This window comes from Streptomyces aureocirculatus (assembly GCF_000720475.1).
Classification (GTDB): Bacteria; Actinomycetota; Actinomycetes; order Streptomycetales; family Streptomycetaceae; genus Streptomyces; species Streptomyces aureocirculatus.
Genome location: NZ_JOAP01000030.1, coordinates 1 through 103,240, shown reverse-complemented (window position 1 = coordinate 103,240; position 103,240 = coordinate 1). Strand labels below are relative to the sequence as shown.

The window sequence follows — 103,240 nt, the reverse complement described above, 5'->3', positions numbered from 1 at the left end:
CCCCGGGACCGCGCCCCCCGGGACCGCGCACCCCGGGACCGCGCCCCCCCCCGGGACCGCGCCCCCCGGCGCCGCGCACCCCGGGACCGCGCCCCCCGGCACCGCGCCCCCGCCCACCGCAGCACCCCCCTCACAACTCCGCGAACACCACCGCAGCGTCGTCATGCCGCTTGCCGCGTGGGAACAGGGTGCCGTCCGGGTCGGCGCGCTCCGCCTCCCGTACGCGGTCGACGAGTGCCTGTGGGCCGCTCTTGTGCAGCAGCGCGAGGCACTCCGCCCAGTCGCCCTCGCGGAACGTCTCGACCCAGCGTCCGGCGCCGTCGGTCAGGGCCGCGAACGCGGTGACGGCGGAGCGCGGCCGCTCGCCGGTGACCGCGAGGGCCGCCGACGCGGGATCCGCCGCGGCCGTGAAGAAGCCGCCCTCGGCGTTCCGCAGGGCCTCGACAGCGGCGGCGTACCGGCCACCGGCGGCCTCGCGCTCCGCCGAGCCCCGCGGCAGCGCCCGCACCTCGTCGCGCAGCGCGCCGACCGCCGGCGGAAGCTGGGCGAGCCGCTGGTCCAGGACCGCCTCGACCGTGCCGTCGGGGCCCGCGACGAGCAGCGCCGAGTCCGAGAGGACGAGATGCTCGAACCGCTCCCCGTCCCACCGCGCGAGGACCACCGTTGCCTGCGGGGTACGTGGGTGAGAAAGGTCACAGGTGTCACGGTGGGTGTCCGCGGTGCGCGAGATGGCCGTCGCGAGAATCTCAGACAGCGTCATATCCCGGCGTGAAACGGACAGTTCGCTCAGCGCGCCGCCGAGGCGGGCGGTGAACCAGGGAACGGAATGCAGGCAGCCCACGTCCTCCGGGGGAGGCGTCACACCGTCGAGGAGCACCAGCGATCCGCCCTGCCCGGACGCGGGGAGCGCCACCGATGCGTAGTCCTCGTTGGGGCGGTTCGGGTCGCCGGGCTCGGTGGCCAGTTCGATGCGCATGCCGTCAGTCTGCACGAGGTCCGCACCGGCTTCCGGGACGGAGCGCACGGGCGTGATGAGAGAGACAGCGGCAGGTCAGGAGCCGGTTTTCCATCGGAATGAACCGCTCCGGCGAGAGTGTGGCGGCGCATCTTGCCAAAGCCGCCCACGGACGTCCAACCGGGCCACCGCGGGCTGCCCCCAGGCCACTCAGGGTGACTTGCCCACCAACTCCCTGTCGATGTTCACTCCTTCAGGTGGCCAGGCAGGCGATGCGCGACTGCCGCGCACCGGCACTGGAATCGTCTGCGAAGGTCGGGATCCAGGCCGGGAGCGCTCGCGTTGACGGATCGTCACCCGGGCCCTAGGGCGGACGAAAACAGGAATGCGAGCACCGGTGCAAGAGATGCGGCCTCGGCGCGAAGGCAGGCAGAAGGCCCCGGAAGGGAACCCGCAGGGCGTGACCTCACCCGCGAAGCGGGGGGCCGCCGCCGCGGACCGTACTCCGGAGCACGACGCGGGCACGCCGTCCCCCGGCGCACAACCCCATGGCTCCGGCGCACAGCCCCATGGCCCCGGCGCACCCTCCCCCGACGAGCGCCCCACGCCCCACGCGGAGCCCCCGGCCACACCTCACCACCCCACCCCACCCGCACCCCCCAGAGCCCGCGTCCGCAACCGGCTCCTCATCGCCGTACTCGTCGTCGCCGCCACCGTCGCCGGAGCAGGAGCGCCGGTGGTCGTCAGCGCGTCGAGTCAACTGAACGAGTCGCAGAGCCTGGTGACGCTCTCCGAGCTCACCCAGCAGGCCATCACGCTCAGTCACTCCCTGGCCGACGAGCGCGACGAGGTCACCGCGTACATCGCCGCGGGCCGACCCGAAGGCAAAGGTCTCTCCGAGGACCGCAGCGCCCGCGTGGACCGGCGGACGGAGGAGCTGCGCGAGGCCGCGGCCGACGCGAACACCAACAGCTCCGTCACCGCCGGGCTGCGCCGCGACCTCGCCCGCCTCGCGTCGGTGCGCAGAACCGCCCTCACCGGCAGGACCAGCGCGCTCGACGCCCACAAGGCGTACGGCAGGGCCATCAACGAACTGCACGGCCTCACCCGCGACCTCGCCGAGAAACTCCCGCCGCGCGCGGGCTCGGGAACGTACGCCGTCGCCGACCTCGACCACGCCGTCGACCAGGCCGGTGCCGCGCGCGGTCTGCTCCTCGCCGCGCTCGCCGTGCCCCGCCCCGCGTCGACCGGCAGCACCGTCGACCCCGTCACCGGCCTGCCGGTCTCGTCCGGCTCGGCGGGCGGCGACAGCGAGGAGGACGGCCGCCGCGACCGCCTCAGTGCCGCCGCCCAGCAGGCCCACGTACGGGAGCTCGCCGCACTCGCCGACTTCGACGACTCCGCGCCCGCCAAGGACCGCGACACCTACGAGTCGACCGTCACCGGCAACGGCGTGACCACCGCCGAGCAGTATCTGACCCGCCTCACCGACGAGCCCCGGCTCTCCGCCGCCGACCGGCGCCTGGACCGCGGGAAGCTGGACGCCGCGCTGACCGCGCGCATCGAAGCCATGCGCAGCGCCGAGAACGCGCTCGCCGGTGAGCGCACCAAGAGCCTCGCTGAACTGCGCGACAAGGACGTCACCGCCCTGGAGCTGCGCATCGCGCTCGTCGGCGGACTGCTGCTCCTCGCCGTCGGCGTGTGCATGGGGACGGCCCGCTCGCTGACCCGGCCGCTCGCCGTGCTGCGCCTGGGCTCGGCGCGCGTCGCGGCGGCGCCCGCGACCGAGGAGCCGGTGCGCTTCACCGGCCGCGACGACGAGTTCGCCGCCGTCGTACGGTGCGTCAACTCCCTGCACGGCCACGCCGTCGCCCTGCAGGAACGCCTCACCACCCTGGAGTCCGACCGCAAGCACCTGATCGGGCAGCGGCAGACGATGGCCGACGCGCGGCAGGCCATGGCCGACGAGCGCGACGCGCTGCGCGCCGAACTCGCCGACGCCGCCGTCCACCTGGACCGCGTACGGCGCGGCATCCACGGCACGTTCGTGAACCTCGCGCTGCGCACGCTCGGCCTCGTCGAACGGCAGCTCGCCGTCATCGAGAGCCTGGAGGATCGCGAGCAGGACCCCGACCGCCTCGCCACGCTCTTCAAGCTCGACCACTTCGCCACCGTCACCCGCAGGCACAGCGAGAACCTGCTCGTACTCGCCGGTGCCGAGCACGGCCACCAGCACGCCGGGCCCGTACCGCTCGTCGACGTCGTACGCGCCGCGGTCAGCGAGATCGAGCGGTACGAGCGGGTCCGCATCGCGGTGCTTCCGCCGCACGCCCACATCGCCGGGTTCGCCGCCGACGACATCAGCCACCTGGTCGCCGAACTCCTGGAGAACGCGACCTCCTTCTCACCGCCCGACGCCACCGTCGAAGTCTCCGGCTGGCACCTGGAGAACGGCGAGGTCATGCTCTCCGTACAGGACGAGGGCATCGGCGTCGGCCCCGACCGGCTCGAAGAACTCAACGCGCGGCTCGCGGAGTTCTCCGCCGCCGACGCTTACGACCACGAGAGCGACGAGGGACTCGGGCTCGGCCTCTATGTGGTGGCCCGGCTCGCCGCCCGGCACGGGGCGCGGGTGCGGCTGCGCGAACAGAAGCAGGGGGGCGTGGCCGCGGTCGTCGTGCTGCCCCACGGGGTCCTCGCCGAGCCGCCCGCCGTGGAGGCGCCACGCCCGGACCCCGGCACCGCCGCCGAGGGGCCGCTCGTGCACCTGCCCGGCTCCGAGGCCGAGGCCAACTCCAACGTCCTGCCCTCCCGCGCGGGCGACCGGGACCCCCTGATCGCCGCCGCGGAGACGACACTCGAACTCCTGGCACCGCCCGTCCCGGCCGACCACCCGGACGAGTCGGAGCCGCACGCGCGGCCGGACGACGAGATCCGGCCGGAGCAGGAGGCACGCCCGAAGCCGGCCGCGCAGTCCCCGTCGGAGCCCGACGCCGCACTCCCGGCGGAGGAACTGCCGCGGGACGAGGTACCCGTACGCGAGCCCCCGCTTCCGCGCAGGCCCGCGTCCGTACCGGAGCCGAGGCCCGTACCGGCCGCGGAGCACGACGGGCAGTACGACGGACAGCACGACGGACAGCAAGAGGGGCAGCACGACCGACCCGCGCCGGACGCCGCCCCCCAGGTCCTCACCTCCAAGGGGCTGCCGAAGCGCACCCCGAAGGTCAGCGCGCCCGCCGGGGGAGCCGAGCCCGCGCCACGGGCCGCGGTGGACCCCGAGGAGCTGCGCCGCCGCCTCGGCGGATTCCAGCGGGGGGCGAGCAGCGGCCGCCGCGACGTGGCGGCGGAGCTGGCCGGAGTCGCAGGCACCACAGGAGTCCGCCGCACCGAAGGCCGCCGTGCCGAAGGCGACCGCGCCACCGAAGGCCACCGCGCCGCTGACACCACCGAAAGCGGCCGCACCGAAAGCGGCCGCACCGAAAGCAACCGCACCGAAGGCAATCGTGCCGCAGATGTTCCGGGGGACTCAGTCGAGGAGGCAAGCAGTTGACTGCGCCCATGCGCACGCCCGGTTCTTCCACCAAGCCCACAGCGCCCGACGGGGCGAAGGAGCCCGACGCGGACGAGCGCCCCGCGGACGAGCGCCCCGCGGACGAGCCCCTCGCGAACGAGCCCCTCGCGAACGAGCCCCTCGCGTACGGACTCAGCAGCGAGGCCCGCAATCTGCACTGGCTCCTGACCAACCTGGTCGACGAGGTGCCCGGCATCCTCTCGGTCGCCGTCGTCTCGTCCGACGGCCTCCTGCTGCTCTCCTCCGACCCCGCGCGCAACGCCGAGCGCCGCCCCGCGACGAGCCCGACCGGGCCCAGGGGCTCCAGCGCCGACCTGGCCACCATCGTGTCCGGGCTCGGCAGCCTCACAGTCGGTGCGGCCCGTCTGATGGACGGCGGCAAGGTACGCCAGACCGTCGTCGCCATGGCGGAGGGCAGCCTGTTCGTGATGGCGATCAGCGACGGCTCGCTGCTGGGTGTGCACGCGACGCCCGACTGCGACATGACGGTCGTCGCGTACCACATGGCGCTGTTCGTCGGCCGGGCCGGACACGTCCTGACGCCCGAACTCCGCAGCGAGCTGCGCCAGTCGATGGAGAGCGCCTGATGAGCGCCGCGCCGCAACTGCCGGTGCGCGGCGGCGACCGTAAGCCCGCGCGGGTGCGCCCGTACTCGCTGACCGGCGGCCGCACCCGGTTCGGCCATGTGCTGCTCGTCGAGACGTTCGTCGCCGCCAACCCCGCCATCGAGGCCCCCGAGGAGCGGCGCGAGCTCGCCCAGGGGGACGCGTCGGCGTTCCGGGGGATGCCGGAGATGCGGGCCATCGTCGAGATCTGCCGCCGGATGCGTACGGTCGCCGAGATCTCCGCGCTTCTGAAGATGCCGCTCGGCGTGGTCCGCGTACTCCTCAGCGACCTCGCCGACCAGGGAAAGATCCGCGTGTACGGAACGGGCCACGGCCCCGGGCAGCCGAACCGCGCACTGCTCGAAAGGGTGCTGAGTGGACTCCGCCGTCTCTGACCCCGCCCCGGCCGAACTCCTCGAAGCCGAGGAGGAGTTGCAGCCGTGGCAGACCGACCGCTCCCGCGCGCCGGTCGCCACGAAGATCGTCGTCGCGGGCGGCTTCGGCGTGGGCAAGACGACCCTCGTCACCGCCGTCTCCGAGATCACGCCACTCCAGACGGAGGCGCTGATGACGCAGGCGAGCGCCGGCACCGACGACCTGAGCGCGACCCCGGAGAAGACCACGACCACGGTCGCCATGGACTTCGGCCGCATCACCCTGGACGACGACCTCGTCCTGTACCTGTTCGGCACGCCGGGCCAGCAGCGCTTCTGGTTCATGTGGGACGACCTCGTACGCGGCGCGATCGGCGCCGTCGTGCTCGCCGACACCCGCCGCCTCACCGACTGCTTCCCGGCGCTCGACTACTTCGAGAGCTGCGGGCTGCCCTACGTCGTGGCCGTCAACCACTTCGAGGGCACCGAGAGGTACGAGGCCGAGGACGTGCGCGAGGCGCTGACGGTGCCCGACCGCGTACCCGTCCTGATCATGGACGCGCGGCAGCGGATCCAGGTGATCGAGTCGCTGCTCGCCCTCGTCGGCCACGCGCTGGACGCCACCCCCGAGTAGCACGCACGGACCGCCGCCCCCTCACGGCCGCCCCGAACAGAAGGACCCAGCACCATGCGCAAGATACTCATCGTCGGAGCCGGTCAGTCCGGCCTGCAGATCGCACTCGGCCTCCAGTCCAAGGGGTACGAGGTCACCCTGATGTCCAACCGCACCGCGGACGAGATACGGTCCGGCCGGGTCATGTCGACGCAAGTCATGTTCCACACGGCGCTCCAGCACGAGCGCGACCTGGAGCTGAACTTCTGGGAGTCCCAGGCCCCGGACATCGAGGGCGTGGGCGTCTCCGTCGCGGGCCCCGACTCGGCCCGCGTCATCGACTGGGTCGGCAGGCTCGACGGGCGCGCGCAGTCCGTGGACCAGCGCGTGAAGATGGCCGGCTGGATGGAGACGTTCGCGCGGCGCGGCGGGCAGCTCGTCATCCACGGCGCGGCGGTCTCCGACCTCGACTACTTCTCCCGTACGTACGACCTGGTCCTGGTGGCCGCGGGCAAGGGCGAGCTGGTGTCGATGTTCGCGCGGGACGCGGAGCGCTCGCCGTACGACGCGCCGCAGCGGGCGCTCGCCGTGGCGTACGTCCACGGGCTCGGGCCGCGCCCCGAGCATCCCGAGTTCGACGCCGTGCGGTGCAACCTGGTGCCCGGCGTGGGCGAGCTCTTCGTCATGCCGACGCTCACCACGTCCGGCCGCGCCGACATCCTCTTCTGGGAGGGCGTTCCCGGCGGTCCGCTCGACGTCTTCCAGGGCGTGCAGGACCCCGGCGAGCACCTCGCGCTCACCCTCGGGCTCCTGGAGAAGTTCGTGCCCTGGGAGTACGCCCGGGCCACGAGGGTCGAGCTCACCGACGCCGGGGGCACTCTGTCCGGGCGGTACGCCCCCACCGTGCGCAAGCCCATCGGGCGGCTGCCGTCCGGCGGGCTCGTCCTCGGCGTCGGTGACGTCGTCGTCGCCAACGACCCCGTCACCGGGCAGGGCTCCAACTCCGCAGCCAAGTGCGCGGCCTCCTACCTGGCGTCGATCGTGGCCCACGGGGACCGGCCCTTCGACGAGGAGTGGATGCAGGGGGCCTTCGACCGGTACTGGGACACCGCGCGGCACGTCACGAAGTGGACCAACGCCATGCTGGGGGTGCCGCCCGAGCACGTCCTCGGGCTCCTCGGCGCCGCGGGGGGCATCCAGGCGGTCGCCGACCGGTTCGCCAACGGCTTCAACGATCCGGCCGACTTCGAGAAGTACTTCTACGACGCGGGGCTCACGGAGAAGTACCTGACGGAGGTCGCGGCTGCGTAGCCCCCAGGCCCGCCCCTTTCCCGTAACCAGGGGGCTGCCGCCCCCTGGCCCCCCGCTTGTCGGCGCTTCGCGCCTCGTCCTCAAACGCCGGACGGGCTGAAAGATTCTCGCCGCACCGGAAAAAGATTGCCGCCGCACCGGAGAAAGGTCTTCGCCGCACCGGCGAAACTCCAGCCCGTCCGGCGATTGAGGACGAGGCGCGAAGCGCCGATACGGGGTCTGGGGCGGAACCCCAGGGACAGCGCCCCGGCAGGGCCTACCCCGCCCACCCCCCATCCGCCCCGCGCGTAGCGCCCGCGGGCAGCCGGGGCGGCCGGTACCCGGACACCGAGGCCGCCCGGGGATCGGGCCGCACCGCGCCGAGGACGGGGTTCGAGGCGAGGGGGGAGACCTTGACGCGGGTGCCGGGGCGGGGGGCGTGGACGACCTTGCCGCCGCCGAGGTAGAGGGCGACATGGGTGGCCTTGGGGAAGTAGACGACCAGGTCACCGGGGCGGAGCTTACGCAGGGGAACGCGCGGCAACCGCGCCCACTGCTGCTGACTGGTCCGCGGGATCCCCCGTCCCGCCACCCCCCAGGCCCGCTGGGTGAGGCCGGAGCAGTCGAAGGCCGAAGGCCCCTCCGCCCCCCACGCGTACGGCTTCCCGATCTGCTTGACGGCGTAGCGGAGCGCCCGCGCCCCGCGTGCGGACGGCGCCCGCCCCGCCCCGGCGGGACCGAGCGCCCCTGACGCCACGAGCGTGCGCTGCGCCCGCTCGGCGCCCCGCTCCTCGGCCCGCCGCAGGGCGGCCAGCTCGTCGGCGCTGAGGGCGGCGAGCAGCCCCTCGACCTCGCGCAGCCGCGCGTGCACCTTGTTGCGGGCGGACTTCTGCCGCTGCGTGAGCGACTCCTGCGCGGCCAGGGCCCGCCGGGCCGCGCCCGCCAGGCCGTCGGCCTTCCGCGCGCCCTCGACGAGCCGCGTGACGGTGGCGGCCCGCTCGGCGCCCGCGCGGTGCAGCACGTGCCGCTGGTCGAGGGCGCCCTGCGGGTTGCGGGCGAGCAGCAGGCGGACGTAGGGGGAGAACTCCACGGTGCCGTTCTGGTACTGCTGGCGGGCGAGGCGGCCCGCCGCCGCCCTGCCGTCGTGCGCGGCCGCCCGCGCCCGCGCGAGGCCCCGGTTGAGTTCGGCGACCTCGCGGCGCTTGTCCTTGAGCTGCTCCTCGGCGGCGTTGTACTGCTCGGTGGACTCCTCGGCCTGCCGGTAGAGGCGCTGGAGGTCCGTCAGGAGTTCGGCGACGGGGCGCTGACCGGGACCCGGCACCGCGTGCGCCGGGTACGGGGCCAGGGGCGCGGCCGTGACCAGCGCGGAGAGCGCGGACCCGGTGCACACCCAGCGCAGCAACCTTCCTGACACGACATCACCTCCGGTGCGCGGCGGGCCGTCCGCCGCGCACCGTGAGCATCGGCCCGTCCCGCGGGGTCCGCCCGCCGGCGGTCGGCGGTCGGCGCAATGAGGTCACTCGTCCAGGAAACCCCGGCGCGCCGCCTTGCGACCACCCCCACCGAACCACTCCCGCCGGACCGCCCCTCACCGGACCGCGAGCCGCAGAACCGACCCCACCGGACCAGCCCCCACCGGACCGTCAGCCGCAGAACCGACCCCACCGGACCAAGCCCCCACTGGACCAGCCCGCACCGGACCGCCAGCCGCAGAACCGACTCCACCGGACCAAGCCCCCACCGGGCCGGCCCCCACCGGACCGCCAGCCGCAGAACCGACCTCACCGGACCAGCCCCTAACTGGACCGCGAGCCGTAGAACCGCCCCCACTGGACCAGCCCCCACCGGACCGCCAGCCGCAGAACCGACCGGAGGGGCCGTGGTGGTATGTCCGAGCGCAGCGCCCTTCACCCCAGCGGACGGCAAGGACCGACGTCCGGCACCAGATCCGCGAGCACGGACATACCACCGCGGCCCCGCCCCACAACCGACCTCGGCGCCCGCACCAGGCTAGGAGCCCGGATACCGTCCGGACCCCGACTTCGACCACGGCCACTTCAGGTCACGGAGGCCACCCCCGCCCCCGCGGCCCCCGCCCCCGCGGCCCTCGGCGTCGTACTCGTACCGCCAGTTGGGGTGCAGCCCGAAGCGCCGGGCGGGACCGGCGGGCACCCGCCGGTACACGAGGACCGTGGGGTCGCCGCCCGCGTCGTCAGGGACGGGCACGCGGTAGACCTTCGGCGGGTGCCCGGTCGGGCCGAGCAGGACCGGGAGCACGCGGCCGTCGAGGGGCCCGCCCACGAAGGGGGTGTCTTCACTCTTCACGGCACCAGTGTCACCCGCCCCCACCGCAGCATCCCGTCACCGCCCCGCCCCGCGGCATCACCGCCCCGCGCCGCCCCGCGGGATCACCGCCCCGCCCCGCGGCCCCTCACAGCAGGTGCGCGGCCTCCGCCACCACAGGAAGCACCCGACGGACCAGCTCCCCCACGGCCCCCTCCGCGCTCTCCATGGACAGGGCGCGGACGGCCACGGCGGCGGTCTGCGGGTCGCGTCCCGCGGTGGCGGCGATCTGGGCGACGAACTGTTCGACCAGCCAGTCCCGCAGCTCGTCGAGGGGCGGCTGCTTGTCCTCGTCGAGCCAGATCAGGGAGGCTGCCTCGACGGCCGTGATCCACATCCGGACGGTCATCCGCAGCCGCGGCCCCGGCGGCTCGGGCAGCTCCATGTGGGCGAGGATGTGCTCGGCGGCGGCCCGGCGCACCCCGTCGACGATCGCGGTCGTGCGCGAGGTCTCCACGACGCTGCCGCCGTGCAGCAGCGCGCTGAACCCGGCGTCGTGCTGGTCGACGAACGCGAGGTAGCGGTCGAGGGCACGGCCGAGGCGCCGGGTCAGCGGGCCGTCCTGCGGTTCGGCGAAGCACTGCTCCAGCTCGTCGGCGGCCGTGCGCAGCGCCGCTTCGTACAACTGCTGCTTGCCGCCCGGGAAGTAGCGGTACACCAGTGGCCGCGACACCCCGGCCGCCTCCGCGACGTCGTCGAGCGAGACCTCCTCGGGCGCACGGTGCGCGAAGAGATTCAGGGCGGCGTCGAGGAGCTGGCTGCGCCGCTCCTCGACGCTGAGGCGCCGGTACGCGCGGGTGGGGCCGACGGCTTGGGTCATGTCCCGCAGCGTAACCGTGATTTCGTACGGAGAACCGGTCGCGAGGACGGCCTCCGGAGACGGAGAACCGGTCGCGGCGGCGGCCTCCGGAGACGGAGAACCAGTCGCGGCGGCGGCCTCCGGAGACGGAGAACCAGTCGCGGGGGCGGCCTCCGGAGACGGAGAGCCGTTCGCGGCGGCGGCCTCCGGAGACGCAGGTGCGCCGAGGGCCCGGCCGCTCAGGCGAGCAGGCCCGAGGACTTCCACAGCCGTCGCCCCACCCCGCGCATCACGCCGATGTCGTCCAGGAAGTCCGTCAGACGCTTGGCGCCGGACTGCATCACCTCGCGCCGGTGGCCGCTCGCCTTGACCTGGGCCAGGGCCTCGCGCCGGTCGAGGCCGACGTCCGTGTAGACCTTGGGGTTGACGAAGGCGAGGGAGAAGACGCGGGCCGCCTCACCGCTGCTGACGCGGGTCAGCTCCCGCTCCCAGCGCGGTGCGGTCACCATCTGCCGCCGCAACTCCTCACGGGCGTAACGGACATGGCGGGCCTCCTCCACGACGTGGATGCGGGTGACACCGCGGACGAGGGTCTGCACCCGCTCGTCCGGGAACGTCAGGCGCTGCATCCAGTCGAGGATCTCCTCACCGAGCAGGGTGCAGGCGAAGGAGCCGGGGGTGGTGGAGACGGTCTTGAGCACGCGGGCCAGGTTGTGGTTCAGCCTGGTGACGGGGTACGTCGGCGCCCCGCCCTTCTGGATCATGCGGGCGAACATCATCGAGTGGCGGCACTCGTCGGCTATCTCCGTGAGGGCGTACCGCACATGCGCGCTGGTCACGGACTTGTCGTAGATGTGCCGTACAAGCAGTTGCATCAGGATGATCTCGAACCATATGCCCAGCGAGGCCAGTGAGGCCGCCTCGTGCCGGGCGAGGTCCATGCGCTGTTCCTCGGACATCCGCCTCCACAGCGGGGTGTCGTAGAGCGAGACGAGCTCCGGCGGCCAGAACCACTTGCCGTCCTCGACGGGGGCGTCCCAGTCGAGCTCCTTGTCGGGGTCGAAGGAGTGCCTGGCGGACGACTCGAGCAGGCGCTGGGCCACCTGCTCGCGGTCCTTGAGCAGGCCGAGCGCGTCCCGCAGACCCGCAAGTTCGCTGTCTTCGGCCACGGTCGTCATGAGATCTCCTGCTCTCGTGTGCTCTCTCAAGCGGGTTACCGGGGGTCACGTCTTATGAGACTGCTTGTCAGCAAGGCCGTCAATCCCTTGTGCGCGACTTGTTGACCCGGCATCCATCACCGTGTGAGCCTGCGAAGGAGCAACCCCTGTGGGACGGTTGCGCGGCAGCGGGGGCCGCCGAGACTCGCGAGGAGTCGCCAGTGTCTACGCGCGATCTGTACGTCAAGGCCGGTCACGACCAGGGCGTCCCCGGCCGGGACCCCCTCGCCTGGGAGGTGCCCGCGACGGGCGCCGCCCGCTTCAGTTGGGAGTACGACCAAGGCCGCGAACGCCTCCTCAAGCTCTACCAGAAGGGCAAGGACAAGCAGTGGGACGGCGCCACGCGCATCGACTGGGGCCTGGAGGTGGACCCCCTCGACCCGCTCGGCACCCCCGACGAGGCCATGTCGATCCACGGCACCCGTTACTGGGACCTGATGTCCGCGGCCGAGCGCGGTGAGCTGCGCAAGCACTACGCCTCCTGGCAGTTCAGCCAATTCCTGCACGGCGAGCAGGGCGCGATGGTGTGCGCCGCGCGCATCGTGGAGTCCGTGCCTGACCTGGACGCGAAGCTCTACTCCGCCACCCAGACCATGGACGAGGCCCGGCACGCGGAGATCTACGGCCGCTTCCTGCACGAGAAGATCGGCATGCTCTACCCGGTCAACGACAACCTCCAGGCGCTGCTCGGCGACACCTTGCGCGACTCCCGCTGGGACATGCCCTATCTGGGCATGCAGGTCCTCATCGAAGGTCTCGCCCTCGCCGCCTTCGGCATGATCCGCGACACCACCGACAAGCCGCTGCCCCAGCAGATCCTCGCGTACGTCATGCAGGACGAGGCCCGGCACGTGGCCTTCGGGCGGATGGCGCTGCGGGACTACTACAAGCAGCTCAGCGACGCCGAACTGCGCGAGCGCGAGGAGTTCGTCATCGAGGGCTGCTACCTGATGCGCGACCGGCTGCGCGGCGTGGAGGTCCTGGAGAACTTCGGCATCCCCCAACGGGACGCCGAGGAGTGCAGCGAACGCTCCGAGTACCTCCAGCTCTTCCGGCAGCTCCTCTTCAGCCGCATCGTGCCCTGCGTCAAGGACATCGGCCTGTGGGGCAAGCGGCTCCAGCAGGCGTACGTCGACATGGGTGTGTTCGAGATGGGTGACTCCAACCTCGACCGGCTGATGGCACAGGACGAGGAGATCGCGGAGAAGCTGGACGCGGAACGCTTCGCCGCGGAGGAGCGCGATCGGGTCGCGGAGGTCTCCGCGACCATCGCGTCGGGCGCGGCAGACGGCGCGGGGAGCGCGGGGAGCGCGTGAGCTCAGGGAGCGTCAACTAGGTCAAGATGTGGCCTAGTTGCGTTCTACCGTGGCCGTATGACCGAAACCCAGGAACTGCTCACCGCCCTGCGCGAGCAGCGCGACACCCTCCGCATCACCCTGCGCGGCCTGACCGACGATCAGCTCGCCGCCCGCGCCACGGTCAGCGAACTGACGCTCGGCGGCATCGTCAACCACCTCACGCGGGGCGAGCGCTCCTGGACACACGTCCTGAGCAGCGGCACCGGCGGGACACCGCCCGGCATGTTCGACATGGAGCAGTACGAGTCGCCGCCCGGCGTGAGCGCGACCGCTCTCCTCGCCGCGTACGAGGAGGCCGCGCGCCACCGACGAGGCCGTGGAGCGCGTCGGGCTCGACCGCGTCGTGCCGCTGCCCGAGGCACCCTGGGAACCCGGCGTCGTCCCGCGCTGGCCGGTGCGGCGGATCGTGCTGCGCCTGCTGCGCGAGACGGCACAGCACGCCGGGCACGCCGACATCGTCAGGGAGGCGATCGACGGGGCGAACACCACGGCGCAGCTCGGGGACTAGCAGGCATGGCGACCAGTCAGGGGCGGCGTTCAGCGGGCGCGGCGTCCAGCGGGAGCGGCGACCAGCGGGCACGATGACCAGCGGGCGCGGCGGCCAGGCCCGGCGGCACGGGCCGTCCGGCGGCTAGGAGGCGAGCGTCGCCTCCATCACCGCCTTGGCGATCGGGGCCGCGCTGCCGCCGCCGCTGATGTCCGCGCGGTCGGCGGCGGCGTCCTCGACGACGACCGCTACGGCCACGGAGGGTTCGGCGGCCGCTGGTTTCCTGGCCCAGGCGATGAACCAGGCGTAGGGGGTTCCGGCGTTGCCCACGCCGTGCTGGGCCGTGCCCGTCTTGCCGCCGACGGTCACGCCGTCGATGGCCGCGTTCGTGCCGGTGCCCTCCTCCACGACATCCGTCATCAGCTCGCGCAACTGTGCCGCCGTACGCGGGTTCATCGCCTGCCGGAGCGTCTTCGTGTGAGTCGTGGCGACGGTGTCGCCGTCGTCGGTCGTCGTCCGGTCCACCAGGTGGGGGGCCTTGACCGAGCCGCCGCCCGCCACGGCCGCCGCGACCATCGCCATCTGCAGCGGGGTGGCCCGCGTGTCGAACTGGCCGATGGCGGACAGGGCGAGCTGGGCGTCGTCCGTGGCGGTGTCGAAGGTGCTGCGGGCCGCAGGGGACGGCACCCGCGGCCCCGGCCTGTCGAAGCCGAACCCCTTCGCGGTGCCCGCAAGGGCGTCCTGGCCCGTGTCCACGCCGAGCTTGGCGAAGACGGTGTTGCAGGACCACTGGAAGGCGTACCGGAGGCTGGCGTCCGCGCACCCCTCGACCTCGTTGGCGAGGCTGGTGGAGGTGCCGGGCAGGGTGTACGGATCGGGGGACCGGGTGGCGGCGTCGAGGTCGGAGATCCGGCCCGCGTCGAGCGCGGCGGCCGCCGTCACCACCTTGAACGTCGACCCCGGCGGATAGGTCCGGCCGAGCGCGCGGTTGAGCATCGGCTTGTCGGGGTCGGCGTTCAGCGCGGCCCACGCGCCGGTCACCGCGCTGCCGGTGCCCGCGAGGCGCTCGGGGTCGTAACTGGGCGTGGAGACGAGGGCGAGCACCGCGCCGGTGGCCGGGTCCAGGGCGGCCACGGCCCCCTTCCTGCCGCCGAGCCCCGCGAACGCCGCCTGCTGCGCGGCTGGTTCGATGGTCGTGACGACCTTGCCGCCGGGGCTGCGGGTGCGGGCCAGGTCGTTCCACAGGGGCAGCGGGGCGAGCATGGGGTCGGTGCCCGCGAGCAGGTCGTCCTCGGCGTGCTCAAGGAACGTGGTGCCGTACACCTGCGAGGCGAAGCCGGTCACCGGCGCGTACAACGGCCCGTTCGTGTACGTGCGTTCGTGGCGGAGCTGCTCGCCGGTGTCCCGGGAGCCGGTGACGGCCCTGCCGCCGACCAGGATGTCGCCGCGCGCCTGGTCGTAGCGGGCGATGTCCTCGCGGCGGTTGGCGGGATTGCTGTCGTACGTCCCGGAGTCGACGACCTGGATGCGGGTGGCGTTGACGAGCAGCGCCACCAGGAGCAGGGCGCAGAGCGCGGCGGCCCGCCGGATGTACTTGGTCACCTGCGGCCGTCCTCCTGGTCGCCGGGGCCGTGCGGGGGCTGGGCGCGTGCCGAGTCGCTGACCCGGATGAGCAGCGCCACGATGATCCAGTTGGTGACCACGGACGACCCGCCCTGCGCCAGGAACGGCATGGCCATGCCCGTCAGCGGAATGAGGCCCGTCACGCCGCCCGCGATCACGAACACCTGGAGCGCCACGATCGACGCGAGACCGATCGCGAGCAGCCGCCCGAACGGGTCACGCAGCGCAAGGCCGGCCCGGTAGCCGCGCTCCACGAGCAGGGCGTACAGGAGGAAGATCGCCGAGAGTCCGGTGAGGCCGAGCTCCTCGCCCGCGGTGGCCAGGATGAAGTCCGACTTGGCGGCGAAGCCGATGAGGACGGAGTGCCCGAGGCCGAGCCCGGTGCCGAGCACGCCGCCCGCCGCGAACGCGAACAGCGACTGGGCGAGCTGGTTCGGGCCCTGCCCGGCCTCGATGGACGCGAAGGGGTGCAGCCAGTCCTGGACCCTGCTGTGCACATGCGGTTCGAGCGAGCCCACGGCGAACGCGCCCACCGCCGCGAGCAGCAGGCCGACGGCGATCCACCCGGTGCGCCCGGTGGCGACGTACAGCAGGATCACGAAGAGTCCGAAGAACAGCAGCGAGGTGCCGAGGTCGCGCTCCAGGACCAGCACGCCGACGCTGAGCAGCCAGATCGCCACGATCGGGCCGAGCACCCGTCCGGTGGGCAGTTGCAGTCGGGTGAACCGCCGGACGGTGCGGCCGGAGTACGCGAGCGCGGTGCGGTTGGCCGCGAGATAGCCGGCGAAGAAGACCGCGAGCAGGATCTTGGCGAACTCGCCGGGCTGGAAGGAGAATCCGCCGACCCGGATCCAGATGCGGGCGCCGTTCACCGCGGGGAAGAAGATCGGCACGATCATGAGGACGAGCGCCGTGACCACCGACAGATAGGCGTAGCGGCGCAGCACGCGGTGGTCGCGGAGCAGCAGCACGACGGCGATGAACAGCGCGACGCCCACCGTCGACCAGATCAACTGGGCGGGGGCCGCGCGGTCGCCGGGCGTCTCCAGGTCGAGGCGGTAGATCAGGACCAGGCCGAGTCCGTTGAGCAGCACGGCGATGGGGAGCAGCAGCGGGTCGGCGTACGGGGCGCGCAGCCGGACCGCCCCGTGGGCGAGCAGGGCGAGCACCCCGAGCCCGGCGCCGTAACCGGCGGCGCCGGGCGGGACGGAGCCGCTGCGGGCCAGACCCACCTCGCAGTAGCCGTACACGGACAGGAGTACGGCCACGACGATCAGCGCGAGTTCGGTGCCACGGCGCCGCGGGACACGGACAGCGGGGACGGGGGTGGACTCCGCTGCTGTTCCGGTCATGCCGGGAACGTAGCAAGCGGTGGGTCCGATGTCCGGTTATGTCGCCGGTGTCCTGGTGGGGCGTCGGCCCTGGTGCGGGGTCAGCACCAGCGTGGTGCGGGCCCGATGTTGTCGATGTAGTGCGCCGCGCCCCACGCCCAGGTGCCGTCCGTGAGGAGGTACCAGCGGTCGTTGTGGTGCACGTACTGGCCGCGCGTCTTGCAGTGGATGTGCACGATCTTGCCGTGCGGCTCGTGCCTGATGACCCTGCTGCCCCGGGTCGGCGCGTCGCGCAGGAGCAGCCCGCTCTTGGCGGTGACCCGCCCCTTGTAGACCGGCGGGTTGTTGTTCGCGTCGTCGGCGACGGCGGCGGGCGCGGCGGTCAGCACGGTGGCGGCGGCGAGGGCGCCGCCGGCCAGGACTATGGACAGGCGGGTGGCGACGGAGGAGCGGGGACGAAGGGCCATCGGGGCCTCCTGGGAGAGGAGTGAGGGGACGGGGGAACGATTGGCCAAAGGCCGCAAATGCACACTAAAAGCGACACGCTGAGTACGCAAAAGGTCACGGGCGGTCAGGTGGCCGGGTGGGCCGTACGGGCGGTGAGCCGGGCGGGCAGGGGGTCAGGCGGCCGGGGGTGAGGCGGCCGGGCGGCCACACGGTTGGGCGGCCGGACGGCCAGGAGGTCGGGCGGTCGGGCGGTCAGGTGGTCCCGCTCGGTGCCGTCCCGGGCCCCGCGGCGGCACCGTCGGCCGACTCCTCGTACGGAAGGGTGAGGACCGCCACCGCCCCCGTGCCCCACGTCGCGTTGGAGAACATCAGGCGTGCCCCCACGACCGTGGCCTGCCCGAGGGCGATGGTGAGACCGAGCCCGTGCCCCTTGCTCGTCCCCTCCGTACGGAACCGCTGCGGCCCGTGGTCGACCAGATAGCCGGGGAAGCCGGGGCCGTGGTCCCGCACGGTGATCACGGGTCCGTCCACGGTGAGGATCACCGGCGGCGCCCCGTGCTTCAGCGCGTTGCCGACGAGATTGCCGAGCACCCGCTCCAGGCGCCGCTCGTCCGTGTCCACCACGAGGTCCCGCACGATCCGCAGTTCCACCTCGCCCCCGGAAGCGCGCACCACCCGCTCGGCCAGTGGAGCGAGCCGGACCGCGTCGAGGTCCACGCGCTCACTGCGCGCGTCGAGCCGGGAGATCTCCAGGAGGTCCTCGGTGAGCGTGCGCAGCGTCGACACCCGGTCCCGCACCAGCTCCGTGGGGCGGCCGGGCGGCAGCAGCTCGGCGGCGGCGTGCAGCCCGGTCAGGGGAGTGCGCAGCTCGTGCGCCACGTCCGCCGTGAACCGCTGCTCGCTCAGGAGCTTGCCCTGCAGCGACGAGGCCATCGTGTCCAGGGCGCCGGACACCGTGGCCACCTCGTCCTGGTGGCGGTCGGCGTCCCGGGTGCGCGGGTCGTGCACGCGCGCGTCCAGGTCGCCCGCGCTGATGCGGCGCGCGACCCGGGCCGTCAGATGCAGGCGTCTGGTCACCCGCGTCACCGCGAACGCGCCGACAAGCAGCGTCGCCCCGATCGCGAGCACGGACGAGCCGAGGATGGCCCGGTCGAGGCCGTCGATGGTGCGGGCCCCCTGCGCGTAGTCCACCTGCACCGCGATCGCGCGCCGGCCGTCCGCGGGGCCCGCCGCCCACACCGTCGGACGCTCGTCGTGGTCACCGACCATCGTGCCGCGCTCCCCGCCCACCGCCAGGTCGCGCAGCGGCTCCGGAAGCCCCGGCGGGTCGATGCCCGCGCCGGGGTCGAGCCGCCCGCCCGCCTCGTACTGCTCGGTGGCGTCGTCCAGCCGGGTCAGGGCACGGTCGCGGGCCTGCCCCACGGTCTGGTTGGTCACCGCCACGTGGACGAGGACGCCGAGCAGCGCCGCGAGCGCGCAGCACATCACGGCGATGAACACCGCCGCCTTCCAGGCAAGGGTCGCCGTCCAGGCGGGCAGCCGGAAGGGCAGCCGCGGCAGGCGCGTAAGGCGCCGCAGGAGGCCGCGGGGGCGCGACGGCGCGGTACCGGCCTCACGGCGGGAGGCACCGACATCGGCGCGGGAGGCCCCCGAGGTCCCGGACTCGGGGCGGGAGGCCTCGGACCCGGGGCGGTGGGCCCCGGACTCGACACGGGTGGCCTCGGGCTCGGGGCGGTGGGCCTCGGGCTCGGGGCGGGTGGCCTGGGACTCGGGGCGGGAGGTCTCGGCACCGGAGGCTTCGGGCGCGGGGCGGTGGGCCTGGGACTTGGCACCGGAGGCTTCGGGCGCGGGGCGGTGGGCCTGGGACTCGGCACGGGAGGCTTCGGGCGCGGGGCGGTGGGCCTGGGACTCGGCACGGGAGGCTTCGGGCTCGGGGCGGGTGGCCTGGGACTCGGCACGGGAGGCCTCGGACTCGGGGCGGGCGGCCTCGGCACCGGAGGGCTCGGGCTCGGGTCGGTGGGCCTGGGACTCGGCACCGGAGGCCCCGGACCCGAGGCGGTGGGCCTCGGGCTCGACACGGGTGGCCTCGGGCTCGGGGCGAGAGGTCTCGGCACCGGAGGCCCCGGACCCGGGGCGGGCGGTCATGTGCCTCCGTCCGTGCCGTCGCCGCCGCTCGGACCGGGCGTCGGCCTGCGGCTCTCGCCGGGAGCGGGAGCGGGGGCCGCCGGGCCGGAGGTCTCCCCGGGGCCCGGCGCGGGTTCCGGGCCCTCGGTCAGGGCGGGCGCCTGGCTGCGGACGCCCTTGGACCGTGGCGCGTCAGACGAGCGCAGGATCTCGTCGCGGGTGGGCAGCATCGCGCGCTGGTGCCGGTCCCAGGACCAGGCCGTGCGGTACTCGTACCCGGGGATGCCGGAGACGGCGCGCACCACCAGGGCGCGCCCGGCGAGCTCGACGCCGAGCACCGCGTCGGACGTGCCCATGATCTGGGTGAGGAGCCCCTTCTCCATCGCGTAGACGCGGACGGCGAGCTGCTCCTCGGGCATGCGGATGCCGATGACGAGGTCGTCGCTCCCGTCACCGGTGAAATCGCGGTAGTAGGCCTTCAGGACCGGGCAGTCCTCGGAACGGTCGCCGCAGTCCTTCAGGGCTCTGACGGTTTCCTTGTAGAGCGCGTCGGGACCGCTGTAGACGTCGGGGTTCGCGGCCACCTCCGCCCTGACGACGGCGAGGGGGTCGACCTTGCGCAGATCGCCGCCGGGCACGCGGACGCCCTTGACCACCTCTGTGTCGGCCTCGCCGTAGTCACCGACGGGCGAGGACGCGGGCGGCAGGTCGGGCCACAGCCGTGTCGGGCCGACGGCCGTCGGGGTGGTGCCCGCGCCGCGCAGGTCGCCGGGGTCGCCGCAGCCCGCGAGGGCGGCCGCGGACAGCGCGAGCACCGCCGCGGCCGCGGGCGCGCCGCGACGCACGGGACCGCGGCGGCGCGGCCTGCCGCTGCCGCTGCTGCTGCGGTCGCGGCTGCGGCTGCGGTTCAACTGGCACTCCTGCTCGCGGGTGCCTCGTGCGAGGCGTCGTCATGGGGCTGCCGCAGGTCACGAGGCGCGGCTCCGGCGGATCGGTCGCCCCGTACACCTTATGGGTTGGAAAGTCTTCCTTGTCGACCTGCTGGATCTCCCGGTCGACCTGCTGGACCTCCCGGACCTCTGACGTCGCCGTGGAGCCGCCCGCACGCGCGGTTGCGGACGCGCGGCGGTGCCGTCGCGCTCAGGCGTCGGTGCGGCCCCGGCGGACCAGGGCGAACCCGAGGCCCCCGGCGCCCGCGGCCGCCATGGCCCCGCCCGCCACCAGGAACGCCGGGTTCGTGGTGGTGTCCACGCCGTCCGCGCCCGCCACCACCCCGCCTTCGGGCAGGACGGCCCCGGCGCCGGGACCCCGAACCGGGACGACGGTCCGCGTCGCGCCGGGCCGGGAGGCGGCGGCGGAGGCCCCCGCGGCATCGTCGGCGGACGCGGCGGCGACCGGCAGCAGCAGCGCCCCGCCCGCGAGCATGGTGACGGCGGCGGTACGGAGGACGGAGGTGCGGCGGCGGAGGCTCACGGTGCGTTCCTTGACTGGGCGGAGCGGTGAGGGTGACGGTGACCGTCACGAAGCTAGGCGTTCGCCGTTGCGGCGACTCGGCGGCTTTGTAACAGGGGGCCATAGCTGTGCGGGCAGTGTTGTTACGGGGCGGGTGCCGACATGGCGCGCGGACCGTCCCGGGGTGGCGAACGCGGGGCGAATCGGCGTCAACTTCCGTGCGCGGCCACCAGCTTCTTGCCGGAGCGGCGTCCGGGCTGCTCCCATGGTCATGGGGCGGGGGCGATGGGACATGGGGACGTGGGGTGATGGGGCATGAGCGGACTGCGCGTCGTACCGGCGTGGCGGCACGGACACGAGCGGCTCTACGTCTGCCGGACGGACGGCAGAAGTGTGGCCTGGTACGACCGGGACGCCGCCCGGGTCAACCTGCTGAACGCCGACCGTGAGGCGGACGTCCTCGACGTCCTCGCGCCGTTCCTGACGGGGAACGTCACGGTGGGGCCGCCCCCCGTGCCCACCCCCGCGGAGCTGGCCAGGCTCACCCTCCACCCGGACGACGACCTCGCGCCGAACCGGCCGGGGGAGGCCCTGCGCATCGCCATCGACCGCGACCCGCCGCCCCCGCGCAAGCTGCGGTCCGACCCGCGGCAGCGGGCGCTCGCGGCGGAGACAACTGTGGGTGACGCCCTCGACCGCCTGGACGCGGTCGGCTGGCACGCCCTGCACTCGATCGGCCTGCCCGGCGGGGGCCGCCTGCACCACCTGCTGATCGGTCCTGGCGGCCTGTTCTGCGTACGGACACTGCCGGTGCGCAGGCAGCGGGTGCGGATGGCCGACCCGATGGTGACCGTGGGGCGGAACCAGCCGGTACCGCTGTTACGGGACCTGCGGGCGGACGCCGGGCGGGCGTCGTTCGCGCTGACGGCGGAGGTGCGGGCGGTGCTCGTACCGGTGGGGGCGGTGGACGTGGACGTCGCCGTAACCCCCCGGGAGGTCCGGGTCCTGCTCGAACGCGACCTGCCCGCACTGGCCCACGCGGGCGGCGTCCTCAAGCCGGCGGACGTCGAGGCACTGCACGCGCTGGCGCGGGACCGCAGGACGTGGCAGCGCGTCTGACCGCGGACGGGCCCCGGTCATGCCGGGGCGGGCAGTGCCCTGGCCTGGTCCGGGTCGAACAGCGCCGCGAGCAGATCCCCGTACCGCTCCAGGCGGGGCGCGATGTCCGGCGCGCGGAAGACCAGCAGATCCGGGTCGCGGCGGTCGAGACACTCCGTCACCTCGTCCCAGGAGACCGGTGTGGACACCGTGGGCTCGGCGCGCGCCCGCAGGGTGTAGGGCGTGGCGGTGGTCTTCGCCGCCGCGTTCTGGCTGAAGTCGACGAAGACCTTCCGCGGCCGCAGGCTCCGCGTCATCCGGTGCACCACGAGCCGTGGCAGCGCCCGCTCGGCCTCCACCGCGAGCCCCTTCGCGTACGCGGTGACGTCGGCGGACGCGACGGGCTTGAGCGGTACGAGCAGATGCAGCCCCTTGCTGCCGGACGTCTTGACGCAGGGCGCGAAGCCGTCCGCCGCGAGCCGCTCACGCAACCACAGCGCCACCTCGCACGCCTGCACGACGTCCGCGGGCGGCCCGGGGTCGAGGTCGAGCACGAGCCGGTCGGCGAGCCCCGCCGCGTCCGCGCGCCACTGCGGCGTATGGAACTCGGTGACCAGGTTGGCCGCCCACATCAGCGTCGGCAGGTCCTGCACAAGGATCTGCCGGGTGGTCCCGTCCGACCGCACCACCTCGGCCGTCCGCACCCAGTCGGGGGTACCCGGCGGCACGTTCTTGGCGAAGAACTGCTGGCCGTCGGGCCCGTCGGGGAAGCGCAGGAAGGAGACGGGACGGTCACGCAGATGGGGGAGCAGGGCTTTGGCGGCGGTGGCGTAGTAGTGCAGGACCTCGGCCTTGGTGAACCCGCTCGCCCGGTAGAGGACCTTGTCCAGGTTGCTGAGCGAGAGCCGCCGCCCCTCCACCTCGGTGATGGGCGTCATACGATGAGAATCCCACGAAACCGGGGCAAAGGTAGTGGGCTCAGCCACTGACACTCGCCGAAAGGTGCTCCCCATGCGGTCCATCTGGAACGGCGCCATCTCCTTCGGCATGGTCAACATCCCGATCAAGCTCATGAACGCCACGGAGAACCACGCCGTCTCCTTCCGCCAGATCCACACGGAGGACGGCGGCCGCATCCGCTACCGCAAGGTGTGCGAGCTGGAGGACCACGAGGTGCCGACGGCCGAGATCGGCAAGGGGTACGAGGACGTGGACGGCTCGGTCGTCCCGATCACGGACGACGACCTGGCCGCACTGCCGCTCCCGACCGCGAAGACCATCGAGATCGTCGCCTTCGTACCGGCCGACTCCGTCGACCCGCTCCAGATGGACACCTCGTACTACCTGTCCGCCAACGGAGTACCGGCCGCCAAGCCGTACACGCTCCTGCGCGAGGCGCTCAAGCGCAGCGAGAAGGTGGCCGTCGCCAGGTTCGCGCTGCGCGGGCGCGAACGGCTCGGCATGCTGCGGGTCGTCGACGACGTGATCGCCATGCACGGCCTGCTCTGGCCGGACGAGATCCGTGCCGCCGACAGCGTCGGCCCGGAAACCGGCGTGAAGGTGCGCGACGCGGAACTCGACCTGGCGGACGCGCTGATGGACACCCTCGGCGAGGTGGACCTGGACTCCCTGCACGACGACTACCGCGCCGCGGTGGAGGAGATGATCGCCGCCAAGGTCGAGGGCGACGGGGCCGCCGCGCCCGAGCCCGCGGCGGAGGAGGGCGGCGGCAAGGTCATCGACCTGATGGCCGCCCTGGAGAACAGCGTCCGCGCCGCCCGCGGCGAGAAGCCCGACGAGGGGTCGGGCCGGGGGCGGGACGCCGAGGTGACGTCGATCCACTCCCGCGGCTCCCGCACCTCGAAGAGCCCGGCCCGCAAGTCGGCGCCGACCGCCCCCAAGCAGGTGGGCGGAAAGAAGTCGACCGCCAGGACTACCAAGACCGCCGGGACTGCCAAGACCGCCGGGACTGCCAAGACCGCCGGAACGGCGGCGAAGTCCACGGCCGCGGCTCCCAAGAAGAGCACGGCGAAGAGCACCGCGAAGAAGACGGGGGCGGGATCGGCCGCCGGGTCGGCGGGGAAGAAGACGGCGACGGGATCATCCGCCGGGGCGACGGGGAAGAAGACCGAGACCAAGAAGACCGAGACCAAGAAGACCGCGGCGAAGAAGTCGGCGGCGAAGAAGAGTACTGCGACGGCGAAGAAGGCGGCGCCGCGGAAGAAGGCATCGGCGTAGGCCTGGGGGGCGATCACCCACCCCGACGACCGCACCCGCCCCCTACCCCCCGCACACAGTCACCGTGAACAACCCGACCCCCTCCCGCCGACTGGCCACCTCACCGAAGCCCGCAGCGCGCGCCCACCCCTCGGCCAGGGCGACGTCCCGGCACTTCATCACCCACGGCTGCCCGTTCCTGTTGGGGAGCACGTTGGCGATGAGGTCGAGCTGCGGGTGGCGGGTCTGGGTGGTGAAGACGAGGGTTCCGCCGGGCGCGAGCAACCCCCGCAAGCGCTCGATCGACTCCCGGATGACTTCGTCGTCGAGCAGCAACTCGTAAAGACCGGACACCACGACGACGTCGGGTGCCCCCGCGTCCGGCGCCTTCGGGTCGAGCGCGTCCCCGATCTCGTACGAGACATGGGAGAGCCCGCGCTCACGGGCGAGCCGCTCGCCCTGCCGCAGCCCGGACGGGACCAGGTCCCGGCACACGACCCGCAGCCGCCCGGGCCCGTACTCGGCCGCAAGGTCCTGGAGGTAGCTCGCGCGGCATCAGGACCGGCTACCGGTACGGCTTCGACAGCGGCACCATGCTCGACTACAAGCCGCGCCCGGCGGTGCGCAACAGGCCCCGCAGGACTGCCCATTTGAGGTTCCGCAGAGGTTTCGTCATGCCCGCAAGGGTGGTGGCGGCGCGGCGCGGGGGCATCCGTACGGGTACTCGGGCGGGGCTGAGTACGGCGGCCCGGGCGACCCGGCGCGCGGCGGAGTCGTGCGCCGGGCGCAGGGAAGGCGCAGGGAAGGCGCAGGGAAGGCGCAAAGAAAGGCGCAGGGAAAAGGGCGCACGCCCCCGGCTATCGTGGCCGGGTGTCCAAGCGCCAGACCCAGATCCTCGAAGCCGCCACCCGCCTCATCGCCCGCACCGGGGTCCGCGGCCTGCGGGTGGAGGAACTGGCGGCCGAGGCGTCCGTCTCGACGGGCCTCATCTACTACCACTTCGGCGACCGCGCGGGCCTGATGCGCCGCACCCTCGCCTTCATCAACGACCGCGCCGAGCACTACACGGAACCTGAGGGGGGCGCCGCCGAGGACCCCCGTACCCACCTGGAGCAGATGCTGCTCCTGGAGCTGCGGGACGAACCCGGGGTCGTGGAGAACAGCACGGCGTGGGGCGAGTTCCAGGCGAGCGCCAAGTTCGACCCCGAGCTGCGCGAGCAACTGCGCCGGGCGACGGCGGAGTGGGTCGAGTACGCGGCCGACCTCATCCGCGCGGCGCAGGACGCCGGCACGGTACGCGCCGAGGTCACCGCCCCCGCAGCGGCGGAACGCCTCACGTCCCTGGTGGAGGGCCTGAGCGGCCGCTGGCTCGCGGGCTCCCTGGAGCTGGAACGGGCGCGGGGGCTGCTGCGGGAGGCGTACGAACTGGAACTGGGCCCGAGTGGGAACTAGGGGCGCGCCCCGACAGACGCCCGCCCCCGACATCGCACGCACCACCTCCCGCCCCACCCACCGCCCCGTCATCGAACTTGACTGAAAATTCAGTCAGCCGCACAGTGGAGTGACGCACGTACTCGCCTTGGAGGCACCGATGAACGAGCCGCAGGTCGATCGCGGGGGCAGCCGCACGTCGCGCGCCCGCCCTTCCCGCAGGGGTGTGCTGTGGGCGGCCGGTGCGGGGGCGGCGGTGGCGGGGCTCGGCGGGACCCTGGCCGCTGTGGCCCGCTCGACACCCCGGGACGGGGGGAGTGCCGCGGAGGGCCGGGCTCGGCGCGGGATGGTGGTACCGGCGGACGAGACCCCCCACGTACGCACCTGGATGTCCTGGCCGACGTCCCGGACGATCTGGGGCGGCGACCTCCCGGGAGTGCAGCGGGACATCGCGCTGATCGCGAGGACGGTGGCGGCGTACGAACCGGTGATCATGTGTGCGCCGGACGAGCGGTCGGCGGCGCGGGCGCGGGCGAGGTGCGGCCGGACAGTCACGGTGCTGGACTCCATCCCCACGGACGACCTGTGGATGCGGGACACCTGCGCGGTGTTCCGCACGGACGGCGAGGGCGGCGTGGACACGGTGGGCCTCGGTTTCAACGGCTGGGGCGGCAAGCAGCGCCACGGCAGGGACGCCCGGGTGGCGCGCGGGGTGGCCGCGCGCACCGGACGCGACTTCACGCGCGCGGGCTTCGTCGGCGAGGGCGGCGCGGTGGAGACCGACGGCGACGGCACGCTGATGGCGACGGAGAGCAGCCTGGTCAACGCCAACAGGAACCCCGGCAGGACGCGGGACGAGATCGAGGCGGACGTACTCCGGGCGTACGGCGCACGGAAGATGATCTGGGTGCCCGGCATCGAGGGCGAGGACATCACCGACGACCACATCGACGTCACGTCGCGGTTCGTGCGCCCCGGCGTGGTGATGGTGCAGGTGCCGCCGCGAGGCCGTACGGACATCTGGGCGAAGGACGCCCGCGAACAACTGGCGATCCTGTCCCGGACGCGCGACGCGCGGGGCCGCCGCCTGCGGATCATCGAGGTCGAAGGACCCGGGGAAATCCGTACGGCCAACCCCGGCCTGGTCGACTCGTACCTCAACTTCCATGTGGTGAACGGCGGAGTGATCACCGCACGCTTCGGCGACCGCAGGACGGACGAGGGCGCACGCAGGGCGCTGGCGGCGGCGTTCCCGGGCCGCGAGGTGGTGCAACTGGACGTGACGCGCCTGATGGGAGGAGGGGGCGGCATCCACTGCGCAACGATGCAGGAACCACGCGCGTAGGCCGCGCGGAAACCCACCCGTAACCCCCGCAACCTCCCTCACCGGCCCGGTACTTGCTAGGTTGCCCTTGATCAACCTGATCGAACAGATCAAGCCACCCGACCGGATCAGGCGGATCAAGGGAACCAATGGCTCACGTACGCGCACCGCAGGAGGCCCCCGTGTCAGGACCGGACCCGAGACTCGAATCGTCCGCCGAGATACGCGCACGGATCGACACGAGCAAGCCGCACTCGGCGCGCTTCTGGAACTACTTCGTGGGCGGCAAGGACAACTACGAGAAGGACCGGGAACTCGGCGACCAGATCCAGGAGATCTTCCCGGGCCTGGTGGACGTCGCCCGCACGAGCCGGCACTTCCTCGGCCGCGCCGTCCGCCACCTGGCGGGCGAGCAGGGCATCCGCCAGTTCCTTGACATCGGTACGGGCCTGCCGACCGCCGACAACACCCACGAGGTCGCCCAGCGCGTCGCACCCGAGTCCCGGATCGTGTACGTCGACAACGACCCCCTGGTCCTGGCGCACGCCCGCGCCCTCCTGACGAGCACGCCCGAGGGCGTGACGTCGTACATCGACGCGAACATGTACGAGCCGGAGGCCATCCTGGAGAAGGCCGGGGAGACCCTGGACCTGACCCGGCCGGTGGTCCTCATGATCCTGAACACCCTGGGCCACGTCGGGGACTACGCGCAGGCCCGCGACCTGGTGAACCGCCTGATGGCCGGTCTGCCGTCCGGCAGCTACCTGGTGATAAGCGACTCCACGGCCACGAGTGAGGGCATGATCGCCGCGTCGGCGGCGTACAACAAGAGCGGCGCGATCCCGTACCACGTCCGCAGCGTCGAGGAGATCACCGGCTTCTTCGACGGCCTCACCCTCACCGACCCCGGAGTGGTCCAGGTCACCCACTGGCGCCCGGAGCCCACCACGGACACCACACCCACGGTGGACGCCTACGCAGGCGTCGCCCGCAAGCCGTAACCCCCGCCCCCGCACGCGTCCGGGGCCCCCGCCAGGGCCCCCGGACGCTGCACAAATACCCGTTCATCCCGACCCCCACGAAGCTGGTAGTGTTCTACCCGTCGCCGCCCCACAGCGGCCGATACGCCCCCGTAGCTCAGGGGATAGAGCAACGGCCTCCGGAGCCGTGTGCGCAGGTTCGAATCCTGCCGGGGGCACTCGCATTGAAGTAGCGTGAGTGCCTGACAGACCCCGTCACCAGCGGAAACGACTGGTACGGGGTCTTCGCGTATATGCCGCCAGATCTTCCCCACCGGGTCCGCGACAAGATCGCGAACCCGGACTGAAGTATCAGGAGTGATCGAACAGAGTGGCTACGCTCTGCGGTGCGTCCCGGCCGAAGAAGATCTCCAGGTTCTTCGCCGAGCGGCCGGCGACGTCGCTGCTACGCAGGAACAGCCGCTCTTCGTAGGCGGTGAGCGCGACCTCGATGTCAGGTTGCTCAACCAGCTTGCCCGCCAGGTCAGCGCCGTCGTACATGGCGAGGTTCGCACCCTCGCCGGCGAAGGGCGACATCAGATGCGCGGCGTCGCCGACGAGCGTCACGCCGGGCACCCTGTCCCATATGAGGCCCACGGGCAGGGCATGGATGGGCCGGAGCCACGGTTCCGCGTCGCTCCGGGTCGCGAAGGCGGTAAGCAGCGGCGACCAGCCATCGAACTCGTCGGCAAGTTGACGCAGGCCCGCGGGCGGGTCGCCGAAGTCGATCGACCTCATCCACCCCTCGGGCTTGTTCAGCGCCACGTATCCGCGCACATGCCCGTCGGCGTAGCGATGGGCGATGATGCCCTTGCCCGGCGCGACCGCCATCAGCGTGCCGCTGCCGATCGCGGCCACGCTCGCCCGACAGTCCTGGCGGCCCGGGGCGAGGGCGATCTCGATGAAGCAGGTTCCGCTGTAGAGCGGCTCGGCAGGGGTGAGCAGCGGACGCACCTTCGACCAGGCGCCGTCCGCGCCGATGACGATGTCTGCGTGCGTGGCGGACCCTTCCGCGAAGGTGAGGTCGTAGCCACCCTCCACACGGTGCCGGACCGAGGTGAGCTTGTGCCCCCACTTGATCGTCCCGGGCGCCAGCGAGTCGACGAGCAGGCGCCTGAGTTCGCCACGGTCCACCTCTGGACGGGCCGAACCGGGGTCCGCAGGCATGTCGAACAGGACCGTGCCGTGGCGGTCGACCACGCGCTTGGCGTCCTCGCCCGGGCGGACCAGAGTGCGGAACTCGTCGTAGAGACCGGCTGCGCGAAGCGCGACCTGTCCGGTCTCTACGTGAATGTCGAGCAGGCCGCCCTGCGCACGGGTCGTGGCCGAAGCCTCACCCTCGTAAATCGTCGCGGCGACACCGTGAGCCTGAAGCACCCGGGCGAGCGTCAGTCCGCCCAGTCCCGCTCCGACAATGACGACGGTCTTCCGCATGCTGAGCTCCTCTGTCGCGCCGACACGCGTCGGCGATGGTCAGCGCCAAAAGCGGACGGGACGTCCGATCTCGGCAAGGAGACGCTCAACGAGCAGAACCATCTGCGTCGATGTACGAGCGATGTCCGGCGGGTGGGCCCGCGGAACATCGTTTTTCGCGACCTTGTGACTATAACTCGGTATCAGGTGAGGGGCTGGGCCTCCTGGCACCGGGGCGCTTCGTAGGGAGTGCCTGAAGGCCCCCAGCATCAGGGCCTGTACGGCCGCGTCGCGGATCTGGGGGCGGCTGTCGGTCAGGGCCTTGGCCAGGGCGGCTTCGGCCGGGTGGTCGGTCAGCAGGGAGGGTGCCGCGGCGTGGTGCAGTCTGCGTACGGACTGGATCGCGTGCAGGCGTACGTCGGTTGACGGGTCGTCCAGGACTTCGGCCAGCGGGACGAGGGCCGCCGGGTCGGCCGTGTCGCCCAGGGCCATGGCCGCGGACACGCGGACCGTCGCGCTGTCCGCCCCTAGACGCAGGGTGTACCGCTCCACGGGCGGCGGGCTGAGGCGCCTGAGCCGGGTGTAACCCCTTGTCATGTCTGCCTGCCCGCCTTTCTCGTATGTCTTTCCCGTATGTCCGCGTGCCTCGGGGGCGCCGCGTACCGTGAGGGTCCTGCGTCCCGTGGGGGGGTCCTGGGCTTCCTGCTGCGTCCCGATGCGCGGCGCCAGTTGCCTGCTTGCCCCCTGGCCGCATCCGTGTCAGCGGCCCGTGGTGCCGTCGATCTGTTCGCGGAGGATGTCGGCGTGGCCTGCGTGGCGGGCTGTTTCCTCGATCATGTGGGTCAGGGTCCAGCGCATGGACGGTGCCGGAGTTCGGCGTGGGGCGCGTGGGGCCGGGGCGGTCAGGTCCGGGCAGGCGGCGATCACCTGGTTGGCTCGATCTACGGTCGCTCGGTAGTCGGCCAGCACCGTGTCGACGGTGTCCTCGGGGGACGGGCGTAGCGTCGCGCCCCACTCCTTGGGCTCCTCGCCCAGGAAGTAGAAGCGTTCGACGTACGCCAGGTGCTTGAGCAGCCCCAGGAGGTTGGTGCCCGAGGGCACTCCGGCCGTTCGCACCTGCGGTTCCGGTACGCCCGTGGCTTTGGCCGCGATCGACTTCCGTAGCTGGTCGAGGGTGCCCCGCAGGATTGCCTTCTCGGTCTCAGTCTCGGTCTCGGTCTCGGTTTCGGTCTCGGTTTGCTTCGGGGTGTGGGTTTTCGGCATGGGTTGCTCCGTCGCTGTGGGGCTTGCCGGTGGTCAGTTGGGCGCCTTGGTTCGCTGGACCAACAGGACGTTGTCCACGACGGTCGCGGTCTCTCCGGCGGGACCCGTGGCCTGGCGGCGCGGCATGTCGGCGCGCAGGACCGTCCAGCGGGCGGGGACGAGGTCCAGTTCGGCGGCGACCTCGGTAGGGGTGGGGTAGCGGATGTCGGGGTCCTGGTTCCAGGACCAGGGCGCGGTGGAGCCGTGGTCGACGATCAGGAGGAGGCCGCCGGGGCGCAGGGCCTGTGCGGCGGTGCGCAGGACGCGGGTGCGGGCCAGCGGGAACGGGGTGTGGAAGTACTGCGCGGAGATGAGGTCGTACCGGCCGACCGGGAAGCTTTCGGCCAGGTCGTGCTGCTCGGTGGTGACCCGGTCCGCGACCCCGAGTTCGTGCGCGCGGGCCTGCACCTGCGTGACGGCGGTGGTCGAGATGTCCACGGCCGTGACGCGCCAGCCCTGCCGGGCCAGCCAGATGGTGTCGCCGCCCGCGCCGCAGCCCAGGTCAAGCGCCGTGCCGGGGTGCAACGCCGTGGCCGTCTCGGCGAGCAGCGGGTTGACGCGTGCGCCCCAGGTCCGCCGGGTGCCGGTGCTGTAGTGGCGCTCCCAGAATCGGGCGGCACCCTCGTCCGGCGGCGCGGGCTGGTCGTCCGCGGTGCGTTCCGCCCGTGCGGTGCCCGAGGTGTCCGAGGCGCCTGAGGTGCCTGAGGTACCCGAGGTGCCCGAGGTGTCTGCGGTGCCCATACGTGCCGCCCTTCATCGATGACGTGCTGGCCCTGCCAGCATCGACACCGCCGTTCCCCCCTTGCAAGAAATCTTGCCGATCCGCAATCATCAGGGAGCATGGGCAACCCCGCAGAAGACGTACTCACCGGCGTAGGACCCCGCCTCCGCGCCCTGCGCCGGGCGCGCGGCGCCACCCTCGCGGCGCTCGCGGCCGAGACCGGCCTCACGGCAAGCACCCTCTCCCGCCTGGAGACCGGCAAGCTCCGCCCCACGCTGGAGCAGCTCCTCCCCCTGGCCCGCGCGCACGGCGTACCCCTCGACGATCTGGTCGCGGCGCCGCCCACCGGCGATCCGAGGGTCCATCTGCGACCGGTACGGCGATCCGGCCTGGTCCTGGTGCCGCTGACCAAGCGGGCCGGTGGTATCCAGGCCTACAAGGTGATCCATCCGCCCGCGGGCCGGGCACCCACGATGAAGCTCCAGACCCACGAGGGGTACGAGTGGTTCTACGTACTCGACGGGCACGTCAGATTCGTGCTCGGCGAGCAGGAGTTCCGGCTCGGTGTCGGTGAGGCCGCGGAGTTCGACACCCGCATCCCGCACTGGATCGGCAGCGCCGACGGCCGCCCCGCGGAGCTGCTCGCCCTGTTCGGCGCGCAGGGGGAGCGCGCGCACCTGACCCCGGGGAGCGACTGACCCCCCGGCCCGCAGTCCTTCGCGATCCACCGCGCCGTGGCCAACGGCGACCCTCGGCGGGGAAGGCATGCGTTCCGGCCGGGTGGCGCGTTGCCGCTCCCCCGCAAGTGGCAGAAGTAGGCAAAACCCGGACGCGATGGCGGCTCTCGACCTACTCTCGAGTTGTGCCAGGCGCGCCCGGCCGTGTGCTTGTTGTGGACGACAACAAGGTCATCCGGCAACTGATCAGGGTCAATCTCGAGCTGGAGGGCTTCGAGGTCGTGACCGCGGCCGATGGTGCCGAGTGTCTGGATGTCATCCATGAGGTGCGGCCCGACGTCGTGACGCTCGACGTGGTGATGCCGCGGCTCGACGGGCTGCGTACGGCGGCGCGGCTGCGCTCCGATCCGCGTACGCGGGACGTGCCGCTCGTCGTCGTCAGTGCTTGTACGCAGTACGAGGTGGAGGCGGGCAGCGAGGTGGGGGTGGACGCCTTCCTGGCGAAGCCGTTCGAGCCCGCGGAGCTGCTCGGGATCGTGCGGCACCTGGTCGACCGCGGCACCGACCCCCTCGACCGCGCCCCCGACCCCTCAACGGTCCCGGGCCACCCCTAGGGCCTGGCCCGACCGCCCTGGCCCGGCCACCCCTAGCCCCCGGGCCCGGCCGCACCCACCCCGCACATCTCGCGGACCCCCAGGTCAGAAACCCCCGGGCAGCGCACCCCCGCCCTCCCATACCCTTGTCCCGTGACCCCCGAAGAGCTCTCCCGCACCGCACTGCGCGCCCTGCGCCGCGCAGTGGACGCCGGAGAGCTCACCGCCCCCGTCCCGGACCGCGCCCACATCGAGCGCCCCCGCCCGGGCGGCACCGGCGACTACGCCACGAACCTCGCCCTCCGCATCGCCCGCGAGGCCGGCGCACCCCCCCTCCGCATCGCCGAGATCCTCGCCGCCCGCCTGAGCGCCGAACCCGGCATCGCCCGCACCGACGTCACCGGGCCCGGCTTCCTCAGCATCACGCTGTACGACGACGGCGGCGCCGGCCTCGTACAGCGCATCCGGGACAGCGGCGAGCGCTACGGCCACATCAGTCCCGACACCGGCGCCCTCGCCCACCTGCACACCCCGCACGACCTGCGCGCCCTCGTCGTCGCCGACGCCACGCGTCGGCTGCTCCGCTCCCAGGGCGTCCTCGTCCGCCTCACCTGCGCGGCCGCTCCCGCCAAGGCCTGGCAGGACGTCCTCGGGGTGCGCGTGGACGGACACGGCGAGCCCCCGGTCCCGCTGACCACGCTGCGCCCGGTCCCGGCGCCGCACACCCCGGACCCCCTCGCCCTCGGCCGCGACGCCGCCCGCTGGGCCCTGCTGCACCCGGCGCCGCACGACCGCCCCCGCACCGGCGGCGAACACCTCGCCCAACGCGAGTCGAACCCCCTGTTCCGCGTCCGCTACGCCCACGCCCGCACCCGCGCCCTCACCCGCAACGCGGCGGACCTGGGCTTCACCGCGGCCCCCGGCCCCGTAGGCCCACCCGCGCACGCGGCCGCCGACGCGCACGCGACCGCCGAGCCGCACACGGACGCCCCCGCGCAAGGCACCCCCGCCCAAAGCGCCCCCGTACAAGAAGACACCGCACACCCCCTCCTCTCAGCCCTGGGCGACCACCCCGCCGTCCTGGCCACCGCCGCCCACCGGCACGCCCCGGACCGCCTGACCCGGCACCTCGTCCGGACCGCCGACGCCTTCCTCGCGCAGGCGCACACCGTGCTGCCGCTCGGCGACGAGAAACCCTCGGCCGCCCACCGTGCCCGGCTCGCGCTCGCCGAAGCCGCCGGGACGGTGCTCGCAGGCGGCCTGTCCCTGCTCGGCATCAGCGCGCCCGAATACTTGTGAGACGAGAAGAGTCAGAAGAGCCATGAGCCGTTCCGCCCACCCCGCAGGACCCCGGCACGGGGACGTTCTCCCCGAAGGTCACTACTCCGCGCCGCCCAGCGATCTCAACGCCCTCGACCCCAAGGTCTGGTCCCGGACCGTCACCCGGGCGCCCGACGGCGTGGTCACCGTCGGCGGCATGGACGTGACCCGGCTCGCCGAGGAGTTCGGCACGCCCGCCTACTTCCTGGACGAGGAGGACTTCCGGGCCCGCTGCCGGGCGTGGCGCGACGCCTTCGGCGCGGACGCCGACGTCTTCTACGCGGGCAAGGCCTTCCTGTCCCGGGCCGTCGTGCGCTGGCTGCACGAGGAGGGCCTCAACCTCGACGTGTGCTCGGGCGGCGAGCTGACGACCGCCCTGGACGCGGGCATGCCCGCCGAGCGGATCGCGTTCCACGGCAACAACAAGACGCCGGAGGAGATCGAGCGGGCGGTGGCCGCGGGCGTCGGCCACATCGTGCTCGACTCCTTCCAGGAGATCGTGCGGGTCGCCCACATCGCCGACCGGCTCGGCACGCGTCAGCGCGTACAGATCCGGGTGACGGTCGGCGTCGAGGCACACACCCACGAGTTCATCGCCACCGCGCACGAGGACCAGAAGTTCGGCATCGCCCTCGCCGGGGGAGAGGCCGCAGAGGCCGTGCGGCGGGCGCTGAAGCTCGACGGCCTGGAGCTCGTCGGCATCCACAGCCACATCGGCTCGCAGATCTTCGACACGGCGGGCTTCGAGGTCGCGGCCCGCCGCGTGGTGTCGCTCCTCGCCGAGATCCGCGACGAGCACGGCGTCGAACTCCCCGAGATCGACCTCGGCGGCGGCCTCGGCATCGCGTACACCTCGGCCGACGACCCGCGGGAACCGCACGAGATCGCGCAGGGGCTGCACGACATCGTCACGCGCGAGTGCGCGGCGGCCGGTCTCGCGGTGCCGCGCATCTCGGTCGAGCCGGGCCGCGCCATCGTCGGCCCGACCGCCTTCACGCTGTACGAGGTGGGGACCATCAAGCCCCTCGAAGGACTGCGTACGTACGTCTCGGTGGACGGCGGCATGTCCGACAACATCCGTACGGCGCTCTACGACGCCGAGTACAGCGTCGCCCTGGTCTCGCGCTCCTCCGACGCCGAGCCGATGCTCGCCCGCGTGGTCGGCAAGCACTGTGAGAGCGGCGACATCGTCGTGCGCGACGCCTTCCTGCCCGCCGACCTCGCGGTCGGCGACCTGATCGCCGTGCCCGCGACCGGCGCCTACTGCCGCTCGATGGCCAGCAACTACAACCACGCGCTGCGGCCGCCCGTCGTGGCGGTGCGGGAGGGCGCGGGCCGTGTCATCGTGCGCCGCGAGACGGAGGAGGACCTGCTGCGTCTCGACGTCGGGTGACACCGGACAGCGCACGTCGGTGACGCGGACAGCGCTCACCGGTCGGCACCGGAAACCGCACGCCGGGTGACTCCCGGTCCGTGAGCGGCACAGTTGGTACTCGGTTCGTGGAACGGATGTCTCACGATCCGGACTATGGTCAGAAACACCGTTTGGGTGGGTGAGACTGGACCCACCGTACTTGGAGAAGGAAACGAGGTCGGATGATGCGTACGCGTCCGCTGAAGGTGGCGCTGCTGGGCTGTGGGGTCGTCGGCTCAGAGGTGGCGCGCATCATGACGACGCACGCCGAAGACCTCGCGGCCAGGATCGGCGCCCCGGTGGAACTCGCCGGGGTGGCCGTCCGCCGGCCCTCCAAGGTGCGTGCGGGCATCGACCCCGCCCTTGTGACGACGGACGCGACCGCGCTCGTCAAACGCGGTGACATCGACGTGGTCGTCGAGGTCATCGGCGGCATCGAGCCCGCCAGGGCCCTCATCACCACCGCGTTCGAGCACGGCGCGTCCGTGGTCTCCGCGAACAAGGCGCTCATCGCCCAGGACGGCGAGGCCCTGCACGCCGCGGCCGAGCAGCACGGCCGCGATCTGTACTACGAGGCCGCCGTCGCCGGTGCGATCCCGCTGATCAGGCCGCTGCGCGAATCCCTCGCCGGCGACAAGGTGAACCGCGTCCTCGGCATCGTGAACGGCACGACGAACTTCATCCTCGACAAGATGGACTCGACGGGCGCCGGGTATCAGGAGGCCCTCGACGAGGCCACCGCCCTCGGGTACGCGGAAGCCGACCCGACCGCCGACGTGGAGGGCTTCGACGCCGCCGCCAAGGCCGCGATCCTCGCCGGTATCGCCTTCCACACCCGGGTGCGCCTCGACGACGTACACCGCGAGGGCATGACCGAGGTCACCGCCGCCGACTTCGCGTCCGCGAAGCGCATGGGCTGCACCATCAAGCTGCTCGCCATCTGCGAGCGGGCCGCCGACGGCGAGTCCGTCACCGCGCGCGTGCACCCCGCGATGATTCCGCTCAGCCACCCGCTGGCGAGCGTCCGCGAGGCGTACAACGCGGTCTTCGTGGAGGCCGAGGCGGCCGGTCAGCTCATGTTCTACGGCCCCGGCGCGGGCGGCGCGCCCACCGCTTCCGCGGTGCTCGGCGACCTCGTCGCGGTCTGCCGCAACAAACTCGGCGAGGCCACCGGGCCCGGCGACTCCGCGTACGCCCAACTGCCCGTGGGCTCCATGGGCGAGGTCGTCACGCGGTACCACATCAGCCTCGACGTGGCCGACAAGCCGGGCGTGCTCGCCCAGGTCGCGACGGTCTTCGCCGAGCACGGGGTATCGATCGATACCGTCCGTCAGACGGGTAAGGACGGCGAGGCCTCCCTCGTCGTCGTCACCCACCGCGCGCCCGACGCCGCCCTCACCGGCACCGTCGACGCGTTGCGCCGACTCGACACCGTGCGTGGTGTCGCCAGCATCATGCGGGTTGAAGGGGAGTAAGCAGCAATGGCCCACCAGTGGCGCGGAATCATCGAGGAGTACCGGGACCGCCTCCCGGTCTCCGGCACCACGCCGGTCGTCACGCTCCATGAGGGCGGCACGCCGCTCGTGCCCGCGGCTGTGCTCTCCGAGCGCACGGGGTGCGAGGTCCACCTCAAGGTCGAGGGCGCGAACCCGACGGGGTCCTTCAAGGACCGCGGTATGACCATGGCGATCACCAAGGCCAAGGAGGAGGGCGCGAAGGCCGTCATCTGCGCCTCCACCGGCAACACGTCGGCGTCGGCCGCCGCGTACGCCGTGCGCGCCGGGATGGTCTGTGCCGTCCTGGTCCCGCAGGGCAAGATCGCCCTCGGCAAGATGGGCCAGGCGCTCGTCTACGGCTCGAAGATCCTCCAGGTGGACGGCAACTTCGACGACTGCCTGAACCTGGCGCGCGGCCTCTCCGAGAACTACCCGGTGGCGCTGGTCAATTCGGTCAACCCGTTCCGCATCGAGGGCCAGAAGACGGCGTCCTTCGAGATCGTGGACGCCCTCGGCGACGCGCCCGACATCCACGTCCTGCCGGTCGGCAACGCGGGCAACATCACGGCCTACTGGAGGGGCTACAAGGAGTACGCGGCCGACTCGGTGTCGACGCGCACCCCGCGCATGTGGGGCTTCCAGGCCTCCGGCTCCGCGCCGATCGTGCGCGGCGAGATCGTCAAGGACCCCTCGACGATCGCCACCGCGATTCGCATCGGCAACCCCGCGTCGTGGCAGCACGCGCTCGCCGCGCGCGACGAGTCGGGCGGCTTCATCGACGAGGTGACGGACCGTGAGATCCTGCGCGCCTACAAGCTGTTGGCGTCGCAGGAGGGTGTCTTCGTCGAGCCCGCGTCCGCCGCGTCGGTGGCGGGCCTGCTGAAGGCCGCCGAGCAGGGCAAGGTCGACAGGGGCCAGCGCATCGTCTGCACGGTCACCGGCAACGGCCTGAAGGACCCGGACTGGGCCGTCGCGGGCGCCCCGCAGCCGGTCACGGTCCCGGTCGACGCGGCCGCCGCGGCGGAGCGGCTGGGCCTGGCGTAAGGCTTGGCCCGGCGTGCCGCTTGGCCTGGCGTCAGGGCTTGGCGTCAGGGCTTGGCGTACCGCCTGGTCCGGCATCAGGGCTCGGCGTACCGCCGGGTCCGGCGTGAGGCCGGGCCTGGCGTACCGCCCAAACCTCGCAACTCCGTACAGGGGTGGCACAGGGGGCTCGCGACACGCATCGTGCGCCTCCCGTGCGCCCTATGTCGCCACAGAACCTTCCTTCGATAGGCTGTGGTGAACCCACCCCGACGCATATGCCGCCGCATATGCCGCGGTGCCGCCCGCAGAGGCGGCCCCGGGGTGCTGTCCCTCGCCGGACGAGTGCCGGCCGAGGCGGCAAGTCCTCCACACATCGCAGCTCAAGGAGAGTCATCGAGCGATGGCCGGTCCCGCGTTCCGCGCCGCCGCCGTCAGGGTGCGCGTGCCTGCCACCAGCGCAAACCTGGGCCCGGGCTTCGACGCCCTCGGCCTGGCGCTGGGGCTCTACGACGACGTGGTGGTCCGCGTCTCCGACTCCGGGCTCGGTGTCGACATCGCCGGTGAGGGCAGCGAGACCCTGCCCCGCGACGAGTCGCATCTGCTCGTACGGTCCCTGCGGACCGCCTTCGACCTGCTCGGCGGGCAGCCGCGCGGCCTGGAGATCGTCTGCGCCAACCGCATCCCGCACGGCCGTGGCCTCGGCTCCTCGTCCGCCGCCATCTGCGCCGGCATCGTCGCCGCCCGCGCGGTGACCATAGGCGGTGACAGCAAGCTCGACGACACCGCGCTCCTTGAGCTCGCCACCGAGATCGAGGGCCACCCCGACAACGTCGCCGCCTGCCTGCTCGGCGGCTTCACGCTGTCCTGGATGGACGGCTCCGCGGCCCGCGCCATCAGGATGGAGCCCACTGATTCCATCGTTCCGGTGGTTTTCGTCCCCGGAAAGCCCGTGCTCACCGAAACCGCCCGCGGACTGCTGCCGCGCACCGTCCCGCACGTGGACGCGGCCGCCAACGCGGGCCGGGCGGCCCTGCTCGTCGAGGCCCTGACCAGGCGCCCCGAGCTGCTGCTGCCCGCCACCGAGGACCGTCTGCACCAGGAGTACCGCGCCCCCGCCATGCCGGAGAGCGCCGCCCTGGTGGAGCGCCTGCGCGCCGACGGCGTGCCCGCGGTGATCTCCGGCGCGGGGCCCACGGTCCTCGCGCTGGCCGAGGACAGTGCGGCCGACAAGGTCGCACGACTGGCGGGAGAGGGCTGGGCGGCCAATCGCCTGGCGCTCGACGCCACCGGAGCCAGTGTGCTGCCGCTCGCGCCCTGACGGGCGGGCGGCACACGCGGTGTCCGGATTTGGAGAGGGGGAATGTTTGTTGGATCCGGTAGTGTTAACCTCAAGTCTGCACCCGACCTCACCATGGCGAGGTGCTTTGTGTCCCCGTCCGGGACATCCATCCTTCCGGGAGCCTCCAAAACTGCTCTGTGCATCGCACTGAGCTGTGCCGAGCACGCTCCGGAACCGGCGTGACCGAGCCGAGTGACCACCGCACCTCAGTGGCCAGGCATCGGGTAATGCCACATCTGTGAATTCTTCCGCCGCGTTGGCGGACCACCGCCCCGGCCCGGTCCACACACCAAGGATCGCCGGACAGCACAACCGGTCGCCGAGCCAGACAGGCCGACGTCCGCTCCAGGGAAGGACCCTTCGTGAGCGACACCACCGATCTGATGGGCGTGACTGCCGACACGCCCGCCACGGACGCCTCTGCGGCGCCTGCCACCGGTGCTTCGGCCGGGTCCCGGCGGCGCCGCGGCACCGGCCTCGAGGGCATGGTGCTGGCGGAACTGCAGCAGGTCGCATCGGGCCTCGGAATCAAGGGCACCGCGCGGATGCGCAAGAGCCAGTTGATCGAGGTCATCAAGGAGGCGCAGGCCGCAGGCGGCGCCCCGGCCAAGAGCGCCCCGTCCGCCGCGGACGCCGAGGCCAAGCCGAAGCGCCGCGCCACCTCCAAGGCGCGCACGGGCGCCGCGGCCGCTCCCGCCGACAGCACGGACAAGGCCGCTGCCAAGCCCGCCAAGGCCGAAGAGGCCCCGGCCGAGCAGCCCAAGGCCGCCCAGCAGCAGATCGACATCCCCGGCCAGCCCGCCCCCAAGCTCTCGGCTCCGGTGGAGCAGGGAGGTGCCCCCCTCGACGACAAGTCCGGCAGCCGTGGCCGGCGCCGCGTCACCGCCGAGGCCGGCAGCCCCGAGACCGTGACCGCGGAGGCCAGGACCCAGGGTGACACCAAGGTCGCCGAGGCCCGGACGGAGCAGTCCGAGGCCAAGGGCGACCGCGGCGACAAGAACGACCGGGGCGACAAGGGCGACGCGGACGGCGGCGACGGCCGCCAGGGCCGCCGTGACCGCCAGGGCCGTGGCCGTGACCGCGAGCGTGACCGCCGCGGCAACAAGGGCGACGACCAGCAGGGCGGCGGCAACCGCAAGGAGCAGGGCGGCCGCCAGGACCGACAGGACCGCCAGGACCGGGACCGTCAGGACCGCCAGCAGCGCGACAACGGCCCGCAGGACGACTTCGACGACGACGGCACCGGCCGCCGTGGCCGCCGTGGCCGGTACCGCGACCGCCGTGGCCGCCGCGGCCGCGACGACTTCGCGAGCGAGCCGCAGGTGTCCGACGACGACGTCCTGATCCCGGTAGCGGGCATCCTGGACATCCTCGACAACTACGCGTTCATCCGTACGTCGGGCTACCTCCCAGGACCGAACGACGTGTACGTCTCGCTGGCCCAGGTCCGCAAGAACGGCCTGCGCAAGGGCGACCACGTCACCGGCGCGGTGCGCCAGCCCAAGGACGGCGAGCGCCGCGAGAAGTTCAACGCGCTCGTCCGACTGGACTCGCAGAACGGCATGGCGCCCGAATCCGGGCGCGGGCGGCCGGAGTTCAACAAGCTGACGCCCCTCTACCCGCAGGACCGGCTCCGTCTGGAGACCGACCCGGGCGTGCTCACCACCCGCATCATCGACCTCGTCGCGCCGATCGGTAAGGGGCAGCGCGGTCTGATCGTGGCCCCGCCGAAGACCGGCAAGACCATGATCATGCAGGCGATCGCCAACGCGATCACCACCAACAACCCCGAGTGCCACCTGATGGTCGTCCTGGTCGACGAGCGTCCGGAAGAGGTCACCGACATGCAGCGGTCGGTGAAGGGCGAGGTCATCTCCTCGACCTTCGACCGTCCGGCCGAGGACCACACCACCGTCGCCGAGCTGGCCATCGAGCGCGCCAAGCGCCTCGTGGAGCTGGGTCACGACGTGGTCGTCCTGCTCGACTCGATCACGCGTCTGGGCCGTGCGTACAACCTCGCGGCCCCGGCCTCCGGACGCATCCTGTCCGGTGGTGTCGACTCGACGGCGCTGTACCCGCCCAAGCGCTTCTTCGGCGCCGCGCGCAACATCGAGGACGGCGGCTCGCTGACCATCATGGCCACCGCGCTCGTCGACACCGGTTCGCGCATGGACGAGGTGATCTTCGAGGAGTTCAAGGGCACCGGCAACCTCGAACTCAAGCTGGACCGCAAGCTCTCCGACAAGCGGATCTTCCCGGCGGTGGACGTGGACTCGTCCAGCACCCGCAAGGAAGAGATCCTGCTCGGCAGCGACGAGCTGGCCATCACGTGGAAGCTGCGCCGGGTGCTGCACGCGCTCGACCAGCAGCAGGCCATCGAGCTGCTGCTCGACAAGATGAAGCAGACGAAGTCGAACGCCGAGTTCCTGCTGCAGATCCAGAAGACGACGCCGGCGCCGGGCAACGGCAACGACTGATCCGGCGCCTGCGCCTTGTGCAGGGTGAACGCGAGGGGCCGGTCCCGTCACACGACGGGACCGGCCCCTCGCGTCTGTCTCCGTGAGCTGGTCGGGACGCCTCGGCGGGACCGGGCCCAGGGGCCGCGTCCGGGTCGGGGCAGTGGCGGTCGGGAGACCTTGACCACACGTCTAAGAGATTCTCACGGTCACGTGCGGTAGCGCTGCTGCGTACGAAAGTGCAGGTGGGGGGCCGAAAGTACGAGAATGCCCGCACGCTGCGTAGTGGGCGGTACCCGGGGCGCACACAGGGCGCTATGCAACCCTTCTTTCGGATTTCACGTCTGACAAGTGACGGAAAGCCACGCCTGACCCTGAAAGCAGGGGGTACCCGAGCGACGAGGACTGAGGAGCGCATGACGGACGAGAGCAGGGCCGCCGACGCGCCGAAGCGCGGCAAGCGCGGCCGCCGTCGCAAGCCGCGCAGCAAGGGCAAGAAGGCGCTCGTCATCACGGCCTGGACCGCGGCGGGTGTGGCCGTCCTGGGGGGCACCGGCCTCGGTTACGTCTATTTCAAGCTCAACGGCAACATCAAGGGCGTCGACATCAACGCCGCCCTCGGCACGGACCGCCCGGCGAACGTCGACAACGGCTCCCAGGACATCCTCGTCCTCGGCTCCGACTCCCGCTCCGGCAAGAACGCCAAGTACGGCAAGGACGAGGGTGCCGCCCGCTCGGACACGGCGATGATCGTGCACGTGTACAAGGGCCACAAGAAGGCCAGCGTGGTCTCCATACCCCGCGACACCCTCATCACCCGGCCCGAGTGCCCCGCCAAGGACGGCGGCACCGACCGGGGCGGACAGCGCCAGATGTTCAACACGGCGTACGAGGTGGGCGGCCCGGCCTGTGCCGTGAAGACCGTCGAGAAGATGTCCGGCATCCGCATGGACCACTACGTGGAAGTCGACTTCACGGGCTTCAAGAAGCTCATCGACACCCTCGGCGGTGTGGAGATCACCTCCAAGAAGGCCATCCACGACAAGGACAGCCACCTCGACCTGGAGGCCGGCACCCATCAGCTATCCGGTGAGCAGGCCCTCGGCCTGGTCCGCACCCGGCACGGCGTGGGGGACGGCAGCGACCTCGGCCGCATCCAGCTCCAGCAGGCCTTCATCAAGGCCCTCATGGACCAGGTCAAGGACATCAACCTCTTCGGCAACCCGAAGAAGCTGTACAACCTCGCCGACTCCGCGACCAGTGCCATCACCACCGACTCCGACCTGGACTCGGTCAAGGACCTGTACGGCTTCGCGGGCGGCCTCAAGGGCATCGGCTCCGGTGACATGAAGATGGTCACGCTGCCCGTCCAGTACGACCCGGCCGACATCAACCGCGTGCTGCCCCTGGAGAAGGCCGACCGGCAGGTATGGGACGCCCTCCGCGAGGACAGGCCCATCCCGAAGTCCGCCACGGACAAGTCGGCGGGCGACAAGGGCGACGCGGGCGAGGTCGTCACCAGCGACTGACCTGCTCGCCAGCAGTGACTGACCTGCTCGCCAGCAGCGACCGACCCGCTCCGGGCCGGGCCGGGAATACTTCCGGGCCCACCCCGGTTTGGGTAGATGCGGCCAGTCCTGGCAGACTGGTACGTCGGCCCCGGTTCACGCATCCGCATCCCGCGCCTGCGACCCGGTGCCCTCCCGAAACTAGGAGACACCTTGAAGCGCGACATCCACCCCGAGTACGTCGAGACGCAGGTTAGCTGCACCTGTGGCGCGTCGTTCACCACCCGCAGCACGATCACCGGCGGCGGCATCCGCGCCGAGGTCTGCTCCGAGTGCCACCCGTTCTACACGGGCAAGCAGAAGATCCTCGACACCGGTGGCCGTGTGGCCCGCTTCGAGGCCCGCTTCGGCAAGGCTGCCGGCTCCGCCGCGAAGTAGCGAGCCACCTGCGCCGGTCTCCGGCCGCCCCGCACCGGGCGGCCGGGACCGGCGTTTGCCGTCCCGCAGCCCCTTCACGAAGACACACAGGAGCCCCCGATGTTCGAGGCGGTCGAGGAACTGATCGGCGAGCACGCCGACCTGGAGAAGAAGCTCTCCGACCCTTCGGTCCACGCCGATCAGGCCAACGCGCGCAAGCTCAACAAGCGCTATGCCGAGCTGACGCCGATCGTCTCCACGTACCGCACCTACAAGCGCCTGGGCGACGACATCGAGACCGCGCGTGAGTTCGCCGTGGACGATCCCGACTTCGCCGCCGAGGTCAAGGAGCTCGACAAGCAGCGCGACGAGATCACCGAGAAGCTGCGGTTGCTCCTCGTGCCGCGTGACCCGAACGACGACAAGGACGTCATCCTGGAGGTCAAGGCCGGTGCGGGCGGCGACGAGTCCGCGCTGTTCGCAGGCGACCTGCTGCGCATGTACCTGCGCTACGCCGAGCGCGTCGGCTGGAAGACGGAGATCATCGACGCCACCGAGTCCGAGCTCGGCGGCTACAAGGACGTCCAGGTCGCCGTGAAGACCAAGGGCGGCCAGGGCGCCACCGAGCCCGGCCAGGGCGTCTGGGCGCGCCTGAAGTACGAGGGCGGCGTGCACCGTGTGCAGCGGGTTCCGGCCACCGAGTCCCAGGGCCGCATCCACACCTCCGCGGCCGGTGTCCTGGTGACGCCGGAGGCCGAGGAGATCGACGTCGAGATCAACCCGAACGACCTGCGGATCGACGTCTACCGCTCCTCGGGACCCGGCGGGCAGTCCGTCAACACCACGGACTCCGCCGTCCGCATCACGCACGTCCCCACCGGAGTCGTCGCCTCCTGCCAGAACGAGAAGAGCCAGCTTCAGAACAAGGAGCAGGCGATGCGTATCCTGCGCTCCAGGCTGCTCGCCGCGGCGCAGGAGGAGGCGGAGAAGGAGGCGGCGGACGCCCGGCGCAGCCAGGTCCGCACCGTGGACCGCTCCGAGAAGATCCGTACGTACAACTTCCCGGAGAACCGCATCTCCGACCACCGCGTCGGCTTCAAGGCGTACAACTTGGACCAGGTGCTCGACGGTGATCTCGACGCGGTCATCCAGGCCTGCGTCGACGCGGACTCCGCGGCGAAGCTCGCCGCCGCCTGAGCCCCTGCCCTTGTCCCGTACCACGCCCCGGAGGACAGCGTGAACCTGCTGCTCGCGGAAGTGGCCCAGGCCACCCAGCGGCTTGCCGACGCCGGCGTACCCTCGCCGCGCAACGACGCGGAGGAACTCGCCGCCTTCGTGCACGGCGTGAAGCGGGGCGAGCTGCACTCCGTCAAGGACACGGACTTCGACGCCCGCTACTGGGAGACGATCGCGCGCCGCGAGGCGCGCGAGCCGCTCCAGCACATCACGGGCCGTGCCTTCTTCCGCTATCTGGAGCTCCAGGTCGGCCCCGGCGTCTTCGTCCCGCGGCCGGAGACCGAGTCGGTCGTCGGCTGGGCCATAGACGCGGTCCGTGCGATGGACGTCGTCGAGCCGCTGATCGTCGACCTGTGCACCGGTTCGGGCGCCATCGCGCTCGCCATGGCCCAGGAGGTGCCGCGCTCGCGCGTGCACGCCGTGGAGCTGTCCGCGGACGCCATGAAGTGGACCCGTAAGAACGTCGAGGGGTCCCGGGTCGACCTGCGCCAGGGCGACGCACGCGACGCGTTCCCCGACCTCGACGGCCAGGTCGACCTCGTCATCTCCAACCCCCCGTACATCCCGTTGACGGAATGGGAGTACGTTGCGCCGGAGGCCCGCGACTACGATCCCGAACTCGCCCTGTTCTCCGGCGAGGACGGCCTCGACCTGATCCGCGGCATCGAGCGCACCGCGCACCGGCTGCTGCGGCCCGGCGGTGTCGTGGTGGTGGAGCACGCGGACACCCAGGGCGGCCTGGTGCCGTGGATCTTCACGGAGGAGCGGGGCTGGGCGGACGCCGCCGACCACCCGGACCTGAACAACCGGCCGCGGTTCGCGACCGCCCGCAAGGCGCTGCCGTGATGACGGCGGCGACGAAGACGACGATGTACGTGATGTACGCCGACGAGACGTACGTGTACGAGGAGGCCCGCTAGATGGCACGGCGATACGACACCAACGACGCGACCGACCGTACGACCGGTCTGCGCGAGGCCGCGTCCGCCGTCCGCCGTGGCGAACTGGTCGTGCTGCCCACCGACACCGTGTACGGGATCGGCGCCGACGCGTTCAGCCCGGAGGCGGTCGCCGACCTGCTCGACGCCAAGGGCCGCGGCCGGTCCATGCCGACGCCCGTCCTCATCGGCTCCCCGAACACGCTGCACGGCCTCGTCACGGACTTCTCCGAGTCCGCCTGGGAGCTCGTGGACGCCTTCTGGCCCGGCGCCCTCACGCTGGTCGCCCGGCAGCAGCCCTCGCTCCAGTGGGACCTCGGCGACACCCGGGGCACGGTCGCCATCCGGATGCCGCTGCACCCGGTCGCCATCGAGCTCCTCACCGAGTTCGGGCCGATGGCCGTGTCCTCCGCCAACCTCACCGGGCACCCGGCGCCCGAGGACTGCGACGCCGCCCAGGAGATGCTCGGCGACTCGGTCTCCGTGTACCTGGACGGCGGTCCCACGCCCGGCATCGTGCCCTCCTCGATCGTGGACGTGACCGGCAAGGTCCCCGTGCTGCTCCGCGCCGGCGCGCTCGACGCCGACGAGCTCCGCAAGGTGGTACCCGACCTCGAGGTGGCCAATTGAGGGCCCCTGAGACGGGGCGTGGCATAGCGGGCCGCACCGAGCCCTCTGTGGTCTTCGGTGCCCCGGGAAGCGCCGGTACCCCCGGCGGCTTCCGCATCCTCCACGTCAGCACCGGCAACGTCTGCCGCTCGCCGATCACCGAGCGGCTGACCCGGCACGCCCTCGCCGACCGGCTCGGCGATCCGCTCACCGGTGGGCTCATCGTGGAGAGCGCGGGCACCTGGGGGCACGAGGGTGCCCCCATGGAGACCAACGCCGAGACCGTGCTCGCCGACTTCGGCGCGGACGCCTCCGGCTTCGTCGGCCGTGAGCTCCTCGACGACCACGTCATCCGGGCCGACCTCGTCCTGACCGCGACGCGGGACCACCGGGCGCAGGTCATCTCCATGGGGCACTCCGCCGGGCTCCGCACCTTCACCCTGAAGGAGTTCACCCGTCTCGTCCGGGCCATAGACCCGGCCACCCTGCCCGACCCCGAGGGGGCCGACGGGGTCGTCGAGCGGGCCCGCGCCCTGGTGCGGGCCGCCGCCGCGTTGCGCGGGTGGCTGCTCGCCCCCAGCGCGGAGGCCGACGAGGTGTACGACCCCTACGGGGCGCCGCTGCCCTTCTTCCGCTCCGTCGGCGGCGAGATCCAGCAGGCCCTCGAGCCGGTGGTGACGGCCTTGACGGGGGTGCCGGCGGCCCGGGCGTAGTCCTGCGCGCCTTGGACCCCAGCCCTCAATCGGCGCTCCGCGCCTCGTCCTCAAACGCCGGACGGGCTATTCATAGCCCCTCCGGCGTTTGAGGAGCGGGGTCTGGGGCGGAGCCCCAGGAGCGCCCGCCGGGCAGCAAACCGGCCCCCGGCCTACATTGGGAGGATGACGACGGCAGAGGCTGGGCGCGCCGCCGACCCGGCGGCGTACGCCGCGCTGCGCCGCCAGGACCCCGAGCTCACCGACGTACTCCTCGGCGAGCTCGACCGCCAGTCGGCAAGCCTGCAACTGATCGCCGCGGAGAACTTCACGTCCCAGGCCGTCCTGACGGCCCTGGGCTCCCCGCTGGCGAACAAGTACGCCGAGGGCTACCCGGGGGCCCGCCACCACGGCGGCTGCGAGTTCGTGGACGTGGCGGAGCGCATCGCCACGGACCGCGCCAAGGCCCTCTTCGGCGCCGACCACGCGAACGTGCAGCCCCACTCGGGCTCCGCCGCCGTCCTGGCGGCCTACGCGGCCCTGCTGCGCCCCGGGGACACGGTTCTGGCCATGGGCCTGCCCTACGGCGGCCATCTCACGCACGGCTCGCCCGCGAACTTCTCCGGCCGCTGGTTCGACTTCGTGGGGTACGGCCTCGACCCGGAGAGCGGCCTGATCGACTACGACCAGGTGGCGGCCCTGGCCCGGGCGCACCGCCCGAAGGCGATCGTGTGCGGCTCCATCGCCTACCCCCGCCACATCGACTACGCGGCGTTCCGGGCCGTCGCGGACGACGTGGGGGCCTATCTCATCGCGGACGCCGCCCACCCCATGGGCCTGGTCGCGGGCGGCGCCGCGCCCAGCCCCGTGCCGTACGCGGACATCGTGTGCGCCACCACCCACAAGGTCCTGCGCGGCCCCCGCGGCGGCATGCTCCTGTGCCGCGGCGAACTCGCGGAGCGGGTGGACCGGGCGGTCTTCCCGTTCACGCAGGGCGGCGCCCAGATGCACACGATCGCCGCCAAGGCGGTGGCCTTCGGCGAGGCGGCGACGCCCGCGTTCACCGCGTACGCGCGTCAAGTCGTTGCGAACGCAAGGGTGTTGGCGGAGGCGCTCGCCGGTGAGGGCTTCGGTCTGAGCACCGGCGGCACCGACACCCATCTGATCCTCGCCGACCCCGCCCCGCACGGCGTACCGGCCCATGCCGCCCGTGGCCGCCTCGCCGCGGCGGGTCTGGTCCTCGACACCTGCGCGCTGCCGGGCGCCGACGGCCGCGGACTCAGGTTCGGGACGGCGGCCGTCACCACCCAGGGCATGCGGGAGGGTGAAATGGCGCGGATCGCCGCACTGTTCGCGGGGGCCGTCCGTGAGGAGGACAAAGTCAGGGACGCGGTACGGGAACTGGCGGGCCGGTTTCCGCCGTATCCGACAGCGGGGACACCGGGCACGGCGACGTCGTAGCGCACCTGTGCAACGATCCCCGCTACCCGGACGTCCCCAAGCTTATGCACGCGAAGCTAGGGTGTGGTGCTGAGATGGCCAGCGATACCTGTGGGGAAGCCCGTGCGTGAATATCTGCTGACGCTCTGCATCACGGCCGCGGTGACCTACCTGCTGACCGGCCCGGTGCGGAAGTTCGCGATCGTGGCCGGCGCCATGCCGGAGATCCGCGCGCGCGACGTGCACCGGGAACCGACACCCCGGCTCGGCGGAATCGCGATGTTCTTCGGCCTGTGCGCGGGGCTCCTGGTCGCCGACCACCTGCCGAACCTCAACGAGGTCTTCACGAAGTCGAACGAGCCGCGCGCGCTGCTCTCCGGCGCCGCGCTGATCTGGCTCATCGGCGTCCTCGACGACAAGTTCGAGATCGACGCGCTGATCAAGCTCGGCGGCCAGATGATCGCCGCGGGCGTGATGGTCATGCAGGGTCTGACGATCCTGTGGCTGCCCATCCCGGGCGCGGGGACGGTGTCCCTGACCCAGTGGCAGGGCACGCTGCTCACCGTCGCCCTGGTGGTCATCACCATCAACGCGGTCAACTTCGTCGACGGCCTCGACGGCCTCGCGGCGGGCATGGTGTGCATCGCCGCCGCGGCGTTCTTCATGTACGCGTACCGGATCTGGTACGGGTACGGGATCGAGGCCGCGGCCCCCGCCACCCTCTTCGCCGCCATCCTGATGGGCATGTGCCTGGGCTTCCTGCCGCACAACATGCATCCGGCCCGGATCTTCATGGGCGACTCGGGGTCGATGCTCATCGGCCTGGTGCTCGCCGCCGGCGCCATCTCCATCACCGGGCAGGTCGACCCGGACGCGATGAAGCTGAACCTCGGCGGCACCCGCGACGCGACACACGCGATGCTTCCCGTCTTCATCCCGCTGCTGATGCCGCTGACGATCATCGCGATCCCGTTCGCCGACCTGGTGCTCGCCATCGTGCGCCGCACCTGGAAGGGCCAGTCGCCGTTCGCCGCCGACCGCGGCCATCTGCACCACCGGCTGCTCGAAGTCGGCCACTCGCACAGCCGGGCCGTGCTGATCATGTACTTCTGGTCGGCTCTGATCGCCTTCGGCACCGTCGCGTACTCCGTGCACTCCACGAACATGTGGATCCTGCTCCTGATCGTCGCCCTGAGCGCCGTCGGGCTCGCGCTGCTCCTGCTGCCGCGCTTCACCCCGCGGACGCCCGGATGGGCGGAGGGCTTCGTACCGCCGCGCTACCGGCGCCGCCGTGCGGCTCTCGCGGAGGCGGCGGCGCACGAGTCGGAAGCGGCCGCTCAGCCGGAAACGGAATCCCGTCACCCCGTGGGAGCGGGCGTCAACGGTGCGACCGCCGTCGGCACCCGCCCGAGCTCCCCGGACCGGAGCAAGGCCGAATCCTCGCGTTGACGCGGACCCGAAAACGCTCCAGTACCAGACAAGTCGACCGTCAAGTTGCACAGACGCGCGGGTTAGCCCTCATGTGTGACGGCAAGCACACCCGTCAGGTAAAGGACTCATCAAATAGTTTGTGATACCGTTCACGAGACCCGGGGACAGAGCCGAAGGACCGTAGTGCGACGGTTCTCTCGGCCCGAGGACCCCACTCGGCCCGGGTCTACGCTCGTCCATGACGACACCCTGCCCCCGTCTGTAAGCGGAGTTGCCGCCATGCCGTCTCAAGACACCCGAAACCTCCTGCAGTCCGCCGTACCCACCGCTGCCGTAGGCGCGATCGTCGCCGTGGTGAGTGGAGTGGTCGCGGGCGGCAAGGGAGCCCTCGGTGCTGTCATCGGCACGCTGGTCGTCATCGCTTTCATGGGGCTCGGCCTGTTCATCCTGCAGCGGACGGCAAAATCGCTTCCGCAGTTGTTCCAGGCGATGGGGCTGATGCTCTATGTCGCTCAGCTCCTCCTGCTTCTCATTTTCGTGGGTCTGTTCAAGGACACGAACGCGTTCAACCCGAAGTCCTTCGCGCTCGCTCTCGTCATCGCCACCGTCGCCTGGATGGCGTCGCAGGCTCGCGCGCACATGAAGGCCAAGATCCTCTACGTCGAACCTGAACCCGAACCTTCCTCCGCGTCCTCCTCTCGTAAGAGCGACAAGCCGGAGAAGCCGGGGTCGGAGACGTGAGAGGTAGGGCCGGGATAAATGCACGTTCGAGATGCTGCTATCGTCCGGTGCCAACTGCGGCACTGCAGGCGCGGGCATCTGAGCTGACGCCTGCACCATCGCGAGGCTCGATGCCTGAACGCCGCTCACACTTCCGAAACACCAGTCCGGTGCCGACCCGCGGCCGCGCGCCGCGCCGACACGACAACGAGGTTGCCGTACCTATGCGTCACGCCGAAGGAGCCCGCGGTGAGTGCTGACCAAACTGAGCTCGCCTTTGACTGGAGCTGTCGGATCTCCTCCGACAACGGCTGTGGCTTCCCGGCTCCGGGCCTGCACTCGTTCCTCTTCAAGCCGATCTTCGAGGTCGGCGGGTTCGAGTTCAACAAGGTGATGCTGCTCGCCCTGATCACGACCATGGTCGTCATCACCTTCTTCTACGCCGCCTTCGGCAAGGCCAAGGTCGTGCCGGGCAAGCTCCAGATGATCGGTGAGGCGGGCTACGACTTCGTCCGCCGCGGGATCGTCTACGAGACGCTCGGCAAGAAGGAGGGCGAGAAGTACGTCCCCCTCATGGTCTCGATGTTCTTCTTCATCTGGATCATGAACATCTGGTCCGTGGTCCCGCTGTCGCAGTTCCCGGTCTCGTCGGTCTTCGCGTACCCGGTCGTGCTCGCGGTCATCACGTATCTGATCTGGGTGCCGCTGACCTTCAAGCGCCACGGTTTCGTGGGCGGCTGGAAGAACATCACCGGTTACGACAACTCGCTCGGCCCGATCAAGTGGCTGGTGTCGTTCATCGAGTTCTTCTCGAACCTGCTCGTGCGTCCCTTCACGCACTCCGTGCGACTGTTCGCCAACATGTTCGCCGGGCACCTGATGCTGGTGATGTTCACCGTCGCCTCCTGGTACCTCCTGAACAGTTGGATGATCCCGGCCGCCGGTGTGTCCTTCGTGATGACCATGGCCATGATCTGCTTCGAACTCTTCGTGCAGGCCGTCCAGGCGTACGTCTTCGTGCTCCTTGCCTGCACGTACATCCAGGGCGCCATCGCCGAGCACCACTGATACCGCCCGCCCCCAAACTCCCAGACGCCCGGTGGCCAACCCCCACCGGTCCATGAAAGAGAAGGAAGAGACAGCATGTCCGCTGTTGAGCTCGCCGCAGGTGTTTCCGGCTCCCTCGGTTCGATCGGCTACGGCCTCTCCGCGATCGGCCCCGGCATCGGTGTCGGCATCGTCTTCGGTAACGGCACCCAGGCCCTGGCCCGTCAGCCCGAGGCTGCCGGTCTGATCCGCGCCAACCAGATCCTCGGCTTCGCCTTCTGTGAGGCGCTCGCCCTCATCGGCATCGTCATGCCGTTCGTGTTCGGCCAGTAATTACTGCGCACCGACACTTTTTCGACGAAAGGCACTGATGTGATCGCCAACCTGGTTCAGCTGGCGGCCGAGGAGAAGCAGAACCCTCTGATTCCTCCGGGCCCCGAGCTGCTTGTCGGCGCCATCGCCTTCGCCATCGTTTTCTTCTTCTTCTGGAAGAAGCTCATCCCGAACATCAACAAGGTTCTGGAAGAGCGCCGGGAGGCGATCGAAGGCGGTATCGAGAAGGCCGACGCCGCTCAGACCGAGGCCCAGAGCGTTCTCGAGCAGTACAAGGCTCAGCTCGCCGAGGCCCGCCACGAGGCCGCGCGGCTGCGCCAGGAGGCGCAGGAGCAGGGCGCCCAGCTCATCGCCGAGATGCGGGCCGAGGGCCAGCGTCAGCGCGAGGAGATCGTCGCCGCAGGCCACGCCCAGATCGAGGCCGACCGCAAGGCCGCCGCGCAGTCGCTGCGTCAGGACGTGGGCCAGTTGGCCACCGAACTGGCCGGCAAGCTGGTGGGTGAATCCCTTGAGGAGCACGCCCGCCAGAGCCGCACGATCGACCGCTTCCTCGACGAGCTCGACGCGAAGGCAGAGGCCACTCGATGACGGCGCAGACGGCGCACGGAGCCAGCCGCGAGGCGCTCGCCGCCGCCCGTGAGCGTCTGGACGCGCTGACCGACAACACCGCGGTCGACGCCAAGCTGCTGGCCGACGATCTTGCCGCGGTCACCGCGCTGCTGCACCGCGAGGTCTCGCTGCGACGGGTCCTGACCGACCCGGCGCAGCCCGGCGAGGCCAAGGCGGAGCTGTCCGGGCGGCTGCTCGGCGGCAAGGTCGGCGGCGAGACCGCGGACCTGGTGGCAGGCCTTGTGCGCTCCCGCTGGTCGCAGTCCCGCGACCTGGTGGACGCCCTGGAGGAGCTCACCGACCTCGCCGACCTGACCGCCGCGCAGAAGTCGGGCGCGCTGGACACCGTCGAGGACGAGCTGTTCCGGTTCGGCCGGATCGTGGCCGCGAACACCGGGCTGCGCGCGGCGCTCACCGACCGTGCCGCGTCCGGCACCGCCAAGAGCGAGCTGCTGCGCAGCCTGCTCGGCGGGCGTGCGGACGCCGCCACGGAGCGTCTGGTCACGCGTCTTGTGACCGCGCCCCGTGGACGTAGCCTGGAAGCGGGCCTCGAGTCCCTCGCCAAGCTGGCGGCGGACCGCCGACAGCGCATGGTCGCCGTCGTCACCTCCGCTGTGCCGCTCGCGGACCAGCAGAAGGAGCGGCTCGGTGCGGCGCTCGCGAAGATCTACGGGCGTCAGATGCATCTGAACCTGGACGTGGACCCCGAAGTCCTCGGCGGGATCAGGGTGCAGGTGGGCGACGAGGTCATCAACGGCTCCATCGCGGACCGCATCGAGGACGCGCACCGCCGCATGGCGGGCTAGTAACGCAATATGCAGGACAACGGCCCTGGTTGGGCCGTGCAGAGGATGCAAAGTTTCTGGGGGGAGCCCCCAGATCCCCCAAAGAAACTTCGGGCCCAACAAGGAGAGCAGGGAACCCAGATGGCGGAGCTCACGATCCGGCCGGAGGAGATCCGGGACGCGCTGGAGAACTTTGTCCAGGCGTACAAGCCGGACGCGGCCTCGCGCGAGGAGGTCGGTACGGTCACCCTGGCCGGCGATGGCATCGCGAAGGTCGAGGGCCTGCCCTCGGCCATGGCCAACGAACTGCTGAAGTTCGAGGACGGGACCCTTGGTCTCGCGCTGAACCTGGAAGAGCGCGAGATCGGTGCGATCATCCTCGGCGAGTTCAGCGGCATCGAGGAGGGCCAGTCGGTGCACCGCACCGGCGAAGTCCTCTCGGTCGCGGTGGGCGAGGGCTACCTCGGCCGCGTCGTCGACCCGCTCGGCAACCCGATCGACGGCCTCGGCGAGATCGAGACGTCCGGCCGCCGCGCCCTCGAGCTGCAGGCTCCGGGCGTCATGGCCCGTAAGTCGGTGCACGAGCCGATGGAGACGGGCTACAAGGCCGTCGACGCCATGACCCCGATCGGCCGCGGCCAGCGTCAGTTGGTCATCGGCGACCGCCAGACCGGCAAGACCGCCCTGGCCGTCGACACGATCATCAACCAGCGCGACAACTGGCGCACCGGCGACCCGAAGAAGCAGGTTCGCTGCGTCTACGTCGCCATCGGCCAGAAGGGCTCGACCATCGCCTCCGTGCGTGGTGCCCTCGAAGAGGCCGGCGCCCTGGAGTACACGACCATCGTCGCCGCCCCGGCGTCCGACCCGGCCGGCTTCAAGTACCTGGCGCCGTACACCGGCTCGGCCATCGGCCAGCAGTGGATGTACGAGGGCAAGCACGTCCTCATCATCTTCGACGACCTCTCGAAGCAGGCCGACGCCTACCGCGCCGTGTCCCTGCTGCTCCGCCGCCCGCCGGGGCGCGAGGCCTACCCCGGTGACGTCTTCTACCTGCACTCCCGCCTCCTGGAGCGCTGCGCCAAGCTCTCCGACGAGATGGGCGCGGGCTCGATGACCGGTCTGCCGATCGTCGAGACGAAGGCCAACGACGTCTCGGCGTTCATCCCGACCAACGTCATTTCCATCACCGACGGCCAGTGCTTCCTGGAGTCGGACCTGTTCAACGCCGGTCAGCGCCCCGCGCTGAACGTCGGTATCTCCGTGTCCCGAGTCGGTGGTTCCGCTCAGCACAAGGCGATGAAGCAGGTCTCGGGCCGACTGCGCGTGGACCTCGCCCAGTTCCGTGAGCTGGAGGCGTTCGCCGCCTTCGGTTCCGACCTGGACGCCGCGTCGAAGGCGCAGCTCGAGCGCGGCCAGCGCATGGTCGAGCTGCTGAAGCAGGCGCAGTACCAGCCGATGTCGACCGAGGACCAGGTCGTCTCCGTGTGGGCAGGTACCACCGGCAAGATGGACGATGTGCCGGTCGCCGACGTCCGCCGCTTCGAGCGTGAGCTGCTCGACTACCTGCACCGCAAGGAGCAGGGCCTGATGACCTCCATCAAGGAGGGCGGCAAGATGTCGGACGACACCCTCACGGCCGTCGCCGACGCCATCGCGGACTTCAAGAAGCAGTTCGAGACCTCGGACGGGAAGCTTCTCGGCGAGGACGCTCCTGCCGCTGCCGGCAAGTGACGACGGAAGGGACCTGACTCATGGGAGCCCAGCTCCGGGTCTATAAGCGTCGCATCAAATCCGTCACGGCGACCAAGAAGATCACCAAGGCGATGGAGATGATCGCCGCCTCGCGCGTCGTCAAGGCGCAGCGCAAGGTGGCGGCCTCCACGCCGTACGCGACCGAGCTCACCCGCGCGGTCACGGCGGTGGGAACCGGCTCGAACACCAAGCACCCGCTGACGACGGAGGCAGAGACGGCGACGCGAGCCGCCGTCCTCCTGCTGACCAGCGACCGCGGTCTGGCCGGCGCCTTCAACTCCAACGCCATCAAGGCCGCGGAGCAACTGACCGCTCGTCTGGAGGCGGAGGGCAAGGAGGTCGACTCGTACATCGTCGGCCGCCGTGGTGTCGCCCACTACAACTTCCGCGAGCGCACGATCGCGAAGCAGTGGAGCGGCTTCACCGACCAGCCCGAGTACGCGGACGCCAAGACGGTCGCGGGCCCGCTGATCGAGGCGATCGAGAAGGACACGGCGGAGGGCGGCGTGGATGAGCTCCACATCGTCTACACCGAGTTCGTCTCGATGATGACGCAGACGGCCGTGGACAGCCGCCTGCTGCCGCTCAGCCTCGAAACGGTGACATCAGCGGCTGCCGCCGCGGGGGCCGAGGAGTCGGCGAAGAAGGACGAGATCCTTCCGCTGTACGACTTCGAGCCGTCGGCGGAGGACGTCCTCGACGCCCTGCTGCCGCGCTACGTCGAGAGCCGGATCTACAACGCGCTGCTCCAGTCGGCTGCCTCCAAGCACGCCGCCACGCGCCGCGCGATGAAGTCGGCGACCGACAACGCCGGAGACCTGATCAACAATCTGTCCCGGCTTGCCAACGCGGCCCGCCAGGCCGAAATCACCCAGGAAATCAGCGAGATCGTTGGTGGCGCGTCCGCGCTGGCCGACGCGACCGCGGGGAGTGACAAGTAATGACGACCACAGTTGAGACGGCCGTTGCCACGGGCCGCGTCGCCCGGGTCATCGGCCCGGTCGTCGACGTGGAGTTCCCCGTCGACGCGATGCCGGAGATCTACAACGCCCTGCACGTCGAGGTCGCCGACCCGGCGCAGGACGGTGCGAAGAAGATCCTGACGCTCGAGGTCGCCCAGCACCTCGGTGACGGCCTGGTCCGCGCCATCTCCATGCAGCCCACCGACGGCCTGGTCCGCCAGGCCCCGGTGACCAACACCGGCAACGGCATCACCGTCCCGGTCGGCGACTTCACCAAGGGCAAGGTGTTCAACACCCTCGGTGAGGTGCTGAACGTCGACGAGCAGTACACGGGCGAGCGCTGGTCCATCCACCGCAAGGCCCCGAAGTTCGACGAGCTCGAGTCGAAGACCGAGATGTTCGAGACCGGCGTCAAGGTCATCGACCTTCTCACCCCGTACGTCAAGGGTGGAAAGATCGGTCTGTTCGGTGGTGCCGGTGTCGGCAAGACGGTGCTCATCCAGGAGATGATCTACCGCGTCGCCAACAACCACGACGGTGTCTCCGTGTTCGCCGGTGTCGGTGAGCGCACCCGTGAGGGCAACGACCTCATCGAGGAGATGTCGGAGTCGGGCGTCATCGACAAGACGGCCCTGGTCTTCGGCCAGATGGACGAGCCCCCGGGCACCCGTCTGCGCGTGGCCCTCGCCGGTCTGACCATGGCGGAGTACTTCCGCGATGTGCAGAAGCAGGACGTGCTGTTCTTCATCGACAACATCTTCCGCTTCACGCAGGCCGGCTCCGAGGTCTCGACCCTCCTGGGCCGGATGCCCTCGGCCGTGGGTTACCAGCCGAACCTGGCCGACGAGATGGGTCTCCTCCAGGAGCGCATCACCTCGACCCGTGGTCACTCGATCACCTCGATGCAGGCGATCTACGTCCCCGCGGACGACCTGACCGACCCGGCCCCGGCCACCACGTTCGCCCACCTCGACGCGACGACGGTGCTCTCCCGTCCGATCTCCGAGAAGGGCATCTACCCGGCCGTGGACCCGCTGGACTCCACGTCCCGCATCCTGGACCCGCGGTACATCGCGCAGGACCACTACGACACCGCCATGCGGGTCAAGAACATCCTGCAGAAGTACAAGGACCTCCAGGACATTATCGCCATTCTCGGCATCGACGAGCTCGGCGAAGAGGACAAGCTGGTCGTCTCCCGCGCCCGTCGCGTGGAGCGCTTCCTGTCGCAGAACACGCACGTCGCCAAGCAGTTCACCGGCGTCGACGGTTCGGACGTCCCCCTGGACGAGTCGATCGTGGCCTTCAACGCGATCTGCGACGGCGACTACGACCACTTCCCTGAGCAGGCGTTCTTCATGTGTGGTGGCCTTGAGGACCTCAAGGCCAACGCGAAGGAACTCGGCGTTTCCTGAGTCCCCCGACTCATGAGGAGGGGCGGGCACGACCCCCTTGCGGGGGACCGAGTCCCGCCCCTCCTCTCACGCCCACTAGAATTTGACCCAACACCCGGCTGAACGGCCGGGTGGTGACCCGAGGAGCCACCCTTGGCTGCTGAGCTGCATGTCGAGCTGGTCGCCGCGGACCGCAGTGTCTGGTCCGGCGAGGCCACCCTGGTCGTCGCGCGCACCACGTCCGGCGACATCGGCGTCATGCCCGGTCACCAGCCGCTGCTCGGTGTGCTGGAGTCGGGCCCGGTGACCATCCGCACCAGCGACGGCGGGATCGTCGTCGCCGCGGTGCACGGCGGATTCATCTCGTTCGCCGACAACAAGCTGTCGCTGCTCGCCGAGATCGCCGAGCTCTCCGACGAGATCGACGTCCAGCGTGCGGAGCGGGCGTTCGAGCGTGCCAAGTCGGAGGCGGACGCCTCCGCCGAGCGGCGCGCCGACGTCCGACTGCGTGCGGTGGCGGCGCGCTGACCCCAGCGCGTGGCGTGACGTGACTCAGCCGCGGCCAGGTCCGGAGCTCTCCGGACCGGGTCGCGGCTGAGGCGATGCGGGTGCAGTTTCGGGTGCGGTTGTTTGGTCCGTTTCGTGAAGTCGTGTTGAGGCGAGGAGGTCGGTGCCGATGATCCTCGTGTCGCTCGTGTGCGGACTTGTGTTGATCGCGCTGGTATTGCTGGGACTCTTCGTCTTCGGACTGCGTCGCCGGCTCATCCAGCGCTCCGGCGGCACCTTCGACTGCAGCCTGCGCTGGCACGCGCCGAAACCCGGCGAGAGCGCCGACGCCTCAGGCAAGGGCTGGGGCTACGGCGTCGCCCGCTACAACGGGGACCGCGTCGAGTGGTTCCGTGTCTTCTCCTACGCGCCCCGCCCGCGCCGCGTCCTGGAACGCTCGGCGATCGAGGTCGTCGACCGGCGGGCGCCCGACGGCGAGGAGGAGCTCGCCCTCCTCTCCGACGCCGTCGTGCTCGGCTGTCTGCACCGCGGGGTCCGCCTCGAACTGGCGATGAGCGAGGACGCACTCACCGGTTTCCTGGCCTGGCTGGAGGCGGCCCCTCCGGGCCAGCGGGTGAACGTGGCATAGCTGCCGCCGAGGGGCGCCCCGCAAGGGGCGCGGGGAACTGCGCGCCCAGCCCCCCCCACGACCCGCAGCCGGACACAGAGAAACCGGACACACAGAGAAACCGGACACACAGAGAAAGCGGACACACAGAGAAACCGGACACACACGAAGAAGCCGGGGAGACAGGGGGCGTTCCTGTCTCCCCGGCTTCGTTCCGGGTGGGCGGCCGAAGCCGCCCGGAGTTACTTCAGACCGTCATGGATGGCGGTCGCCAGCTCGCCGTTCGTGGTGTCGCCGCTGAACTCCCAGAAGAAGGCGCCGCCGAGACCCTGCTCCTTCGCCCAGGCCATCTTGGCGCGGATCGTCGCCGGGGTGTCGTACGACCACCAGTTGTTGCCGCAGTGTGCGTACGCGGTGCCCGCGACGGTGCCGTTGGACGGGCAGGAGTTCTTCAGGACCTTGTAGTCCTCGAAGCCCGCCTCGAACGTGCCGGGCGCGGCCCCGGTCGCGGTGCCGCCCGGCTCCTTCTGGGTGACGCCCGTCCAGCCGCGGCCGTAGAAGCCGATGCCGAGCAGCAGCTTCTTGGCCGCCACGCCCTTGGCCTTCAGCTTGTTGATCGCGGCGGCGGAGTTGAAGCCCGCCTTGGGGATGCCCGGGTAGTCGGTGAGCGGCGAGTGCGGTGCCGTCGGACCCTTGGCGTCCCAGGCGCCGAAGAAGTCGTACGTCATCACGTTGTACCAGTCGAGGTACTGCGAGGCGCCGCCGTAGTCGGCCGCGTCGATCTTGCCGCCGGGGGAGCCGTCCGCGGTGATGGCCGCGGTCACCAGGTTGCTGGCCCCGAACCTGTTGCGGAACGCCTGCGCCATCGTCTTCATCACGGCAGGACCCGAGCTGTCGCAGGTCAGACCGCAGGCGTTGGGGTACTCCCAGTCCAGGTCGACGCCGTCGAAGACATCGGCCCAGCGCGGGTCCTCCACCAGCTTGTAGCAGGAGTCCGCGAACGCCGCGGGGTTCTTCATGGCGTCGGTGAAGCCGCCGGACCAGGTCCAGCCGCCGAAGGAGTAGAGGATCTTGATGTGCGGGTACTTGGCCTTCAGCTTGCGCAGTTGGTTGAAGTTGCCGCGCAGCGGCTGGTCCCAGGTGTCGGCGACGCCGTCGACGGACTGATCGGCGGTGTAGGCCTTCTCGTAGTCGGCGTAGCTGTCACCGATGGTGCACTTGCCGCCCTGGACGTTGCCGAAGGCGTAGTTGATGTGCGTGATCTTCTCGGCGGAGCCGGAGGTCGCGATGTTCTTGACGTGGTAGTTGCGCTGGTAGACGCCCCAGTTGGCGAAGTACCCCATCTTGACCTTGGCCCCGGGGTCGGGGTTCTGGTCGCCACCCGTGGTGCGCACCTTCACCGAGTCGCTGGCGGGCCCGGTCTGGTCCGCGGTGTCGCGGGCCTGGACGCTGTACGAGTAGTCGGTGCCCTTGGTGAGCCCTGAGTCCGCGTACGAGGTGCCGGTCACCGTCGCGACCTTGGCGCCGTCGCGCAGGACGTCGTAGTTCTTGATGCCCTTGTCGTCCGTGGCCGCCTTCCAGTCCAGTTTCACCGAGGTGTCGGTGATACCGGACGCGGTCGGGGTGCCGGGGGCGGAGGGCGCGCTGTCGCCGGGCTGGCCGCCGCCGTCACAGCTCTCGCCGTTCAGGAGACAGTTGGAGGGCGAGCCGGGCCCGGAGCCGTTGAAGCCGAAGGAGGCGGTGGCGCCGGGGGCCAGCGAGCCGTTCCAACTGAGGTTCTTCGCGGTCCACTTGTTGCCCGAGTTGGTGACGGTCGCGTCCCAGGCGGACGTCACCTTGGTGCCCGCGGGGAAGTCCCACTCGACGGTCCATGAGCTGAGCGTGGTGGTGCCGGTGTTCTTGATCGTCCACTTGCCCCCGAAGCCGGAGCCCCAGTCCTGGGTCTTGGTGAACGTGGCGGTGGCCCCCGCGGCGGCCTTGGACGCGGTCTGCGCGGTGCGCGGGGCGGTGTCCGGGGCCGCCTCGGCGGAGCCGCCGATGGCGACGAGGGTGGCGAGGGGGAGCAGCAGAGTGGTGAGCCCGGCTGTCAGTCGATGCCTGGGCCTGTGTCTGACGCGCAAGGGGTGCTCCTCGGTCGAGTTCCGGGGGTGGGGGTGCCCTGCGACGCCCGTGAGTACCTTGTGCACTTTGTGTGCATGTCATGTACCCACCGCAGTGAGGTGAGAGTAGGAAAGGTCTGGACCATAGGTCAAGACCTTTCACTGGCCTCTGGGCCTTGGGCGGGGTTCCCTGAGTGGGTGCCGTTGATCGCCCTGCGGGCTCGTCTGATCGCCCTGCGGGCTCGTCGTCGAACGCCGGACGGACTTGGATCGCCCTTCCGGCTCGTCCGCAAACGCCGGACGGGCGGAACTACACACCCAGTTCCTGGGCGAGGACGGCCGCCTGTACCCGGCTGCGCAGCTCCAGCTTGCCGAGGAGACGGCTCACATGGGTCTTGACGGTTGCCTCCGCCATGTCCAGGTGGGTGGCGATCTCCGCGTTGGACAGGCCCTGGCCCAGACAGGCGAGGACCTCGCGTTCGCGGCGGGTGAGGGCGTCGAGGACGGAGGGGGAGGGGGCGTTCGCGGACCGTACGGGCCGTGGCGTGGCGAACTCGGCGATCAGACGGCGGGTGACCGCGGGTGCGATCAGGCCCTCACCGCGGGCCACCGTGCGCACCGCTTCGAGCAGGTCCCGCGCCTCGGTGTTCTTCAGGAGGAAGCCGGACGCGCCCGCGCGCAGCGCCCCGAAGACGTACTCGTCCAGGTCGAACGTGGTCAGGACCAGTACGTCCGCGAGGTTCTCGGCCACCACCTGGCGGGTCGCGGAGACGCCGTCGAGGCGCGGCATCTGTATGTCCATGAGGACCAGGTCCGGGCGCAGCTCGCGGGCCAGGGACACGGCCTGCTCACCGTCCGCGGCCTCCCCGACGACCTCGATGTCGGGCGCGCTGCGCAGGATCAGGACCAGGCCCGCCCGCACGGCGCTCTGGTCCTCGGCGACGAGCACGCGGATCATTCGGGGGCTCCTTGGTCCTTGGGGTCGACGGGCAGTTGGGCCTCGACCCGCCAGACTTTCGTGCCGGGCAGGTCGGGGTGCGGCTCGGGGCCGGACGCGAAGGTGCCCCCGAGCAGCGCGGCACGTTCCTCCATGCCGACGAGACCGGCTCCGGAACCCGGCGCGCGCGGCCCGCGCGAGTCACCGTACGGGCTGGTCACGCTGACGCACAGGGCCGTGGGCCGCCGGGTGAGCGTCACCGTGACCCGGCCGGGTGACGCGTGCTTGAGGGCGTTGGTGAGGGACTCCTGGACGATGCGGTACGCGGCGAGGCCGACCGGCGCGGGCAGCGGTGCCTCGCCCGGGGAGCGGGTGTCGTCGAGGCGGACGTCGAGGCCGTTGGTGCGGGCGTTCTCGACGAGGGAGCCGAGGCCGTCCAGGGTGGGCGCCGCGGTCGGCTCCAGGTCGCCGCTGGAGTCCCGCAGGATGCCGATGAGGCGACGCATTTCGGCCAGCCCCTCGACGCTGTTCTCGCGGATGACGGTGAGCGCGTTCCTGGTCGTGCCCGGGTCGTCGAGGGAGAGCGCGGCCGTGGAGTGGATGGCGATCGCCGACAGGTGGTTGGCGACCATGTCGTGCAGTTCCCTCGCCATGCGCGCACGCTCGGCCGTGACGGCCTGGGCGCGGTCCACCTCGGCGAGCAGCGCGGTCTGCTCGGCGCGCAGCCGGGCCATGTCGGCGGCTTCCCGGTGGTTGCGGACGAGAACGCCCGTGGTGGCGGGCGTGAACGCCACCAGGGCGATGACGGCGCCGACCAGGATCGCCTCCGGATCCCGGAACCAGGCCAGGAATCCGACGGTGACGGCCACCGTGATCAGGCCCGTGGTGACCGGGATGCGCCGGGCCTCGGCGGGCGTGCCGTAGACCACGGCCGCGTAAACGAGGTCCGTGAACATCACCACGGTCGCCAGGTTGCCCGTCGTGAACTGGTCCGCGATCAGCACGAACGCGCCCGCGATCAGCGCAGGGCGCGGGGCCGTGCGGCGCGTCAGCTCCAGGCCCGCCATGGCGAACAGCGGGAGCAGCGACCAGGCGTGACCGAGCGGCCGGTCCTGTTGCATGTGCAGGCCGAGCGCCCAGAGCGCGAGGCCGCTGAGCAGGCTGGCCACACAGATGCGGACGTCCACGACGTCCGGTCGGCGGGGGAGCGGCAGCGGCATGACTCCATCCAACACGGGACGGCGCTCCCTGACCTCCCTACGGGGGGTGAAGCGCCAGTACATCGAAGGATGCAGCCGCACTTCGTCACTCGCGACGACGATCCGCGGCGGTCCCGGCGAGAGCCTTGAGGAGTACCAGAACCGGTGTCAGGAGGAACGAGCCGTGATCGTCACGCTGATCATCATCTGCGAGGTGGGCTTCTGGGTGCTGCTCGCCGCGGGGCTCGCGACCCGCTATCTGCTGAAGATGCCACGGCTCGGCCTCGCCATCCTGCTCTGCGAGCCCCTGCTCGAACTGTTGCTGCTCGTGGTCACCGCCCTCGACCTCAAGAACGGCGCCGACCCGAGCTGGAAGCACGGCCTCGCCGCCGTCTACATCGGCTACACCGTCGGCCACGGCCACCGCACCGTGAAGTGGCTCGACGGGCACGCGGCGCACCGCTTCAACGGCACCCCCGTGCCGCGCCCGCCGCGCTACGGCTGGCCGCGCGCCCGGCACGAGGGCGAGGTCTGGCTGGGCACGCTCGTCGCGGCGGCGGTCGCCTCGGGTCTGCTGCTTCTCGCCAAGTGGTACGTCGACGACCCCGGCCGCACCGGCTCCCTGGAGTCCTGGATGGCCACCGCGTGGCGCGCGGCGGGCATCCACGGCCTGATCGCGCTGAGCTACACGCTGTTCCCGAAGCGGGGGTCGGCGCCGGGTCCGGGGGAGCGGGACGACGAGCGCCCCCGGGACCTCACGAAGAGCCGGCGCTAGCGCTCCCCGCCCGGCACCCACAACACGTCTCCGACCTCCTTGTTCGCCGTACGGGCGAGAATGAACAGGAGGTCGGAGAGGCGGTTGAGGTAGGTCGCGGTGAGGGCGTTCATGGTCTCGCTGTGCGCCTCGAGGGCCGCCCAGGTGGACCGCTCGGCCCGCCGCACCACCGTGCACGCCTGGTGGAGCAGCGCCGCGCCCGGCGTACCGCCCGGCAGGATGAAGCTGCGCAGCTTCTCCAGGTCCTCGTTGAAGCGGTCGCAGTCCGCCTCCAGCTTGTCGATGTACGACTGCTCGACGCGCAGGGGCGGGTACTCCGGGTCCCGCACGACGGGGGTGCACAGGTCCGCGCCCACGTCGAAGAGGTCGTTCTGGACCCGGGTGAGGACCTTGACGACGTCCGCGTCGAGGCGGCCGAGAGCGATCGCCGTCCCGATGACGGCGTTCGCCTCGTTCGCGTCCGCGTACGCGGAGATCCTCAGGTCGGTCTTGGCGGTCCTGCTCATGTCCCCGAGGGCGGTGGTGCCCCGGTCGCCGGTCCGTGTGTAGATGCGCGTCAAATTGACCATGGGCCCAGCGTAATAAGCCCCGTCAGGGGCTTTTAAGGGGCGCGGGGAACTGCGAGCTCAGCCCAGGAAAAGCCGCAGACGCGTCTGCCGAGGACCACGCAGACGCGTCTGCGGCTTTTCTGTGGCTGGTCGCGCAGTTCCCCGCGCCCCTACGGGGCGCTTCGATAGGCCCGGGTGCCGATGGTCACGGCGAGTGCCGCGAAGCCGACGGCGACCAGTGCCCCGTACAGCATGGTGGAGGTCGCGTACATGCCCACGTACGCGTCGCGCACCGCGTCCACCAGGTAGCGGAACGGCGTGAAGTGCGAGAGCACGTCGAGCCAGTTGGGCGCGAGGGCCATCGGGAGCATCAGGCCGGACAGCAGCATGGAGGGCATGGCGAGGGCGTTGACCGTCGGGCCGAACGACTGCGGAGTGTCGATCTTGAGCGCGAGCGCGTACGACAGCGAGGCGAGGGCGCAGGTCAGCAGGGCCACGAACGCGAAGCCGAGCAGGATGCCGGCGAGGGGCGCGCGCAGGCCCATGACCAGCGCGGCGAGCACAAGCAGCACCGACTGCGCGACGAACAGCGCGGCATCCCGCAGCAGCCGTCCGAGCAGCAGCGCGGGACGGCTCACCGGGGTGGCGCGCAGCCGCTCCACCACTCCCCAGTTGTTCTCCATGATGAGGGCGAAGCCGCTGAACGAGGCGCCGAACAGGCTGAGCTGGAGCAGCAGGCCCGGCACCAGGACCTGCCAGGAGTCGCCGCGTGCGCCCAGCGGCATATCGGTGAGCAGCGGGCCGAAGAACAGCAGGTACAGCAGCGGCATCAGGGCGCCGAAGAGCATCTGGAACTTCGAGCGCAGGGTCTGGCGGGCATAGCGCTGGAACAGCAGCGCGGTGTCGTGCATGAGCATGGCGGTGTCCTGTGGGGGTGCTTGCCGTCAGATGGCTACGGGGGTGGCGTCGACGGGCGCGGGGGCGCGTCCGGTGATGGCGAGGAAGGCGTCCTGGAGCGAGGCCTCGGGCGATCCGGCGTACCGCTGTTTGAGCGCGGCGGGGGTGCCGTCGGCGGCGACCACGCCCTTGTCCACGACGACGATCCGGTCCGCGAGCGCGTCCGCCTCGTCCAGATAGTGCGTGGTGAGGAAGACGGTCGTGCCGTACGTGTCGCGCAGCGCCCGCACAAGGCGCCACAGATCGGCCCTGCTGCCCGGGTCGAGCCCCGTCGTCGGCTCGTCGAGGAAGAGCACCTCGGGCCGGTGGATGAGGCCGAGGGCGATGTCCATCCTGCGCCGCTGGCCGCCGGAGAGGGCGGCGGTCCTGCGGTCGAGCAGCTCGGTGAGGCCGAGCTCCGCCGCGAGCTCGGCGGTGCGGGACTCGGCATCGGCCCTGCTCCGGCCGTGGAGCCGGCCCTGGAGCACGAGTTCGTCGCGCAGGGTCTCCTGCGGGTCGACGCCGCCGGACTGGGCGACGTACCCGATCTTCCGGCGGACGGCCGCCGGGTCCTTCCGCAGGTCGAAGCCCGCGACGGTGGCCGCGCCCCCGGTGGGCGCGAGCAGCGTGGTGAGCATGCGCAGGGTCGTCGTCTTGCCCGCGCCGTTCGGTCCGAGGAAGCCGAGGATCTCGCCGGCGGAGACGGTCAGGTCGATGCCGCGCACGGCTTCGACGGAGCCCGCCTTCGTCGTGAACGTCCTGGCGAGGCCCGCGGTGCTGATGATTGGCATGGAGACCACAAAAACAGAGTCACTGAAAATTTGCAACGTGCCCAATGTTTAATAGAGGCCAGCGAAGCTACGATGGGGCCATGACGGAGGGACTGAGCCATGGCTGAAGGACTGAGGGAGCGCAAGAAGCGGCAGACCAAGCAGCGGATCTCGGACATCGCGACCGGTCTGTTCCTGGAGCGCGGGTTCGCCGCCGTGACCATCGCGGAGATCGCCGAGGCCGCCGACGTCTCGGTCAACACGGTCTACAACTACTTCCCGGCCAAGGAGGACCTGTTCCTCGACCGCGGCCTGGAGATGATCGACCGGCTCTCCCGGTGGGTCCGCGGGCGCCGGGTGGGGGAGTCCGCCGCCGACGCCGTCCTGCGCGAGCTGCGCGTCCTGGTCGAGGGCGTCTCGCCGACCGTCGGCCTCTTCGAGGGCTACGCCGACTTCATGAAGGTCATCACCGACTCGCCCGCGCTGCGCTCCCGCCTGTGGGCCTTGCAACAGGAGAGCCTGCGGGACCTGGAGGCCACCCTGCGCGAGGAGGCGGGCGCCGACCCGGTGAGCCACCTCCCCGAACTCGTCGCGGGCCAGCTCTCCTGGGCCTACGGCACCGTCTTCGCCTGGATCGGCGCCGAGATGGCCAAGCGCAGAACACCGGCGGAGGTCTCCCGCGAAGCCCTCGGCCTGCTCGACGAAGTGGAGGAGCTGCTCGGCGAGAAGATCCTCAACTACGGGACCCGCGCGCCCGCCTGACGCCCCGAAGGCCCGCCCCCCTCACCGCCCGGTGTGATGTCCGTCAAAGGGGACGTGGCGTGCGTCTCTTACCCGCCCCATGAGCGGCTGCGCCCGCTAGTGTCCGGACCGGAGCGAAACGTAAACAGCGTGTAAGTGCGTTGTCGTACGCAGGTAAGGGGAGTCGTAACGTGGCACGGAAGCTCGCCGTCATCGGAGCCGGACTCATGGGGTCCGGAATCGCCCAGGTCTCCGCCCAGGCGGGCTGGGACGTCGTCCTGCGTGACGTCACCGACGAAGCGCTGACCCGGGGCACCGACGGCATCAAGGCCTCGTACGAGAAGTTCGTCGGCAAGGGCAAGCTCGACGCCGCCGACGCCGAGGCCGCTCTCGGCCGCATCACGACCACCACCGACCTGGACGCCGCCGCCGACGCGGACGTCGTCGTCGAGGCCGTCTTCGAGAAGCTCGAGATCAAGCACGAGATCTTCCGGGCGCTCGACAAGCTCGTACGCGACGACACCGTGCTCGCCTCCAACACCTCCGCCATCCCGATCACCAAGATCGCCGCGGTGACGGAGCGCCCGGAGCGCGTCGTCGGCGCGCACTTCTTCTCGCCGGTGCCGATGATGCAGCTCTGCGAGCTGGTGCGCGGCCACAAGACGAGCGACGAAACCCTCGCCGCCACCCGTGAGTTCGCCGAGTCCGTCGGCAAGACCTGCATCGTCGTCAACCGCGACGTCGCGGGCTTCGTCACCACCCGGCTCATCTCGGCGCTCGTCGTCGAGGCCGCCAAGCTCTACGAGTCGGGCGTCGCGAGCGCCGAGGACATCGACATCGCCTGCAAGCTCGGCTTCGGCCACGCCATGGGCCCGCTCGCGACCGCCGACCTCACCGGCGTCGACATCCTGCTGCACGCCACCGACAACATCTACACCGAGTCCCAGGACGAGAAGTTCGCGCCGCCCGAGCTGATGCGCCGGATGGTTGACGCCGGTGACATCGGCCGCAAGAGCGGGCAGGGCTTCTACAAGCACTGACGGCGGCCGCGCACGCCCGTACGCCCCCTGGGGTCACCCCTCGGGGTGAATTCGGTATCGGTTCGCTTACAGACGGCAACTTCCGTACCCGAGCGACAGTCAGTTGCTGTGACATACACAGACGCCCTGGCGGCACAGGCGTCACATACGACACCGCACTCTTGGGGAGCGCATATGCACATCAGGGGCGACCAGGCCGAGCTGGTCGTCGGGGGACGCCTCGACGTACGCAGCGCGGCGGACGCCCGTACGGTCCTGCACTCGGCCGTCGACGACGGCGCCGGCGACCTGGTGCTCGACCTGTCCGAACTCGACTCGTGGGACGCCACGGGACTCGGCGTCATCATGGGCGCGCACCGGCGCGCCGGACGCTGCGGCCGCCGGCTCGTCCTGCGCGACGTGCCACCACAGATGCAGCGCCTCCTCGTCGCCACCCGGCTCCACCGCATCCTCGCCATCGAAGGCGGCATCGGGGTCGAATCGCTCCCTCGCGTATGAACCGCGCGAGGGGTGCGCAGGGGCGCGGAAGCGCACCTCGCGCACAATCCTCACGAGACTGTGACGTCTCGGGCCGGGTGCCACCCCGCCCTCCGCGGGGATACTGAAGTCGGTTTAGGGTTCGGTCGCCTGCCGATGAACGAACCCGCTCGGGGGCACCGGACCAGAAGCGACATCGCGGTGTGCTGGGGGCCGGAGGGGGCTTCGCACACGACGCGTCTGGGGGGCTGAGACCATGGACCCGATGAACCGGGGACCCGAAGAGTACGGCCACGACGGTGACGACCGCGAAGACGCGCGGATCGGCCGCGAAGGCACCGACGACGACAGCACGGCGCGCGAGCCCCGCACGCCACCCGACGCCGACCCGCCACCGGCGGGCCCGAGCGCCCCGGCCGCGGCCGATTTCGGGCCACCGGCGATCGCCCGCACGGTGCAGGTGACCTCCGGCGGCCTCCTGCTCACCGTCAACCCCGTCGACGGCAGCGAGATAGAACCCTGCCCGCCGGGTGAGCGGCCCGGCCGCCCGCGCAAGCGCACGGCCACCGAGCGCGCCGAACACCGCAGGACCACCCTGCCGCCGGTACCGCCGGGCCCCGTCCTGCCCCGCCTTCCGCTCCTTGAGCGCCAGGAGGAGCGCGAGCGCCTGGCGCGGCTGCTCGCCCGCGGCCGCTCCGTGCGCCTCACCGGACCCGCCGGATCCGGCCGCACCGCCCTGCTCGCCGCCGTCGCCGAGGACTGCGCCGGCCTCGCCCCCGACGGCGTGATCCGCCTCAGCGGCTACCACCGCACGGTCAACGACCTCCTGTACGACCTCTTCGCCGCCGTCCACGACGCGCCCCTGCACCGCCCCGACCGGACCGTGCTGCGGGAACTGCTCGGCGAGATCGGCGCCGTCGTCGTCCTGGACGACCTGGAGTTCGGCGGCGCCGCCCTCGAAGAGCTCCTGGACGCGACCCCCGAGTGCGCCTTCCTCGTCGCCGCGACGCCCGACGTGCCCGCCCCGTCGCCCGGCTCCCACCTCGAAGAGGTCTTCCTCGGCGGGATCGGCCGCGGCAGCAGCCTCGAACTCCTAGAGCGCGTCGTCGGCCGCGTCCTCAGCGACGACGAGGCCAACTGGGCGGGCGACCTGTGGTTCGAGTCCGAAGGCCTGCCGCTGCGCTTCGTCCAGGCGGGCGCCCTGCTGCGCCAGTGCGACCGGCTGCGGGCCGCCCCAGGCGCCCTCGACGCGTACGGACACGGCACCGGACCCGACGGCGCCGCCGCCTTCGACGCCCCGTTCGGCGCCGCGGGTGAGACCGAGGTCCCGCTGCCGTCGCTGGCCGACGGCGCCGCGCCCGCCGCGCTGCTCGCCTCCCGCCTCAGCGCCTCCGCGCGCGCCGCGCTCCGCTTCGCCGTCGCGCTCGGCGGGGAGCTGCCGCACCCGGCCCACCTGCCCGCGCTCGTCGGCGACACGCACGCCGACGCCGCGCTCTCCGAGCTCGTCGACTGCGCCCTCGTCACCCCCGTCGGCGGCCACTACCGCCTCGCGGCCGGTGTCCGTGCCCAGTTGGAGAGCGCCGGGTACGCCGACGACGCCGCCGCCAACGTGCAGTCCGCTGCCCAGCACTACGCCTGGTGGTCGGGGCACCCCTCGGTCGGCCCCGAGCGGGTCGCCGCCGAGGCCGACGCCGTGCTCGCCACCCTCACGGCCCTGGTCAACGGCCCCGCGGCCGGGGGCACCGACGGCGGCCCCGGTGAGCCGTCCGCCGCGGTGCTGCTCGCCCGCACGGTCGCGCCCGCCTTCGCCGGCGGGCTGCACTGGGGCGCCTGGGAGCGGGCCCTGCGCTGCGGCCAGGAGGCCTCGCGCACCTCGGGCGAGGTCGCGGAAGAGGCCTACTTCCACCACGAGTTGGGCATCCTCGCGCTCTGCGCCGGACTCCTCGACCGGGCCCGCGCCGAACTGGAGGCCTCCATCGGCCTGCGTGGCGCGCTCGCCGACAAACGCGGCATGATCGCAGGGCGCAGGGCGCTCGCCCTGGTCGCCGACTGCTCCGGCGGGGTGCTGCCCGGGGACCGGTCGACGGCGGGCGAAGAGGTGCCCGACGCCCGCTACGAGGAGTCCGCGTCGCCCCCCGGCGGCGTCCCCACGGCGTTCGCGCCGCCCACACAGCCGCCCGAACCCGACACCGTGGTGACCCACAGGGCCGCCCCCGCGGCGAGCCCCGGCACGGCACCCGCGCCCGGCCGCCGCTCGATCCTGCGGGGCACCCGGCGCAATCTGGTCGCGGCCGCCGCGGGCGCCCTGCTCGTGGCGGTGCTCGGCACGGTGGTGACGCTCGGCGCGACGTCCGACGACGGTGGCGGTGGCCCGGCCGAGCGGGTCCGCACCGACCAGTCGGCGAGCGCCGACGACGAGGACGGCGATCCCGGCGCCGACGAGCCGGGCGACGACTCCACGGCACGCCCGTCCGACCCCGGCAAGGACGGCGTCCCCGGCACATCGGACGATCCGAAGCCGAGCACGAGCGGCCGCCCGGCGGAGAGCGACGACGCGAAGGCCCCCTCGGGCAAGCCCAGCGGCAAGCCCTCGGACAGGCCGAGCGACAAGCCGACCGAGCCGACCGACAAGCCCACCAAGCCGACGGACAAGCCGACCAAGCCCACCAAGCCGCCGACGAAGCCGCCGACGACCCCGCCCACCACACCGACGACCCCGCCGCCCACGCCGACGACCCCGCCGCCCACCCCGACGACGCCGCCGTCCCCACCGGACACCTCGAACTCGGCGAGCGACCCGGCCGCTTCGAGCCCGGTCGCGAGCGGCTCGGCGGCGGGCGGGTCCGGCACACCGAGCGGTCCGGGCGGTGGTTCCGGCTCGTCACCGATGATCTGACACGCGCGGCCGCCCGGACGGCATGCGGGCATGCGGGCATGCGGGCATGCGGGCATGCGGGCATGCGGGCATGCGGGCATGCGGGCATGCGGGCATGCGGGCATGCGCGAGGGCCGGACTCCCGGGGGAGTCCGGCCCTTGGGCCTGTCGGGTCGGCGAAGCCATGGCGTTCGGCTCAGCGAAGCGGTGGCTTCCGTCTCGGCGGAGCCGTGGCGTTCGGCTCAGTGGAGCCGTGGCCTCCGGTTCAGCGAAGCCATGGCTTCCGTCTCGGCGGAGCCGTCGCCTCCGGCTCAGTGGAGCCGTGGCCTCCGGTTCAGCGAAGCCATGGCTTCCGTCTCGGCGGAGCCGTCGCCTCCGGCTCAGCGAAGCCGTCGCCTCCGGCTCAGAAGAGGCGCAGCTTGTCGTCCTCGATGCCGCGCATCGCGTTGTAGTCGAGGACCGTGCAGCGGATGCCGCGGTCCGTGGCCAGGACGCGTGCCTGGGGCTTGATCTCCTGCGCGGCGAAGACGCCCTTGACCGGAGCCAGGTGCGGGTCGCGGTTCAACAGCTCCAGATAGCGCGTCAGTTGCTCGACGCCGTCGATCTCGCCGCGCCGCTTGATCTCCACAGCGACCGTCTGCCCGTCGGCGTCGCGGCAGAGGATGTCGACCGGTCCGATCGCCGTCATGTACTCGCGGCGAATCAGTGAGTATCCCTCGCCCAGTGTCTCGATCCGGTCGGCGAGCAGCTCCTGGAGGTGCGCTTCCACGCCGTCCTTGATGAGCCCGGGGTCCACGCCCAGCTCGTGCGAGGAGTCGTGGAGGACTTCCTCCATGGTGATGATGAGCTTCTCCCCCGCCTTGTTGATGACGGTCCACACACCGGCGTCGTCGCCCGTGCCCTCCTTGAGGGTGCACGGCGGCGACATCCAGTTGAGGGGCTTGTAGGCCCGGTCGTCGGCGTGGATGGAGACGCTTCCGTCCGCCTTGACGAGGATCAGGCGGGGAGCCGACGGGAGATGGGCGGTGAGCCTGCCCGCGTAGTCCACGGAGCAGCGGGCGATGACGAGACGCATGGTCGGCAACGCTACTCGACCCGGGGTGCTCCAGCGAATCCCGTGCCCCCGCGGGCGCTCGTGAACGCCTCGACCCCGCTCAGGACGCCTTGGGGGCCGCACCACTTGTCCGCCGATGAACCTGTTCGAACCTGGCCGGTTATGCGCCCAATCTCCTGGTGCGGGCCCGGGCCGTTGCCTACCGTAGAAGCAGGAGGTCGTCGCACGTGCACGCTGCGTATGCGAGCTCCTTCCCTGTCCGTTGGCCCCTGCTCCCTGGGGGTGCGAGAGGAGAACCCATGTCGCTCGACGTCTCACCGGCACTGTTGGAACAGGCCGAGCGAGGCGAGGTCGACGAAGCAGCTTTCGTCGACTGCGTCCGGACCTCCCTGCCTTACGCATGGGAGATGATCAGCTCCCTGGTGGCCCAGCTAAAGGTCGACGGCGGTGAATTCGCCGACAACCAGACGCCCCCGCCGGACGAGCAGGCGCGCGGTCAGTTGCTGCGCGCGCTCGCGAGTGACGCGATTCGCGGCGCCCTGCAGCGCCACTTCGGGGTCCGCCTGGCCTTCCAGAACTGCCACCGTGTGGCGGTGTTCCCCCTGGACGGCTCCGTGGACGACAGGCTGGCGAAGTTCACGTCCATCCGTGGTCAGTTGCTGAACCAGTCACCCGAACTTCGGGACTGCTGAGCCCGGTTGCTGCCGCTCCGTACGCGGGAGGTGTTTCAGTACCGGGGCGGCAGCCCCTCACGCAGCACCCCTTCCCCTCACTTGAGCTGAGGCAGTACTTCCAGGCCGAGACGGCGTACGTTCTCCTCCGTCGTCGTCAGATCGCCCGAGCCCTCCACCAGGAGCGCGAAGCGCGTGATGCCCGTGCGCTCCGACGTCGCCGCCAGCCGGTCCGCGCACACCTGTGGCGTCCCCACGGGGTGGATGCCGCACAGCAACTCCGTGTACGCCAGCGGGTCCCGCATGGAGCGGAGGCGACCGTCGACCGTGACATGGGCGTCAAGGCCGTGCTTCAGCCAGCCGGGCATGGCCTTGGTGAGCGTTTCGGCCGCCTCCAGGGGACGGTCCGCGATCTGCACCACTCCGGCCGAGACGTGCGCGGCGTGCGCCACCTCGTCCGGTGTGTGTCCGGTGGCGCGGGCGTGCCGATTCCACAAGGCCACCATTTCGGCCTTCTCCTCGTCGCCCACGTGCATGCCGAGAAGCATCGGCAGTCCGCGGGCCGCGGCGAGCCTGACACTGGACGGCGAGGTGCACGCGACCACGACCTCCGGGCCCGCCGTCGCCGGTGAGCCGGACCGCTCGGGGGCGGCGGGCAGATCCGGGAACGGGCCCGTCGCCGTGGGCAGCTCCTCCTGCGGCAGCGGTACGACCGCGACGTCGCGGAACGCGAAGCGGCCGCCGGGCCCTGCCACCCGCGGCACCCCGCTGAGCCAGCGGAGCAGCAGGTCGAGGGAGTCCGGGAACCCCTTCTCGTACGCCTCGATGCCGGTGCCGAACACCTCCAGGTCCACCCAGGGACCGCCGCGCCCCACGCCCAGCGAGAAGCGCCCGCCGGAGGTGAGGTGCAGCAGGGCCGCCTGCTCGCCCAGGGCCACCGGGTGGGCCGTGGGCAGTACGCTCACGGCGGTGCCGACGCGGATGCGCCGGGTGCGCCCGAGCAGCAGGGCCGCGAGGGTGATCGCGGAGGGACAAGTGCCGTACGGCACGAAGTGGTGCTCGGCCAGCCAGGCGGAATCCAGGCCCGCTTCCTCGGCCATTTCCACGGACCGCAGCGCGCGGTGCAGAGCCTCCCCATGACCCTGGCCCGGGAACTGGGCCGCCAACACAAATGTTCCTAAGCGCATCGAACTTCCTGCCTCCTTGACGCCGACGCAGGCATTCCCCTACCGGCAACAACGCGGGACAAGTGCCAAGGGCACGGCTTGGCGTGCAGATTGGCAGATTTTCTGCGTGGCACGGGGGTCCCTGCGGGGGCCGGCGGCGGACGGGTACCCGTCCGCGCGATGCGTAGGCTGGGCGTACGCCCGTCCGTTCCCCAGACCCGTGAGGTGTCCCGTGTCGCCGCGCCGTAATCGCCCGAAGGGCACCGGAGATCTCAGGCCGGGCCGGGGCGCCCACGCCGACGACGACGCGGGTCCGCCGGGCGGCCGCTACGGCGGCTTCCGGCGCACCGAGCGCTGGCAGGGCGAGGAGTGGAGCGTACGGCATGTGGCGGGCGCGAGCACCGGCGGCAAGACCTACCGCTGCCCCGGCTGCGACCAGGAGATCCCCGCCCGGCTCGCGCACGTGGTGGCCTGGGCCGAGCACTCCGGCGTGGACGAGCGCAGACACTGGCACACGGCGTGCTGGAACGCCAAGGACCGCCGCACCTCGCGGGTGCAGCGGTCCCGTAACGCTCCGCGGTACTAGGCACGTACGCCTCGGACGCTCGTACCTGGTCGTACGCCCGTACCTGGTCGTACGCCTGGGACGTCCGCACCAGGTACGTACGCGTCAGACGTCGCGCTTCTCCAGGAGCGCGAAGGCGCCGGCGACGGCGGCGGCCGTGATGACGACGAGCAGCACCAGTTGTGAGTTCCCGGTGCTGCTGCTGTCGATGCCGTCGATCCGGAAGATCTTGGCGAGCGAGTTGATGGCGTTGTAGTCGGCCATCTTGTCGCCGAGCTTCGCGGTGCTCTCCCAGATGTTCAGGAAGCCCGGCAGGATCGCCGGTACGAGGACCACGCCGAGCATCGTCGTGATGGCACCGGCGGAGTGGCGCAGCATGGAGCCGACGGCGAGCGCGAGCACGCCGAGCAGCGAGACGTACAGGGCGCCCTTGAAGACCGAGCCCGCCCACGGGATGTCGCCCGCCTCCGGGCCGCTGTGCGCGCCCGACGCCATCAGGCCCACCAGCAGGATCGAGCCCGCGGACGCGACGAAGGCGACCACGAAGAAGATCAGGGCCTTCGCGGCGAGGACGCGGTAGCGCTGCGGCGACGCGGTGAAGGTGGTGCGGATCATGCCCGTGCCGTACTCGGACGAGGTCACCAGGACGCCCAGCGTGATCAGGCAGATCTGGCCGAGCATCAGGCCGAAGAACGCCGGGACGGTGAACGGCACGTCCTGGTAGTCGTCGGACTGTGTGTTCGCGACCGCGAGCAGGCCGATGCCGATGACCAGGATCAGGAAGATGCTCAGCGTCCACACCGTGGAGCGGACCGACTTGATCTTCGTCCACTCGGAGGCGAGGGCGTGCCCGATGTTGGTCTTCGTGACCGGGATCGGCGAGGTGTAGGCGTTGTTCATCGCCTGCTGCCAGGCCGACGGCGGGGCCGGCGCGGCGGGCGCGGGCGGCGGCGCGGGCACCATGGCCGGAGGGCCTTGCGGCGCGGCCACGGCACCCGCGTAGGCCCCCTGGGGCTGCGGTGCGGGGGCCGGGGCGTGCGGGGCCTGGGGCTGCTGGGGCTGCGCCTGCGGCTGCTGCGGAGTCGGAGGCGTGGTCATCGGGGCGCGTCCTTGTTGTCGGTGGTGCCGGTGTTGTCGGTGGCGTGCTCGGCCGGGGAGGGGGCGGCGGCCGGGGCCTGGGGCGCCGCGGCGTACGGGTTCGCGTCGGCGGGGGCGGGCGGTGCGGCGGGCGCGCCCTGCGGCATCGCGAACGGCTGGCCGCCCTGCTGCGGCGACGGCGGGGCGTACCAGTTGGGCTGGCCCTGGCCGGGCACGGGCGGCTGCGGCTGCGGCACGGCGCCGGGCGGGAGCTGCTGTTGCAGGCCCGCGCGCTGGTCGACGGTCGAGCGGTAGTCGACGGCACCCTGCGTCATGCGCATGTACGCCTCCTCCAGGGAGGCCTGGTGCGGCGAGAGCTCCCACAGGCGGACGTCCGCGCCGTGCGCGAGGTCGCTGATGCGGGGCAGCGGCAGGCCCATGACACGCAGCGCGCCGTCCTGCTCGGGCAGGACCTGGCCGCCGGCCTCGGTGAGCGCGGCGGTCAGCTTCTCGCGCTGCTGCGGCTCGGTCTCCGGGGTGCGGACCCGGGCGAAGTCGGCGGAGTTGGCCGAGATGAAGTCCGTGACGCTCATGTCCGCGAGCAACTGGCCGCGGCCGATGACGATCAGGTGCTCGGCGGTGAGGGCCATCTCGCTCATCAGGTGCGAGGAGACGAAGACGGTGCGCCCCTCGGCGGCGAGCGACTTCATCAGGTTGCGCACCCAGAGGATGCCCTCGGGGTCGAGGCCGTTGACCGGCTCGTCGAAGAGCAGCACCTGCGGGTCGCCGAGCAGCGCGGCGGCGATGCCGAGGCGCTGGCCCATGCCGAGCGAGAAGCCCTTGGACCGCTTCCTCGCCACGTCCTGGAGGCCCACGACACCGAGCACCTCGTCCACGCGCCGGGCCGGGATGCCGGAGAGCTGCGCCAGGCACAGCAGGTGGTTGCGGGCGTGCCGGCCGCCGTGCACCGCCTTGGCGTCGAGCAGGGCGCCCACCTGGCGGGGCGCGTTCGGCAGCTTCCGGTACGGGTAGCCACCGATGGTCACCTGCCCCTGCGAGGGTGCGTCGAGCCCGAGGATCATGCGCATCGTCGTCGACTTGCCGGACCCGTTGGGGCCGAGGAAGCCGGTCACGGTGCCGGGCCGCACCTGGAAGGAAAGGTTGTACACGGCTGTCTTGGCGCCGTAGCGCTTCGTCAGGCCGACTGCCTCGATCATTCTCCGCACCCATCGAATGGTTCAGGACGTCGGGGCACACGCCCCCGTAAGGGTTAGGAGGATATCTGTGAGCTGACGGTTCCGGCCAAGGCCAGGTAAAATCTCGACTTTCGGCTACGCGACCCGCTTCTTCGGTCGCACGACCCGCTTCTTCGGTTACGCGTCCCGCTTCTTGAGCAGTACGTAACCGCCGATCAGCGCCGCCGCCGTCCACGCCACCATGATCGCGAGACCGCCCCAGGGGCCGTACGGGGTGTCGTCGTCGAAGGGCGACTTGACTTGCATGATCTTGCTGCCGGCCTGGTCGGGCAGAAAACGGCCGATCTTCTTCGTCGCCTCGACGTTGCCGAGGATGCTGGAGATCAGGAAGAAGAACGGCATCAGGATGCCGAGGGAAAGCATCGGGCTGCGCAGCATGGCGGCGACGCCCATCGAGAACATCGCGATGAGCGTCATGTAGAGCGCGCCCCCGATGACGGCGCGCAGCACGCCCGGGTCGCCGATCTGCGCCTTGTACTCGCCGAGCATCGCCTGGCCGATGAAGAACGTGAGGAAGCTGGTGGCGAGGCCGACGAGGAACGCGAGCACGGTGGCGACGGCGATCTTGCCGAAGAGGAAGGTGGCGCGCTGCGGGACCGCGGCGAGCGAGGTGCGGATCATGCCGGTGCTGTACTCGTTCGAGACCACCAGGACACCGAAGACGATCATGGCGAGCTGGCCGAGGGACATCCCGGCGAAGCTGATGTAGGTCGGATCGAAGGTGATCTTGTCCTCGCGGCTGAGGCTGTCGTAGTCGTTCTTCGACAGGATGCTGATGAGCAGGCCGAGGGCGATCGTGACGACGAGGGCGAGACCGAGCGTCCACACCGTGGAGGAGACCGAGCGGATCTTGGTCCACTCCGACTTCAGTACCTGCGCCGCGGCCATGGCTACTTCCCCTTCCGCGGCTGCTGTCGGCCCGCGCCCCAGGCCTGGCCGGGTGCCCGGCCAGGAGCCTGCCCCGAGGGCGGCGCACCGTCCGGCGCGGGGCCCTGGTGGTCCGCGTGCGCGTGGTACTCCACGGACTCGGCCGTGAGCTGCATGAAGGCTTCCTCCAACGACGCCTGCTGCGGACTGAGTTCGTGCAGCACGAGCTGGTGCCGCGCGGCCAGCTCACCGAGCTGCTCCGAGGTGGCGCCGTCGACTTCGAGCGCGCCGCCGCCCGCCTCGACGGCGGTGACGCCCGCCTGGTGCAGCACGTCCAGGAGCCGTTCGCGCTGCGGGGAGCGCAGCCGGACGTAGGAGCGCGAGTTCTGCCGGATGAAGTCCGGCATCGACAGGTCGGCGAGCAGCCTGCCCTGGCCGATGACGACGAGGTGCTCCGCGGTCAGCGCCATCTCGCTCATCAGGTGCGAGGAGACGAAGACCGTACGGCCCTGCTGGGCCAGCGACTTCATGAGGTTGCGGATCCAGTGGATGCCCTCGGGGTCGAGGCCGTTCACCGGCTCGTCGAACATCAGGATCTCGGGGTCGCCGAGCAGCGCCCCCGCGATGCCGAGGCGCTGCCCCATGCCCAGCGAGAAGCCCTTGGCCTTCTTCCGCGCGACCGCGGTGAGGCCCACGGTGTCGAGGACCTCGTGCACGCGCGTGCGCGGAATGCCGTTGGACTGCGCGAGACAGAGCAGGTGGTTGAAGGCGCTGCGGCCGCCGTGCATGGCCTTGGCGTCCAGGAGCGCGCCGATGTACTTCAGCGGGTCCTTCAACTGGGCGTAGTGCTTGCCGTCGATGCGCACATCGCCCGCGGTCGGGTTGTCGAGCCCCAGCATCATCCGCATCGTCGTCGACTTGCCCGCGCCGTTCGGCCCGAGGAAGCCCGTGACCATGCCCGGGCGGACGGCGAAGGTCAGATTGTTCACGGCGACCTTCTCGCCGTACCGCTTGGTCAGCCCCGCGAGCTCGATCATGCGGACACGCTAAAACGGGACGGAGCCCCCTGCCACTTGGCGTGGCAGGGGGCTCCGTCGCGTTCACCCCGTACTTGTGCGCTCCGCGTCAGCGGCTCTGCTGTGCCGGAACCCCCCGGGAGATCGACTCGTCCTCCGTGGGCGTGCCCGCGGCGGCGACGGCGGCACCGGTGAGCGTCGCGAGCATCTCGCGGACGTTCGTGAGCTGGGCGTTGATCGAGTCGCGGCGGTTGGTCAGGGCCGCCAGCTCGCGCTCGGACTCGCTGCGGATGCGGTCGGCCTTGGCATTGGCGTCGGCCACGATGTCCTCGGCCTGGCGCTGGGCCGTCTCGACGGTCTGGCGGGCGCGGCGCTCGGCGTCCGTGCGCAGCTTCTCCGCCTCCAGGCGAAGCTGCTCCGCGCGGTGCTCGATCTCCGCGAGGCGCTTCTCGGCCTTGGCCTGACGGGACGCCAGGTCGCGCTCGGACTGCTCGCGGCGCTTGGCGAGGTTCGTCTCGAAGTCCGCGGCGGCCTGAGCGGCCTTGGCGCGGGTCTCCTCGAAGAGGGCGTCCGCCTCCTCGCGCTTGGACGACGCGTCCTTCTGCGCCTCGGCGCGCAGCGCGTTCGCCTCGCCCTTGGCCTTCTCGACGATGCGGACGCCCTCGTCCTCGGCCTTGGACTTGCGCTCGGCCGCGAACGACTCGGCGTCGTTGCGCACCTGCTGGGCGGCGGACTCGGCCAGCTCACGGTGCTGCTCGGCCGCGCGCCTCGCCTCTTCGCGCAGGTCCTTGGCCTCCTCCTCGGCGAGGCGGAGGATCTTCTCGACGCGGGCACCGAGACCGGCGTACGACGGCTCGGCGTCGGCGACCTGGGCCTGGGCGTTCTGCGTTTCGAGGTGGAGCTCCTCGATGCGCTTTTCCAGAGCAGTGATTCGGGTGAGGGCGGAGTCTCGGTCGGAGACGAGCTTGGAGATACGTTCGTCCACCTGAGCGCGGTCGTACCCACGCCGCACAAGCTCGAAGCCGTAGGGGGAAGTGTCGCTCATGGGGTTCCTGTCGAATGAGACCGGGTGAGGTGATAGAGGGAATCCTAGGGGGCGTTGCGGCGTGTCATCGAGCGTATGGCCGTTTGATCTGGAGAATGACACCCCTTTTGAGTGGCTAACCGGCAGACTGCTTGCCAGCGACAGGGCCGAAGGTCCTCGGGGAGCACGGAACAAGCCCCGTGGCTAGCCTTCTGACGGCTTGCCACCCGAACGGGTCGAACCGGCCGCGGCCCCCGCCTTGACGCCACCATCCTTGCCCCCGGTCTGCGGGGCCTCAAAGGATTCCAACGCCTCCAGCACGTCCTGGACACGGGAAATTTCCGTATTGATGTCCGCGCGGCGCCGCACCAACACCTCCAGTTCACGCTTGCCCTCGTCAACCATGCGTTCGGCCTCGGCCTTCGCCTCGCTGTGGATCCGCTCGGCCTCGCGCACCAGCTCGGCCTTCTTCGTCGCGGCCTCCTTGAGCAGGCCCTCGGCCTTCTTCACGGCGGAGATACGCACCGAACTCGCCTCCGAATCGGCCTTCGCCCGCAACTCCTTGGCCTTCGCCTCGGCCTCGGCCAACTGCTCCTCGGCGGCCTTGACCAGCGCGTCACAGCGCTCGCCCGCCGTCTTCATGGCCTCCGCCGACTCGCGCCTGGCCCGATCGTGCAGCTCCTCGATCTCCGCCGTGACACGGTCGCGGTGCTCCTCGGTCCGCTCCCTTATCGCGGTGGCGTCCCTGCGGGCGCCGATCAGCAGCTCGTCCGCGTCCGTACGCGCCTTCTCCACCAGGGAGTTGCCCTCGACGGTGCCTTCCGCGACCAGGCGCTCGGCCTCCTTGCGGGCCGCGCCGACCATGGTGTCGGCCTGCGCCTCCGCGTCCGTCGTCGCCTTGAGCGCCTTCTCCTGCGCCTGAGTCGTCAGCTTCTCCGCCTCGGCGGCCGCCTCCGTGATGAGCGTGTCGGCCTGCTCCGCGGCCTCGCTGCGCCGCTTGTTGGCCTCCTTGCGGGCCTCGTCGAGGGTGCGCTCGGCCTCCTCGCGCGCCTGCGCCCTGGTCCGCTCGGCCTCGGCGTCGGCCTCCTCCTTGGCGCGTGCGGACTCCACGCGGATGCGCTCGGCGTGCTGCTGTGCCGAGCCGACGTTCTCCGCCGCCTCCGCGCGCAGCCGCTCGGCGTCACCCGTCGCGTCCGAGATCAGCTTCTCGGCCTGCGCGACGGACTCGGCACGCACCCGCTCCGCCTCCGCGGCGGTCTCCGCCTTGAGCCGGTCGGTCTCCGCGACCGTGTCGGCCTTGAGCCGCTCCGTCTCCGTGATCGTCTCCGTGCGCAGCCGCTCGGCCTCCGTGGCCGTCTCCGCGCGCAGTTGCTCCGCGGCCTCCAGGGCCTGGGTGCGCACCCGCTCGGCCTCGGCGGCCGTCTCGCTGGTGAGCCGCTCGGCCTCACTGGTGGCCTCGCCGATCAGGGTGTCGGCCTGGGCCGCGGCGTCGTTGCGGATGCGGTTGGCGTCCTCGCGGGCGTCGGCCCGGGTGCGCGCCGCGTCCTGCTCGGCCGTCGCGATGGTGTCCGAGGCCTCCGTGCGCACCCGCTGGGCGAGCTCGGACGCGTCCGAACGCAGCCGCTCGGACTCCGCGATGGCGTCCGCGACCGTGCGCTCGGCGAGGGACTTGGCGGCCTCCGCCTCCTGCGCCGCCTCACTGCGGGTGCGGCTCGCGTCCTCGCTCGCCCGCTCCCGCTCGGCGTAGGCGTCGGCGCGGACGCGGTCCGCTTCCTCCTGCGCCTCGCGCCGGGTGCGCTCGGCGGCGTGCTCGGCCGCCGACCGCAGACCCGCGATCTCCTCCTGCGCCTGCTCCTGCAGACCGGCCACCGAGTCCCGTACGGACTGGGCCTTCTGCTCGGCCGCCGAGACCAGCTCGGTGGCGCGCGACTCGGCCTCCTCGACAAGGCGGACCGCCTCGGCCTGCGCCTCCTCCACCCGCTTGCGCGCCGAGGCGAGCAGCTCCTCGCTCTGCTCCCGGGCCCGCTCCCGCTCCTGGTCGGCCTCCGCGCGCGCCGAGCCGAGCGTCTCCTCCGCCTCCCGGCGGCGGCGCGCGGCCTCGTCCTGCGCGGCCGACAGGGCCTCGGCGGCCTCCGCGGCGACCCGCTCGGCGGCCGCGGCGGCCTCCGCGCGCACCCGGTCCGCGCTCTCCTGCGCCTCGGTCTTCAGGCGCTCCGCCTCGGCGGACGCCTCCGAACGCAGCCGCACCGCGACGTTCTCGCCCTCGGCGCGCGCCTGCGAGGCGTCCGCCGCGGCCTCCGTGCGCAGCCGCTCGGCCTCCGTCTCGGCCTGCGTCTGGAGCGCCCTGATCCGCTCGGCCGCCTCCGTACGCAGGCGGTCCGTCTCCTCGGCGGCCTCGCGGCGGATCCGCTCGGCCTCCGCGCGGGCGTCGCTCAGCGCCTGCTCGGCGGCGGCGAGGCGCTCATCGGCCTCCGTCCGCAGGCGGGCAAGATCGGAGTCCGCCTCGGCCTTGCGGGCCGCGACGGCGCGCTCGGTCTCCTCGCGCAGCTCCTTGGCGGCGGCCTCGGCATCGGACTTGACCGTCTCGGCCTGCTCGGCGGCCTCCGTACGGTGCCGCTCGGCCTCCGCGCGGGTGCGCTCCAGGGTCTCCTCGGCCTGCCGGCGCAGGGACGTGGCCCGCTCGACCGCCTCCGTGCGGACGCGCTCCGCCTCGGTGGCGGCGGCCTGCCTCGCCTCCTCCGCGTCGGCCTTCGCCTTGCCGAGCAGCTCCTCGGCGGAACGGGCCGCCTCCTCGATCTGCTGCACGGCCTCGCGGCGCGCCTCACCGCGGATCTTCTCGCCCTCGGCGACCGCGTCGGCGCGCAACTGCTCGGCCTCGCCACGCAGCCGGCGCGCCTCCTCCTGGAGCTCGACCGTCTTGGCGCGGTACTCCTTGGTGTCGTCCTTCGCCGCGCCCTTGAGCTGCTCGGCGATGTCGTGCGCCTCGCTGCGCAGTTGGTCCGCCTCGGCCTCGGCCTCGGCGCGGACCCGCTCGGCCTCCTCGGTGGCGGCGCGCGTGGTCGCCTTCGCCTCCTCGGAGGCCTTGTCCAGGACCTCCTCCGCGGTCCGCGCGGCCTTCGCGATCTGGGAGGCGGTCTCCTCCGCGGTGATCGAGCGGGCCTTCTCGGCGGCCTCCGCGATCAGCTTCTCGGCCTCGGCACGGGCGTCCTGGAGCTTCTGCTCGGCCTCCGCCTTCGCGGCCTCCGACTCCTTGGTGGCCTCGCCGACGAGCCGGGCGACCTGCTCCTTGGCCGTACGCGTGCGCTGCTCGCCCGCGGCCTCCGCGGACGCGAGCTGCTTGGCCGCGGCCTCCTTGGCCTCGGCGACGACCCTGTCGGCCTCCGCGCGCGCCTCGCGCAGCGCCGTCTCGGCCTCCGCCATCCGCTGCTCGGCGCCGCGGGACAGCTCAGAGGCCTGCCGGCGGGCCTGCTCGGACTCCGTCGCGGTGGACGAGCGCAGCGCCTCGGCGTGGTCGGTGGCCTCCTGCGCCTGGGTGGAGGCGGCGTTCAGGAGGCGCTCGGCGTCCGTACGGGCCCGGCGGAGCAGCGCCTCGGCCTCCGCGCGGGCGCTCTCGGCGTCGGCGGTGAGCCGGTGGCGGGCCTGCTCGGCGACGCGCTCGGCCTCCGCGCGGGCGGCGGCGAGTGCCTGGTCGGCCTCGGCGCGCGACTCCTCAAGGAGGCGCCTGGCCTGCTGTTCGGTACGGGCCCGCAGTTGCTCGGCCCACGCCACGTTCTCGTTGACGTGGCTCTCGACGGTCTGGCGGCGCTCGTTCAGTTCCTGGTCGAGCTGCTGGCGCCGGGACACGGCCTCCGCGTGCAGCTCGGACTGCAGGCGGGCCTGCTGCTCGGCGTGCTCCTGGAGGATGCGCTGGGTCTGGGCGCGGGCGTCGCGCAGCTCGCGCTCGGCGTCGGCGCGCAACTGCTCGGCCTGGATCTGCGCGTTCCGCAGCAGTTGCTCGGCCTGATAGCCGAGGTCGCCGCTGTCGTAGGCAGGCCGGGACGCGAGGTTGCGGCGCGCCTCGTGCAGCTTGGCGCGCAACACCTCGACCTGGTAGCCGAGGTCCTCGGCGTGCTGGACGGCCTTCTCCCGCTCGGTCTTCAGCCGGTCCATCTCGGCTTCGAACCGCGTGAGATGGTCGGCCTCAGCCGGTCGTCGGCTGTCCTGGCTCTCGTAGCCCCGCACTGCGCGGTCCCATCCTTCCCCAAGCTCTCGGCTTTCGCTCGAGCAGGGGAGACCCCACTCCTGGTCTCATGTCCCTGACGTACGAGCCCCGTCCATCCGCCGAACGGGGCCCCCGGGGAATGGTGTCAGATCAACAGCGGAGCTCGGGCGTCTGCCCCGATGCTCGTCCCCCGAAACCCGGACCCCGGAAAGCGACCGCCCGAGGAACGGACGGCCGCCCCCAACCCTACCGGCCCGGATATGTGGGGGTCAGTGCTCCGTCTGTTCGGCGGGCGCGGAAGTCACGAGTTCGGTGAGGACCCCGTGGCAGTCCTTGGGGTGCAGGAAGGTGATCCGCGACCCCATGGAGCCGATGCGTGGCTGGTCGTAGAGCACCCGTACGCCCTTGTCCCGCACGGCCGCGGCGTCACCGTCGACGTCGGCGGTGCCGAAGGCGATGTGATGCACGCCCTCGCCGTTCTTGGCCAGCCATTTGCCGACCGTGGAGTCCTCCCGGGTCGGTTCGAGGAGCTGGAGGTACGAGGCGCCGCCGTCGGACGTCTCGTTGATCTTCAGCATGGCCTCGCGCACGCCCTGCTCCTCGTTGACCTCGGTGTGGAACACCTCGAAGCCGTATGTAGCACGATAGAACTCGACGGTCTCGTCGAGGTTCCTACAGGCGATTCCAATGTGATCGATTCGCGTCAGCATGCTTCAAGTGCAGCGCTCGTGACCGTGATTACGCAACGTGCGCGCGATCACACCGGCTGGCCGGTGACGCGCACCGTACCGCTCAGTACATTCAGGTAAACCCTCGTTCACTCTCCTCAGCTAGCAAGCTGGAAGGGGCCGTGCCACATGTCTGGAACGACCGGAACCACCTCAGTGATCGTCGCGGGCGCGCGCACGCCCATGGGGCGCCTGCTCGGATCGCTCAAGTCCTTCTCCGGCGCGGACCTCGGGGGCTTCGCGATCAAGGCCGCCCTCGACCGGGCCGGCATCGGCGGCGACCAGGTGCAGTACGTGATCATGGGCCAGGTGCTCCAGGCCGGGGCGGGGCAGATCCCGGCGCGGCAGGCGGCCGTCAAGGCGGGCATCCCCATGAACGTCCCCGCGCTCACCGTCAACAAGGTGTGCCTCTCCGGCCTCGACGCCATCGCGCTCGCGGACCAGTTGATCCGCGCCGGCGAGTTCGACGTCGTCGTCGCGGGCGGCCAGGAGTCCATGACTAACGCCCCGCACCTGCTGCCGAAGTCCCGCGAGGGCTACAAGTACGGTGCGATCGAGATGCTCGACGCGATGGCGCACGACGGCCTCACCGACCCCTTCGAGTCCATCGCCATGGGCGCGTCCACGGAGAAGCACAACACCCGCCTCGGCATCGCCCGCCCCGAGCAGGACGAGGTCGCGGCCCTCTCCCACCAGCGCGCGGCCGCCGCCCAGAAGAACGGCACCTTCGACGCCGAGATCACGCCCGTCGAGGTCCCGCAGCGCAAGGGCGACCCGGTGCTCGTCGCCCGCGACGAGGGCATCCGCGCCGAGACCACCGCCGAGTCCCTCGGCAAGCTGCGCCCCGCCTTCGCCAAGGACGGCACGATCACGGCGGGCACCTCCTCGCAGATCTCCGACGGCGCCGCCGCCGTGGTCGTGATGAGCAAGGCCAAGGCCCAGGAGCTCGGCCTGAGCTGGATCGCCGAGATCGGCGCGCACGGCAATGTCGCGGGCCCCGACAACTCGCTCCAGTCGCAGCCGTCGAACGCGATCCTGCACGCCCTCAAGAAGGAGGGACTCGGCGTCGACGACCTCGACCTCATCGAGATCAACGAGGCCTTCGCCGCGGTCGCGGTGCAGTCAATGAAGGACCTCGGGGTGTCCTCAGAAAAGGTGAACGTGAACGGTGGCGCCATCGCCCTCGGCCACCCGATCGGGATGTCCGGCGCCCGCCTCGTCCTGCACCTGGCCCTGGAACTCAAGCGGCGCGGCGGCGGTGTCGGCGCGGCGGCGCTGTGCGGGGGCGGTGGCCAGGGCGACGCGCTCATCCTGAAGGTGACCAAGAGCTGACGCGAGCATCCCGGTACCGGTACCACTGACACCTCTCGCACACGTATACGTATGTCAGGCGTATACGTACGTACGGAACGGAGCCGCAATGCAGGACGTCCCCTCCCTGGTCGAGCAGGCCCGCGAGGGCAGGCCGCGGGCCGTGGCCCGGCTCATCTCGCTGGTCGAGGGGGCGTCACCGCAGTTGCGTGAGGTGATGGCGGCGCTCGCTCCGCTGGCCGGGCACGCGTACGTCGTCGGGCTCACCGGATCCCCCGGCGTCGGCAAGTCCACGTCGACGTCGGCCCTCGTGAGCGCGTACCGCAGGGCGGGGAAGCGGGTCGGTGTGCTCGCCGTCGACCCCTCGTCGCCGTTCTCCGGCGGCGCCCTGCTCGGCGACCGCGTCCGGATGTCGGACCACGCGTCCGACCCCGGCGTCTACATCCGCTCCATGGCGACCCGCGGCCATCTCGGCGGGCTCGCCTGGGCCGCGCCGCAGGCCATCCGCGTGCTCGACGCGGCGGGCTGCGACGTGATCCTCGTGGAGACCGTGGGCGTCGGCCAGTCCGAGGTCGAGATCGCCGCGCAGGCCGACACCTCGGTGGTGCTGCTCGCGCCCGGCATGGGCGACGGGATCCAGGCGGCGAAGGCCGGAATCCTGGAGATCGGCGATGTGTACGTGGTCAACAAGGCCGACCGCGACGGCGCCGACGCGACCGCGCGCGAGCTGAACCACATGCTGGGCCTCGGCGAGGCCCGGGCGCCGGGGGACTGGCGGCCCCCCATCGTCAAGACCGTCGCGGCACGCGGCGAGGGCACCGACGAACTCGTCGAAGCCCTGGAGAAGCACCGGGCGTGGATGGAGGAGCACGGGGTCCTCGCCTCGCGGCGCACCTCCCGCGCGGCGGGTGAGGTCGAGGCCATCGCCGTCACCGCCCTGCGCGAACGCATCGCCGACCTGCGCGGCGACGTACGCCTCGGCGCCCTGGCGGAACGCATCGTCGCCGGTGAACTGGATCCCTACGCGGCGGCGGACTCCCTGGTGGAGGGCCTCACGACGCCCTAGACGAACCGGTCACCGCCGCCCCGGCGACCCGCCCTCCCCGTGTGGGCTGCCGCCCCCTCCCCCCGTGTGGGCTGCCGCCCTACCTTCGTGTGGGCTGCCGCCCTACCTCCGTGCGGGCTGCCGCCCTCCCCGTGCGGGCGTGTGGGCCGCCGCCCTCCCCTGTGGGCGGCTGGGCCGCCCAGAGGGCGGAACGGGCGGGCACAGCCCCCGGTGCCGGGTCACCTGCAAACAAAGGGGTGGCCCCCGTCACCGGGGGGCAGTGACGGGGGCCAGCTCCGAGGGGGGACGCCCAACGCCCCCAGGCGAGGAAAGATCAGTCGTCGAAGCGGTCGGCGACGACCTTGCCGCTGCTCAGGTCCACGTTCCAGTGACCCTCCGTACCGTCGGCGGAGACGGTCTCGACGTCCCAGACGCTGACCCGGGAGTCGTCGTCGACGTCGACGGAGGTCACGGTGCCCTTGCCGGCGGCAGCCTCCGCGGCCTCACCCGCGGTCACCGAAGCGCCCTTGACCGCGGCCGCGACCCGCGAGTCCTCCGCGGCGTCGTCACCGTCGTCGTCACGCTCGACGTGCGAGCCGAGCACCTTGCCCGTGCCCGGGTCGATCTCGACGCTGTGCCAGGTGCGGCCGTCCTTGCCCAGGACGTCCACGTCCCAGACCAGGCCGCCGTTGTCCTCGTCGAGGTCGGCGGAGACCGCGGTCCCCTGCGTCGACTTCAGGGCGGCGGCGATCGCCTCGGTGGCGCCGACCTTCGCGCCCTTCACCTCGGCGACGTTCTCGGCCGTCGTCCTTGTCGTCCCGCGCGTCGTCCTTGTCGTCCCGCGCGTCGTCCTTGTCGTCCCGCGCGTCGTCCTTGTCGTCCCGCGCGTCGTCACGGTCGTCGTCCTTGCCGTTGTCGTCGGCGTCGTCCGCACCGTCACGGTCATCGCGGTCACCACGGTCGTCGTGGTCCTTGAGCTGCACGCTGGACTTGCCGGCCGCGGACGGCTCGTCGTCGCCGCCCAGCGCGAAGGCCGTCGCCGTGCCGCCTCCGACGAGCGCGGCGGCGGTGATGGTGGCGATGACGATGTTGCGCTTCATGAGGGTTCCTCCCGAGTGGTTGGCCCCACCGTGGGGCCGTCCGTTCCGACGAGAACCAAGCTGCCTGAACGATCCTGAAGCCCCCCTGAAGAAGCCTGAAGAACTCTTCAGCTTCGCTCCGGCATCCTGAACACATGCGACTGTTGATCGTCGAGGACGAAAAGCGTCTGGCCCTGTCCCTCGCCAAGGGCCTGACCGCCGAGGGCTACGCCGTCGACGTCGTCCACGACGGCGCGGAAGGCCTGCACAGGGCGACCGAGGGCACGTACGACCTGGTCATCCTGGACATCATGCTCCCGGGCATGAACGGCTACCGCGTCTGCTCCACACTCCGCGCCGCGGGACACGACGTACCGATCCTGATGCTCACCGCGAAGGACGGCGAGTACGACGAGGCCGAGGGCCTGGACACCGGCGCCGACGACTACCTGACCAAGCCCTTCTCGTACGTCGTCCTCGTCGCCCGCGTGAAGGCCCTGCTGCGCCGCCGTGCCGCGTCCCCCGCGCCCGTCCACACCCTGGGCGACCTGCGGATCGACACCGCGGCCCGGCGCGTGGTGCGCGGCGGCGGTGAGGACGTCCCCGGCACGGAGATCACCCTCACCGCTAAGGAGTTCGCCGTCCTGGAGCAGTTGCTCCTGCGGGCCGGACAGGTGGTGTCCAAGGCCGACATCCTCGACCACGTCTGGGACTTCGCGTACGAGGGCGACCCCAACATCGTCGAGGTGTACGTGAGCACGCTGCGCCGCAAGCTGGGCGCCCCGCTCATCAAGACGGTCCGGGGGGCCGGGTACCGCCTGGAGGCACCCCGATGACCGCGGCCTCCCCGGTGCGGCGCCTGTTCGCCTCCGTGCGCGCCCGGGCCGCCGTGGGCGCGACCCTCGTGGTGGCGCTCGCGCTGGTCGCCGCGGGCGCCGCCGTGCTGCTGTCCCTGCGCGCGAGCCTCATCGACCAGGCCGACGCGCAGGCGGGTTCGGCCGCCCGCGAGGTGGCCGCCCAGCTCTCCACCGGCATCGCACCCGCCGACCTCGACCTTCCCGAAGGCGACGACCACCCCGTTCAGGTCGTGGACGAGGACGACCGGCTCGTCGCGGCAAGCGACGACCTGGAGAGGATCACCGGTACGGGGGTGACCGAAGTGACCCCCGCACCCGCCCCGCGCAAGCCCACGCCGAAGCCCGCCCCCACGCCGAAGCCGACGGACACGGACGACAAGAACGACGCGGACGGCAGCGACAGCACCGACAACGACAACGACAACGACGACGCGAAGGACAAGCAGGACGCCGCCGAGGAAGCCGCCGAGGACGCGGCTGAGGACGCGGCCGAAGAGGCCGCCGACGGCGGTGACTCCGGCGACGACCGGCTCGAACGCGGCGAGATCTCCGAAGACAGCCGCGAGAGCGAGGGCTCGGCGACGGTCGACGGCGAGAGCGAGGACTACCGCTTCGCCGAGGTACGGGTGAACACCGAGTCGAGGGGTGAGCTGACCGTCCACGCGGGCGCCCCGCTGGCCGCCGAACGCAGTGCCGTGGGCACAGCCCTGACCGCCATGCTGATCGGCTTCCCACTGCTGCTCGCCGTGATCGCGGGCGTGACCTGGCTGGTCACCCGGCGCGCCCTGCGCCCGGTGGACGCCATCCGTGCCGAGATGGCCGTGATCACCGCGTCCGAGGACCTGGGGCGCCGGGTGCCCGAGCCGGACACGCACGACGAGATCGCGCGCCTGGCACGGACCACGAACGAGACCCTGGCCGCGTTGCAGACGTCCGTGGAGCGCCAGCGCCGTTTCGTCGCCGACGCGTCCCACGAACTGCGCAGCCCCATCGCCTCCCTGCGCACCCAGCTCGAAGTGGGCGCCGCCCACCCCGAGCTGCTCGATGTGCCGGGGGCCGTCGCGGACACCGTGCGCCTTCAGGAACTTGCCGCCGACCTGCTGCTGCTCGCCCGCCTCGACGCGGGTGAGAAGCCGGGCCAGGGACGCGTGGATCTGGCGGCCCTGGCCCGCGAGGAGCTGTCGCAGCGCACGGGGGACCGGGTGGTCGTCACATCGGATCTCGACAGCGTCGAAGTGGCCGGTTCCCGTGGCCAGTTGGCGCGTGTGCTCGGCAATCTCGTGACCAACGCGCAGCGGCACGCCCGGTCCAGGGTGACGGTCACCAGTTGGGCCGACGGGGTGTGGGCGGTCCTGGAGGTGGCCGACGACGGCGACGGTGTGCCGTGTCAGGAGCGGGAGCGGATCTTCGAGCGGTTCGTACGGCTCGACGACGCGCGCAGCCGTGACGAGGGAGGTGCGGGGCTTGGCCTCGCCATCGCACGCGATGTGGCCGGGCGCCACGGCGGGACGCTCACGGTCGACGACTCCCCGGGCGGAGGAGCGGTCTTCGTGCTGCGCCTGCCAGCGGCCACGGCGGCATCCTGACCCGGGGCGGCATCAGGGCTTGCCGTGTCAGGGCTTGCCGCGCAGCCCGCGCAGGTGTTCCGCGATGGGTGTCAGCGCCTTGTGCAGGTCGCTGAGTGCTTCCGGTGAGATGAGGTCGACGAAGTGCTGCCGCACCGAGGTGACGTGGTGCGGCGCGACGCGCTTCATGGTCTCCATGCCCTCGTCGGTGAGCACGGTGAAGAGCCCGCGCCGGTCGGACTCGCAGTTCTCCCGTCGCACCAGGCCCGCGTTCTCCATACGGGTGATCTGGTGGGAGAGCCGGCTCTTGGACTGCAGCGTGGCGGCCGCGAGGTCGCTCATGCGCATCCGATGGTCGTCGGATTCGGAGAGATGTACGAGGATGTCGTAGTCGTTCATGGTGAGGTTGAACGGCTGGAGATCCTTCTCCAACTGGTACGTCAGCATCCTGTTGACCTCCACGTGGGTACGCCAGGCGCACTGTTCCTCGTCGGTCAGCCACTGCGGGGCCGTCTCGGTCTCCATGGAATCGATTCTACCTAAGAAGTTGAATGGTGAACGAGTGTCGGGGTGTGACGCGCCTCGCACCCCTCGGGTTGCGAGGGGTACAGGCGTTCGCCGTCACACTCCGCAGACTACCGCTCACAGGCCGAAGCGACGCTGGAGGTCTCCTAGTTGTCCGGGAAGGCGCGGTCCTTGCGTCTGCTGTCCACGTTGGCCAGGTTGCCCACGGTGTCCCGATGAACCCTGGGACCCCTGCCCGCCCTCTCCGCCGCGAGCGCCCGGCACTCCGTCCTGCTGCGGCAGCGCGCCCGTCGCCGTCTCCGCCATCAGGGACTCCGAGGACTGCAGCAGCACCGTGCCCGCGCCCACGAACTCGAACTGGTGCTCCTCCCCGGAGGTGCCGCCGATTCCGGTGAGTGCCCGCAGGCCGCCGATCACGCCGGACATGTACTGGTGGTCGTAGTGATGGCACGGCGAGGGGCAGTCCGCCCAGCCGACGAGCGCCTGCGGGTCCACCCTGATCGGCGGTTCCATGAACACCACGGGACCGCTCGACACCGCCACGAACTTGCCCGTGCCGATCAGGGTCAGAAAGCCCGGAACGATGGACTGCTTCAGCGACAGACTTGGCTGAAAAGCGAGGAGGTTGCCCGAGCGGATGGTGAGGTTGCCGTCCTCCAAGTCGTAGGAGTTCACGTCGAAGGCTCGGTCGGCGAGGAGCATCTTGCCGGTGCCCTCGGCCACCACCCAGTCGCTGGCGTGCAGCGGGGAGTGGAAGGACGTGCGCACGAGGCGCTCAAGGCGGCCGTGCCCGATGCCGTTGAAGTCGATGCGCCCGTAATAGGCGATCATCTTGCCCTTCTGCAGGAACCACTGGCTGCCGGTCAGCTCCACGCAGAAGGTGAACGCGTTGACGTTGTCGTCGCTCGGCAGCGTCATCGGGTCGAAGATCACGGGCGTGCTCACAGCTTCTCCTCCGATGCCTGGACGTACACCACGCCATTGCCGCTGAACTCCAGTTGGAACGCCTCGCCCGAGCCGCGGCCCACCATGTCGCGCCAGCTCAGCGCCGTGGACAGTTTGTTGCGCACGTCGCCGTGGTGTGCCACGTACGACTGGGGGTCCACGTGGACCGGGCGCTGGGGGGTGAGCGGCAGCTCGATCACGCCGCCGTGCGCCATCACGGCGACCGCGCCGTGGCCCTTGAGCGTCGTGGTGAACAGGCCCTGGCCCGACACCTGGCCGCGCACCATGCCCATCACACCGCCCTGCGAACCGAGGAACATCGTGCCCTGCTGGAGGGTGCCGTCGAAGGCGAGCAGCCGGTCCGCCTCCACGTACATGGTGTCGCCGGTCAGGGTGATCACGTGCACATGGTGGCCGCCGTGCCCGAACATGACCGTGCCGTCGCCCTCCACCGTCATCAGCGGGATCGACTCGTTGGCGAGCCGCCGTCCGAGCATGGACGCGAGGCCGCCCTGGCCGCCGCGGATGTTCGGGGTGAAGGACACGTCTCCCTTGTAGGCCAGCATGGCGCCGCGCTGCGAGAACATCTTGGTGCCGGGCTGGACGACCGCCTCGACCATTTTGTGGTTGATCTCCCGAAATGGCATGTCACACGTCCCCCGCGATCGTGTTCCGCTCGCTGGGCTGGACATAGACCAGGCCCTCGCCCTCGAAGCGGATCTGGAAGGCCTCGCCGCCGCCCTCGCCCATCAGCGTGCGGAAGGTGACACCTGACTGGAAGCTCTGCTTGAGCTTGCCCTGGTGGGCGACGTACGCGCCCGGGTCGACCGTGAGCGGGTTCTGCTTGGTGACGCGCAGGATCACCGCGGGTCCGTCCGAGATGAGCGCCGCCTGGCCCGTGCCCTCGACCGTGGTCGTGAAGATGCCGTTGCCCTGCGTCGCGCCGCGCAGGCCCGTGAACGTGGTGCCCGTGCGCAGGCCCGCGTCCGTGCACAGGAGGTTGCTGGACTCCACGTACAGCTTCTCGCCCTGGAGGTGGACCAGGCTGATCTCCGTCGCGTAGTCGGCGAACCAGCAGGTGCCGTGCCCCTTCACCTCCATCACCGTCATGCGCTCGTTGGTGAGACGGCGGGTCACCATGCCCCGTATGCCTTCGCCGCCCCCCGTCAGCTTCTTGAAAATCATCGTGCCGTCATAGGCGACCATGGAGCCGTTCTTCGCCTTGACGGCGTCCCCGGTCATGTCGACGGCGAGCATTCTGCTGCCCTGCAATCGGAACGTAGCCACGAGAGCGAAGGTAGTCGCAGCCCGGTACCGCCGGACAGGGGACCCGACCCTGAACGCACCCCGGAAAGGCCCTGATGCCACAATGGGGGACGCTTGTGCATCCATTCACAAGATCGACGTCGACCCTGCCCCGAAGGTGACCCGTGGACATCAATACCGCCTCCGCACTCCGCCGCCTCCGTCTGGTCTCGATCCCCGAGGCCGTGTCCTTCCTGCTCCTCATCGTCTGCTCGGTGCTGAAGCGGACCACGGACTTCAACGCCGTGCCGGCGATGGGCGCGATCCACGGTCTGCTCTTCATCCTGTACGTGCTGTTCTGGCTCGACGCCTGGAACCGCACCAAGTGGCAGTTGAAGACGGCGGCCCTCTACTTCGTCCTCTCCGTCCTGCCCGCCGGCGGCTTCTTCGCCGACCGCAAGCTCAAGCAGGAGGCCGAGGCCGCGGTGATCGCCTCGCGCGCCCGTCGTGAAGGGGTCGTGAACGCGTGATCGTCGCCTTCTCCGTGACCCCGCTCGGGGTCGGCGAGGACGTCGGGGAGTACGTCGCCGATGCCGTCCGCGTCGTCCGTGAGTCGGGGCTGCCCCATCGGACCGACGCGATGTTCACGTCTCTCGAGGGTGAGTGGGACGACGTCATGGACGTCGTCAAGCGGGCCGTCGCCGCGGTTGAGGCGCGGGCGCCTCGCGTCTCCCTCGTCCTCAAGGCCGACATCCGTCCGGGTGTGACGGACGGGATGACGTCCAAGGTCGAGACTGTGGAGCGGTACCTGTCCGCTTGACCTTCGCCCCCTTTCGCCGCGCGCGGCCCCAAGCCCCTGCCGGGGATTCCTGGCGGGGGCTTTGACTGTTGCCCGGAACATGGGCTGTGCCCACCCTCCCCCAAGCTCTCGGCTTCGCTCGAGCAGGGAGGTACCCCCCTCGCCCCTGGCGGACCAGTTGCCCACAGCGGGAGCGGGCCGGTTGCCCACAGCGGGAGCGGGCCAGTTGCCCACAGCGGGAGCGGGCCGGTTGCCCGCAGCGGGAGCGGGCCGGTTGCCCGCAGCGGGGGCGGGCCGGTTGCCCACAGCGGGAGCGGAGCCAGAGGGAAGGGGCGGAGTGGAGGGTAAAACCCCCGCTCGGACGCGCCCGGTTCGACACGCCGGGGAATCTCCACTTTTGTGAGGGTATCGACTAGTTCGAATACCTGGAGGGCGCTGTGCGGCCGGAGGGCTACGACTACGACACCCACAGCCGGCTCGCCGGACCGCTCACCGAGCCGGAAGGCGGTGGCGGCGGCGCCGGGCACGGCGGCTACCGGGTGCGGTACCGCCCGCTCCTCGCAGGCGAGCCGCACCGAATACGCGCCATCCTGCTGATGACGCTGGCCCCGCTGCTCACCGGCGCACTCCTCGTGTACCTCGTCTGGCCCACCCACTGGACGGAACGTGAGGGCGGCGACACCTGGCTGGTCGGACTCGATGTCACGATGCTCGTCGCGATCGGCCTGATCGAGGTGTTCATGCTGGTCAACGTGGTGTCCATCGCGCACGCCACGATGGTCGCCCGCGACCCCGTCCCGGTCGTGCCCGAAGCGGGCACCCGCGTCGCCTTCCTGACGACGTACGTACCGGGCAAGGAACCCCTCACCATGGTCCGCGCCACCCTCGAAGGCGCCGTCCGGATACACCACACCGGGCCGCTGGACGTCTGGCTGCTCGACGAGGGCGACGACGACGAGGCCAAGGCGCTCTGCCGCGAGTTGGGCGTACGCCACTTCACCCGCCTCGGCGTACCGGAGTGGAACCGCTCCAAGGGCCCGCACCGGACCAGGACCAAGCACGGCAACTACAACGCCTGGCTCGCCATGCACGGCGGCGACTACGACTTCTTCGCCTCCGTGGACACCGACCACGTGCCGCTGCCGAACTTCCTGGAGCGGATGATGGGGTTCTTCCGGGACCCCGACGTCGCCTTCGTCGTCGGCCCGCAGGTGTACGGCAACTACACCTCACCGGTCACCAAGGCCGCCGAGTCCCAGCAGTTCCTCTTCCACGCCCTGATCCAGCGGGCGGGCAACCGCTACCGGGCCCCCATGTTCGTCGGCACCAACAACGTCGTACGCATCGCCGCCCTGCGCCAGATCGGCGGCCTGTACGACTCCATCACCGAGGACATGGCCACCGGCTTCGAGCTGCACCGGCGCAAGAACCCGGGCACCGGCCGGCACTGGCGGTCGGTGTACACACCGGACGTGCTCGCCGTCGGCGAGGGCCCGGCCTCCTGGACGGACTTCTTCACGCAGCAGATGCGCTGGTCGCGGGGCACGTACGAGACCCTCTTCAAGCAGTACTGGCGGGCGCCGTCCAGCATGCCGCCCGGCCGGCTCTTCTCGTACACGCTGATGCTCGTCTACTACCCGATGACGGCCGTCAACTGGCTCCTCGGCGTCCTGAGCTGCGTGCTGTTCCTGTGGTTCGGCGCCTCCGGGACGCAGGTCGCGGCCTCCGTGTGGCTGATGCTCTACAGCGACGCGGCGGCCCTGCAGATCGGCCTGTACCTCTGGAACCGGCGGCACAACGTGTCACCGCACGAACCCGAGGGCTCCGGCGGGCTCGCCGGCATGGCGATGTCCGCGCTCTCGGCGCCCATCTACGCCAAGTCGCTCGGTGCCGCCGTGCTGCGCCGCCCGAGCCGCTTCGTCGTCACCCCCAAGGGCGGCGGTGTCACCGCCGACCGGCTGCTGACCTTCCGTATCCATCTGTTCTGGGCGGTGCTCCTCGCCGTGTCGCTCGTCGCCTCGTTCGTGCTCGGCCACACCCATGTGGCGATGCGGACGTGGGCGGCGCTCGCCATGGCCATCTCGCTGGCACCGGTCGCGGTGTGGGGCGTGACCGAGCTGCGGGAGCGCCGCACGCGCAAGGTCCGCGAGGCGGCCCGGCAGCGGCTGAGGGAACGCGCCGAGCGCGCCGCGGCCACCGCCGACGGCGAGCCGGAGCCCGCCCTCGCCACCGGTACGACGACTGGAGGTAACTGACCCATGCCCCCTCACCTCCCCGAGTTCTCCAAGCGCACCAAGAAGATCGCCTTCGGCGTGGGTGCGGGCGCCGTCCTCATCGGCCTCAACGCCCCCGCCGCCGTCTCCTTCGCCGAGGAGAAGTACCACGAGTACAAGATCAATCAACCCGGCTACAAGAAGAAGTACGGGTCGTGGCAGCAGGTCGCCATTCCCGAGGAGTTCCGCACCAACGCCATTCACGCGGCCCTGCTGCACACCGGGAAGGTGCTGATCGTCGCCGGCTCTGGCAACGAGCAGAAGAAGTTCGACGCCGGGTCCTTCGACACCGTGCTGTGGGACCCGAAGAAGAACACCTTCAAGAAGATCGAGACCCCCGAGGACTTCTTCTGCTCGGGGCACGCCCAGCTCCCCGACGGCCGCCTCCTGGTGGCCGGGGGCACCGCGCGCTACGAACTCCTCGACGGCGAGGTGGAACGGGCGGGCGGCGGCATGCGGGTGAAGAACGAGAACCCGGACGAGCCCGTCGTCCTGAAGAAGGGCACCAAGTTCCGCTCGCCCTCCGGTGTCGAGTACGTCAGCAAGTTCGACGTGAAGGTCCCCGAGGCCAAACGCGACTACGAGATCACCTACTCCAAGTCCGGCACGATGCGGCCCTGGAAGACGAAGGTCGTCGCGAGCGAGGCACGGGTCTTCGTGGAGGCCGTCCACGACGGCGAGGAGTCGGTGACGAAGGAGTCCTCGCAGTACGAGATCGAGGGCCTGACGGGCAAGGCGGCGGACAACACGTACGGCATCGCCGAGAAGATCACCATGGACAAGCAGGACTTCCAGGGCATCAGGGCGGCGTACGAGTTCGACCCGAAGGCCGAGAAGTACGTGGCCGTCGAGCCGATGAAGAAGGCCCGCTGGTACCCGACGCTCGTCGGCCTGGAGGACGGCCGTGTGCTCGCCGTGTCCGGGCTCGACGACGTCGGTGTCATCGACCCCGGCGACAACGAGATCTACGACCCGCGGACCAAGAAGTGGACCGACGGGCCCAAGCGCTACTTCCCGACCTACCCCGCGCTGTTCCTCACCAAGGGCGGCAAGCTCTTCTACCCCGCCTCCAACGCCGGTTACGGGCCCGCGGAGATGGGGCGCGAGCCCGGCCTGTGGGACCTGAAGACCAACAAGTTCGAGAAGGTCCCCGGCCTCACCGACCTCGACCAGACCGAGACGTCGGGGTCCGTGCTCCTGCCGCCCGCCCAGGACCAGAAGGTGATGATCCTCGGCGGCGGCGGCGTCGGCGAGTCCGAGAAGGCCACCGAGCGCACCGCCGTGATCGACCTGAAGGAGGACAACCCCTCCTTCAGGACAGGACCCGACCTGCCGCAGGGCACGCGCTATCTGAACAGCGTCCTGATGCCGGACGACTCGGTGTTCACCAGCAACGGCTCGTCCGACTACCGCGGCCGCAGCGGGAGCAACATCCTCAAGGCACAGTTCTACGACCCGAAGAAGAACGCCTTCCGCACCGCCGCCGAACCCAAGGTGGGCCGCAACTACCACTCCGAGGCGCTGCTCCTGCCCGACGGGCGTGTCGCCACCTTCGGCTCGGACCCGCTGTTCGACAACCAGCAGAACACCAAGCTCGGCCACTTCGAGCAGCGCATGGAGATCTTCACCCCGCCGTCCCGGCACAAGGCGGGCGAGGACCGCCCCGTGCTCGGCGCGGGCCCCGAGGTGCTGCCCGCCGACGGCCGCGCCACGTTCCGCACCGCGCACCCCGAGAAGATCGCCTCGGCCCGCCTGATGCGGCCCAGCGCCGTCACGCACACCACCGACGTGGAGCAGCGGTCGATCGCGCTCGGCCTCACCAAGGGCCCCGGCGCGGTGACCGTGGACGTGCCGCGCGAGGACACCGCGCTCGTACCGCCCGGCTGGTACATGCTGTTCGTGACGGACGCGGACGGCGCCTCCTCGGAGGCGAAGTGGGTGCACGTGAAGTGAGAAGCGGGACGCGCACGCCGCGCGGGGAACCGCTCACCGCGCCGCGACGAACGCTCCGTGTGTGAGGACCGGCACCACCGTGGACGCGTCGAGCTCGGTCGCGACGGCCACGTCCTCCGCGTAACCGCCGTCGGCCAGCTCCCGGCCCGACGACGAGGACGCGACGGCCTCGCCCACGTCGACGGCCGAGACGAACGCGGACGCCGCGGCCGCGGCCTCGGGGGAGAGGTCGGTGCCGCCCCCGGTGCGCAGCGCGGCGATCACGGCGCCGGCGCCGAGGAGGTCCTCCAGGGCGGGGCGCAGACTGCCGTCGGGCCAGCGCTCGCCCGCCGCGATCACGCCGACGGGGCGCTCGGGGGTGCCGTCGCCCCTGCCGGAGAGCCAGCGGCCGACGGCGGCGGGATTGAGCAGCGACCCGGCGGCGACGGTGACGCCCCCCGCGCTCGCGGCGATCGCCGAACCGTTGGGCGAGGGCAGGACGAGGCGCTGTGCGCGCGGGGCCCGGCGCAGGGCGGCGGGGGACAGCGACCAGGGGCTGGCCGCGCTGACCGCGCGGCGGCCCACCGCGAGCCGCGCGTCCATCTGGCGGGCGAAGGCCGTGGCACTCTCGTCGCGCCACGCGTACGGGAAGACCCGGGAACCGGACTCCACGGCGACGGACACCGAGGTGCTGAACGACAGCACGTCGACGATCACCAGACAGGAGACCGCGGGCGCCAGGCGCTTCGCGCCGGAGGCACCCCACTCGAACCGTACGCCGTAGCCCGCCTGTGAGAAGTCTTCGCGCCCCATGCGCTCCGAGGCTGCCAGGTGTCGTGGCGCTTTGGCCAGTTGGTCACCGGGCTTTCCGCAAACGGGTGTCAGGCCTTCGCGTTGCGTACGAGACCGAGCGCGTAGTCGGGCCACCACCGGCCCGCGGCGGGGCCGCCGCGGCAGGGGCCGTCCGAGTCTCCCGGCCGCTTGATCCACAGGTAGGCGTCGAGGAGCGGGTCGCCGGTGCGGTCGGTGGGCGGGGTGCCGAGGCCGCGGCCCGGCGGGTTGCACCAGGCGTCCTCGCGGTCACCGGCGAGGGGGCCGCGGCCGTTGCGGCTGCTGTCCATCACGAAGTGCTTGCCGCCGACGCCCGCGGACAGCTCACGGCCGTACCTCTTGGTGGCCTTGTCGCTCTGGAAGTTGGAGACGTTGAGCGAGAAGCCGTCCGCGCGCGCGATGCCGGCACGCCGCAGCGGCGTCGTGAGCTTGTAGGCCTCGGTGATCCAGCCGGGGTTGCCCGCGTCCAGGTACACCTTGACGTTCGGCTGCCGCTTCAGCCGCTCGATGGCTTCCGAGAGGAGTTCGTAGCGCTCCTCGTGGTACTGCGGGGGTGTGCAGCCGTCGGCGATGTGCGGGATCGCGTCCGGTTCCAGGATCACCAGGGCCTTGCGGTCCTTGATGCCGTCGGCGAACGCGTCGATCCAGTGCCGGTAGTAGGCCGCGTCGGGGGCACCGCCCGCGGAGTGCTGGCCGCAGTCGCGGTGCGGGATGTTGTACGCGACGAGCACCGCCGTGCGGCCGTCCTGTGCGGCGCCCGCGGTGGCCTTCTCGACGTCCGGCCCCGGGTCGTCCCCGGCGGGCCACGTCGCCATCGGCTGTTCGGAGATCCGCCGCAGCGCGTCGGCGTCCCCGTCGCGGCCCTGCTGCTCCCACTCGCGCACCTGGCGGGCCGCCTCGCTCTGCGGGTCGACCCAGAAGCTGTGCGGCGCGGAGCGTGCGGCCTTGCGGCTCGCGGACGGCGTGGCCTCGTCCTTCTCCCTGCCCGGTCCCGGCCCCGAGTCGGACCCGGACGAGCAGCCGGCCGTGAGGCCGAGGGCGGCGGCGGCCGTGAGTGCCGTGAACGTACGGAGCAGCCGGTGCATCCAGACCCCTTGGGCGACGGTGACGGGCAGGCGGGCGGGCGAGCGGGCGAGTCGTGCGGCAATCGTGACATAAGGGACCATTCGCACCTGGGTGCGACACCGCCCGTACGGGCCCCGTCAGCCACCCGCCGCAAGCGCGACGCCCAGCGGCGTGCGCTCGTACAGGACCTGATGGCCGTACCGCCGCGAGGTGAGCAGACCCGCGCCCCTCAGCGCCGCCAGGTGCGCGGACACCGAGGACGGGGCCAGGCCGAGGCGCTGGGCCAGCGACGACGTGGTGGACGGCTCGGCGAGGGCGGTGAGGACAGCGGCCCGGTTGGGGCCGAGCAGCCGGGCCAGGGCACCGGGGGCGCGGTCCGCGGGGGCCGACCAGAGCCCAGCGAGGCCCCTGGCCGGGTACACGAGGGTCGGCTGCCACGGCGGGTCGTAGCCGCTGATCACCTCCGGCCAACTGAAGACGCTGGGCATCAGGACCAGGCCGCGCCCGTCCAGGTGCCGGGTGTGCCGCCCGCGCCACTGCGCGGTGAGCGTCCCCGAGTCCCAGGCCAGGCGGCGGTCGAGCTCGGGCAGCAGGGCACCGAGGCCGACCTGCGCGAGCCGCCGCGAGTGGTACGCCACGTCGGCTTCGAGCAGGGCGCGCAGCCTCGGCCAGTACGGCTCGACCAGCGCGTGCCAGGCCGCCTCCATGGCGTCCGCGAGCGCGCGCACGGCGCCCGCCGGGTCCGCGAGCAGCTTCCGCCCGGTCGCGCTCCCGCCCGCGCCGGGCGTCTCGGCGAGCGCCTTCGCCATGTCGTCCCGCGCCGCCGCGGGGTCGGCGGCGCGCACCGCGGCGATCTCCTCATCGAAGGTCGCGGCGGGCCCCAGCGGCGGCGGCCCCAGGAAGTCGGGGCTGTGCCCCCGCGACGGCATCAGGAGCCACACCGCATCCAGGTCGAGACGGGCACCCGCCGCCCGGACCTCCCGCAGCCACTGCGGGTGATAACCGTGCCGCTCGGGTCGCTTCAGCGTCCGCACCGCCTCCTGCGTCTCCCACAGCGGCGACACGGCGAACCGGCAGCGCAACAGGTCGTCCGCACCGAAGTGAAGCTGAAACGGCACGCGGACCTCCCCCTTTCCCTGCCTCTGATTCGCCTCTGATGCCCCTGATTCGCCTGGAGCCGAAACTCTAGGGAGCCGGGGCGGTGGCGGCCAGGGTGTGCGCATGTCGCCACAGACCCACCAGGAAGAGCGGGAAACGGGGGACGAAGGCTACCGGCGGGTCTTCGCCGTGCCGGAGTTCCGTGCCGTGTTCGCCGCCCACGCCATGTCGCTGCTCGGTGTCGTCGTCAGCGAGATCGCGTTGACCGTCCTCGTGTACGACCTCACCGGGTCGCCGCTCCTGAGCGCGCTGGCCTTCGCGCTCGGCATGCTGCCGTACCTGGTGGGCGGGACGCTGTTCGCGGGCGTCGCGGACCGCTTCGCGCCGCGCCGCGTCCTCGTCGTCTGCGACCTGCTGTGCGCCGGGTGCGCCGCGCTGATGGCGCTGCCCATGACGCCGGTGGCCGGGCTGCTCGCGCTGCGCTGCCTCATCGCGGCCGTGGCACCGGTGTTCAACGGCACCCGGATGGCGACCCTCACCGACGTCCTCGGGGACGGGGACCTGTTCGTGCTCGGCCGTTCGCTGCTGCGGATGGTGTCGCAGAGCGCCGTCCTCGTGGGCTTCGGCCTCGGCGGCGTGCTGCTCACCGTCGTCTCCCCGCGCGGGGCCCTCGTCGTCACGGTGGCGACGTTCGCCGCGTCGGCGCTGCTGCTGCGCTGCGGTACGAAGCGGCGGCCCGCGCGGGGGAGCGGCCCCGGCGGGGGTGCTCCCGGCCAGGCGGTGCCGCAGCCCGCGCTCGTGCGGTACTCCCTTGCCGGTGCCCGTGACGTCCTCGCCCACCGGCGCGTACGCGCCCTCCTGCTGTTGCTGTGGGCGCCCCCGATGTTCGCCGTCGCGCCGGAGGCCCTTGCCGCCCCGTACGCGGAACAGATCGGGGTCGGCACCGCCGGGGTCGGGCTGCTGATGTGCGCGATGCCCATCGGCACCATCGCGGGCGAGGTGTACGCCGGGTCCGCGCTCACGTCCGCCGCCCGCGCCCGCATCGTGCTGCCGCTGGCCGCGACCACGCTGCTCCCGCTCCTTGCGTACGGCTTCACGCCCGGCCTCGCCTGGGCGCTGCCCGCGCTGGTCCTCGCCGGCGCCGGATCGGCGTACACCCTCGGGCTCGACCGCTGGTTCGTGGACGCGGTGCCGCCGGAGCTGCGGGGGCGTGCGATGACCGTGCACACGGCGGGCCTGATGACGCTCCAGGGTGCGGGGATGGCCCTGGCCGGGCTCGCTGCCGAGTTCTTCGCGGTGAGTACGGTGGTGGCGGGGGCGGGGGTGCTCGGTACGGTGTGCTGCCTGTTCCTGGCCCGCGAGGTGCGGGCGACGGCGGGGGCGGCCGCGGGGGCGGCGCCCTCGCGGCCGCCTTCGTCGCCCTTGCCGTCGTCCTCCCCCTCCTCGTCTTCGGCGTCGTCCTCCTCCTCCTCGTCGCCGTCGCCGTCGGCGCCGTTCTCGCCGGGGGACGGGGGCGGGCCGAATGGTGAGACCGGGGCTGACCGGTATGTGGCCGGGGACTAAGGTCTTCGCTGTGCCGAAGCCGCTCAGTCTCCCCTTCGATCCCATCGCCCGCGCCGACGAGCTCTGGAAGCAGCGCTGGGGGTCCGTCCCCGCCATGGCTGCCATCACCTCGATCATGCGTGCGCAGCAGATCCTGCTCGCCGAGGTCGACGCGGTCGTCAAGCCGTACGGACTGACCTTCGCGCGGTACGAGGCGCTGGTGCTGCTCTCCTTCTCCAAGGCGGGGGAGTTGCCGATGTCCAAGATCGGTGAGCGGCTGATGGTGCACCCCACGTCCGTCACCAACACCGTCGACCGCCTGGTGCGGTCCGGTCTGGTCGACAAGCGCCCCAACCCCAACGATGGGCGCGGGACGCTTGCCTCCATCACGGAGAAGGGGCGTGAGGTTGTCGACGGGGCGACGCGGGAGCTTATGGCGATGGACTTTGGGCTCGGCGTCTACGACGCGGAGGAGTGTGGGGAGATTTTCGCCCTGCTGCGCCCGCTGCGCGTGGCCGCACAGGACTTCTCCGACCAGTAACCCCATGGGGCTGCGCCCCCGTTCCCCCCCTCCAGCCCTCCGACCCTCGCCCTCAACCACCGGACGAGCTTTTTCCCCCACCCACCCGCCCTCCTGGGGCTGCGCCCCTGGCCCCCCTCTTCGGCCTTGGCCCCCCTCTTCGG

At 71.5% G+C, this 103,240-nt stretch carries 95 protein-coding genes, 1 tRNA gene and 1 pseudogene; 56 read left to right on the top strand and 41 right to left on the bottom strand.

Annotated elements, in window-relative coordinates:
• Positions 1–130: 130 nt before the first annotated feature.
• A complete protein-coding gene (locus IG78_RS0126475) occupies positions 131–976 on the bottom strand; it encodes a protein phosphatase 2C domain-containing protein (protein ID WP_030567498.1) in 846 nt (281 codons plus the stop codon).
• A 364-nt stretch (positions 977–1,340) separates the two neighbouring features.
• Here IG78_RS0126475 and IG78_RS0126470 point away from each other — a divergent pair, with 364 nt between their 5' ends.
• From IG78_RS0126470 to IG78_RS0126450, 5 genes are all read left to right on the top strand, one after another.
• The gene (locus tag IG78_RS0126470; RefSeq protein ID WP_404827717.1) at positions 1,341–4,505 is read left to right on the top strand and encodes a sensor histidine kinase; all 3,165 of its coding nucleotides are present in this window, start codon (positions 1,341–1,343) and stop codon (positions 4,503–4,505) included.
• A gap of 173 nt (positions 4,506–4,678) precedes the next feature.
• Positions 4,679–5,113: a roadblock/LC7 domain-containing protein gene (locus tag IG78_RS0126465; protein WP_030567494.1), complete on the top strand. Its 435-nt coding sequence runs from the start codon at positions 4,679–4,681 to the stop codon at positions 5,111–5,113.
• Positions 5,113–5,526 (top strand): DUF742 domain-containing protein, encoded by a 414-nt coding sequence (locus IG78_RS0126460; protein WP_030567492.1) that lies wholly within the window; start codon positions 5,113–5,115, stop codon positions 5,524–5,526. Before IG78_RS0126465 ends, IG78_RS0126460 begins: the two co-directional genes overlap by 1 nt.
• Positions 5,507–6,139 carry a GTP-binding protein gene (locus IG78_RS0126455; protein WP_030567490.1) on the top strand — a complete coding sequence of 211 codons (633 nt, stop codon included), beginning with the start codon at positions 5,507–5,509 and terminating at the stop codon, positions 6,137–6,139. The genes IG78_RS0126460 and IG78_RS0126455 overlap by 20 nt, the downstream gene beginning before the upstream one ends.
• A 54-nt stretch (positions 6,140–6,193) precedes the next feature.
• Positions 6,194–7,429 carry a styrene monooxygenase/indole monooxygenase family protein gene (locus IG78_RS0126450; RefSeq protein ID WP_030567488.1) on the top strand — a complete coding sequence of 412 codons (1,236 nt, stop codon included), beginning with the start codon at positions 6,194–6,196 and terminating at the stop codon, positions 7,427–7,429.
• A gap of 256 nt (positions 7,430–7,685) precedes the next feature.
• On the opposite strand, the gene IG78_RS0126445 is transcribed toward IG78_RS0126450, so the two are convergent.
• The 4 genes from IG78_RS0126445 to IG78_RS0126430 form a co-directional block, all read right to left on the bottom strand.
• Positions 7,686–8,822: a C40 family peptidase gene (locus IG78_RS0126445; RefSeq protein ID WP_030567486.1), complete on the bottom strand. Its 1,137-nt coding sequence runs from the start codon at positions 8,820–8,822 to the stop codon at positions 7,686–7,688.
• 596 nt (positions 8,823–9,418) lie between these two features.
• Positions 9,419–9,733: a hypothetical protein gene (locus tag IG78_RS0126440; protein ID WP_030567484.1), complete on the bottom strand. Its 315-nt coding sequence runs from the start codon at positions 9,731–9,733 to the stop codon at positions 9,419–9,421.
• A 106-nt stretch (positions 9,734–9,839) separates the two neighbouring features.
• Positions 9,840–10,571 (bottom strand): TetR/AcrR family transcriptional regulator, encoded by a 732-nt coding sequence (locus IG78_RS0126435; protein ID WP_030567482.1) that lies wholly within the window; start codon positions 10,569–10,571, stop codon positions 9,840–9,842.
• Between the two features lie 218 nt (positions 10,572–10,789).
• Complete coding sequence (locus IG78_RS0126430; protein WP_030567480.1) at positions 10,790–11,728, bottom strand: AurF N-oxygenase family protein; 939 nt, start codon at positions 11,726–11,728, stop codon at positions 10,790–10,792.
• 200 nt (positions 11,729–11,928) lie between these two features.
• On the opposite strand from IG78_RS0126430, the gene IG78_RS0126425 reads away from it, so the two are divergent.
• Positions 11,929–13,083: a ferritin-like domain-containing protein gene (locus IG78_RS0126425; RefSeq protein WP_030567478.1), complete on the top strand. Its 1,155-nt coding sequence runs from the start codon at positions 11,929–11,931 to the stop codon at positions 13,081–13,083.
• A 33-nt stretch (positions 13,084–13,116) separates the two neighbouring features.
• Here the strand turns inward: IG78_RS0126425 and IG78_RS51635 are convergent, their stop codons facing one another.
• On the bottom strand, positions 13,117–13,281 hold the full coding sequence (locus tag IG78_RS51635) for a hypothetical protein (RefSeq protein WP_225882184.1): 165 nt from the start codon (positions 13,279–13,281) through the stop codon (positions 13,117–13,119).
• Between IG78_RS51635 and IG78_RS52755 the strand changes: the two genes are divergently transcribed.
• Positions 13,204–13,710 carry a mycothiol transferase gene (locus IG78_RS52755; protein ID WP_404827719.1) on the top strand — a complete coding sequence of 169 codons (507 nt, stop codon included), beginning with the start codon at positions 13,204–13,206 and terminating at the stop codon, positions 13,708–13,710. The two genes, IG78_RS51635 and IG78_RS52755, sit on opposite strands and share 78 nt — an antisense overlap.
• Before the next feature lie 46 nt (positions 13,711–13,756).
• Here IG78_RS52755 and IG78_RS0126415 read toward each other — a convergent pair whose 3' ends face one another.
• The 6 genes from IG78_RS0126415 to IG78_RS48370 all read right to left on the bottom strand — a co-directional run bounded on the left by IG78_RS0126415 (position 13,757) and on the right by IG78_RS48370 (position 20,610).
• On the bottom strand, positions 13,757–15,214 hold the full coding sequence (locus IG78_RS0126415; protein ID WP_030567476.1) for a penicillin-binding transpeptidase domain-containing protein: 1,458 nt from the start codon (positions 15,212–15,214) through the stop codon (positions 13,757–13,759).
• Positions 15,211–16,587: an FtsW/RodA/SpoVE family cell cycle protein gene (locus tag IG78_RS0126410; protein ID WP_037685981.1), complete on the bottom strand. Its 1,377-nt coding sequence runs from the start codon at positions 16,585–16,587 to the stop codon at positions 15,211–15,213. The genes IG78_RS0126415 and IG78_RS0126410 overlap by 4 nt, the downstream gene beginning before the upstream one ends.
• 80 nt (positions 16,588–16,667) lie before the next feature.
• Positions 16,668–17,033: an SH3 domain-containing protein gene (locus tag IG78_RS0126405; protein WP_030567472.1), complete on the bottom strand. Its 366-nt coding sequence runs from the start codon at positions 17,031–17,033 to the stop codon at positions 16,668–16,670.
• A 232-nt stretch (positions 17,034–17,265) separates the two neighbouring features.
• Positions 17,266–18,573: an ATP-binding protein gene (locus IG78_RS0126400; protein WP_404827718.1), complete on the bottom strand. Its 1,308-nt coding sequence runs from the start codon at positions 18,571–18,573 to the stop codon at positions 17,266–17,268.
• 581 nt (positions 18,574–19,154) lie between these two features.
• Positions 19,155–20,048, bottom strand: a complete 894-nt coding sequence (locus IG78_RS42685; RefSeq protein WP_078965403.1) for a hypothetical protein — start codon at positions 20,046–20,048, stop codon at positions 19,155–19,157.
• 229 nt (positions 20,049–20,277) lie between these two features.
• Positions 20,278–20,610: a hypothetical protein gene (locus IG78_RS48370; protein ID WP_030567467.1), complete on the bottom strand. Its 333-nt coding sequence runs from the start codon at positions 20,608–20,610 to the stop codon at positions 20,278–20,280.
• Between the two features lie 294 nt (positions 20,611–20,904).
• On the opposite strand from IG78_RS48370, the gene IG78_RS0126385 reads away from it, so the two are divergent.
• Positions 20,905–21,708, top strand: coding sequence for a nuclease-related domain-containing protein (locus tag IG78_RS0126385; RefSeq protein ID WP_030567466.1), 804 nt, complete (start codon positions 20,905–20,907; stop codon positions 21,706–21,708).
• A 17-nt stretch (positions 21,709–21,725) separates the two neighbouring features.
• Here IG78_RS0126385 and ligD read toward each other — a convergent pair whose 3' ends face one another.
• Positions 21,726–22,625 carry a non-homologous end-joining DNA ligase gene (gene ligD, locus IG78_RS0126380; protein WP_030567464.1) on the bottom strand — a complete coding sequence of 300 codons (900 nt, stop codon included), beginning with the start codon at positions 22,623–22,625 and terminating at the stop codon, positions 21,726–21,728.
• Between the two features lie 73 nt (positions 22,626–22,698).
• Here ligD and ku point away from each other — a divergent pair, with 73 nt between their 5' ends.
• Positions 22,699–23,925 (top strand): non-homologous end joining protein Ku, encoded by a 1,227-nt coding sequence (gene ku, locus IG78_RS0126375; RefSeq protein ID WP_030567462.1) that lies wholly within the window; start codon positions 22,699–22,701, stop codon positions 23,923–23,925.
• Positions 23,926–23,967: 42 nt separating this feature from the next.
• On the opposite strand, the gene IG78_RS0126370 is transcribed toward ku, so the two are convergent.
• Entirely contained in the window at positions 23,968–24,399 is a 432-nt protein-coding gene (locus IG78_RS0126370) for a class I SAM-dependent methyltransferase family protein (protein WP_249926139.1), read from the bottom strand.
• 375 nt (positions 24,400–24,774) lie between these two features.
• Between IG78_RS0126370 and IG78_RS0126365 the strand changes: the two genes are divergently transcribed.
• From IG78_RS0126365 to IG78_RS0126350, 4 genes are all read left to right on the top strand, one after another.
• The gene (locus IG78_RS0126365) at positions 24,775–25,356 is read left to right on the top strand and encodes a TetR/AcrR family transcriptional regulator (protein WP_030567458.1); all 582 of its coding nucleotides are present in this window, start codon (positions 24,775–24,777) and stop codon (positions 25,354–25,356) included.
• Positions 25,357–25,495: 139 nt separating this feature from the next.
• Positions 25,496–26,680: an agmatine deiminase family protein gene (locus tag IG78_RS0126360; RefSeq protein ID WP_030567456.1), complete on the top strand. Its 1,185-nt coding sequence runs from the start codon at positions 25,496–25,498 to the stop codon at positions 26,678–26,680.
• A gap of 161 nt (positions 26,681–26,841) precedes the next feature.
• Positions 26,842–27,660, top strand: a complete 819-nt coding sequence (locus IG78_RS0126355) for an SAM-dependent methyltransferase (protein ID WP_030567454.1) — start codon at positions 26,842–26,844, stop codon at positions 27,658–27,660.
• A 125-nt stretch (positions 27,661–27,785) separates the two neighbouring features.
• Positions 27,786–27,857, top strand: a tRNA-Arg gene (locus tag IG78_RS0126350).
• A gap of 133 nt (positions 27,858–27,990) precedes the next feature.
• Here IG78_RS0126350 and IG78_RS0126345 read toward each other — a convergent pair.
• The 4 genes from IG78_RS0126345 to IG78_RS0126330 all read right to left on the bottom strand — a co-directional run bounded on the left by IG78_RS0126345 (position 27,991) and on the right by IG78_RS0126330 (position 31,134).
• Positions 27,991–29,112: an FAD-dependent oxidoreductase gene (locus IG78_RS0126345; protein ID WP_030567452.1), complete on the bottom strand. Its 1,122-nt coding sequence runs from the start codon at positions 29,110–29,112 to the stop codon at positions 27,991–27,993.
• Positions 29,113–29,151: 39 nt separating this feature from the next.
• Positions 29,152–29,688, bottom strand: coding sequence for a HEAT repeat domain-containing protein (locus tag IG78_RS44290; RefSeq protein WP_051852961.1), 537 nt, complete (start codon positions 29,686–29,688; stop codon positions 29,152–29,154).
• 162 nt (positions 29,689–29,850) lie between these two features.
• The gene (locus tag IG78_RS0126335) at positions 29,851–30,354 is read right to left on the bottom strand and encodes a DinB family protein (protein WP_030567448.1); all 504 of its coding nucleotides are present in this window, start codon (positions 30,352–30,354) and stop codon (positions 29,851–29,853) included.
• Between the two features lie 33 nt (positions 30,355–30,387).
• The gene (locus tag IG78_RS0126330; RefSeq protein WP_078965400.1) at positions 30,388–31,134 is read right to left on the bottom strand and encodes a class I SAM-dependent methyltransferase; all 747 of its coding nucleotides are present in this window, start codon (positions 31,132–31,134) and stop codon (positions 30,388–30,390) included.
• Between the two features lie 99 nt (positions 31,135–31,233).
• Here IG78_RS0126330 and IG78_RS0126325 point away from each other — a divergent pair, with 99 nt between their 5' ends.
• From IG78_RS0126325 to IG78_RS0126200, 26 genes are all read left to right on the top strand, one after another.
• Positions 31,234–31,812, top strand: a complete 579-nt coding sequence (locus IG78_RS0126325) for an XRE family transcriptional regulator (protein ID WP_030567444.1) — start codon at positions 31,234–31,236, stop codon at positions 31,810–31,812.
• Between the two features lie 107 nt (positions 31,813–31,919).
• Positions 31,920–32,405, top strand: coding sequence for a response regulator (locus tag IG78_RS0126320; RefSeq protein WP_078965398.1), 486 nt, complete (start codon positions 31,920–31,922; stop codon positions 32,403–32,405).
• A 132-nt stretch (positions 32,406–32,537) separates the two neighbouring features.
• Positions 32,538–33,683: an ArgS-related anticodon-binding protein NrtL gene (nrtL, locus tag IG78_RS0126315; protein WP_030567440.1), complete on the top strand. Its 1,146-nt coding sequence runs from the start codon at positions 32,538–32,540 to the stop codon at positions 33,681–33,683.
• A gap of 22 nt (positions 33,684–33,705) precedes the next feature.
• Positions 33,706–35,097, top strand: a complete 1,392-nt coding sequence (gene lysA / locus IG78_RS0126310) for a diaminopimelate decarboxylase (RefSeq protein WP_030567438.1) — start codon at positions 33,706–33,708, stop codon at positions 35,095–35,097.
• A gap of 206 nt (positions 35,098–35,303) precedes the next feature.
• Entirely contained in the window at positions 35,304–36,593 is a 1,290-nt protein-coding gene (locus IG78_RS48365; RefSeq protein WP_030567436.1) for a homoserine dehydrogenase, read from the top strand.
• Positions 36,594–36,599: 6 nt separating this feature from the next.
• Positions 36,600–37,658, top strand: a complete 1,059-nt coding sequence (gene thrC / locus IG78_RS48360; protein ID WP_030567434.1) for a threonine synthase — start codon at positions 36,600–36,602, stop codon at positions 37,656–37,658.
• Positions 37,659–38,037: 379 nt separating this feature from the next.
• The gene (thrB, locus tag IG78_RS0126295; RefSeq protein ID WP_030567432.1) at positions 38,038–38,955 is read left to right on the top strand and encodes a homoserine kinase; all 918 of its coding nucleotides are present in this window, start codon (positions 38,038–38,040) and stop codon (positions 38,953–38,955) included.
• 383 nt (positions 38,956–39,338) lie between these two features.
• Complete coding sequence (rho, locus tag IG78_RS0126290) at positions 39,339–41,453, top strand: transcription termination factor Rho (protein WP_030567430.1); 2,115 nt, start codon at positions 39,339–39,341, stop codon at positions 41,451–41,453.
• 395 nt (positions 41,454–41,848) lie between these two features.
• Entirely contained in the window at positions 41,849–42,961 is a 1,113-nt protein-coding gene (locus tag IG78_RS0126285; RefSeq protein WP_030567428.1) for an LCP family protein, read from the top strand.
• 192 nt (positions 42,962–43,153) lie between these two features.
• Positions 43,154–43,378 (top strand): 50S ribosomal protein L31, encoded by a 225-nt coding sequence (gene rpmE / locus IG78_RS0126280; protein ID WP_030567426.1) that lies wholly within the window; start codon positions 43,154–43,156, stop codon positions 43,376–43,378.
• Between the two features lie 99 nt (positions 43,379–43,477).
• Complete coding sequence (prfA, locus tag IG78_RS0126275; RefSeq protein WP_030567424.1) at positions 43,478–44,554, top strand: peptide chain release factor 1; 1,077 nt, start codon at positions 43,478–43,480, stop codon at positions 44,552–44,554.
• A 39-nt stretch (positions 44,555–44,593) separates the two neighbouring features.
• Entirely contained in the window at positions 44,594–45,439 is an 846-nt protein-coding gene (gene prmC / locus IG78_RS0126270) for a peptide chain release factor N(5)-glutamine methyltransferase (RefSeq protein ID WP_030567422.1), read from the top strand.
• A 74-nt stretch (positions 45,440–45,513) separates the two neighbouring features.
• Positions 45,514–46,161 carry an L-threonylcarbamoyladenylate synthase gene (locus IG78_RS0126265; protein WP_030567420.1) on the top strand — a complete coding sequence of 216 codons (648 nt, stop codon included), beginning with the start codon at positions 45,514–45,516 and terminating at the stop codon, positions 46,159–46,161.
• Positions 46,158–46,853, top strand: coding sequence for an arsenate reductase/protein-tyrosine-phosphatase family protein (locus IG78_RS0126260; protein WP_030567418.1), 696 nt, complete (start codon positions 46,158–46,160; stop codon positions 46,851–46,853). The genes IG78_RS0126265 and IG78_RS0126260 overlap by 4 nt, the downstream gene beginning before the upstream one ends.
• 165 nt (positions 46,854–47,018) lie before the next feature.
• Positions 47,019–48,293: a serine hydroxymethyltransferase gene (locus IG78_RS0126255; protein WP_030567416.1), complete on the top strand. Its 1,275-nt coding sequence runs from the start codon at positions 47,019–47,021 to the stop codon at positions 48,291–48,293.
• Between the two features lie 102 nt (positions 48,294–48,395).
• The gene (locus tag IG78_RS0126250) at positions 48,396–49,721 is read left to right on the top strand and encodes an MraY family glycosyltransferase (RefSeq protein WP_030567414.1); all 1,326 of its coding nucleotides are present in this window, start codon (positions 48,396–48,398) and stop codon (positions 49,719–49,721) included.
• Between the two features lie 261 nt (positions 49,722–49,982).
• Positions 49,983–50,444 carry a Cg1360 family ATP-synthase-associated protein gene (locus IG78_RS0126245; protein ID WP_030567412.1) on the top strand — a complete coding sequence of 154 codons (462 nt, stop codon included), beginning with the start codon at positions 49,983–49,985 and terminating at the stop codon, positions 50,442–50,444.
• A gap of 228 nt (positions 50,445–50,672) precedes the next feature.
• Positions 50,673–51,491 (top strand): F0F1 ATP synthase subunit A, encoded by an 819-nt coding sequence (atpB, locus tag IG78_RS0126240; RefSeq protein WP_030567410.1) that lies wholly within the window; start codon positions 50,673–50,675, stop codon positions 51,489–51,491.
• Positions 51,492–51,566: 75 nt separating this feature from the next.
• The gene (locus tag IG78_RS0126235; protein WP_030567408.1) at positions 51,567–51,803 is read left to right on the top strand and encodes an ATP synthase subunit c family protein; all 237 of its coding nucleotides are present in this window, start codon (positions 51,567–51,569) and stop codon (positions 51,801–51,803) included.
• Between the two features lie 39 nt (positions 51,804–51,842).
• The gene (locus IG78_RS0126230) at positions 51,843–52,391 is read left to right on the top strand and encodes a F0F1 ATP synthase subunit B (RefSeq protein ID WP_030567406.1); all 549 of its coding nucleotides are present in this window, start codon (positions 51,843–51,845) and stop codon (positions 52,389–52,391) included.
• Entirely contained in the window at positions 52,388–53,218 is an 831-nt protein-coding gene (locus IG78_RS0126225; RefSeq protein ID WP_030567404.1) for a F0F1 ATP synthase subunit delta, read from the top strand. Before IG78_RS0126230 ends, IG78_RS0126225 begins: the two co-directional genes overlap by 4 nt.
• A 120-nt stretch (positions 53,219–53,338) precedes the next feature.
• Positions 53,339–54,931, top strand: coding sequence for a F0F1 ATP synthase subunit alpha (gene atpA, locus IG78_RS0126220; protein ID WP_030567403.1), 1,593 nt, complete (start codon positions 53,339–53,341; stop codon positions 54,929–54,931).
• A gap of 20 nt (positions 54,932–54,951) precedes the next feature.
• Positions 54,952–55,893, top strand: coding sequence for a F0F1 ATP synthase subunit gamma (locus IG78_RS0126215; protein WP_030567401.1), 942 nt, complete (start codon positions 54,952–54,954; stop codon positions 55,891–55,893).
• Entirely contained in the window at positions 55,893–57,329 is a 1,437-nt protein-coding gene (atpD, locus tag IG78_RS0126210) for a F0F1 ATP synthase subunit beta (protein ID WP_030567399.1), read from the top strand. The genes IG78_RS0126215 and atpD overlap by 1 nt, the downstream gene beginning before the upstream one ends.
• Before the next feature lie 132 nt (positions 57,330–57,461).
• The gene (locus tag IG78_RS0126205; RefSeq protein ID WP_030567397.1) at positions 57,462–57,836 is read left to right on the top strand and encodes a F0F1 ATP synthase subunit epsilon; all 375 of its coding nucleotides are present in this window, start codon (positions 57,462–57,464) and stop codon (positions 57,834–57,836) included.
• A gap of 148 nt (positions 57,837–57,984) precedes the next feature.
• Positions 57,985–58,443: a DUF2550 domain-containing protein gene (locus tag IG78_RS0126200; protein ID WP_030567395.1), complete on the top strand. Its 459-nt coding sequence runs from the start codon at positions 57,985–57,987 to the stop codon at positions 58,441–58,443.
• A gap of 221 nt (positions 58,444–58,664) precedes the next feature.
• Here the strand turns inward: IG78_RS0126200 and IG78_RS0126195 are convergent, their stop codons facing one another.
• From IG78_RS0126195 to IG78_RS0126185, 3 genes are all read right to left on the bottom strand, one after another.
• On the bottom strand, positions 58,665–60,542 hold the full coding sequence (locus tag IG78_RS0126195) for a glycoside hydrolase family 18 chitinase (RefSeq protein ID WP_030567393.1): 1,878 nt from the start codon (positions 60,540–60,542) through the stop codon (positions 58,665–58,667).
• Between the two features lie 289 nt (positions 60,543–60,831).
• Positions 60,832–61,479, bottom strand: coding sequence for a response regulator (locus IG78_RS0126190; RefSeq protein WP_030567391.1), 648 nt, complete (start codon positions 61,477–61,479; stop codon positions 60,832–60,834).
• Positions 61,476–62,678, bottom strand: coding sequence for a sensor histidine kinase (locus IG78_RS0126185; RefSeq protein WP_030567389.1), 1,203 nt, complete (start codon positions 62,676–62,678; stop codon positions 61,476–61,478). The genes IG78_RS0126190 and IG78_RS0126185 overlap by 4 nt, the downstream gene beginning before the upstream one ends.
• Before the next feature lie 163 nt (positions 62,679–62,841).
• On the opposite strand from IG78_RS0126185, the gene IG78_RS0126180 reads away from it, so the two are divergent.
• Positions 62,842–63,432 (top strand): hypothetical protein, encoded by a 591-nt coding sequence (locus tag IG78_RS0126180; RefSeq protein ID WP_030567387.1) that lies wholly within the window; start codon positions 62,842–62,844, stop codon positions 63,430–63,432.
• Here IG78_RS0126180 and IG78_RS0126175 read toward each other — a convergent pair.
• From IG78_RS0126175 to IG78_RS0126165, 3 genes are all read right to left on the bottom strand, one after another.
• Positions 63,429–64,001 carry a cob(I)yrinic acid a,c-diamide adenosyltransferase gene (locus IG78_RS0126175; RefSeq protein WP_030567385.1) on the bottom strand — a complete coding sequence of 191 codons (573 nt, stop codon included), beginning with the start codon at positions 63,999–64,001 and terminating at the stop codon, positions 63,429–63,431. The genes IG78_RS0126180 and IG78_RS0126175 overlap by 4 nt on opposite strands.
• A 149-nt stretch (positions 64,002–64,150) precedes the next feature.
• Positions 64,151–64,897, bottom strand: coding sequence for an ABC transporter permease (locus tag IG78_RS0126170; protein ID WP_030567383.1), 747 nt, complete (start codon positions 64,895–64,897; stop codon positions 64,151–64,153).
• A 27-nt stretch (positions 64,898–64,924) separates the two neighbouring features.
• A complete protein-coding gene (locus IG78_RS0126165; RefSeq protein ID WP_030567381.1) occupies positions 64,925–65,707 on the bottom strand; it encodes an ABC transporter ATP-binding protein in 783 nt (260 codons plus the stop codon).
• A gap of 99 nt (positions 65,708–65,806) precedes the next feature.
• Between IG78_RS0126165 and IG78_RS0126160 the strand changes: the two genes are divergently transcribed.
• The 4 genes from IG78_RS0126160 (at position 65,807) to IG78_RS0126145 (ending at position 70,840) form a co-directional block, all read left to right on the top strand.
• On the top strand, positions 65,807–66,448 hold the full coding sequence (locus tag IG78_RS0126160; protein ID WP_030567379.1) for a TetR/AcrR family transcriptional regulator: 642 nt from the start codon (positions 65,807–65,809) through the stop codon (positions 66,446–66,448).
• 170 nt (positions 66,449–66,618) lie between these two features.
• Positions 66,619–67,467: a 3-hydroxyacyl-CoA dehydrogenase family protein gene (locus IG78_RS0126155; protein WP_030567377.1), complete on the top strand. Its 849-nt coding sequence runs from the start codon at positions 66,619–66,621 to the stop codon at positions 67,465–67,467.
• Between the two features lie 174 nt (positions 67,468–67,641).
• The gene (locus IG78_RS0126150; RefSeq protein WP_030567375.1) at positions 67,642–67,965 is read left to right on the top strand and encodes an STAS domain-containing protein; all 324 of its coding nucleotides are present in this window, start codon (positions 67,642–67,644) and stop codon (positions 67,963–67,965) included.
• A 235-nt stretch (positions 67,966–68,200) separates the two neighbouring features.
• Positions 68,201–70,840 carry an ATP-binding protein gene (locus IG78_RS0126145; RefSeq protein ID WP_037685980.1) on the top strand — a complete coding sequence of 880 codons (2,640 nt, stop codon included), beginning with the start codon at positions 68,201–68,203 and terminating at the stop codon, positions 70,838–70,840.
• 382 nt (positions 70,841–71,222) lie between these two features.
• Here IG78_RS0126145 and nucS read toward each other — a convergent pair whose 3' ends face one another.
• The gene (nucS, locus tag IG78_RS0126140; protein ID WP_030567372.1) at positions 71,223–71,894 is read right to left on the bottom strand and encodes an endonuclease NucS; all 672 of its coding nucleotides are present in this window, start codon (positions 71,892–71,894) and stop codon (positions 71,223–71,225) included.
• A gap of 278 nt (positions 71,895–72,172) precedes the next feature.
• Here nucS and IG78_RS0126135 point away from each other — a divergent pair, with 278 nt between their 5' ends.
• Positions 72,173–72,565: an SCO5389 family protein gene (locus IG78_RS0126135; protein WP_030567370.1), complete on the top strand. Its 393-nt coding sequence runs from the start codon at positions 72,173–72,175 to the stop codon at positions 72,563–72,565.
• A gap of 77 nt (positions 72,566–72,642) precedes the next feature.
• Here IG78_RS0126135 and IG78_RS0126130 read toward each other — a convergent pair whose 3' ends face one another.
• Positions 72,643–73,731 carry an LLM class flavin-dependent oxidoreductase gene (locus IG78_RS0126130; protein ID WP_030567368.1) on the bottom strand — a complete coding sequence of 363 codons (1,089 nt, stop codon included), beginning with the start codon at positions 73,729–73,731 and terminating at the stop codon, positions 72,643–72,645.
• Positions 73,732–73,942: 211 nt separating this feature from the next.
• On the opposite strand from IG78_RS0126130, the gene IG78_RS0126125 reads away from it, so the two are divergent.
• Positions 73,943–74,296 carry a hypothetical protein gene (locus tag IG78_RS0126125; RefSeq protein WP_030567366.1) on the top strand — a complete coding sequence of 118 codons (354 nt, stop codon included), beginning with the start codon at positions 73,943–73,945 and terminating at the stop codon, positions 74,294–74,296.
• 84 nt (positions 74,297–74,380) lie between these two features.
• Here IG78_RS0126125 and IG78_RS0126120 read toward each other — a convergent pair whose 3' ends face one another.
• From IG78_RS0126120 to mce, 7 genes are all read right to left on the bottom strand, one after another.
• Positions 74,381–75,238 (bottom strand): ABC transporter permease, encoded by an 858-nt coding sequence (locus IG78_RS0126120; protein WP_030567364.1) that lies wholly within the window; start codon positions 75,236–75,238, stop codon positions 74,381–74,383.
• A gap of 131 nt (positions 75,239–75,369) precedes the next feature.
• Entirely contained in the window at positions 75,370–76,569 is a 1,200-nt protein-coding gene (locus tag IG78_RS0126115) for an ABC transporter ATP-binding protein (RefSeq protein ID WP_030567362.1), read from the bottom strand.
• Positions 76,570–76,725: 156 nt separating this feature from the next.
• Positions 76,726–77,496 (bottom strand): ABC transporter permease, encoded by a 771-nt coding sequence (locus IG78_RS0126110; protein ID WP_030567360.1) that lies wholly within the window; start codon positions 77,494–77,496, stop codon positions 76,726–76,728.
• A 2-nt stretch (positions 77,497–77,498) separates the two neighbouring features.
• Complete coding sequence (locus tag IG78_RS0126105; RefSeq protein WP_037685979.1) at positions 77,499–78,512, bottom strand: ABC transporter ATP-binding protein; 1,014 nt, start codon at positions 78,510–78,512, stop codon at positions 77,499–77,501.
• 88 nt (positions 78,513–78,600) lie between these two features.
• Positions 78,601–79,536 (bottom strand): coiled-coil domain-containing protein, encoded by a 936-nt coding sequence (locus IG78_RS0126100; RefSeq protein ID WP_030567356.1) that lies wholly within the window; start codon positions 79,534–79,536, stop codon positions 78,601–78,603.
• A gap of 183 nt (positions 79,537–79,719) precedes the next feature.
• Complete coding sequence (scy, locus tag IG78_RS0126095) at positions 79,720–83,736, bottom strand: polarized growth protein Scy (RefSeq protein WP_030567354.1); 4,017 nt, start codon at positions 83,734–83,736, stop codon at positions 79,720–79,722.
• A gap of 249 nt (positions 83,737–83,985) precedes the next feature.
• Positions 83,986–84,426 carry a methylmalonyl-CoA epimerase gene (gene mce, locus IG78_RS0126090; protein ID WP_030567352.1) on the bottom strand — a complete coding sequence of 147 codons (441 nt, stop codon included), beginning with the start codon at positions 84,424–84,426 and terminating at the stop codon, positions 83,986–83,988.
• Between the two features lie 147 nt (positions 84,427–84,573).
• On the opposite strand from mce, the gene IG78_RS0126085 reads away from it, so the two are divergent.
• Complete coding sequence (locus IG78_RS0126085; RefSeq protein WP_030567351.1) at positions 84,574–85,776, top strand: acetyl-CoA C-acetyltransferase; 1,203 nt, start codon at positions 84,574–84,576, stop codon at positions 85,774–85,776.
• Between the two features lie 88 nt (positions 85,777–85,864).
• Positions 85,865–86,821 (top strand): methylmalonyl Co-A mutase-associated GTPase MeaB, encoded by a 957-nt coding sequence (meaB, locus tag IG78_RS0126080; protein WP_030567349.1) that lies wholly within the window; start codon positions 85,865–85,867, stop codon positions 86,819–86,821.
• A 313-nt stretch (positions 86,822–87,134) separates the two neighbouring features.
• Here meaB and IG78_RS42680 read toward each other — a convergent pair.
• A pseudogene (locus IG78_RS42680) lies at positions 87,135–87,900 on the bottom strand (PepSY domain-containing protein).
• Between the two features lie 134 nt (positions 87,901–88,034).
• On the opposite strand from IG78_RS42680, the gene IG78_RS0126070 reads away from it, so the two are divergent.
• Together IG78_RS0126070 and IG78_RS0126065 are read left to right on the top strand one after the other, a co-directional pair.
• Complete coding sequence (locus tag IG78_RS0126070) at positions 88,035–88,715, top strand: response regulator transcription factor (protein WP_030567347.1); 681 nt, start codon at positions 88,035–88,037, stop codon at positions 88,713–88,715.
• A 14-nt stretch (positions 88,716–88,729) separates the two neighbouring features.
• The gene (locus tag IG78_RS0126065; RefSeq protein WP_030567345.1) at positions 88,730–90,322 is read left to right on the top strand and encodes a sensor histidine kinase; all 1,593 of its coding nucleotides are present in this window, start codon (positions 88,730–88,732) and stop codon (positions 90,320–90,322) included.
• 27 nt (positions 90,323–90,349) lie between these two features.
• Here IG78_RS0126065 and IG78_RS0126060 read toward each other — a convergent pair whose 3' ends face one another.
• The 4 genes from IG78_RS0126060 to IG78_RS0126045 form a co-directional block, all read right to left on the bottom strand.
• Complete coding sequence (locus tag IG78_RS0126060; protein WP_030567343.1) at positions 90,350–90,826, bottom strand: MarR family winged helix-turn-helix transcriptional regulator; 477 nt, start codon at positions 90,824–90,826, stop codon at positions 90,350–90,352.
• Positions 90,827–90,943: 117 nt separating this feature from the next.
• Positions 90,944–91,744, bottom strand: a complete 801-nt coding sequence (locus tag IG78_RS0126055; RefSeq protein ID WP_037685983.1) for an AIM24 family protein — start codon at positions 91,742–91,744, stop codon at positions 90,944–90,946.
• Between the two features lie 23 nt (positions 91,745–91,767).
• Positions 91,768–92,418 (bottom strand): AIM24 family protein, encoded by a 651-nt coding sequence (locus tag IG78_RS0126050; RefSeq protein ID WP_030567339.1) that lies wholly within the window; start codon positions 92,416–92,418, stop codon positions 91,768–91,770.
• 1 nt (position 92,419) lies between these two features.
• Positions 92,420–93,058 carry an AIM24 family protein gene (locus tag IG78_RS0126045; RefSeq protein WP_078965396.1) on the bottom strand — a complete coding sequence of 213 codons (639 nt, stop codon included), beginning with the start codon at positions 93,056–93,058 and terminating at the stop codon, positions 92,420–92,422.
• A gap of 143 nt (positions 93,059–93,201) precedes the next feature.
• On the opposite strand from IG78_RS0126045, the gene IG78_RS0126040 reads away from it, so the two are divergent.
• The 4 genes from IG78_RS0126040 to glxA all read left to right on the top strand — a co-directional run bounded on the left by IG78_RS0126040 (position 93,202) and on the right by glxA (position 98,041).
• Positions 93,202–93,546, top strand: a complete 345-nt coding sequence (locus IG78_RS0126040) for a DUF3817 domain-containing protein (RefSeq protein WP_030567335.1) — start codon at positions 93,202–93,204, stop codon at positions 93,544–93,546.
• Positions 93,543–93,836: an MTH1187 family thiamine-binding protein gene (locus IG78_RS0126035; RefSeq protein WP_030567333.1), complete on the top strand. Its 294-nt coding sequence runs from the start codon at positions 93,543–93,545 to the stop codon at positions 93,834–93,836. Before IG78_RS0126040 ends, IG78_RS0126035 begins: the two co-directional genes overlap by 4 nt.
• Before the next feature lie 416 nt (positions 93,837–94,252).
• On the top strand, positions 94,253–96,070 hold the full coding sequence (locus IG78_RS0126030; protein ID WP_030567331.1) for a glycosyltransferase family 2 protein: 1,818 nt from the start codon (positions 94,253–94,255) through the stop codon (positions 96,068–96,070).
• A 3-nt stretch (positions 96,071–96,073) separates the two neighbouring features.
• The gene (glxA, locus tag IG78_RS0126025; protein WP_030567329.1) at positions 96,074–98,041 is read left to right on the top strand and encodes a radical copper oxidase GlxA; all 1,968 of its coding nucleotides are present in this window, start codon (positions 96,074–96,076) and stop codon (positions 98,039–98,041) included.
• A 33-nt stretch (positions 98,042–98,074) separates the two neighbouring features.
• On the opposite strand, the gene IG78_RS0126020 is transcribed toward glxA, so the two are convergent.
• From IG78_RS0126020 to IG78_RS0126010, 3 genes are all read right to left on the bottom strand, one after another.
• Positions 98,075–98,833, bottom strand: coding sequence for a 2-phosphosulfolactate phosphatase (locus IG78_RS0126020; RefSeq protein WP_030567327.1), 759 nt, complete (start codon positions 98,831–98,833; stop codon positions 98,075–98,077).
• Positions 98,834–98,901: 68 nt separating this feature from the next.
• A complete protein-coding gene (locus tag IG78_RS0126015; RefSeq protein WP_030567325.1) occupies positions 98,902–99,936 on the bottom strand; it encodes a glycoside hydrolase family 6 protein in 1,035 nt (344 codons plus the stop codon).
• Between the two features lie 117 nt (positions 99,937–100,053).
• Positions 100,054–101,034 (bottom strand): ArsR/SmtB family transcription factor, encoded by a 981-nt coding sequence (locus IG78_RS0126010; RefSeq protein ID WP_030567323.1) that lies wholly within the window; start codon positions 101,032–101,034, stop codon positions 100,054–100,056.
• Positions 101,035–101,137: 103 nt separating this feature from the next.
• Here IG78_RS0126010 and IG78_RS0126005 point away from each other — a divergent pair, with 103 nt between their 5' ends.
• Entirely contained in the window at positions 101,138–102,577 is a 1,440-nt protein-coding gene (locus tag IG78_RS0126005) for an MFS transporter (protein WP_225882181.1), read from the top strand.
• Between the two features lie 10 nt (positions 102,578–102,587).
• A complete protein-coding gene (locus IG78_RS0126000; protein WP_030567320.1) occupies positions 102,588–103,097 on the top strand; it encodes a MarR family winged helix-turn-helix transcriptional regulator in 510 nt (169 codons plus the stop codon).
• Positions 103,098–103,240: the final 143 nt, after the last annotated feature.

What these genes read in the sequence shown, in the direction of transcription:
- IG78_RS0126085 (WP_030567351.1), top strand. Translation starts at nt 84,574, where the DNA reads ATGTCTGGAACGACCGGAACCACCTCAGTGATCGTCGCGGGCGCGCGC.
- nucS (WP_030567372.1), bottom strand. Translation starts at nt 71,894, where the DNA reads ATGCGTCTCGTCATCGCCCGCTGCTCCGTGGACTACGCGGGCAGGCTC.
- IG78_RS0126100 (WP_030567356.1), bottom strand. Translation starts at nt 79,536, where the DNA reads ATGAGCGACACTTCCCCCTACGGCTTCGAGCTTGTGCGGCGTGGGTAC.
- IG78_RS0126150 (WP_030567375.1), top strand. Translation starts at nt 67,642, where the DNA reads ATGCACATCAGGGGCGACCAGGCCGAGCTGGTCGTCGGGGGACGCCTC.
- IG78_RS0126055 (WP_037685983.1), bottom strand. Translation starts at nt 91,744, where the DNA reads ATGACGCTGCCGAGCGACGACAACGTCAACGCGTTCACCTTCTGCGTG.
- atpA (WP_030567403.1), top strand. Translation starts at nt 53,339, where the DNA reads ATGGCGGAGCTCACGATCCGGCCGGAGGAGATCCGGGACGCGCTGGAG.
- IG78_RS0126435 (WP_030567482.1), bottom strand. Translation starts at nt 10,571, where the DNA reads ATGACCCAAGCCGTCGGCCCCACCCGCGCGTACCGGCGCCTCAGCGTC.
- thrC (WP_030567434.1), top strand. Translation starts at nt 36,600, where the DNA reads ATGGCCCACCAGTGGCGCGGAATCATCGAGGAGTACCGGGACCGCCTC.
- prfA (WP_030567424.1), top strand. Translation starts at nt 43,478, where the DNA reads ATGTTCGAGGCGGTCGAGGAACTGATCGGCGAGCACGCCGACCTGGAG.
- IG78_RS0126005 (WP_225882181.1), top strand. Translation starts at nt 101,138, where the DNA reads ATGTCGCCACAGACCCACCAGGAAGAGCGGGAAACGGGGGACGAAGGC.
- IG78_RS0126285 (WP_030567428.1), top strand. Translation starts at nt 41,849, where the DNA reads ATGACGGACGAGAGCAGGGCCGCCGACGCGCCGAAGCGCGGCAAGCGC.
- IG78_RS44290 (WP_051852961.1), bottom strand. Translation starts at nt 29,688, where the DNA reads ATGACAAGGGGTTACACCCGGCTCAGGCGCCTCAGCCCGCCGCCCGTG.
- IG78_RS0126060 (WP_030567343.1), bottom strand. Translation starts at nt 90,826, where the DNA reads ATGGAGACCGAGACGGCCCCGCAGTGGCTGACCGACGAGGAACAGTGC.
- IG78_RS0126235 (WP_030567408.1), top strand. Translation starts at nt 51,567, where the DNA reads ATGTCCGCTGTTGAGCTCGCCGCAGGTGTTTCCGGCTCCCTCGGTTCG.
- IG78_RS0126170 (WP_030567383.1), bottom strand. Translation starts at nt 64,897, where the DNA reads ATGCTCATGCACGACACCGCGCTGCTGTTCCAGCGCTATGCCCGCCAG.
- IG78_RS0126165 (WP_030567381.1), bottom strand. Translation starts at nt 65,707, where the DNA reads ATGCCAATCATCAGCACCGCGGGCCTCGCCAGGACGTTCACGACGAAG.
- IG78_RS0126410 (WP_037685981.1), bottom strand. Translation starts at nt 16,587, where the DNA reads ATGACCGGAACAGCAGCGGAGTCCACCCCCGTCCCCGCTGTCCGTGTC.
- IG78_RS0126245 (WP_030567412.1), top strand. Translation starts at nt 49,983, where the DNA reads ATGCCGTCTCAAGACACCCGAAACCTCCTGCAGTCCGCCGTACCCACC.
- IG78_RS0126335 (WP_030567448.1), bottom strand. Translation starts at nt 30,354, where the DNA reads ATGCCGAAAACCCACACCCCGAAGCAAACCGAGACCGAAACCGAGACC.
- IG78_RS0126185 (WP_030567389.1), bottom strand. Translation starts at nt 62,678, where the DNA reads ATGCCGCTGCCGCTCCCCCGCCGACCGGACGTCGTGGACGTCCGCATC.
- IG78_RS0126130 (WP_030567368.1), bottom strand. Translation starts at nt 73,731, where the DNA reads ATGCGCTTAGGAACATTTGTGTTGGCGGCCCAGTTCCCGGGCCAGGGT.
- IG78_RS0126020 (WP_030567327.1), bottom strand. Translation starts at nt 98,833, where the DNA reads ATGGGGCGCGAAGACTTCTCACAGGCGGGCTACGGCGTACGGTTCGAG.
- IG78_RS0126405 (WP_030567472.1), bottom strand. Translation starts at nt 17,033, where the DNA reads ATGGCCCTTCGTCCCCGCTCCTCCGTCGCCACCCGCCTGTCCATAGTC.
- mce (WP_030567352.1), bottom strand. Translation starts at nt 84,426, where the DNA reads ATGCTGACGCGAATCGATCACATTGGAATCGCCTGTAGGAACCTCGAC.
- IG78_RS0126360 (WP_030567456.1), top strand. Translation starts at nt 25,496, where the DNA reads ATGAACGAGCCGCAGGTCGATCGCGGGGGCAGCCGCACGTCGCGCGCC.
- IG78_RS0126015 (WP_030567325.1), bottom strand. Translation starts at nt 99,936, where the DNA reads ATGCACCGGCTGCTCCGTACGTTCACGGCACTCACGGCCGCCGCCGCC.
- ligD (WP_030567464.1), bottom strand. Translation starts at nt 22,625, where the DNA reads ATGACGCCCATCACCGAGGTGGAGGGGCGGCGGCTCTCGCTCAGCAAC.
- IG78_RS0126135 (WP_030567370.1), top strand. Translation starts at nt 72,173, where the DNA reads ATGTCGCTCGACGTCTCACCGGCACTGTTGGAACAGGCCGAGCGAGGC.
- IG78_RS0126145 (WP_037685980.1), top strand. Translation starts at nt 68,201, where the DNA reads ATGGACCCGATGAACCGGGGACCCGAAGAGTACGGCCACGACGGTGAC.
- glxA (WP_030567329.1), top strand. Translation starts at nt 96,074, where the DNA reads ATGCCCCCTCACCTCCCCGAGTTCTCCAAGCGCACCAAGAAGATCGCC.
- IG78_RS0126190 (WP_030567391.1), bottom strand. Translation starts at nt 61,479, where the DNA reads ATGATCCGCGTGCTCGTCGCCGAGGACCAGAGCGCCGTGCGGGCGGGC.
- lysA (WP_030567438.1), top strand. Translation starts at nt 33,706, where the DNA reads ATGAGCCGTTCCGCCCACCCCGCAGGACCCCGGCACGGGGACGTTCTC.
- IG78_RS0126430 (WP_030567480.1), bottom strand. Translation starts at nt 11,728, where the DNA reads ATGACGACCGTGGCCGAAGACAGCGAACTTGCGGGTCTGCGGGACGCG.
- IG78_RS0126050 (WP_030567339.1), bottom strand. Translation starts at nt 92,418, where the DNA reads ATGCCATTTCGGGAGATCAACCACAAAATGGTCGAGGCGGTCGTCCAG.
- IG78_RS0126160 (WP_030567379.1), top strand. Translation starts at nt 65,807, where the DNA reads ATGGCTGAAGGACTGAGGGAGCGCAAGAAGCGGCAGACCAAGCAGCGG.
- IG78_RS0126460 (WP_030567492.1), top strand. Translation starts at nt 5,113, where the DNA reads ATGAGCGCCGCGCCGCAACTGCCGGTGCGCGGCGGCGACCGTAAGCCC.
- IG78_RS0126385 (WP_030567466.1), top strand. Translation starts at nt 20,905, where the DNA reads ATGAGCGGACTGCGCGTCGTACCGGCGTGGCGGCACGGACACGAGCGG.
- ku (WP_030567462.1), top strand. Translation starts at nt 22,699, where the DNA reads ATGCGGTCCATCTGGAACGGCGCCATCTCCTTCGGCATGGTCAACATC.
- IG78_RS0126225 (WP_030567404.1), top strand. Translation starts at nt 52,388, where the DNA reads ATGACGGCGCAGACGGCGCACGGAGCCAGCCGCGAGGCGCTCGCCGCC.
- IG78_RS0126115 (WP_030567362.1), bottom strand. Translation starts at nt 76,569, where the DNA reads ATGATCGAGGCAGTCGGCCTGACGAAGCGCTACGGCGCCAAGACAGCC.
- IG78_RS0126215 (WP_030567401.1), top strand. Translation starts at nt 54,952, where the DNA reads ATGGGAGCCCAGCTCCGGGTCTATAAGCGTCGCATCAAATCCGTCACG.
- IG78_RS0126175 (WP_030567385.1), bottom strand. Translation starts at nt 64,001, where the DNA reads ATGGTCAATTTGACGCGCATCTACACACGGACCGGCGACCGGGGCACC.
- thrB (WP_030567432.1), top strand. Translation starts at nt 38,038, where the DNA reads ATGGCCGGTCCCGCGTTCCGCGCCGCCGCCGTCAGGGTGCGCGTGCCT.
- IG78_RS0126255 (WP_030567416.1), top strand. Translation starts at nt 47,019, where the DNA reads ATGACGACGGCAGAGGCTGGGCGCGCCGCCGACCCGGCGGCGTACGCC.
- IG78_RS0126450 (WP_030567488.1), top strand. Translation starts at nt 6,194, where the DNA reads ATGCGCAAGATACTCATCGTCGGAGCCGGTCAGTCCGGCCTGCAGATC.
- IG78_RS0126120 (WP_030567364.1), bottom strand. Translation starts at nt 75,238, where the DNA reads ATGGTGCCCGCGCCGCCGCCCGCGCCCGCCGCGCCGGCCCCGCCGTCG.
- IG78_RS0126110 (WP_030567360.1), bottom strand. Translation starts at nt 77,496, where the DNA reads ATGGCCGCGGCGCAGGTACTGAAGTCGGAGTGGACCAAGATCCGCTCG.
- meaB (WP_030567349.1), top strand. Translation starts at nt 85,865, where the DNA reads ATGCAGGACGTCCCCTCCCTGGTCGAGCAGGCCCGCGAGGGCAGGCCG.
- IG78_RS0126200 (WP_030567395.1), top strand. Translation starts at nt 57,985, where the DNA reads ATGATCCTCGTGTCGCTCGTGTGCGGACTTGTGTTGATCGCGCTGGTA.
- IG78_RS0126345 (WP_030567452.1), bottom strand. Translation starts at nt 29,112, where the DNA reads ATGCGGAAGACCGTCGTCATTGTCGGAGCGGGACTGGGCGGACTGACG.
- IG78_RS0126070 (WP_030567347.1), top strand. Translation starts at nt 88,035, where the DNA reads ATGCGACTGTTGATCGTCGAGGACGAAAAGCGTCTGGCCCTGTCCCTC.
- atpD (WP_030567399.1), top strand. Translation starts at nt 55,893, where the DNA reads ATGACGACCACAGTTGAGACGGCCGTTGCCACGGGCCGCGTCGCCCGG.
- IG78_RS0126105 (WP_037685979.1), bottom strand. Translation starts at nt 78,512, where the DNA reads ATGATCGAGCTCGCGGGGCTGACCAAGCGGTACGGCGAGAAGGTCGCC.
- IG78_RS0126265 (WP_030567420.1), top strand. Translation starts at nt 45,514, where the DNA reads ATGGCACGGCGATACGACACCAACGACGCGACCGACCGTACGACCGGT.
- IG78_RS0126475 (WP_030567498.1), bottom strand. Translation starts at nt 976, where the DNA reads ATGCGCATCGAACTGGCCACCGAGCCCGGCGACCCGAACCGCCCCAAC.
- IG78_RS0126330 (WP_078965400.1), bottom strand. Translation starts at nt 31,134, where the DNA reads ATGGGCACCGCAGACACCTCGGGCACCTCGGGTACCTCAGGCACCTCA.
- IG78_RS48365 (WP_030567436.1), top strand. Translation starts at nt 35,304, where the DNA reads ATGCGTACGCGTCCGCTGAAGGTGGCGCTGCTGGGCTGTGGGGTCGTC.
- IG78_RS0126325 (WP_030567444.1), top strand. Translation starts at nt 31,234, where the DNA reads ATGGGCAACCCCGCAGAAGACGTACTCACCGGCGTAGGACCCCGCCTC.
- IG78_RS0126470 (WP_404827717.1), top strand. Translation starts at nt 1,341, where the DNA reads ATGCGAGCACCGGTGCAAGAGATGCGGCCTCGGCGCGAAGGCAGGCAG.